The sequence below is a fragment of the Streptomyces sp. NBC_01465 genome (assembly GCF_036227325.1).
Lineage (GTDB): Bacteria > Actinomycetota > Actinomycetes > Streptomycetales > Streptomycetaceae > Streptomyces.
The window spans coordinates 8,285,730-8,398,970 of the sequence record NZ_CP109467.1 but is presented as its reverse complement, the minus strand read 5'-3'; the positions used below and the strand labels follow the sequence as shown (position 1 = coordinate 8,398,970).

At 70.3% G+C, this 113,241-nt stretch carries 102 protein-coding genes and 3 pseudogenes (1 of these 105 cut by a window edge); 46 read left to right on the top strand and 59 right to left on the bottom strand.

The features are described from left to right. The first annotated feature begins 147 nt into the window (after positions 1-147). Positions 148-1,671: an acetaldehyde dehydrogenase ExaC gene (gene exaC / locus OG707_RS38910; RefSeq protein WP_329126615.1), complete on the top strand. Its 1,524-nt coding sequence runs from the start codon at positions 148-150 to the stop codon at positions 1,669-1,671. A gap of 105 nt (positions 1,672-1,776) precedes the next feature. On the opposite strand, the gene OG707_RS38905 is transcribed toward exaC, so the two are convergent. Beyond that, positions 1,777-2,667 carry a hypothetical protein gene (locus OG707_RS38905; RefSeq protein WP_329126614.1) on the bottom strand — a complete coding sequence of 297 codons (891 nt, stop codon included), beginning with the start codon at positions 2,665-2,667 and terminating at the stop codon, positions 1,777-1,779. A 292-nt stretch (positions 2,668-2,959) separates the two neighbouring features. Between OG707_RS38905 and OG707_RS38900 the strand changes: the two genes are divergently transcribed. The 7 genes and pseudogenes from OG707_RS38900 (at position 2,960) to OG707_RS38870 (ending at position 12,156) form a co-directional block, all read left to right on the top strand. Continuing rightward, on the top strand, positions 2,960-3,433 hold the full coding sequence (locus tag OG707_RS38900; protein WP_329126613.1) for an RICIN domain-containing protein: 474 nt from the start codon (positions 2,960-2,962) through the stop codon (positions 3,431-3,433). A gap of 519 nt (positions 3,434-3,952) precedes the next feature. Continuing rightward, complete coding sequence (locus OG707_RS38895; protein WP_329126611.1) at positions 3,953-4,435, top strand: hypothetical protein; 483 nt, start codon at positions 3,953-3,955, stop codon at positions 4,433-4,435. Between the two features lie 175 nt (positions 4,436-4,610). Beyond that, on the top strand, positions 4,611-6,917 hold the full coding sequence (locus tag OG707_RS38890; RefSeq protein ID WP_329126610.1) for an Ig-like domain-containing protein: 2,307 nt from the start codon (positions 4,611-4,613) through the stop codon (positions 6,915-6,917). Between the two features lie 182 nt (positions 6,918-7,099). Then, positions 7,100-8,100: pseudogene (locus OG707_RS38885) on the top strand (MFS transporter). Between the two features lie 108 nt (positions 8,101-8,208). Then, positions 8,209-9,429: a metallophosphoesterase gene (locus OG707_RS38880; protein WP_329126607.1), complete on the top strand. Its 1,221-nt coding sequence runs from the start codon at positions 8,209-8,211 to the stop codon at positions 9,427-9,429. Positions 9,430-9,489: 60 nt separating this feature from the next. Beyond that, a pseudogene (locus tag OG707_RS38875) lies at positions 9,490-10,054 on the top strand (SMI1/KNR4 family protein); the annotation flags it as partial. 134 nt (positions 10,055-10,188) lie between these two features. Next, complete coding sequence (locus OG707_RS38870; RefSeq protein ID WP_329128204.1) at positions 10,189-12,156, top strand: ABC transporter ATP-binding protein; 1,968 nt, start codon at positions 10,189-10,191, stop codon at positions 12,154-12,156. A gap of 47 nt (positions 12,157-12,203) precedes the next feature. On the opposite strand, the gene OG707_RS38865 is transcribed toward OG707_RS38870, so the two are convergent. Then, complete coding sequence (locus tag OG707_RS38865; RefSeq protein ID WP_329126606.1) at positions 12,204-14,057, bottom strand: M1 family aminopeptidase; 1,854 nt, start codon at positions 14,055-14,057, stop codon at positions 12,204-12,206. A 207-nt stretch (positions 14,058-14,264) separates the two neighbouring features. Here OG707_RS38865 and OG707_RS38860 point away from each other — a divergent pair, with 207 nt between their 5' ends. Then, on the top strand, positions 14,265-14,663 hold the full coding sequence (locus OG707_RS38860; protein WP_329126604.1) for a VOC family protein: 399 nt from the start codon (positions 14,265-14,267) through the stop codon (positions 14,661-14,663). Here OG707_RS38860 and OG707_RS38855 read toward each other — a convergent pair. After that, the gene (locus tag OG707_RS38855) at positions 14,660-15,460 is read right to left on the bottom strand and encodes a class I SAM-dependent methyltransferase (RefSeq protein ID WP_329126602.1); all 801 of its coding nucleotides are present in this window, start codon (positions 15,458-15,460) and stop codon (positions 14,660-14,662) included. The two genes, OG707_RS38860 and OG707_RS38855, sit on opposite strands and share 4 nt — an antisense overlap. A 669-nt stretch (positions 15,461-16,129) precedes the next feature. Beyond that, positions 16,130-16,507: an AMP-binding protein gene (locus tag OG707_RS38850; RefSeq protein ID WP_329126600.1), complete on the bottom strand. Its 378-nt coding sequence runs from the start codon at positions 16,505-16,507 to the stop codon at positions 16,130-16,132. Positions 16,508-16,670: 163 nt separating this feature from the next. On the opposite strand from OG707_RS38850, the gene OG707_RS38845 reads away from it, so the two are divergent. The 5 genes from OG707_RS38845 to OG707_RS38825 all read left to right on the top strand — a co-directional run bounded on the left by OG707_RS38845 (position 16,671) and on the right by OG707_RS38825 (position 22,983). Then, entirely contained in the window at positions 16,671-17,978 is a 1,308-nt protein-coding gene (locus OG707_RS38845) for an MFS transporter (RefSeq protein WP_329126598.1), read from the top strand. A gap of 91 nt (positions 17,979-18,069) precedes the next feature. Continuing rightward, positions 18,070-18,624 carry a MarR family winged helix-turn-helix transcriptional regulator gene (locus tag OG707_RS38840; protein ID WP_329126596.1) on the top strand — a complete coding sequence of 185 codons (555 nt, stop codon included), beginning with the start codon at positions 18,070-18,072 and terminating at the stop codon, positions 18,622-18,624. Beyond that, complete coding sequence (locus OG707_RS38835; RefSeq protein WP_329126594.1) at positions 18,617-21,130, top strand: MFS transporter; 2,514 nt, start codon at positions 18,617-18,619, stop codon at positions 21,128-21,130. Before OG707_RS38840 ends, OG707_RS38835 begins: the two co-directional genes overlap by 8 nt. 63 nt (positions 21,131-21,193) lie before the next feature. Then, the gene (locus tag OG707_RS38830; protein WP_329126593.1) at positions 21,194-22,186 is read left to right on the top strand and encodes an ArsR/SmtB family transcription factor; all 993 of its coding nucleotides are present in this window, start codon (positions 21,194-21,196) and stop codon (positions 22,184-22,186) included. Between the two features lie 89 nt (positions 22,187-22,275). Then, positions 22,276-22,983, top strand: a complete 708-nt coding sequence (locus OG707_RS38825) for a C39 family peptidase (protein ID WP_329126592.1) — start codon at positions 22,276-22,278, stop codon at positions 22,981-22,983. Here the strand turns inward: OG707_RS38825 and OG707_RS38820 are convergent. Together OG707_RS38820 and OG707_RS38815 are read right to left on the bottom strand one after the other, a co-directional pair. Further along, complete coding sequence (locus OG707_RS38820) at positions 22,971-23,759, bottom strand: heparin lyase I family protein (RefSeq protein ID WP_329126589.1); 789 nt, start codon at positions 23,757-23,759, stop codon at positions 22,971-22,973. The genes OG707_RS38825 and OG707_RS38820 overlap by 13 nt on opposite strands. Next, positions 23,756-25,762: an outer membrane protein assembly factor BamB family protein gene (locus OG707_RS38815; protein WP_329126587.1), complete on the bottom strand. Its 2,007-nt coding sequence runs from the start codon at positions 25,760-25,762 to the stop codon at positions 23,756-23,758. Before OG707_RS38815 ends, OG707_RS38820 begins: the two co-directional genes overlap by 4 nt. Before the next feature lie 170 nt (positions 25,763-25,932). Here OG707_RS38815 and OG707_RS38810 point away from each other — a divergent pair, with 170 nt between their 5' ends. After that, a complete protein-coding gene (locus tag OG707_RS38810) occupies positions 25,933-27,048 on the top strand; it encodes a substrate-binding domain-containing protein (protein WP_329126584.1) in 1,116 nt (371 codons plus the stop codon). A 30-nt stretch (positions 27,049-27,078) separates the two neighbouring features. On the opposite strand, the gene OG707_RS38805 is transcribed toward OG707_RS38810, so the two are convergent. From OG707_RS38805 to OG707_RS38790, 4 genes are read right to left on the bottom strand one after another with little or no spacing between them, the layout of a single operon-like run. After that, positions 27,079-28,314, bottom strand: a complete 1,236-nt coding sequence (locus OG707_RS38805; RefSeq protein ID WP_329126583.1) for a Gfo/Idh/MocA family protein — start codon at positions 28,312-28,314, stop codon at positions 27,079-27,081. A 6-nt stretch (positions 28,315-28,320) separates the two neighbouring features. Beyond that, positions 28,321-29,151: a carbohydrate ABC transporter permease gene (locus OG707_RS38800; protein ID WP_329126581.1), complete on the bottom strand. Its 831-nt coding sequence runs from the start codon at positions 29,149-29,151 to the stop codon at positions 28,321-28,323. After that, complete coding sequence (locus tag OG707_RS38795; RefSeq protein ID WP_329126579.1) at positions 29,144-30,121, bottom strand: carbohydrate ABC transporter permease; 978 nt, start codon at positions 30,119-30,121, stop codon at positions 29,144-29,146. The genes OG707_RS38800 and OG707_RS38795 overlap by 8 nt, the downstream gene beginning before the upstream one ends. Positions 30,122-30,132: 11 nt before the next feature. Further along, entirely contained in the window at positions 30,133-31,431 is a 1,299-nt protein-coding gene (locus OG707_RS38790) for an ABC transporter substrate-binding protein (RefSeq protein ID WP_329126577.1), read from the bottom strand. Between the two features lie 485 nt (positions 31,432-31,916). Here OG707_RS38790 and OG707_RS38785 point away from each other — a divergent pair, with 485 nt between their 5' ends. Then, a complete protein-coding gene (locus OG707_RS38785; RefSeq protein ID WP_329126576.1) occupies positions 31,917-32,435 on the top strand; it encodes a lytic polysaccharide monooxygenase auxiliary activity family 9 protein in 519 nt (172 codons plus the stop codon). Positions 32,436-32,473: 38 nt separating this feature from the next. Next, on the top strand, positions 32,474-33,202 hold the full coding sequence (locus tag OG707_RS38780; protein WP_329126575.1) for a chitinase: 729 nt from the start codon (positions 32,474-32,476) through the stop codon (positions 33,200-33,202). Positions 33,203-33,269: 67 nt separating this feature from the next. Here the strand turns inward: OG707_RS38780 and OG707_RS38775 are convergent, their stop codons facing one another. Both OG707_RS38775 and OG707_RS38770 read right to left on the bottom strand, forming a co-directional pair. Next, positions 33,270-34,448, bottom strand: a complete 1,179-nt coding sequence (locus OG707_RS38775; protein WP_443071516.1) for a S1 family peptidase — start codon at positions 34,446-34,448, stop codon at positions 33,270-33,272. A gap of 185 nt (positions 34,449-34,633) precedes the next feature. After that, complete coding sequence (locus OG707_RS38770) at positions 34,634-35,443, bottom strand: endo alpha-1,4 polygalactosaminidase (RefSeq protein WP_329126574.1); 810 nt, start codon at positions 35,441-35,443, stop codon at positions 34,634-34,636. 167 nt (positions 35,444-35,610) lie between these two features. On the opposite strand from OG707_RS38770, the gene OG707_RS38765 reads away from it, so the two are divergent. Both OG707_RS38765 and OG707_RS38760 read left to right on the top strand, forming a co-directional pair. Further along, positions 35,611-36,102, top strand: coding sequence for a cation:proton antiporter regulatory subunit (locus OG707_RS38765; protein ID WP_329126573.1), 492 nt, complete (start codon positions 35,611-35,613; stop codon positions 36,100-36,102). Between the two features lie 3 nt (positions 36,103-36,105). Then, positions 36,106-37,392, top strand: a complete 1,287-nt coding sequence (locus OG707_RS38760) for a cation:proton antiporter (protein ID WP_329126572.1) — start codon at positions 36,106-36,108, stop codon at positions 37,390-37,392. Positions 37,393-37,399: 7 nt separating this feature from the next. On the opposite strand, the gene OG707_RS38755 is transcribed toward OG707_RS38760, so the two are convergent. From OG707_RS38755 to OG707_RS38730, 6 genes are all read right to left on the bottom strand, one after another. Beyond that, positions 37,400-38,866 (bottom strand): MFS transporter, encoded by a 1,467-nt coding sequence (locus OG707_RS38755; protein WP_329126571.1) that lies wholly within the window; start codon positions 38,864-38,866, stop codon positions 37,400-37,402. Positions 38,867-38,938: 72 nt separating this feature from the next. Then, a complete protein-coding gene (locus OG707_RS38750) occupies positions 38,939-39,550 on the bottom strand; it encodes a hypothetical protein (RefSeq protein ID WP_329126570.1) in 612 nt (203 codons plus the stop codon). 133 nt (positions 39,551-39,683) lie between these two features. Further along, positions 39,684-40,946, bottom strand: coding sequence for a PucR family transcriptional regulator (locus OG707_RS38745; protein WP_329126569.1), 1,263 nt, complete (start codon positions 40,944-40,946; stop codon positions 39,684-39,686). A gap of 75 nt (positions 40,947-41,021) precedes the next feature. Then, positions 41,022-43,355, bottom strand: a complete 2,334-nt coding sequence (locus tag OG707_RS38740) for a helix-turn-helix transcriptional regulator (protein WP_329126568.1) — start codon at positions 43,353-43,355, stop codon at positions 41,022-41,024. A 165-nt stretch (positions 43,356-43,520) separates the two neighbouring features. Continuing rightward, positions 43,521-44,390 (bottom strand): bis(hydroxyethyl) terephthalate hydrolase, encoded by an 870-nt coding sequence (bdeA, locus tag OG707_RS38735; protein ID WP_443071515.1) that lies wholly within the window; start codon positions 44,388-44,390, stop codon positions 43,521-43,523. Between the two features lie 176 nt (positions 44,391-44,566). Next, positions 44,567-45,526 carry a quinone oxidoreductase family protein gene (locus OG707_RS38730; RefSeq protein ID WP_329126567.1) on the bottom strand — a complete coding sequence of 320 codons (960 nt, stop codon included), beginning with the start codon at positions 45,524-45,526 and terminating at the stop codon, positions 44,567-44,569. A gap of 82 nt (positions 45,527-45,608) precedes the next feature. Between OG707_RS38730 and OG707_RS38725 the strand changes: the two genes are divergently transcribed. From OG707_RS38725 to OG707_RS38715, 3 genes are all read left to right on the top strand, one after another. Beyond that, a complete protein-coding gene (locus OG707_RS38725) occupies positions 45,609-46,073 on the top strand; it encodes a MarR family winged helix-turn-helix transcriptional regulator (RefSeq protein ID WP_329126566.1) in 465 nt (154 codons plus the stop codon). A 9-nt stretch (positions 46,074-46,082) separates the two neighbouring features. Then, positions 46,083-46,703, top strand: coding sequence for an L-threonylcarbamoyladenylate synthase (locus OG707_RS38720; RefSeq protein ID WP_329126565.1), 621 nt, complete (start codon positions 46,083-46,085; stop codon positions 46,701-46,703). 95 nt (positions 46,704-46,798) lie between these two features. After that, on the top strand, positions 46,799-47,182 hold the full coding sequence (locus tag OG707_RS38715) for a DUF779 domain-containing protein (protein WP_329126564.1): 384 nt from the start codon (positions 46,799-46,801) through the stop codon (positions 47,180-47,182). Between the two features lies 1 nt (position 47,183). Here the strand turns inward: OG707_RS38715 and OG707_RS38710 are convergent, their stop codons facing one another. From OG707_RS38710 to OG707_RS38680, 7 genes are all read right to left on the bottom strand, one after another. Then, complete coding sequence (locus OG707_RS38710; protein WP_329126563.1) at positions 47,184-47,378, bottom strand: hypothetical protein; 195 nt, start codon at positions 47,376-47,378, stop codon at positions 47,184-47,186. Between the two features lie 106 nt (positions 47,379-47,484). Beyond that, positions 47,485-48,345, bottom strand: coding sequence for a phosphatidylinositol-specific phospholipase C/glycerophosphodiester phosphodiesterase family protein (locus tag OG707_RS38705; RefSeq protein WP_329126562.1), 861 nt, complete (start codon positions 48,343-48,345; stop codon positions 47,485-47,487). 127 nt (positions 48,346-48,472) lie between these two features. Further along, positions 48,473-49,591 carry a ricin-type beta-trefoil lectin domain protein gene (locus OG707_RS38700; protein ID WP_329126561.1) on the bottom strand — a complete coding sequence of 373 codons (1,119 nt, stop codon included), beginning with the start codon at positions 49,589-49,591 and terminating at the stop codon, positions 48,473-48,475. An 80-nt stretch (positions 49,592-49,671) separates the two neighbouring features. Then, positions 49,672-50,784, bottom strand: a complete 1,113-nt coding sequence (locus OG707_RS38695; RefSeq protein WP_329126560.1) for an acyl-CoA dehydrogenase family protein — start codon at positions 50,782-50,784, stop codon at positions 49,672-49,674. Continuing rightward, positions 50,781-51,968 (bottom strand): acyl-CoA dehydrogenase family protein, encoded by a 1,188-nt coding sequence (locus OG707_RS38690; protein WP_329126559.1) that lies wholly within the window; start codon positions 51,966-51,968, stop codon positions 50,781-50,783. Before OG707_RS38690 ends, OG707_RS38695 begins: the two co-directional genes overlap by 4 nt. Further along, positions 51,965-52,933, bottom strand: coding sequence for an NADPH:quinone oxidoreductase family protein (locus OG707_RS38685; protein ID WP_329126558.1), 969 nt, complete (start codon positions 52,931-52,933; stop codon positions 51,965-51,967). Before OG707_RS38685 ends, OG707_RS38690 begins: the two co-directional genes overlap by 4 nt. A gap of 114 nt (positions 52,934-53,047) precedes the next feature. Further along, on the bottom strand, positions 53,048-55,690 hold the full coding sequence (locus OG707_RS38680; RefSeq protein ID WP_329126557.1) for a beta-N-acetylglucosaminidase domain-containing protein: 2,643 nt from the start codon (positions 55,688-55,690) through the stop codon (positions 53,048-53,050). Between the two features lie 150 nt (positions 55,691-55,840). Between OG707_RS38680 and OG707_RS38675 the strand changes: the two genes are divergently transcribed. Continuing rightward, positions 55,841-56,722, top strand: a complete 882-nt coding sequence (locus OG707_RS38675; protein WP_329126556.1) for an SDR family oxidoreductase — start codon at positions 55,841-55,843, stop codon at positions 56,720-56,722. A gap of 5 nt (positions 56,723-56,727) precedes the next feature. Here OG707_RS38675 and OG707_RS38670 read toward each other — a convergent pair whose 3' ends face one another. From OG707_RS38670 to OG707_RS38655, 4 genes are read right to left on the bottom strand one after another with little or no spacing between them, the layout of a single operon-like run. After that, positions 56,728-57,381 (bottom strand): HAD family hydrolase, encoded by a 654-nt coding sequence (locus OG707_RS38670; protein WP_329126555.1) that lies wholly within the window; start codon positions 57,379-57,381, stop codon positions 56,728-56,730. A gap of 2 nt (positions 57,382-57,383) precedes the next feature. Next, positions 57,384-58,217 (bottom strand): enoyl-CoA hydratase/isomerase family protein, encoded by an 834-nt coding sequence (locus OG707_RS38665; RefSeq protein ID WP_329126554.1) that lies wholly within the window; start codon positions 58,215-58,217, stop codon positions 57,384-57,386. 8 nt (positions 58,218-58,225) lie between these two features. Next, positions 58,226-58,957 (bottom strand): PIG-L deacetylase family protein, encoded by a 732-nt coding sequence (locus OG707_RS38660; RefSeq protein ID WP_329126553.1) that lies wholly within the window; start codon positions 58,955-58,957, stop codon positions 58,226-58,228. A gap of 23 nt (positions 58,958-58,980) precedes the next feature. Then, a complete protein-coding gene (locus OG707_RS38655) occupies positions 58,981-60,303 on the bottom strand; it encodes an alpha/beta fold hydrolase (protein ID WP_329126552.1) in 1,323 nt (440 codons plus the stop codon). 52 nt (positions 60,304-60,355) lie between these two features. Here OG707_RS38655 and OG707_RS38650 point away from each other — a divergent pair, with 52 nt between their 5' ends. Then, the gene (locus tag OG707_RS38650; RefSeq protein ID WP_329126551.1) at positions 60,356-61,513 is read left to right on the top strand and encodes a betaine/proline/choline family ABC transporter ATP-binding protein; all 1,158 of its coding nucleotides are present in this window, start codon (positions 60,356-60,358) and stop codon (positions 61,511-61,513) included. An 85-nt stretch (positions 61,514-61,598) separates the two neighbouring features. Next, the gene (locus tag OG707_RS38645; RefSeq protein ID WP_329126550.1) at positions 61,599-61,994 is read left to right on the top strand and encodes a YciI family protein; all 396 of its coding nucleotides are present in this window, start codon (positions 61,599-61,601) and stop codon (positions 61,992-61,994) included. A gap of 6 nt (positions 61,995-62,000) precedes the next feature. On the opposite strand, the gene OG707_RS38640 is transcribed toward OG707_RS38645, so the two are convergent. The 11 genes and pseudogenes from OG707_RS38640 to OG707_RS38590 form a co-directional block, all read right to left on the bottom strand. Next, positions 62,001-62,942: an ABC transporter substrate-binding protein gene (locus OG707_RS38640; protein WP_329126549.1), complete on the bottom strand. Its 942-nt coding sequence runs from the start codon at positions 62,940-62,942 to the stop codon at positions 62,001-62,003. Continuing rightward, on the bottom strand, positions 62,939-63,613 hold the full coding sequence (locus OG707_RS38635) for an ABC transporter permease (protein ID WP_329126548.1): 675 nt from the start codon (positions 63,611-63,613) through the stop codon (positions 62,939-62,941). Before OG707_RS38635 ends, OG707_RS38640 begins: the two co-directional genes overlap by 4 nt. Further along, entirely contained in the window at positions 63,610-64,290 is a 681-nt protein-coding gene (locus OG707_RS38630; protein ID WP_329126547.1) for an ABC transporter permease, read from the bottom strand. Before OG707_RS38630 ends, OG707_RS38635 begins: the two co-directional genes overlap by 4 nt. 79 nt (positions 64,291-64,369) lie before the next feature. Further along, a complete protein-coding gene (locus tag OG707_RS38625) occupies positions 64,370-65,155 on the bottom strand; it encodes a polysaccharide lyase family 7 protein (RefSeq protein WP_329126546.1) in 786 nt (261 codons plus the stop codon). Between the two features lie 97 nt (positions 65,156-65,252). Next, positions 65,253-66,200: a tellurite resistance/C4-dicarboxylate transporter family protein gene (locus OG707_RS38620; protein WP_329126545.1), complete on the bottom strand. Its 948-nt coding sequence runs from the start codon at positions 66,198-66,200 to the stop codon at positions 65,253-65,255. A 3-nt stretch (positions 66,201-66,203) separates the two neighbouring features. Further along, positions 66,204-66,851 (bottom strand): class F sortase, encoded by a 648-nt coding sequence (locus tag OG707_RS38615; RefSeq protein ID WP_329126544.1) that lies wholly within the window; start codon positions 66,849-66,851, stop codon positions 66,204-66,206. Positions 66,852-66,946: 95 nt separating this feature from the next. After that, the gene (locus OG707_RS38610) at positions 66,947-67,339 is read right to left on the bottom strand and encodes a hypothetical protein (RefSeq protein ID WP_329126543.1); all 393 of its coding nucleotides are present in this window, start codon (positions 67,337-67,339) and stop codon (positions 66,947-66,949) included. Between the two features lie 179 nt (positions 67,340-67,518). Beyond that, positions 67,519-68,934, bottom strand: a complete 1,416-nt coding sequence (locus tag OG707_RS38605; protein WP_329126542.1) for an FAD-binding oxidoreductase — start codon at positions 68,932-68,934, stop codon at positions 67,519-67,521. Between the two features lie 105 nt (positions 68,935-69,039). Then, positions 69,040-71,649, bottom strand: coding sequence for an ATP-binding protein (locus OG707_RS38600; RefSeq protein ID WP_329126541.1), 2,610 nt, complete (start codon positions 71,647-71,649; stop codon positions 69,040-69,042). Positions 71,650-72,055: 406 nt separating this feature from the next. Then, positions 72,056-72,805, bottom strand: coding sequence for a hypothetical protein (locus tag OG707_RS38595; protein ID WP_329128199.1), 750 nt, complete (start codon positions 72,803-72,805; stop codon positions 72,056-72,058). Positions 72,806-72,949: 144 nt separating this feature from the next. Then, positions 72,950-73,111 (bottom strand): annotated as a pseudogene (locus tag OG707_RS38590) (FCD domain-containing protein); the annotation flags it as partial. A 48-nt stretch (positions 73,112-73,159) separates the two neighbouring features. Between OG707_RS38590 and OG707_RS38585 the strand changes: the two are divergent. The 3 genes from OG707_RS38585 to OG707_RS38575 all read left to right on the top strand — a co-directional run bounded on the left by OG707_RS38585 (position 73,160) and on the right by OG707_RS38575 (position 74,607). Next, on the top strand, positions 73,160-73,333 hold the full coding sequence (locus OG707_RS38585; protein ID WP_329126540.1) for a hypothetical protein: 174 nt from the start codon (positions 73,160-73,162) through the stop codon (positions 73,331-73,333). 88 nt (positions 73,334-73,421) lie between these two features. Beyond that, positions 73,422-73,697, top strand: a complete 276-nt coding sequence (locus OG707_RS38580) for a hypothetical protein (RefSeq protein ID WP_329126539.1) — start codon at positions 73,422-73,424, stop codon at positions 73,695-73,697. 40 nt (positions 73,698-73,737) lie between these two features. Next, positions 73,738-74,607, top strand: coding sequence for a PhzF family phenazine biosynthesis protein (locus OG707_RS38575; RefSeq protein ID WP_329126538.1), 870 nt, complete (start codon positions 73,738-73,740; stop codon positions 74,605-74,607). Here the strand turns inward: OG707_RS38575 and OG707_RS38570 are convergent. Continuing rightward, complete coding sequence (locus OG707_RS38570) at positions 74,597-75,328, bottom strand: PIG-L deacetylase family protein (RefSeq protein ID WP_329126537.1); 732 nt, start codon at positions 75,326-75,328, stop codon at positions 74,597-74,599. The two genes, OG707_RS38575 and OG707_RS38570, sit on opposite strands and share 11 nt — an antisense overlap. 50 nt (positions 75,329-75,378) lie before the next feature. Here OG707_RS38570 and OG707_RS38565 point away from each other — a divergent pair, with 50 nt between their 5' ends. Beyond that, positions 75,379-76,122, top strand: coding sequence for an MgtC/SapB family protein (locus OG707_RS38565; RefSeq protein ID WP_329126536.1), 744 nt, complete (start codon positions 75,379-75,381; stop codon positions 76,120-76,122). Position 76,123: 1 nt separating this feature from the next. Here OG707_RS38565 and OG707_RS38560 read toward each other — a convergent pair whose 3' ends face one another. Further along, positions 76,124-76,795, bottom strand: a complete 672-nt coding sequence (locus tag OG707_RS38560) for a hypothetical protein (protein ID WP_329126535.1) — start codon at positions 76,793-76,795, stop codon at positions 76,124-76,126. Between the two features lie 117 nt (positions 76,796-76,912). On the opposite strand from OG707_RS38560, the gene OG707_RS38555 reads away from it, so the two are divergent. Together OG707_RS38555 and OG707_RS38550 are read left to right on the top strand one after the other, a co-directional pair. Then, positions 76,913-77,560: a TetR/AcrR family transcriptional regulator gene (locus OG707_RS38555; RefSeq protein WP_329126534.1), complete on the top strand. Its 648-nt coding sequence runs from the start codon at positions 76,913-76,915 to the stop codon at positions 77,558-77,560. A gap of 44 nt (positions 77,561-77,604) precedes the next feature. Then, on the top strand, positions 77,605-78,486 hold the full coding sequence (locus OG707_RS38550; protein WP_329126533.1) for an alpha/beta fold hydrolase: 882 nt from the start codon (positions 77,605-77,607) through the stop codon (positions 78,484-78,486). Between the two features lie 13 nt (positions 78,487-78,499). On the opposite strand, the gene OG707_RS38545 is transcribed toward OG707_RS38550, so the two are convergent. Genes OG707_RS38545 through OG707_RS38530 form a run of 4 tightly spaced genes read right to left on the bottom strand, consistent with a single transcriptional unit; the run spans position 78,500 to position 81,818 of the window. Beyond that, positions 78,500-79,495, bottom strand: a complete 996-nt coding sequence (locus OG707_RS38545; RefSeq protein ID WP_329126532.1) for a S66 peptidase family protein — start codon at positions 79,493-79,495, stop codon at positions 78,500-78,502. Positions 79,496-79,547: 52 nt separating this feature from the next. Further along, on the bottom strand, positions 79,548-80,075 hold the full coding sequence (locus OG707_RS38540) for a GNAT family N-acetyltransferase (RefSeq protein WP_329126531.1): 528 nt from the start codon (positions 80,073-80,075) through the stop codon (positions 79,548-79,550). Continuing rightward, entirely contained in the window at positions 80,076-80,804 is a 729-nt protein-coding gene (locus OG707_RS38535; RefSeq protein WP_329126530.1) for a DUF2625 family protein, read from the bottom strand. Between the two features lie 48 nt (positions 80,805-80,852). Beyond that, positions 80,853-81,818 carry a pirin family protein gene (locus OG707_RS38530; RefSeq protein ID WP_329126529.1) on the bottom strand — a complete coding sequence of 322 codons (966 nt, stop codon included), beginning with the start codon at positions 81,816-81,818 and terminating at the stop codon, positions 80,853-80,855. Positions 81,819-81,915: 97 nt separating this feature from the next. Here OG707_RS38530 and OG707_RS38525 point away from each other — a divergent pair, with 97 nt between their 5' ends. Next, positions 81,916-82,263 (top strand): tetratricopeptide repeat protein, encoded by a 348-nt coding sequence (locus tag OG707_RS38525; protein ID WP_443071450.1) that lies wholly within the window; start codon positions 81,916-81,918, stop codon positions 82,261-82,263. 16 nt (positions 82,264-82,279) lie between these two features. Here the strand turns inward: OG707_RS38525 and OG707_RS38520 are convergent, their stop codons facing one another. Then, positions 82,280-84,637 carry a lysylphosphatidylglycerol synthase transmembrane domain-containing protein gene (locus tag OG707_RS38520; RefSeq protein ID WP_329126528.1) on the bottom strand — a complete coding sequence of 786 codons (2,358 nt, stop codon included), beginning with the start codon at positions 84,635-84,637 and terminating at the stop codon, positions 82,280-82,282. A 114-nt stretch (positions 84,638-84,751) separates the two neighbouring features. Beyond that, positions 84,752-86,176: a dihydrolipoyl dehydrogenase family protein gene (locus OG707_RS38515; RefSeq protein ID WP_329126527.1), complete on the bottom strand. Its 1,425-nt coding sequence runs from the start codon at positions 86,174-86,176 to the stop codon at positions 84,752-84,754. A 115-nt stretch (positions 86,177-86,291) separates the two neighbouring features. On the opposite strand from OG707_RS38515, the gene trxA reads away from it, so the two are divergent. Next, a complete protein-coding gene (gene trxA, locus OG707_RS38510; RefSeq protein ID WP_329126526.1) occupies positions 86,292-86,672 on the top strand; it encodes a thioredoxin in 381 nt (126 codons plus the stop codon). 2 nt (positions 86,673-86,674) lie between these two features. On the opposite strand, the gene OG707_RS38505 is transcribed toward trxA, so the two are convergent. Together OG707_RS38505 and OG707_RS38500 are read right to left on the bottom strand one after the other, a co-directional pair. Continuing rightward, positions 86,675-87,850, bottom strand: coding sequence for a 4-hydroxybenzoate 3-monooxygenase (locus tag OG707_RS38505; protein ID WP_329126525.1), 1,176 nt, complete (start codon positions 87,848-87,850; stop codon positions 86,675-86,677). A 25-nt stretch (positions 87,851-87,875) separates the two neighbouring features. Next, a complete protein-coding gene (locus OG707_RS38500) occupies positions 87,876-89,060 on the bottom strand; it encodes a thiolase family protein (protein ID WP_329126524.1) in 1,185 nt (394 codons plus the stop codon). 51 nt (positions 89,061-89,111) lie between these two features. On the opposite strand from OG707_RS38500, the gene OG707_RS38495 reads away from it, so the two are divergent. Then, a complete protein-coding gene (locus OG707_RS38495) occupies positions 89,112-90,620 on the top strand; it encodes an IclR family transcriptional regulator domain-containing protein (protein WP_329126523.1) in 1,509 nt (502 codons plus the stop codon). Between the two features lie 6 nt (positions 90,621-90,626). On the opposite strand, the gene OG707_RS38490 is transcribed toward OG707_RS38495, so the two are convergent. After that, on the bottom strand, positions 90,627-91,649 hold the full coding sequence (locus tag OG707_RS38490; protein WP_329126522.1) for a LacI family DNA-binding transcriptional regulator: 1,023 nt from the start codon (positions 91,647-91,649) through the stop codon (positions 90,627-90,629). A 48-nt stretch (positions 91,650-91,697) separates the two neighbouring features. On the opposite strand from OG707_RS38490, the gene OG707_RS38485 reads away from it, so the two are divergent. Next, the gene (locus OG707_RS38485; protein WP_329126521.1) at positions 91,698-91,916 is read left to right on the top strand and encodes a hypothetical protein; all 219 of its coding nucleotides are present in this window, start codon (positions 91,698-91,700) and stop codon (positions 91,914-91,916) included. A gap of 123 nt (positions 91,917-92,039) precedes the next feature. Next, entirely contained in the window at positions 92,040-93,509 is a 1,470-nt protein-coding gene (locus tag OG707_RS38480) for a flotillin family protein (RefSeq protein WP_329126520.1), read from the top strand. A 52-nt stretch (positions 93,510-93,561) separates the two neighbouring features. Here the strand turns inward: OG707_RS38480 and OG707_RS38475 are convergent, their stop codons facing one another. Next, complete coding sequence (locus tag OG707_RS38475) at positions 93,562-94,623, bottom strand: glycosyl hydrolase family 18 protein (protein WP_329126519.1); 1,062 nt, start codon at positions 94,621-94,623, stop codon at positions 93,562-93,564. 71 nt (positions 94,624-94,694) lie between these two features. Between OG707_RS38475 and OG707_RS38470 the strand changes: the two genes are divergently transcribed. Continuing rightward, positions 94,695-95,159 (top strand): type II toxin-antitoxin system PemK/MazF family toxin, encoded by a 465-nt coding sequence (locus tag OG707_RS38470; RefSeq protein ID WP_329126518.1) that lies wholly within the window; start codon positions 94,695-94,697, stop codon positions 95,157-95,159. Here OG707_RS38470 and OG707_RS38465 read toward each other — a convergent pair. Further along, a complete protein-coding gene (locus tag OG707_RS38465; protein ID WP_329126517.1) occupies positions 95,144-95,977 on the bottom strand; it encodes a TIGR02452 family protein in 834 nt (277 codons plus the stop codon). The genes OG707_RS38470 and OG707_RS38465 overlap by 16 nt on opposite strands. Before the next feature lie 126 nt (positions 95,978-96,103). Between OG707_RS38465 and egtA the strand changes: the two genes are divergently transcribed. The 4 genes from egtA to egtD are packed head-to-tail and all read left to right on the top strand — an operon-like array spanning position 96,104 to position 100,369. Next, positions 96,104-97,351 (top strand): ergothioneine biosynthesis glutamate--cysteine ligase EgtA, encoded by a 1,248-nt coding sequence (gene egtA, locus OG707_RS38460; RefSeq protein WP_329126516.1) that lies wholly within the window; start codon positions 96,104-96,106, stop codon positions 97,349-97,351. Continuing rightward, positions 97,303-98,646 (top strand): ergothioneine biosynthesis protein EgtB, encoded by a 1,344-nt coding sequence (egtB, locus tag OG707_RS38455; RefSeq protein WP_329126515.1) that lies wholly within the window; start codon positions 97,303-97,305, stop codon positions 98,644-98,646. The genes egtA and egtB overlap by 49 nt, the downstream gene beginning before the upstream one ends. Next, the gene (gene egtC / locus OG707_RS38450) at positions 98,646-99,398 is read left to right on the top strand and encodes an ergothioneine biosynthesis protein EgtC (protein WP_329126514.1); all 753 of its coding nucleotides are present in this window, start codon (positions 98,646-98,648) and stop codon (positions 99,396-99,398) included. The genes egtB and egtC overlap by 1 nt, the downstream gene beginning before the upstream one ends. Beyond that, positions 99,398-100,369 (top strand): L-histidine N(alpha)-methyltransferase, encoded by a 972-nt coding sequence (egtD, locus tag OG707_RS38445; RefSeq protein WP_329126513.1) that lies wholly within the window; start codon positions 99,398-99,400, stop codon positions 100,367-100,369. Before egtC ends, egtD begins: the two co-directional genes overlap by 1 nt. On the opposite strand, the gene OG707_RS38440 is transcribed toward egtD, so the two are convergent. Further along, the gene (locus OG707_RS38440) at positions 100,344-101,606 is read right to left on the bottom strand and encodes an extracellular solute-binding protein (RefSeq protein ID WP_329126512.1); all 1,263 of its coding nucleotides are present in this window, start codon (positions 101,604-101,606) and stop codon (positions 100,344-100,346) included. The two genes, egtD and OG707_RS38440, sit on opposite strands and share 26 nt — an antisense overlap. Positions 101,607-101,809: 203 nt before the next feature. Between OG707_RS38440 and OG707_RS38435 the strand changes: the two genes are divergently transcribed. Genes OG707_RS38435 through OG707_RS38425 form a run of 3 tightly spaced genes read left to right on the top strand, consistent with a single transcriptional unit; the run spans position 101,810 to position 105,449 of the window. Then, positions 101,810-102,037, top strand: coding sequence for a dodecin (locus tag OG707_RS38435; protein WP_329126511.1), 228 nt, complete (start codon positions 101,810-101,812; stop codon positions 102,035-102,037). A 43-nt stretch (positions 102,038-102,080) separates the two neighbouring features. Then, a complete protein-coding gene (locus tag OG707_RS38430; protein ID WP_329126510.1) occupies positions 102,081-103,082 on the top strand; it encodes an LLM class flavin-dependent oxidoreductase in 1,002 nt (333 codons plus the stop codon). Between the two features lie 9 nt (positions 103,083-103,091). Continuing rightward, complete coding sequence (locus OG707_RS38425; protein ID WP_329126509.1) at positions 103,092-105,449, top strand: excinuclease ABC subunit UvrA; 2,358 nt, start codon at positions 103,092-103,094, stop codon at positions 105,447-105,449. On the opposite strand, the gene OG707_RS38420 is transcribed toward OG707_RS38425, so the two are convergent. After that, the gene (locus OG707_RS38420; RefSeq protein ID WP_329126508.1) at positions 105,409-105,963 is read right to left on the bottom strand and encodes a YceI family protein; all 555 of its coding nucleotides are present in this window, start codon (positions 105,961-105,963) and stop codon (positions 105,409-105,411) included. The two genes, OG707_RS38425 and OG707_RS38420, sit on opposite strands and share 41 nt — an antisense overlap. Before the next feature lie 101 nt (positions 105,964-106,064). Between OG707_RS38420 and OG707_RS38415 the strand changes: the two genes are divergently transcribed. Continuing rightward, the gene (locus OG707_RS38415; RefSeq protein ID WP_329126507.1) at positions 106,065-106,922 is read left to right on the top strand and encodes a helix-turn-helix domain-containing protein; all 858 of its coding nucleotides are present in this window, start codon (positions 106,065-106,067) and stop codon (positions 106,920-106,922) included. Here OG707_RS38415 and OG707_RS38410 read toward each other — a convergent pair. Genes OG707_RS38410 through OG707_RS38400 form a run of 3 tightly spaced genes read right to left on the bottom strand, consistent with a single transcriptional unit; the run spans position 106,912 to position 110,313 of the window. Continuing rightward, positions 106,912-107,658, bottom strand: coding sequence for a succinate dehydrogenase/fumarate reductase iron-sulfur subunit (locus OG707_RS38410; RefSeq protein WP_329126506.1), 747 nt, complete (start codon positions 107,656-107,658; stop codon positions 106,912-106,914). The genes OG707_RS38415 and OG707_RS38410 overlap by 11 nt on opposite strands. Continuing rightward, positions 107,655-109,604 (bottom strand): fumarate reductase/succinate dehydrogenase flavoprotein subunit, encoded by a 1,950-nt coding sequence (locus OG707_RS38405; RefSeq protein WP_329126505.1) that lies wholly within the window; start codon positions 109,602-109,604, stop codon positions 107,655-107,657. Before OG707_RS38405 ends, OG707_RS38410 begins: the two co-directional genes overlap by 4 nt. Before the next feature lies 1 nt (position 109,605). Next, positions 109,606-110,313 (bottom strand): succinate dehydrogenase, encoded by a 708-nt coding sequence (locus OG707_RS38400; protein WP_443071449.1) that lies wholly within the window; start codon positions 110,311-110,313, stop codon positions 109,606-109,608. A gap of 85 nt (positions 110,314-110,398) precedes the next feature. Here OG707_RS38400 and OG707_RS38395 point away from each other — a divergent pair, with 85 nt between their 5' ends. Beyond that, positions 110,399-111,301, top strand: a complete 903-nt coding sequence (locus OG707_RS38395; RefSeq protein ID WP_329126504.1) for a LysR family transcriptional regulator — start codon at positions 110,399-110,401, stop codon at positions 111,299-111,301. On the opposite strand, the gene OG707_RS38390 is transcribed toward OG707_RS38395, so the two are convergent. Next, positions 111,271-113,241, bottom strand: the 3' portion of a protein-coding gene (locus tag OG707_RS38390) for a putative bifunctional diguanylate cyclase/phosphodiesterase (protein ID WP_329126503.1). Its footprint extends 204 nt past the window's final position; the window shows 1,971 of its 2,175 coding nt (coding positions 205-2,175); the start codon falls outside the window, past its right edge; its stop codon occupies positions 111,271-111,273. The two genes, OG707_RS38395 and OG707_RS38390, sit on opposite strands and share 31 nt — an antisense overlap.

The following is a 113,241-nucleotide window of genomic DNA, read 5'->3' as shown; positions in this document are numbered from 1 at the left end:
GTGCCTTTCGTGTCGAGAATCCAAGAGGGGCACCATGCCGTCAATGGGGGCTGTCGTGACGCTTGTCGTACGCGCTGCACACGACAACGATGAGGAACATCCAAGCGCCGTCCAACGGCGGGCGGCGCCTTGAGGGAGGCCTCGGAGATGACCCGTTACGCTGCGCCCGGCACCGACGGCGCGATCGTCTCGTACCAGTCCCGCTACGACCACTGGATCGGCGGGGAGTACGTACCCCCGGCCCGCGGCCAGTACTTCGACAACCCCAGCCCCGTCAACGGCCGCCCCTTCACCGAGATCGCCCGCGGCACCGCCGAGGACATCGAGACCGCCCTGGACGCCGCACATGCGGCGGCACCCGGCTGGGGTCGCACCGCGGCAGGCGAGCGCGCGAACATCCTCAACAAGATCGCGGACCGCATCGAGGCGCATCTCGAAGAGCTCGCCGTCGCGGAGAGCTGGGAGAACGGCAAGCCGATACGCGAGTGCCTGGCGGCCGACCTCCCCCTGGCCGTCGACCACTTCCGCTACTTCGCGGGCGCCCTGCGCTCCCAGGAGGGAACGCTCAGCGAGCTCGACGACGACACGGTCGCGTACCACTTCCACGAGCCGCTGGGCGTCGTCGGACAGATCATCCCGTGGAACTTCCCGATCCTCATGGCGGCCTGGAAGCTGGCGCCGGCCCTGGCCGCGGGCAACGCGGTGGTGCTGAAGCCGGCCGAGCAGACGCCCGCGTCGATCCACGTCCTGATGAGCCTGATCGCGGACCTGCTGCCGCCGGGCGTCGTCAACATCGTCAACGGCTTCGGCGTCGAGGCGGGCAAGCCGCTGGCCTCCAGCGCGCGCGTGGCGAAGATCGCCTTCACCGGCGAGACGACGACGGGGCGGCTGATCATGCAGTACGCCTCGGAGAACATCAAGCCCGTCAGCCTCGAACTCGGCGGCAAGTCCCCGAACATCTTCTTCGACGACGTCTGGTCGGCCGACGACGACTTCCGCGACAAGGCACTCGAAGGCTTCACGCTCTTCGCACTCAACCAGGGCGAGGTCTGCACCTGTCCCTCGCGCGCCCTGATCCAGCGCGGCCACTACAGCGAGTTCCTCGAGGCGGGCATCGCTCGCACCGAGGCGATCAGGGCCGGGCACCCGCTGGACACCGACACGATGATCGGCGCACAGGCCTCCAACGACCAGCTCCAGAAGATCCTCTCGTACCTCGACATCGGCCAGCAGGAAGGTGCGAAGATCCTGACGGGTGGTCAGCGCATCGAGTACGACGGCGAGTTGGCGGGCGGCTACTACGTCCAGCCGACGATCTTCGAGGGCGACAACCGTATGCGGGTCTTCCAGGAGGAGATCTTCGGCCCGGTCGTCGCGGTGACGTCGTTCACCGACTTCGACGACGCGATCAGGACGGCGAACGACACGCTCTACGGGCTGGGCGCGGGTGTCTGGACACGGGACATGAACACGGCGTACCGGGCGGGCCGGGCGATCCAGGCGGGCCGGGTGTGGACGAACAGCTATCACACGTATCCGGCCCATGCGGCGTTCGGTGGCTACAAGCAGTCGGGGATCGGCCGCGAGAACCACAAGATGATGCTGGACCACTACCAGCAGACGAAGAACCTTCTGATCTCGTACAGCCCGAAGAAACTCGGGCTCTTCTAGAGGCTGAAGTCGGTCTGCCAGGTTTCCCCGTGATCTTGGACACGGGGAAACCTCACAGGCAGGGATGGACGGTGCCGCGTTCTCAGCTGTGCGGAGGGAAGGACTTCACTCGATGAAGACCTTCACGGAGTCGGCGCTCCCGCCGTTTTCGTTGACGCCGATGAAGAAGTCGCTCCCAACGTGGGTAACATCTTCGATCTCGTCGGCCAGGTTGTTCCCTGGAATTCCGATGTCGCTCTCCACGTCACCTCCTGACCAGTTGTACTGGTACACCCAGTTCCACCCGGTTTCGGGCGTTGAAGTGTTGATGGACCTGGTGCTCCAGATGTAGTTCTCGGAGCAGTCAATGCCTTGGTCGGAACGATTGTCGTGACTCGTCAGGTTGCTCTTCACCAGCGTCCATCCGCTCGTCAGCGAACCGGCACCGGGATGGGTCCACAGGTTGCCCAAGCGGCGGGCGGCATATTTGCCGGCTCCGTCGGCCGCCGTCGCGCTGTAGCAGAGGCCGCTGATATTGCCGATGGGCAGATGGACCACCTCGCTTGCGCCAACAGATCCCGACGAGTCCAGGTGAATGATCGTCACATCAGGGCTCGGGTACGCCGATTGGCTTCCCTGGGTGGCAATCAAGGCAGCACCCTGGCCCCGATAGTCCGGATGGTAGGCGAGGTCGTTGCCGTGGCCGAGTGCGGGTATGGAGGTCGGCGCCCCGGCGCAGATCCAGCTGGCACCGTCCCAGGTCGAGCCGTCGCGCAACCATCTGGACAGGACCGGCTCTTCACCGCCCGCTTTGGTGAAAATGATGTAGAGCTGGCCGCCCGACCCCGCGACCATTCCTTCCATGACGGTGCGGCCCGCCCTGCATGCACTGCTGTTCGGGATGTTCAGCCGTTCCGCCCCACTCCTGTCCGTAGCGGCGTAGGCGGACGTTGTCGAGGCAATGGCGATTCCGGTCAAGAGTGCCAGTACGGACGCGAAACTCAGTAGTTTCTTCACTCGGTACCTCTCCCTTGTGGATAAGGGGAGGAGGCTAGCATTTGACGTGCACCCTGCATCCGATGTGGCATCAACTCGCGGCAATGGCAAGGGCTATGACCGTCAGTCAGTTCTGCGGACGGCGGCAGCAGGCCGGGGTCTTCGACCGGCTGCACCGCAGCGAACGTGAACGTGACCCGCCCATCTCGCGCCTTCAGGACTCGCCAGCATGTTTTCCTCATATTTCAGGCGTTGGCGATGGTGTTCGGGGATCCTGTTGAGGTACCTCTGAAACCACTGCAAGGAGACCCCAGTGCGCCGCCCGACCCGCAAATCCTTCGCCGCCCTCATCGCCGCAGCCGCCCTCGCCCTCCCCCTCCTCACCCCCACACCCGCCTCGGCTGCCACCGCCACCAGCCGCTTCGCGAACTACCGCTACGGTGACTGCCTGCGCGAGACCGACGAAACCGGACTCAAGGGCGACCGCTGCACCACCGGACGCGGCAGCCTCCTGTGGCAGTGGAACGGCCGCCTCAACACCAACACCACTCTGAAGAACAACTACTGGGGCCGCTGCCTCGACAGCAATGACCGGGGCGACGTCTACCCCCTGCGCTGCAACGGCGGCTCATACCAGAAGTGGCGCACCGTCCAGCCCGCCGCCCGCAGCGCCGTCATGCTCCAAAGCGTCGGCACGGGCCGCTGCCTCTACCAGCAGGACAACGGCCTCTACCGCACTGCCCGCTGCGACCGAGGCGCCCAGAACCAGCGCTTCACCATCGGCTGACCGGATGGCCCTGCCCGAAGTCGTGAAGACTGGCTGAAGTTCCTGTGCGGCGAGCAGCGTTGCCCACGCGTCGGCCGACACCAGCCCGATGACCAGCACGGTCGCCGACCTGCCGCTCCCGCCCGGCGCCACCTCAAGCTACCCCGCCGCGATCAACGACAACGGGGTGATCGTCGGCTACACCAACGGTCCCAACAACCAAAGGCTTCCCACTCGTTGGAACCCGGAACTCAGCCCCACGACACTCCCGCTGCTGCCCGGGGACCCGATGGGCTATGTCGAGGCCGTCAGCGACGACGGCACCGCCGCCGGCTGGTCGGGAAGCCACCCGGCGCGCTGGGCGCCCGACGGCACGCTCACCCAACTGCAGCCGCTACCCGGCGACACCAGAACCACCTTCCGCGCGATGAGCCGCACAGGTATCGCGGCGGGAGACGCCCGGACGGCACTCCCGTCCCGCTCGACCCGAGCTCGGCCTACTCCACCGCATGGGTCGTCCAGATCAACGACGCCGGCACCGTGCTCGCACGGGGGGCCGTGCCGACCGGCGGCACGATCCACCAGTCCCGCTCCGTGACCTGGAGCCCCGACGGCACCGCCACGGCGATCGGCTCCGCGTACGAGTACACCACTGCCGTCGCCGTCAACGACGCCGGTGTCTCCGTCGGGCACACCGGGGACAAGGTCGCGTCCGATCCGCACCGCTTCGCCCTCCGCTACGAGGCCGACGGGAGCCTGACCGAACTGAACGTGACACCGGACGGCAGCAACTCCTACGCCACGTTCATCAACAGCGCCGGCGTTGCCGTCGGCGTCCGGATCGCCTTCCCGACACCGGGAAGCCCCACGAGCACCGCGGTGATCTGGCGGCCGGAGCCCCGCCCACCCGTCCGGGGCCCACCCACGCGAGGCGGGCCCCGGGCAGTTCGCCACCTACCGGTGCAGCAGGCCCGCCGCCCTCATCGCGGCACCCGCACGCGCTCGCGAAGACTCACAGGCTGATGCGCACTGATACCTCATCAGTAGGGGGCGCACACATAGATGTCGTGCCCACAACACACCAGATGCGCCGGCCGCCACGTGGGCCGCCACGCCCGGGGCAACCATGGGCACGGCAAGGCCCCGGTCGTCGCGCCACGGGGCATGTTCCCTTCTCGACTCTCGACGGGAGAAGACCGTGACCGTATTGCGCCTTCGAAGACGCAGACGCCCAAGGAGCGGACCATCGCCCCGCACGGCGGGATTCCTGCTCGCCCTGTCCCTCATCGGTGTCGCGCTGGCGGCCCCCGCGCAGGCGCGAGCCGACACCACCTTCTCGGCGAAGATCGATTTCGCCACCGCCACCACCGCGCCGGTGAGCGGATACGCACTCGACTACGGGCAGGCCTTCGGCGCCCGTACCGGAGCCGGCCAGGGCACCGGACTCACCTACGGCTGGGTGGGGCTGACGAACACCACCCCGCTCGACCTGACGGGCAACGGCCGGGACAGAGGCACCGCCGAGCCCGACCGGCTCCTCGCCACCTTCGTGCACATGCAGCTGCCCGCCTCGTCGGCCGGCGTGAAGACCCCGGGCCGGTGGGAGATCGCCGTACCCAACGGCACCTACACGGTGACGGTCGCCGTGGGCGACGCGACGAGCGTGGACAGTTCCCACGCCCTCCAGGTCGAGAACCAGAACGCGGTCGACGGGTTCGTCCCCACGTCCACCACCAAGTACCAGACCAGGACCGTGCAACCGACCGTTGCCGACGGCCGGTTGACGATCAGTCCGCTCGGCGGCAGCAACACGAAGATCGCGTACGTGACCATCGCCCCGCTAGCCGACGCCGCCGTCCACCCGGAGGTCAGAACGGTGACCCCGGCGAACACGGCGACCGGCGCGGCACCGACCGGCAGCGTCGTCGCGGACCTCCGCCTGGTGGGCCCCGGCGTCGACGCCACGAGCCTCACCGCCAGTACGGTCACCCTCAAGGAGTCGGTGACCGGCGCAACCGTTCCCGCCCACGTGATCACCAGCGGCGGTGGCGACGTCATCAACCTGTCGCCGACAGCGGGGCTCAAGGCGAACACCCGCTACCGCTTCACGGTCACCGGCGGCGCCCGGGACCTGGACGGGCGGACCTTCACACCATGGAGCTCGGTGTTCACCACCGGGGCGGGCACCGGCACGGGCACCATCGCCTTCGACAAGGTGGCGACGTCGGCGACGGGCAGGAGCTTCGCCTCCGTGGTGAAGGGCCCCGACGGCAAGCTGTACGCGTCCACGCTCGACGGATACATCGTGCGGTACGCGATCGCCGCCGACGGCACCCTGAGCGGGGCCGAGACGATCTCGACCGTACGCACGGACGCGACGGCCCGCGGCCTGCCGGGAGCGCCGAATCGCTCCGTCATCGGGATGGCGTTCGACCCCTCCTCCACGGCAGCCGCCCCGATCCTGTGGATCACTTCCAACACCATGTACGCCGGAGGCACCCCGAACGAGCCGGACTGGTCCAGCAGCATCGCCAGGCTCAGCGGCCCAGGCCTCGCCACGTACACCGAGGTGATCAGCCACCTGCCCCGGTCCGTGAAGGACCACGAGACCAACTCCCTGGCCTTCGGTCCGGACGGCGCCCTCTATGTGACGCAGGGCGCCAACAACGCCATGGGCGCCGCCGACCCGACGTGGGGCAACCGCCCCGAGCACCTGCTCAACGCCGCGGTGCTGCGCCTGGACCCGGCCAAGCTCCCGGCGTCCGGTGCCGTCGACGTGCGGACCGAGAGCCCGGGAACGTACGACCCCTTCGCCGCCAGTGCACCACTGACCCTCTACGCAACGGGCGTACGCAACGCCTATGACCTGGTGTGGCACACCAACGGCCACCTCTACACACCCACCAACGGGTCCGCGGCCGGCGGCAACACGCCCGCCACGCCCGCACCGCTGCCCGCCGCCTGCTCCCGCCGGATCGACGCGGCGACGGCCGGGGCCTACACGGGTCCGACCGTGCCGGGGATCACGTCCAACCCCGTGGCGGAGACCGACTACGTCTTCGACGTGAAGAAGAACCGGTACTACGGGCATCCGAACCCGGCGCGCTGCGAGTGGGTGCTGGCCGGGGGCAACCCCACGTCGGGCACCAGTCCCTTCGAGGTCACCGGCTACCCGGTGGGCACACAGCCCGACCGCAACCTGGACGCGGCCGGGATGTACGACGCCGGGCTGCACGCCTCCGCCGACGGGGTCGTCGAATACCGCGGCAACGGCTTCGGCGGCGCGCTCAAGGGCAAGCTCCTCGTGGTCCGTTACAGCAGCGGCCAGGACATCGAGGTGTTCGGCGTCGACGCACAGGGGAAGCTGTCCGCGCCCACCACAGGCATCACCGGGTTCACCGGATTCCAGCAGCCACTGGACGTCACGGAGGACACGGCCAAGGGCAATCTGTACGTCACGGAACAGGGTGCTTCGAAGATCACCCTGCTGAGGCCCAGGGTGTAACGCCAACAAGTGGCAGTGGTCCTCGCCGGACTCGGTTGAATCATGCTTGCCGGTCATCGTACAGGCGACATTGATCAAAGGCTTTGCGCCTCTTGACAGTTGATGGGGCCCATACCCGATGTCGAAGGAGCCTTGCCGTGCCACTACGGCGCCAAGGACATGTCCGTGCAAGCGGTCCGGCGATGACCACTCCCGCTGATACGTCTTCCACCACCTCGGCGCCGTCCGCCCGGCGCGGATCGCCCGCGGTGCTCGGCGCCGCGCTGCTGGGCTTCGTCCTGATCTCTCTGGACGCGTTGATCGTCACGGTCGCGCTGCCCGACATCGGCCGCAGCCTCGGCGGCGGCGTGTCGGGCCTGCAGTGGGTGGTGGACGGCTACACCTTGATGTTCGCCGCTCTGATGCTCTCCTCGGGCGCGGGCGATCGCGCTGTGGACCGTGGGCGGCGCCGTCGCGGTGGTACGGCGTGATCGAGGGCGGCGCCGAGGGCTTCGGCCACCCGCTCGTGGTGGCATCCCTGCTGGTGGCCGTCGTGGCGGCCGCTGCCTTCCTCCTCGCGCAGGCCAGGGGTACGCATCCGATGCTGCCGCTGCCGCTGTTCCGCACCCGGGTGGTGGCGGTGTCGCTGGTGGTCGGCTTCATGCTCAATGCCTCCTACTACGGAGGGGTGTTCGTCTTCAGCCTGTACCTCCAGCAGGAGCGCGGACAGTCGGCGCTCCAAGCGGGCGTCCTGTTCATCCCGATGACGGCGCTGGTCGCGGTGGTGAACCTGGCCTCGGCACGGCTGGCGGCGCGGTTCGGGCCACGGGTTCCGATGGTCTCGGGCCAACTCCTGGGCACAGCCGGGCTGTTGGCCCTGCTGACCGTCGGCGGACACACCGGCGTATGGGTGGTGGCGGCGCTGATGGTGCCGGTCGGTCTCGGCGGCGCACTCGCGGTACCGGCACTGACCGCCATGCTGCTCGACGCCGTACCCGCGGACCGGGCGGGCACCGCGGGCGCGGTGCTCAACACCGCACGCCAGGTCGGCGGGGCCATCGCGGTGGCCGTCTACGGAGCGCTGCTGGCGGGCGCGGACACGTTCCTGGCGGGGATGCGCTGGAGCGTCCTGCTCGCGGGCGCCGGGCTGCTGGCGACGGCGGCCGCGACCCTGACGCTGCCCCGGGTCGAGATGAGGAGGTAGCGGGCGCGGGCTTGTGCGGGCGCCCCGCTCCCGGTCCCGCTGGTTGCCTCCCGGGACCACCGGATACAGTGCGCGTTTCGGCAGTCCGGTTTCTTCAGGAGGGGAAGCGTGACCGACACCAGCGAGGCCAGGTCCACGGACGGTACGGCGCAGGCCGCCCAGCAGAGCCGGCTGCGCCGCCTGATGCGCTACCTCCCTCTGATCGCCCCCGTCCTGCTGTGGGCCGTGCCCTGCTGGGTGCTGCTGCACGCCGGCCAGGACTGGCCGCTGCCTGTGGCGCTGGGTGGCACCGCCCTGTTCGTACTCGGTCTGATCACCATGCCGATTGCGATGATGCGCGGCCACGGCAAACGGCAGCAGGACCGGGCGGCGATCGTCGGGGACACGCTCCTCGGGACCGGCTGGGTGCTGTTCACCTGGTCCGTGCTGCTCGGCGTCCTGCTGCGTCTCGCGCTGACCGTGGCCGGTGCGGGCGACGGGCAGAGCCGGGCGCGGATCGTCACCTGGGCGGTTCTCGGTGTGGCCGCCGTACTGCTCGCCTGGGGGTACGTCGAGGCACGCCGGGTGCCGCGGGTGCGCGAGCTCGACGTACAACTCCCGCGGCTCGGCCCCGGATTGGACGGCACCCGTGTCGCTCTCATCACCGACACCCACTACGGCCCGCTCGACAGGGCCCGCTGGTCGGAGAGGGTCTGCGAGAAGGTCAACGCGCTGGAAGCCGACCTGGTCTGCCACACCGGCGACATCGCGGACGGCACGGCCGAACGCCGCCGCGCCCAGGCCGCCCCGCTCGGCACCGTGCGGGCCACCCGGGCCCGGGTCTACGTCACCGGGAACCACGAGTACTACAGCGAGGCCCAGGGCTGGGTCGACCTGATGGACGAACTGGGCTGGGAGCCGCTGCGCAACCGCCATCTGCTGCTCGAACGCGGCGGCGACACCCTGGTGGTCGCCGGCGTGGACGACGTCACCGCCGAGTCCTCCGGCCTGGCCGGACACGGCGCCCACCTCACCGGAGCCCTGGACGGCGCCAACCCCGAACTGCCCGTCCTGCTCCTGGCCCACCAGCCCAAGTTCATCGACCGGGCCGTGGAAGGCGGGATCGACCTCCAGCTCTCGGGCCACACCCACGGCGGCCAGATCTGGCCCTTCCACCACCTCGTCCGCATCGACCAGCCCACCGTGGCCGGTCTCAGCCGCCATGGCACCCGCACCCTCCTCTACACCAGCCGCGGAACCGGTTTCTGGGGCCCGCCGTTCCGCGTCTTCGCCCCCAGCGAGATCACCCTGCTCGTACTGCGCTCCCCGCAGCGGCCCACCACGCCGTAATACGGAACGGGCCGCCGCGCCTCGCGCACACGTGAGCGCGTTCAAGGCACTGTCGGGTTCGTGACGGACACGAACGCATTCGACTGGCGGCCCTTCCTGGTCAAGTGGAGCGGGGAGTGGGCAGATTCCCAGACGGACGACGAAGAACGGTACGAGCACGACGAGGCCGCGCGACAGGCGCGGTGGCTGGGGTTTCCCCCCGCGTCGGAGGAACGGATCGCGATCGCCGAGGAGCACCTCGGACGGCAAATGCCCCCTTCGTACCGTGAGTTCCTCAAGGTCAGCGACGGCTGGCGGCACGCGGGCGGGTTCGTGTCGCTGCTCGCGGGCACCCAGGACGCGCACTGGCACAACGACGAGTTTCGTATGGCCAGGACGTTCGAGAGAGACCTCGACAAGAACTCCGACACCGAGGAACGGCGGGGGGGCGGACGTCTGGCGACACGGGCTGCAGCTCGACGTCGAGTCCGACGCCACCCACGTCTTCCTGCACCCCGGGGACGTGGGTGACGACGGCGAATGGGCCGTGTACACCTGGTCGAGTTGGCGGGCCATGGCGCCCGAGCGACACGCGAACTTCGCCGCGTACATGCAGGAGATGTACCAGGAATTCCTCAGCTTGAGGGAGCCGTGACCGCCTGACTCCTCGCGCGGACGGGGCTGGGAAGCCCCGTCGAAGGGAATCTGTACGTGAGCATCATCGCGCTTGCGTTCAGTGGGGGGTGGCACGGCGTGAAAAGGTTCTTCGTGCGGGTACGGATGGCGGAGCCGACGGTCTCCGCCGCCGAGCAGGAACTCTTCGGCGGACCACTGCGCTACGACATGGGCTGGTCCGAACACGAGCGGGCCCGGCTCGACTTGACGATGCTCTCCGCGATCCGCGCGATGCCACGTCTGGTCGGCAGCACCCTGCGCCGGGCCTGGGGCGCCGACCGCCCGGCGCTGCTGGCCGTGTGGGTCAGCGAGATCGGCCAGGGCATCGCCGCCGCTGTCAGTCTCCTCGCGGTCAATGCGGTGATGCACGCCCTGCTCGGCGGCGGAGCTCCGGTCGCGCGGATGCACGAGGCAATGCCCGCGCTGATCGCTGCCGCGGCCGTCGCCGTGGTCAATGCCGGTCTGGCCGGCTGGTCGACGTCCCGTGCCGGGCGGCTCGAGCCGCTGGTGGAACGCATCGCCACCACGGAGTACCTGGCGGCGGCAACAGCCGTGGAACTGGAGGCCATTGAGGATCCGGAGTTCCGGCGGCTGATCGACATCGCCCAGTACGGAGCCGCTTCCGCACGGCGCATGATCAGCGCCTGTGTCGCCGCCCTGAACGGTTCCATCTCGCTCATCGCCACCGCGAGCGTGCTGACCGTCCTGCATCCCGTGCTGCTGCCGATGCTGCTCCTCATCGCCGCGCCGCGCGGCTGGGGGGCGATGCGGGTGGCACAGGAACGGTACGTGTCGATGATGACGTGGGTGGAACACGTACGCGCCAGCCGTCTGATCGGGAATCTCCTCACCGAGCGCAGTGCGGCCCAGGAGGTACGCATCCACGCGGTGGGCTCCTTCCTGCTGACGAAGTACCGGGCCATGGCGGAGAGCGCCGAGGAGGAGCAGAAGCGCCTCGCCAACGGGAAGGCGCTCACCGAGTTGGTGGCCGCGGCGCTGTCGGGGGTGGCGATGGCCTGTACGTACGGGCTGATGATCTGGCTGATCGTGGCCGGTCACATGAGCCTTGCCGTGGCGGGTACGGCGGTGGTCGCGGTGCGGTCCGGATCGGCGAGCCTGGGGGCGCTGGTGATGAACATCAACCAGTTGCACGAGGAGTCGCTCTACGTCCAGGACCACGACCGCTTCCTGGTGGAGGCCGCGCAGCGAGCCATCCCCGCGGGCGGCGACGGTCTGCCGCTGCACGTCGGCCAGGTCCACCTGGACAAAGTCACCTACTGCTACCCCGACCGCGACACTCCCGCTCTCGAGGCGGTGTCGATGACCCTGCCCATGGGCACGGTGACCGCGGTGGTGGGCGAGAACGGTTCGGGCAAGACGACTCTCATGAAGGTGCTGGCCGGGCTGCTGCTGCCGCAGAGCGGCACGCTCCACTGGGGTGATTCGGCGGAGATGCAGGACCTGGACCGTTCCCAGGTCTTCTCCCGGGTCTCTCTGCTGACCCAGGACTTTCAGCGCTGGCCGGTGACCGCGGCCCTCAACATCCGTATCGGACGCCCCGACCAGGACGCCGGGCACGAGGAGCTGCAGCCCTCGGTCGACTACGCCGGCGCCGCGTCCGTGATCGACAAGCTGCCCCACGGGTTACGGAGCCTGCTCGCCCGCATGTTCCGCGGCGCTTCGGAGATCTCGGGGGGCGAGTGGCAGAAGATCGGGCTGGCACGGACGCACTGGCGCAGTTCGACGAGCGTGGCCGACAGCGTGCTGATCGTCGACGAGCCCACGTCCGCGCTCGACCCCGAAGCGGAGATCGCCGCATTCGAGCGGATCCGCCGCCTCGCCGGACCGCACCGGGCCGTAGTCCTGGTCACCCACCGGATGTCCGGAGTGCGCGATGCGGACACGATCTACGTCCTGAGCCGGGGCCGGCTGGTGGAGCACGGCAGTCACGACGAACTCATCGCGGCCGACGGCCGGTACGCCGCGATGTTCCACACCCAGGCGGCCCAGTACCAGCGCCCCTCCCGGAGCATTCCCAAGCCCGCTCCTCCCCCGGTCGCGGACCTCGCTTGACGCACATGCGGCACCGGTCCGCCGCGGCGGACCGGTGCCGGACGGGGTCAGCCGTCGATGCGGTGCGTGGTCCAGAAGGAGCTGAGGTTCGTGGTCGTGGCGGCCTGGGCGGCCGCCTTGAACTCGGCGGTGGTCGAGACGCCGTACCAGTGCGACGTCGCGTAGTCCTTCAGCAGTTTGGCCATGACGGTGTCACCGAGGAGGCGCCGCAGGTCGTGCAGCGCGCACTTGCCGTATCCGTAGACGACGGTGGAGTAGCGGGACGAGTGGGTGTCCCAGTACGCCATCGAGTTGGTGATCTTCTCCGCCGTCGAGGCCCAGGAGACGTTGTTCCAGCAGTTGGTGCCGGACAGTCCCTGCGCGAGGTCGGTGGCGTAGTCGGTGAACGCCTCGTCGAGCCACGGGCTGTTGTACTCGTCGTCGCCGACGATCCCGTAGAACCACTGGTGGCCGATCTCATGGGTGAGCGCCGTGGTGCTGACCAGGTCCAGGACGAACCCGGGATACTCCATGCCGCCGAACCAGAAGTTGTTGTCGATGACCGCGTCCAACTCCCCGTAGGGATAGGCGCCGAAGCGGCCCGCATGGGCATCCACCGCGGACTTGGCGGTGGTGAGCATCGACTGAGCATTGGCGGAGCTGATGCCCGAGACCGAGTAGATGTTGATGGGTGTTCCGGCGGTGGAGGTGCCGGAGATCTTGGCGAACGGGCCCGCCGCCCAGGCGAAGTCACGGACCTTGGAGGCGGTGGCCGTGGTGATCGTACGGCCGCTGGATCCGGCGGTGTCGACCGAAGCGCCGGTGGCCGGGACGAGCAGGGTGGACGGGTGGTCGAGGGTCACCTTGAAGTCGGAGGCCAGCGAGTAGAACGCCTCGCCGTTGTTGGTGTACGGGTCCAGGTGCCAGCCCGATCCGTCCTTGACCGCGAGGACGGGCAGCGCGTTCCCGATCATGCTGAAGGCGCCGTCGTGGCCGAACCGGTCGGCGCCGCTGGGCACGGTGATGGCGAGGTCGAAGCCGATGGTGGTCGACTGCCCCTGTGCCAGCGGGGTCGGAAGGGCGACCTGCAGGGCCGTGCAGGCGACCGAGAGGGCGCCCGCGGTGCCGCCGGTGACGTTGCTGACGGCGATCGGCATCGCCGAGCAGGTGCCGTGGTAGTTGTCCCACAGCCTCAGGTAGACCTCGGTGAGCGGGGTGGACGAGGCGTTGGTGAAGGTCGCGCTCTCGTGCCCGGTCCAGACGGTTCCTGCGGTGTTGCTGCTGAGACTGACGGTGTACGAGGGCGAGGCCGGCGTACGGGTGGAGTCGGCCGGCGGGGTCGTACCGCCCGAGGTGTTGAGGGCGATGTCGTCGAGGACGAAGCTCGTCTTGAGGCTGGAGTCCTCGGTGCCGGTGAACGCGACGGTGACGGTCTGGCCCGCGAAGGACGACACGTCGAACGACTTCTGTACGTATCCGGTGGCCTTGTTGAGGTTCGAGTACGTCGCGAGGGTCGTGCTGCCGATCTTCGCCGTCAGCTTGTCGTAGGCGGTGGACGAGGTCGTCTCGGCGGTGTCGATGTGCAGCCAGAAGGTGAGGGTGGCGCTGCTGCACCCTGCCGGGACGGTGACGCTCTGCGAGAGGGTGTCGGTGTGGGTGCTGCCGACGCCGTCGAGCCAGGCGAAGCTGGTGCCGCCGTGGGCGGTCTGGCCGGTACGGCTGGTGATGACGGTGGACGACGACTGGGTCCAGGGTGAAGTGCCGCTCTCGAAGCCGCCGTTGGTGACCACTTGGGCCGGCGTACAGGCGGCGGGCGCCGACGGGGCGCTGGGCGCCGCCACCGCAGGGGCGACGGGAAGCAGTACGGCTGCCAACGCGGCGACGACGAGCGCCGCGAAGGTCTTGTGGGGGGTCGGTCTCACACGTAACTCCTTTGAGGCGGCCGGGATTCCGGCCTGCTCGGTGGCCGTCCGGCCGGCATGGGTGCGCCGGTGAACGGCCCTGGGGTGCGCATGGGTGGTGCGATCGCTGGGTGAGACCCTGACAGATTTGACCGGGTCATGCCATCAAATGCAGGGAAATGGACGTGCTGCATAATCTGAGCGCCATCCGCACTATCGGGGAGAGACATGACAAGCAGGTTCACCGAGTTGACCGTCGACTGCCACGATCCGGAGACGCTCGCGGCCTTCTGGTCCGCGGTCCTGGACTTCAAGGTGATCGACCGGAGCGAGGACAAGGTCGAGATCGGCTCCTGGATGCCGACCGTGGAGGACATCCGGGCCCGCCAGATGCCGCCCACCCTGCACTTCATACGAGTGCCCGAGGGCAAGGCCGTGAAGAACCGCCTTCACCTCGACGTCAGCCCGATCGACGGCAGCACCGAGGACGAGGTGACCCGACTTCTCGGCCTCGGCGCCACCAAGACGGACGTGGGCCAGGGATCGGACCGGAGCTGGGTGGTCATGGCCGATCCCGAGGGCAACGAGTTCTGCGTCGTGCGCAGCCTGGCCCCGGGCCTCTTCTAGCGCCGGCCGGATGCGAGCAGCGCGACGGCGGGCAGTTCGATCAAGCCGTCCTCCGCGACGCGTTCGGCGACCAGGCGGTCGTACGCAGCCTTGACCCGGGCGAACATCTCGGGGGTCTGTCCGGCCACCAACAGGCCGATGTGGGCCACGCCGCCGGCCGGTCCCGACCACCAGACTTCCGGGTCCTCACGGTGCGTCCAGGCGCGCTCGCCGCTGACCACGTCGGCCCAACCCGCCTGTTCCAGCAGCCCGCGGAGGCCCTCGGCCGTCCGGAGGAAATTCACCGGCGGGCCCGGGTACACCGGGCGCTCCACGCCGGCTTCGTCCACCGCCAGGTTGAGCAGGGACATCGCCTCGTTGCTGGTGCCGTGCCAGATCGTCACCGCCACGCGGCCACCAGTCCGGACCACCCGGCGCAGCTCGGTCAGCGCCGCCCACGGGTCCTCCACGTGGTTGACCACGAAGTTGGCCACCACGGCGTCGAACGAGCCATCCGCGAAGGGGAGTTCGGGCAGCACGGCATGCCGGACCTCCGCCCCGGGGGCGTTCGCGGACGCCAGCTCCACCATGCCCGGTTCGGCGTCCACTGCCACGACGTCGGCACCTCGGGCCAGCGCTGCAGCCGCGACCGTTCCCGGCCCGGTGCCGACATCCAGTACGCGCGTACCGGCGCCGACCTCGGCCGCGTCCAGCAGGGCCTCGGCCGTCGCGCCGCACAGAGCCGCGAAGCTCCCTGCGTACGCGTCGGCCGCGCCCGCCCACATCTGCCGCTCGTGCACGTCGAATTCGCCGGCCATGGTGCGCCCTCCCCTGGTTCGGATCTTGCCGCCAGGCTAACCGGGCCACCGGGCTGCAGGCCTCGCCCAGGTCAGCGGTAGAGGGCCCGCAGCTCCTTCTCCAGCGTCTTGACTTCATCGAGCCGCGAGCGGCTCCTGGGTGCGAACAGGCCGTCCCGCTCCCAGCGTTCCGGGTCGAGGCTCAGCGCGGGGACGTTGAGCCAGCCCCCGCGAGCGGATCGGGTATCTCCTCTCCCGGCAGGTTCTGTTCGAAGAGCCGAGCGCGCTGAGCGTGGTGCTCGCCGACTCGTCCAGGAAGGTCTTCCCGTAGAACTGCGGGTCGGAGAAGGACCATCCGACGTAGTAGTCCCAGATGGTCTTCAACGACATGATCACGGCGTTGTCGTGGAAGGCGTAGGACCCCTGGATGTTCAGGGTGAGGCCCTCGGCGAGCGAGAGGAACCAGCGGTTGGCGGGGGCAGACGCGACGTGAACCGCTCACCGGCGATCGTGACGCACCTCAGGGTTTTCGCCTGCCGGCCGCCCATTCCCTCCAGCAGGCGTTGGTGCAGCATGGGAGTGATGAGGAAATGAGTGACGCCCCGGCGCTCCATCAGGCCGGTGAGACAACGCCGGTCGGTGATGCGGTCGCGGAATGGCCAGAGTCACATCTTCGGGACCGAATCCGTCTTAGGAATTTCGCCACATCAGTGTGTTGACGATCGCTCGGTGTTCGACGGCAACGCCCTTGGGGGCCACGTCCTCGACGATCCGCTGGGTCACCCCGGGCGGGTTGTCGGGGTCCAGGGGGACATAGGCGCCGCCGGCCTTGAGGGTGGCCAGCATGGCGATGACGACGTCCGGCGGGCGCCGGACCAGAATCGCCACCCGGTCGTCGGGGCGGACTCCACCGCTGTTCCGCAGGAAGTGGTCCAGTCTGCTCGCACTGCGATTCAGCTCGCCGTAACTCAGTAATTCACCTTCGAATTCCAGGGCGGCATGACCCGGCAATCTCCTGGCACATTCCTCGAAAAGGAACGTCAGGGTCCGCGGATCGCCATGGTTCATCAGTAAATGCCCCCTGCCGAATGATCGTTGGTTCTCGACGCGAGAAGACTCAAGTGCACGGCCTCGGGCACCGGCCGTGACCGGGCGGGGCGTTGGGCTTGCGGAGTCCTGAGATAGTGGACCCCGCACGTAATAGGTGTAACCAACAGCGATCAGGGAACCCGTGGACACCAGCGAGAACAGCACCGGTACCGAACCGCAGGACGCGGCAGCCCCGGAGACCGCGAAGCCTCCGCGGCAGGGGTGGCGTCGGTGGGCCATCGACACCCGTCCGCTGCGGATCCCCGCGTACCGGCGGCTCTGGTCGTCCACGACCGTCACCGCCGTGGGCAGCCAGCTCACCGCCGTCGCCGTGCCCAAGCAGATCTACGACATCACCGGCTCCTCGGCCTGGGTCGGCGCGGCAAGCATGGCCGGACTGCTGCCGCTGATCGTCTTCGCTCTGTGGGGCGGAGCGGTCGCCGACACGATGGACCGCCGCAAGCTGCTGCTGATCACCAACTGCGGTATCGCCGTCACGTCCGTCCTGTTCTGGATCCAGGCCGCCGTAGGGGTGGGCTCGGTGGCTCTCCTGATGGTTCTGCTCGCGGTGCAGCAGGCGTTCTGGGGCCTCAACGCACCGGCACGCAACGCCTCCATCGCCCGTCTGGTCCCCACGGACCAGCTGCCCGCCGCCAACGCACTGGGCTCGACCGTCATGCAGACCGGGCAGGTCATCGGCCCCCTGCTGGCAGGTGTCCTCATACCCGTCGTCGGACTGCCCGAGCTGTATCTGATCGACGCCGTGGCCCTGTGCTTCACAGTGTGGGCGGTCTACCGGCTGCCCTCCCTTCCGCCTCTCGGCGCCGCGGCGAAACGTCGGGCGGGCGTACGCGAGATCGCGGCCGGATTCCGCTACATCTCCGCGCACAAGGTGCTGTTGCTGTCGTTCCTCGCCGACATCATCGCCATGGTCTTCGGCATGCCCCGCGCCCTGTTCCCGCAGCTCGCCACCGAGACCTACAGCCCGTACGGCGAGGGGCTCGCGCTCGGCCTGCTGTTCGCCGCGATCCCCATCGGGGCGGTGGTCGGAGGACTGTTCTCCGGCACGTTCTCCCGCATCCGTCATCACGGCCGGATGGTGATCGGAGCGGTCGTCGCGTGGGGCGTCGCCATCACCGGTTTCGGACTGAGCAGCAGTCTGTGGCTCGCGGTGGCCTTCCTGGCCCTGGCCGGAATCGCCGACATGGTCTCGATGGTCTTCCGCGGCGCGATCCTGCTGTCCGCGGCCACGGACGAGATGCGCGGGCGCATGCAGGGCGTCTTCACGGTCGTGGTCGCGGGAGGTCCCCGGCTCGCCGATGTCCTGCACGGGTCGGCCGGTTCGGCACTCGGCCCCCGTACGGCGGTGGCGGGCGGCGGGATCCTCGTCGTCATCGCCATGACAACCCTCGCCCTCGCGGTGCCGGCACTGCGCCGCTACCGCTCCTGACGCTTCGACCAGGGCCCCGTTCCCGTCCCCTTCCGGGGCGTCTACACTCACTTGCTGGATACAAGCAATAATGCGAGTGCGGAGGCGGAACATGGACAGGGGAACGGTCCATGACCACGACGAGACGGCCGTACCGGTGACCGGCAGCGCGAGCGCCGCGGAAGCCGCGACCGGGCTCGGCAGCGAGATGGTCCGGTTCTTCCGGCTCCTCTCGGCCAGCAGACAGCGGGCCAAGTTCGAGCAGGGCGCCGGCGAACGCGTGCTGCTGGCCCGGCTGGTACGGGACGGCGCACAACGGGCCACCGACCTGGCCTCGGCGACGCTCCTCGATCTCTCGACCGTCAGCCGACAGGTCCGGTCGATGGTGGAGCGCGGGCTGATCGAGCGCCACCCGGACCCCGACGACCGGCGCGGAACTCTGCTGCACGCAACCGAAGCCGGTGTCGCGGCGTTCGAGGCGTACCGGCGGCAGCGCGACGCGGATCTGACACAACTCCTGGAGCCCTGGTCACCGGAGGACCGGTACCAGCTCATCCGGCTGATGTCCCGCCTCAACGACGATCTCGTACAGCATCAACTCACACGTCACGAACCCGGATCCCACTCCGGAACAGCGGCGCAGCAGGGAGCAAGCAAGCATGAGTGAGGCCGTGTCCGCACCGAGCGGAGACACCACAACGAAGGCGATAGCCACCCCCGGCGGCCTGAGCCACCGGCAGATCCTGACCATTCTGAGCGGCCTCATGCTGGGCATGTTCCTGGCCGCGCTCGACCAGACGATCGTCTCCACCTCGATCCGCACCATCGCGGACGACCTGCACGGGCTGAGCCAGCAGGCGTGGGCGACGACCGCCTATCTGATCACCTCGACTATCGCCACACCGCTGTACGGCAAGCTGTCCGACCTCCATGGACGCAAGCCGTACTTCCTGGGCGCGATCAGCGTCTTCATCGTCGGCTCGGCGCTGTGCACCTTCTCCACGTCGATGACCGAACTGGCCGCCTTCCGCGCCCTGCAGGGCATCGGCGCGGGCGGCCTGATGTCGCTCGCCCTGGCGATCATCGGCGACATCGTGCCGCCGCGTGAACGGGCCCGCTACCAGGGGTACATGCTGGCCACGTTCGCCACCTCCAGCGTCGCCGGACCGCTGATCGGCGGCTTCCTGGCGGGGCAGGACAGCATCCTGGGCGTCGTCGGCTGGCGCTGGGTGTTCCTGGTCAACGTCCCCATCGGCATCATCGCGCTGTTCGTCGTCGCCAAGGTCCTCAACATCCCCCACACCCGCCGTGACCGCCGTATCGACTGGTGGGGCGCGGTCACCATCGCGCTCGGTGTGGTGCCGCTGCTGCTCGTCGCCGAACAGGGCCGCGAGTGGGGCTGGGACTCGACGAACTCGCTGGCCTGCTACGGCATCGGCGTGGTCGGCATCATCGCCTGGATCCTCGTCGAGCGGCGGATGGGGGACGACGCGCTCATCCCGATGCGGCTGTTCCGCAACCCGATCTTCAGCAAGACCAGTCTGCTGTCCGTGCTCATCGGCGCGGGCATGTTCGGCGGGATGCTGATGATCCCTCAGTACCTGCAGATCGTGAAGGGCGCCAGCCCGACCCGGTCGGGCCTCGAGATGCTGCCGCTGATGGTCGGCATGATCATCGCGTCGATCGTGGCCGGGCAGATCACGGCGAAGACCGGCCGCTACAAGATCTTCCCGACCATCGGCACCGTCCTGATGGTCGTGGCGCTGCTGCTGTTCCACTTCAGGATCCAGTGGGACACGCCGCTGTGGGAGGCCATGGTCTTCATGCTCGTCTTCGGCCTCGGCCTGGGCGGCTGTATGCAGACACTGGTCCTCGCAGTGCAGAACGCCGTACCGCCGCAGGACATGGGAGTGGCGACCGCCTCTTCGACGTTCTTCCGTCAGATGGGCGCCACCGCAGGGACCGCGATCTTCCTGTCCGTGCTGTTCAGCAACGTCGGGGACAAGATCTCGTCGGCCTTCAAGTCCGCTGCGGGGACACCCCAGTTCCAGGCCGCGCTGCACGACCCGTCCGTCCTGTCCGACCCGGCCAACAAGCCGGTGCTCGACATGCTGCAGCACCCCGGCGCGGGCGGTGGCGCGTCCGTGCTGAGCGACTCCTCGTTCATCCAGCAACTGGACCCGCGTCTGGCCGAGCCGTTCAAGCAGGGCTTCGCGAGCTCCATGCACGTGGTGTTCCTGATCGCGGCCGGAGTGGTCGCGCTCGGCTTCCTGATGGTCCTGTGGACCAAGGAGGTCCCGCTGCGCAAGATGTCCGGCCTCGAGGCTCGGGCCGCGGAGGAGAGCGCGGGTTCGGCCGCCGTACCCCTGCCCGAGGCGGTGGCCGAGGCCGTCGCCACCGTGGACGCGGTCGCATCGGGCACCGGCGTCCGGGGGCACATCCGCGACAGCGACGGCTCGTCCGTGGCGCAGGCCGTGGTGACCCTGATCGACCTCCAGGGCCGGCAACTCGGCCGTACGACAACGGATGCCGACGGCCGGTACTTCGTCACGGCCCCCTCCGGCGGGACGTACGTCCTGATCGGTTCCGGAGGCGCGCGTCAGCCGCAGGCGACCACGGTGACGGTCGGCGACTCCCCCGTCGACTTCGACCTGATCCTCAGCGGCGCCGCGGGGCTCACCGGAAGCGTCATCAAGGCGTACGACGAAGGGCCGGTGCCGGCCGCGCTCGTCATCGCCACCGACGTACGGGGCGAGGTCGTCGCCTCCGGAACCGCCGACGCCTCCGGTGAGTTCGCGTTCGGTGATCTGGTCCCGGGCAGTTACACCCTCGCGGTGAGCGCCACCGGGCACCGACCCACGGCCGTGCCGGTGGAGGTCGCCGCCGCAGGCGCCAACCACTACGCGGTCCGGCTCGATCCCGGCGCCCGCCTCCACGGCATCGTCCGCAACAACGCGGGCGACCCGCTGGACGAGGCGCGGGTGACGCTGCTCGACGCCGCCGGGAACACGGTCGGGTCGACGGTCACGGAGGCGGACGGCGTGTACGCGTTCCACGACCTCGACAGCGGCGAGTACACGGTTCTCGCCAGCGGCTACGCGCCCAGTGCCGTGCCTCTTCAGTTGGACCGCGAAGGCAGGGACGATGTCGACGTGAATCTGAGTCACTCATGAGGTGACCACAGGCGCCGTCGGCCCGCACAGGCCGACGGCGCCTCCCGGAGGAGGGGGCGGGGCATGCTGCGGGTGTACTTCACCGCCGAGGATCTTGCGCGAGTCCGGATCGCACCGGGCCCCGACCATCTCTGGGAGATCAGCAACAGCTTCCAGACGCTGCAACGCCGCGACGGCACAAGGGTGTTCGGCGAATGGCGCCGCTGGGCGCGCCCCCGGCTCTCGGGAAGCTGCCGGGCGCTGTCGCCGCTCCTGCCCCCGCGCGGCTACTCACCGGATTTCCTCACCCCCACGCAGGGTGACAGCGGCACCCTGCAAGCGGCGGTCGACCGGCTGGTGAGCACGCCGGAACCGCGGCTGCGCGCCGATCTGACACGCATGACCGCATCCAGCCAACTCCCGCTGTGGACACAAGCGTTGGCCCATGGCGACCCCCAGGCCCTGCGGCGACTGGGCCTGGCGCTGCGCACCTATCACGCGGAGGCCCTCGCACCGTTCTGGCAGCGCATCCGCGCCCATGTCGACGCCGATCGCATCGTACGGCTGCACAGCCTGCTCGACGGCGGCACCGAAGGGCTGCTCGCCGGGCTCGGGCCCCGGTTCCGCTGGCGCGCTCCGGTCCTCGAAGCGGACTATCCCGTGGACCATCAACTCCGGCTGGGCGGGCGCGGTCTGACCCTGCAGCCCTCGTTCTTCTGCTGGCCCACACCCATCACCCTCGCCGACGGCGACCTGCCGCCCGTCCTCGTCTACCCCATCGAGCACGAGACGGACTGGACGCATTCCCCGACGGGCAGCCGTCCCGGCAGCGACACGCTCGGGCCGCTGTTGGGACACACCCGCGCCGCCGTCCTCAGGGCGGTCCGTACCGGCTGCTCCACCGTCGAGCTCGCCCGGCTGCTGGCGGTGACCCACCCCGCCATCAGCCAGCACCTGAAAGTGCTGCGCGCGGCGGGCCTCGTCACCACGGTCCGCGGGGCGACGCGGTCCCTGCACGTCGCCACTGCGGAGGGGCGGGCCCTGCTGCACAGCGCTGAGCGGCCCCCTCCTCCGTAAGCCACACCTTTCATGTCTTGCGGATGGCATGGCCACGTCGGGACGCTGAGCTCTGCCCCTCCCCTCCGAGCTCGCCCCCAGGAGCCCCCATGCGCAAGAGACTTGTCGCCGCAGCCCTCGCAGCCCTCGCCGCAGGCGCCCTCACCACTCCGGCCGCCGCGCAGGCGCCGCGCCCCCTCACCACCGTGTCGGTACTGGCCCACGGTTCGAAGGCCGGCACGGCGGTCGTCAGCGGACAGAACGCGCCGGGTACGCGCCTGGACGTCGGCGGCGTCCACACCGCGAGCGCGCACACCCTCCAGATCGACTACCAGGTCCAGCAGACCGGTTACTGGTGCGGCCCCGCCGCCACCCGTATCGCCCTGTCCGCACGGATCTCCCCGCCCAGCCAGAGCACCCTGGCCGCCCAGCTCGGTACGACCGTGAACGGCACCGATCACATCAGCCAGGTGACCGGCGTACTCAATGCCAACCTCGGCACCGGCTGGTACGAGACCAAGGAGATGCCCAACGATCCGCCCACCCAGGCCCAGCGGGACCTGCTCTGGTACGACATCGTCCTGGACATCGACCACAACTACCCGCTCGTGGCCAACATCGTCGCGCCGCCCGGCAACCAGCCCCCCGGCTACCCCTCGGACCAGACGATCTACCACTACTTCACGGTGATCGGCTACGACGACGCGAACCGCACCGTCCTCATAGCCGACCCGGCTTCCTTCAGCGGCAACCAGATCTACTGGCTCTCCTTCGACCAGCTCGCCACCCTGATCCCGCCGAAGGGCTACTCCGCCTGACCGAGATCCTGGATCCGGATGTCGTCGTGGTACACGACGCGTGTCGGAACGTCTCCGTTCTCGATCGATTCACTGGGACGGTAGAGACCCCACTTGATGTAGCCGAAGGTTGTCGGGTTCCTGGGGTGGAAGGTCTGGACGTTCTCGTACGTGGCACGGAGCGTGAAGTCCTGCTCGCCGGGCAGCCGCGCGGAGACCTTGTAGTAGCCGGTCGCGTCGTCCGTCCAGCGGACGTCCACCCGGAATCTCATCCACCGGTTGATCTGCGGACGGAAGTCCTCGACCACCGTGGACTGCAGCCCGAGCGTCGGCGAACGGAAGGCGATGCTGTTGCGCTTGGTCATCAGGTAGAAGGAGGGCCAGTTCCCTCCTGCATGCTTGCCCTGGAAGATGATGTCGCCGCTCTCCGAGTCCCCCGGCTCATAGGTCTTCCAGTCCTTCAGGAGAACGCTGAACTCGTATCTGCGGGTGTCGCCCACGTGGAACACCCCCTGAGGGATGTCGTTCGTGGCGCTTTCGCTGCGCGGGGCCCCGTCGGACACATAGCCGGGGTCCCCCAGCGTCACCTTGTGCGAGACCGCGTGGTCCTCGCCGGAGGGGACGACGGCGGACGCGTCCGGCGAGGTGGCGTGCGTCGTCGTCAGACCGGCAATGCCCGAATTGAGGCTGCCGTCCTGGTAGTTGACGTCCAGCACCACCGCATCCGCGCTGCCGGCGGCCGGCCACGTCGCGGTCAGAGTCCCCGCCAGCGCCAGGGCGGTGAGGGCCCGCATCATCGGCCGGGCCTGTCGGTGATCCGCACCAGGTTGCGGCCGCGCAGGGTGTAGAGGTGTCCTGCCTCGTCGTTGGTCAGGTGGGAGCCGCTGTACCAGGCGCCGTTGATGGCGGCGACGACGGTGGTGACGGCGAAGGTGCGGGGGTCGAAGCGGAACACGGTCGTGTCGGAGACGCCGTACACCACACCCTGGTTGGTCACCATGGCCGCGAAGCCGTTGCAGACGGTGCGGACGTCCGCCGTGTGCACCAGGGTGCGCGTACGGAGGTCGATGACGAAGAGACCGCCCTTGCGCGACAGGCCGTAGAGGTGCCGCCCCCGGACCGCCAGCGCCGCGCATCCCGCCGTCTGCTGCGGGTCGATCCGCCACAGCTCCTTGCCGCGGACGGGGTCGAACGCCACCACCGTGCTGCGCGGTCCGGTGGCAAGGGTGTTGTCCCCGCCGAGGTAGGCCACACCGTCCTGGCTCGCGATGCCGCGCAGGCACTGCATCGCGTCGATGGGGTTGACGAAGCACTGGGACCGGCGCTTCCTCGGGTCGTACGTCCACAGCGAGCCGCCGCCCTCGGTGTCGCACTGCACACCGGCGAGGACGAGCCCGTTCTTCCGGTCCAGGGTCACGTCCAGGGGCCGATTCTGCCCGGAGGGGAAGGCGGCCACCTGGCTGATCGGGTCGCCGCCGTCGGGGTCGTAGCGCCAGATGCCCTGTGCGTTGTACTGGCCCGTGTACAGGGCTCCGCCGTAGATCACGGAATCCTTGGCCTCGCCTGGCGCGTGCAGGTTCACGATCGCGCCGGAGCGCAGTGAGTGGCGGGCAATGGTGCCCGTACCGCCGACGTACACGTATCCCCCGCCGGCGGCGAGGCCCATGGCGGTCTGCGCCGCCTTCGGGGCGCCCGCCTCACCGAGGTCGGTGACGGTCGAGGTGCCCGCGCCCGGGTCGATCTCCGCCACGAAGCCGAAGGCCGAGGTGACGACGACCTTGCCGTCCCGGCTGTCCACGCCCCAGATCTCACCCAGGTCAGGGCCGTCGAAGACGACCGGGGAGACGGAGTTGGAGCTGGTGTCGTACGCGAGGATCCCGGACTCACTGGCGTAGTACACCGTGTCGCCGATCGCCGTGAACGACTTGACGACCGTGCCCGACGACGTCGCCACGGCGTACGAGGACAGGTCCTCGAGGTCCATGACGCCGACCTTCGCGGACTCCGTGGACGCGGCGGTGCCGACGACGAGTTTGTCACCCATCACCGCCAGGTCCCGGATGCTCGGATCGCTCTCCATCTCCGCGGGTGCGACGGAGGTGAAGGCCCCTGTGGATCTGTCGTACGCGTAGAGGGTGGCCCTGCCCGAGTCGCCGCCCCCGTTGAAGGTGGTGCCCGCGCCGAAGAACACCGTCGTCGCGGTCGCCGCGACGGCGCGTGCGAGCGTGCCCGGCGGCCCCGGGGTGCCCGCGTTGCGGACGGTGAGCGTCGCGGGGTCCAACTCCCACAGAGCCGGGGCGGTGTCGGCGCCGCCGCCCACGGCGTAGAGGAATCCGTCGGGCGCGACGGAGAGGGCGCGTACATCGCGGTCGCCTATGCGTCCTACGGGCTCGGCGGGGGTGCCGGGCGCCGTCAGGTCCCAGCGGAAGAGGTTGGGTTTGCCCACGTCGGCCTTCTGCAGCACGCCCGCGTACAGGTACCGGCCGGTCGGGTCGGCAGCAAGGGCCTGGATGGAGTGCCCGTTGGTGATGTCGGTCTGGGCCACCACCCTGCGCGTGGGCAGATGGAGCGCGATGATGCGCACGGGGTCGATGTTCCGTGAGCCGATGTAGACGGTGTCACCGATCAGCACAGAGCTCATGAGCGAGAACTGCACGACGGCCGGACCGAGATCGGTGATCCTGGGCGTGGTTTCCGCTGCGGCCGCGGCCGGTTGTGCGGCGAGACCGAGCGCTGCGGCCAGTCCGGCCGCGCCTCCTGCCTGCAGTACGTGCCGTCGGCTGATCTGCGGGTTGGGCATGACTTCTTCCTCCAGTACCACTCGCGCAACGAGGTGTTCGCACACTTCAGCGCCCACGGAAGACCCGGGTCAACGAGAACGAAAGAAAGCGATCAGGATCGATAGGGAAGGAAAGCTTCCGCACCGCCGGGACCATGCGATAGAACGAACGGACCGGTGGGAGGGGCAGCATGGCGCTGGCGTCAGAACGGCAGGAACTGATCCTCGCCGCCGTACGGGAGCGGGGCACCGTACGCCTGGCCGATCTTGTCGCACGCCTCGGCGTGACCGCGGTGACCGTACGGCGCGACGTGACGATCCTGGCCGACCGGGGCCTGGTGGTGAGGGTCCACGGCGGGGTCACCCTGGCGCATCGCGGACCGACCGCCGAACAACGCCCGCCCGCTGCCTCTCCCTTCGGCCGGCTGCCCGGCCAGGCCCTGGTGGGCATGGTGGTTCCCACGGTCGAGTTCTACTGGCCGCCCGTCATCCAGGGCGCCCAGTCGGCCGTGGCCGCGGCCGGCGGAAGACTGGCACTGCGGGCTTCCGCGTACGACGCCGGAGAAGACCGGCGGCAGGTCTCCGCTCTGCTCAACCGCGGGATACGCACCCTGATCGTCGCGCCCACCACAACGGGCGACGCGGGCCTCGATCTGCTGCGCTGGCTCGGCGGCCTCCGTATCCCGGTCCTGCTGGTCGAGCGTCTGCCGCCACCGGCTCTGCCCACGCTGCCGCTCGACGCCGCAACGACCGCACACAGCCTGGGAGCAGGGCTGGCGGTGCGGCACCTCGTCACCCTCGGCCACCGCCGCATCGCCTTCGTCACCGCACGCTTCAGCCCCACGACGCAGGCCCTGCTCGAAGGATGGCGCGAGACAGGCGAATCCCTCGCCCTGCCGGACCGTGCGGACCTCGAGTTCGACGTGCCCGCCTACGGCTCCCGCGGCTGGACCGACGCGTACGACGCCGTGCTGCAACGGTGCCTCGACGCAGGCGTCACGGCCCTGTTCGTGCACTCCGACCGCGAGGCCATCGGTCTGACCGAGCGCGCCCGCGACCGGGGGCTCGTCGTACCCGACGACCTGGCCGTGGTGTCGTACGACGACGAGGTCGCCGCGGCGTCCGACCCGCCCCTGACGGCGGTCCGCCCGCCGAAACACCGGCTGGGCGCCGTCGCGGCCGAACTGGCCATGGCCCGGATGGCGGACCCGGCCGAACGCCCCGTGCACCGCGTGCAGTTGTGGCCCACGCTGATCGTACGAGAGTCCTGCGGGGCTGCCCGGAGCTCAGGACCGCCGACCGGCTGACGACCGGCCGGCGTCCTGCTCGTACTGGATTCAGCCCTGGCCGCCCGCGAACCATTCGGCCAGGTCGGGGGCGACCCGGGACACCGTGACGGGACGGCCGTCGGCGCGCAGCGACTCCGTGGCGGCAACACCTGCGGCGACGGCTTCGCGGGCCGCGACCGGGCTGGTGTCCGTCGCGCCGCCGGAACGGACGAAGCGCAGGAACTCGGCCACCAGCATCGGGTCCGAGCCGCCGTGCCCTCCCTTGCCCGGGGGCGGCATCGGGACGACGCGGTCGGCGTCGGCCCGGTAGCCGCTGCGCCGCTTCCACACCCGGACCTCGGCGGTCTCCCCGTGGTCGCCGAAGTTCTCCAGCCGCCCCTCGGTGCCGATGACCGTGTAGTTGCGCCAGTAGTCGGGGGTGTAGTGGCACTGCTGGTAGCTGGCGTGCACGCCGCCCTCCAGCCGCATCACCATCATCGACAGGTCCTCGACGTCGACGACGGGGTTGAGTCCGGTGTTCGACAGCGGGGGCCAGTTGTTCTCGGGGTCGTACCAGTCGGGCATGACCGCGCCCGGGGCCTGGCCCGAGCGGTCGGCGATCTGTCCGTACACCGTGAGCCCGCCGAGCGCGCTGACGCGCTCGGTGTAGGCGCCCGCGAGCCAGTGGATGACGTCGAGGTCGTGGGCGCCCTTCTGCAGGAGAAGGCTGGTGGTGTTGCGGCGGTCGGCGTGCCAGTCCTTGAAGTAGAAGTCGCCGCCGTGGCCGACGAAGTGGCGGCACCACACGGCCTTGACCTCGCCGATCTCGCCGCTCTTGATGAGGTCGCGCATCACGCGGACGACGGGCATGTGGCGCATGTTGTGGCCCACATACAGGCGGGCGCCGCCGGTTCGTGCGGCCTCCAGGACGCGGTCGCAGCCCTCGGTGGTGATGGCGAGCGGCTTCTCCACGAAGACGGCGACACCGGCCTCGAGCAGCTCGACCGCGAGGTCCTCGTGGGTGTGGTCCGGGGTGATGACGAAGACCGCGTCCAGCTCTTCCGCGGCGAGCATCTCCCGGTGGCCGGCGTAGACATGGACGTCCTCGCCGAACCATGCGCGGGCCCGGTCGTACCTGTCCGGCGCGATGTCGGCGGCCGCCACCACGACGGACCCTTCGCCGGGGTGGTGGGCCTCCTGCGCGAGGGTGGCGCGCAGGCCGAGGCCGATGACGCCCAGTCGCAGGTCGCGTGTGTGCACACCGCTGTCCGCGGGTGCGGTGGTGCCGTGCAAGGTGTCGGTCATGCGTGTTCAGCCCTTCATGCCGGAAAAGGCGATGCCCTGGATGAACTGACGCTGCATCGCGACGAACACCACGATCACCGGGAGAGTTGCGAGGAGGGACCCGGCCATCAGGACCGGGTACTCGGTGAGATGGGCGCCCTGGAGAGAGGCGAGCCCGGCCGACAGCGGCATCTTGGCCGGGTCGGTGTTGACGATCAGCGGCCACATCAGGTCGTTCCAGGACCAGAGGAACGTGAGGATGCCGAGCGCCAGCAGTCCGGGCCGGGCGAGCGGCAGGGCGATGCGCCAGAAGACGGTGAACGGGTTGGCGCCGTCCAGCCGCGCCGCCTCTTCCAGCTCCTCGGGCAGTCCCATGAAGAACTGCCGGAGCAGGAACGTGCCGAAGGCGGAGAACATGCCGGGGACCACCAGCGCCTGCATGGAGTCCAGCCAGCCGAGGTTCTGCATGATCTGGTATTGCGGCAGCAGGAACAGCTGGCCCGGCACCATCAGTACGGCGAGGAACCCGAGGAAGATCGCACCGCGTCCGGGGAAGCGGATCCGGGCGAACGCGTAGGCAGCCATCGAGCACAGCAGCAACTGGGCCGCGGTGCGCAGCAGGGACATCACGACGGTGTTCACGAACTGCTGCCCGAACGGGATGCCGTCGAAGACCTTCGAGTAGTTCGACCAGTCCCAGTGCGAGGGCAGGATCGTCGGCGGCACCTGTACGGACTCGCCGAAGCTCTTGAAGGAGGTCAGCACCTCCCACACGAGCGGGAAGACGGTGATCACCGCGCCCAGTGAGAGCAGGATGTGGGCGGGCCACAGCCTGCCTTCACGACTTGTGTCACGCATAGTGGACCCACCTCTTCTGCAACCGGAACTGGACGGCGGTCAGCGCCATGATCAGGACGAACAGCACACAGACGATGGCCGCGCCGTAGCCGCGCTGGTTGTCGAAGAACGCCTTCTGGAAGAAGAGCATCACGACGGTCTGGCCCTCGCCGTAGGCCGGATTCTGGAGGGAGACGTTCGTATTGGCGCCGATGATCAGATACACCAGGTCGAAGACCTGGAGGGACTGGATCACCGAGAGCACGGTGGTGAAGAACAGCGTCGGACTCAGCAGCGGCAGGGTGATCGAGAAGAACTGCCGCAGGCGTCCGGCGCCGTCGAGCGATGCCGCCTCGTAGTAGTCGCCCGGAATACTCTGGAGACCGGCCAGCAGAAGGATCATGTTGTAGCCGACGGTCATCCACACACCGACGACGGCGACCGCGATACGGATGGTGTCCGGGTCGGACACCCAGTACACGCCGTTGATGCCGATCGCCGACAGAGCGTGGTTGAGGATTCCGGCGTCACCGTTGTAGAGCCAGCGCCAGACCACGGCGACGGCAGCGGGCATCGTGACCACCGGCAGGAAGTAGAGCGTGCGGTAGATGCCGGTGCCGCGAAGGCCCTTGAGGTTGAGCAGCACAGCCAGCGCCATCGACAAGGGGATCCCCAGCAGCACGAGGCCGGTGTAGATGCCCGTGTTCATCAGCGAGTGCCAGAACTCCGGATCGTCCACCAGCGTGCGGTAGTTGGAGAGACCGATCCAGGTGGTTCCCCCGAAGGCGCCCCACTCAGTGAAGCTGTAGTACACCGTCTGCACCACGGGCCACAGGTAGAAGACCGCGAGGCCCAGTCCGGCCGGGGCGATCAGCGCATAGCCCCACCATTTGTCCCGGTGCAGGAAGCGGCGCTCGCGGCGACGCATTTCACGCTGGGTGAGGATGTCCGGCCGCGTGCCCTGCGCCGGTACGGCAGTTCTCTCACGCACATCAATACTCATCAGGACCGGCCCTTCCTCTCCTGTGCGAGCAGTTGGTTCATCGCGTCGGACAGCGAGTCGGTGGCGCTCCTGAGACTCACGTCGCCACTCCACGCCTTGGCGAGCCACATCCATTCCTTGTGGTTCCAGGCGGCGCTGTTCGCGGAACCGGGGAACGGAACCGCGTAGTCCAGTGCGTCGAGGTGCACCTGGAGGTCGAACTTCGGCATCCCCTCGGCCCAGGGCTTGGCGGTGCCGTTACGCGCCGGGATGGCGGTGCCGTACTTGCCCTGGAGGAGGGATGCCTGCTCCCCGCCGAGGAACCGGACGAATTCCCGGGCCAGTTCGGGATGGGGCGTACGGGCGTAGACAACGTTGGCAAGGCCGTGCAGAACGGTGGCGCGCCGGCGGCCCTTGGGCATCGGCGCGACGTCGATCTTGGCCCGGAGCTCGGGGTCGGCGTAGAACGTCGCTGCGTTGTACGACGCTTCGTACGTCATGGCCAGCGTCCCGGACTGGAACATCTGGGTGGGGTCCGTGTCGGTCATCTGCTGGAGGGACGGCGAGGCACGGTAGCGGTGGATCAGGTCGATCCAGAGCTGCAGCCCCTCGCGGGTGTGCTCGTCGGAGAAGCCGGAGCGCGTCTTGTCCTCGGAGATGACCCAGCCGCCGGCCTGGGGTATCGAGTTGTAGTAGTTCTCCTGTGCGCGGACCGGAGCTCCGACGCCGTAGATTCCGCGCTTGCGGTCGGTGAGCCGCTGGGCGTTGTTGATCAGGGTCTGCCAGGTCCAGGTGGAGTCCGGGTAGTCGACCTTGGCCCGGTCGAAGAGCTCCTTGTTGAACCACAGGGCGACGGTGTCGAAGTCCTTCGGGGCGCCGTACTGGGTGCCCTCCCAGTTGTAGAGGGAGATCAGGTCCGCCGGGAAGTCGGCGGGGCTCAGCACGGCTTCGGACCCCTTCGTCTCCAGGGGGAGGAGCTGTCCCGCGTCGGCGTAGAGGCCGAAGTTCGGCCCGTTCATCCAGAAGACGTCCGGGGCGGATCCACCGGTGCACGCGGTGCGCAGTTTGGTCCAGTACGTGCCGTTCGGGGTGAGTTGGACGTCGACGGTCACCCCCGGCCGGGTGCGCTCGAACTCGCGCGCCGCCCGCTCCATCGCGGGCACTTGGTAGACGTCCCAGACGCCGTAGGTGAGATGGCCGCGCCGCGAGCCGCCGCCGGATGCGGCGGAGGGTGACGGCGAGGAGCTGCATCCGGACACGAGCGGGGCCGCCGCGAGCGTCGTGGCGGCAGCCGCCGTGAAGAGGGAACGTCTGCGCACGCGGAGCCTTCCTTGGGCGAGGGGGGTCGTTCCGCGGGGACGCTTCCCCACATGCGGAATGCCACGACGCTATTTGCTCGAAGATGACTGGTCAAGGCCTGTTTGAATCAACTTTGCGCATCCAGCACTCGCCGATGAGGCTCCATCGGCGTCCGAACTCCCCGGCCCGTCAACCTCGGCTCCCGGATTCGCGCGCTGCGCAAGGGAGTTGAAGAAACGGTGACCGTGGCGTGCAGACCTGCGGCCCGTCCGCGCCCTCCCGGCCGTCGCCGCGACAGCGTCCTTGACAGGGGCACGCCCACTTGTATGGTCTAGTCCAAGCGGAATTCACCACTGCGTTCACGGGAGTTGTCCAGCCGTGCCCGTACGGAGAATTCCGTGCCACCTTCGCGCCTCTTGGCCCCACCCTCGAGAGGCCGGCCTGAGGCGAGCGGCCCCCCACATATCCGCTCGCCATCAGGAAGACCTGAAGTGAAGGAGTACGCATGAACGCCAGAAGGAAGACCGTTGCGCTCATAGGCGCCGCGCTCGCGCCGGTCATCGCCGTAAGTCTCCCCGCGAGTTCGGCGAGTGCCCACGGATACATCTCCGATCCGCCCAGCCGGCAGGCGCAATGCGCGGCGGGAACGGTCTCGTGCGGGGACATCACGTACGAACCGCAGAGTGTGGAAGGCCCCAAGGGGCTCACGAGCTGCAGCGGCGGGAACAGCCGTTTCGCGGAACTCGACGACGACTCGAAGGGCTGGGTCGCCACCCCCGTACAGAAGACCACGACGTTCAAGTGGTCGCTGTCCGCCCGGCATTCGACCAGTACCTGGGAGTACTACGTCGACGGAAAGGAGATCGCCGTATTCGACGACCACGGCGCGCAGCCCGGCGCGACGGTCAGCCACAATGTCGACTTCGGGTCTCTCACCGGCAAGCAGAAGGTCCTGGCCGTGTGGAACATCGCCGACACGACCAACGCGTTCTACGCCTGCATCGACGTGAACGTCAGCAGCTGAGCATCTCCCCCACACCCCCCACCACCAGGAGCGTCACCATGCGCCGCCGTATATTCGGCCTGCTGACCGCCACCGGATCAGCCGCCGCACTCTGCCTGCTCACCCTCACCTCGACGGCAACAGCTTCGCCCCCACAAGCATCCGCGGACGACTTCGTCGTCAGCCAGGCGCAGTTCGACCAGATGTTCCCGAACAGGAATGCGTTCTACACCTACAACGGCCTCACCGCCGCTCTGGACGCCTATCCGGGATTCACCGGAACGGGCAGCGACACCGTCCGCAAGCAGGAGGCGGCCGCATTCCTGGCGAATGTGAGCCACGAGACCGGCGGCCTGGTGTACGTCGTCGAGCAGAACACCGCCAACTACCCGCACTACTGCGACACTTCCCAGTCCTACGGTTGTCCTGCGGGCAACGACAAGTACTACGGGCGCGGCCCCATTCAGCTGAGCTGGAATTTCAACTACAAGGCTGCCGGCGACGCCCTGGGCATCGATCTCCTCAACAATCCGGACCTGGTCCAGAACGATGCGGCCGTCGCCTGGAAAACCGGTCTCTGGTACTGGAACACGCAGAATGGTCCCGGCACCATGACTCCGCACAACGCCATGGTCAACGGCGCGGGATTCGGTGAGACCATTCGCAGCATCAACGGAAGCCTGGAATGCAACGGGGGAAACCCCGCCCAGGTGCAGAGCCGCATCGACAGCTACAAGAACTTCGCCGGAATTCTCGGCGTCGACCCCGGAGCCAATCTGAGCTGCTGACACAACTCACCCGCTGTGTCCCGCCCGGTGATGTCACCGGGCGGGACGCAGTCGCAGGTGTGGCCGGTCAGGCGGTGTGCAGGGTCAGGCCGTACCGGTTGAGGATTTCGTTGATCGGCTGGTGCCAGGTCTCGCCGCCGCTGGTGCAGTTGCCCCAGCCTCCGGAGGTGACACCCTGCGCCTGGTCGCCGCTGATGAAGGAGCCCCCGGAGTCGCCGGGCTCGGCGCAGACGCTGGTCTTCGTCATCTCGTAGACCGCGCCCTGGCTGTAGTTCACGGTCTCGTTGGTGGCGAGCACGTTCCCGCAGTGCCAGTGCGACGTGGAGCCCGAGCGGCAGATGGAAGCGCCGATGGGTGCCACGGCGGAGCCTCGCACCAACTGGTCGGAGACCGTGCCCCAGCCGAGTACGACCGGAACGGTCCACCAGCCGTTGCCCACGCTCACCCAGGAGTAGTCGTTGCCGGGGAAGGACGAGCCCTGGAAGTTTCCGATGAGGGAGCCGTCCCAGCCGCGGACCTCCGCGCCCGCCTGACCGCAGTGTCCTGCCGAGACGAAGCCGCCGTAGACGGAGAAGCCTATGGAGCACCGGACGTTGCCCGTGTAGTACGGGTCGCCGCCGACCGTGCCCGCGGCGAAGGTCCGCGGCGCCTCGCTCACCTGGCGGACCGTGACGGGGCCTGCCTTCGCGGCCCGTGCGACGAACGTTCGGACATCGTTGTCACTCTTGCGCGAGGCGACGACGTTCACGACGACGCTGCTCGCCTGCGGGTCCACGTGCCAACTGCTCACCCCGGCAGGCGCCTTGAGAGTGTCGATCTTCTTCTTGGTGCTGTCGAGCTGCCGTTGGGTGTGGGACACCAGCCGGACGGCGGCTCCGCTCGCCCGGACGGCGTCGGCCTTCCCGCTGTCCGTCACCGCGACGGTCAACTTCCCTGCTGCGGCGTCGAACCAGGCACCGCCGAAGGAGGCTCCGGCCGCGTTCCGTGCCTTGCCCTCGACCGCGGTGGCCTGCTTCTCGGCCGCCAGACGCTGCACGGCTTCGGACTTCGAGAGGCCCAAGTCCTTCTGCATCGCGGCCAGAAGACCGGTCGAGGCCGGCGCCACAGCGGTGGAAGCGGTGGGGGAATCGGCCGCGGAAGCGGAGGGGAGGCCGACCGAGGCGGCAGCGCCGACGAGCAGGGCGCAGAGTCCTGCGCCCAGGGCTGCTCTACGTCGTTTCGCGGCTGCGCTCGTGGGGTGCGTCAGATTTCTCACGGCAGTTGGCCCTTCTGTCGTTCCAGCTCGGTGGGGGGTGGAACGGGCGAGATCCGAGAACGCAGACTGAGAGCGCTCTCAGAGCGACCCGGACCGGAGCGTAGCGCCGCCTTGATGGTCAGGTCCATGCCAATGCGGGACCGGATCCGCTTCTGGCCGGATCCGTACGGCGCGCGTCAGCAGGTCTGCCGTACGTGTCCGCTGCCGCCCGCGGGCAGGACGTCGTGGTCACGGCGGACGATGCTGAGCCGGTCGCCCCAGCCCGAGCAGGCCTTCGCCAGACCCTTCGCCGTGTACTCCACGACGAGGACGCGGTCCTCGAACGCGTCGGCGAACTCACCGCATTCGTCAAAGGTGGCGCACTCTTCGGTGACGGCGAAGTCGAATCCCGTCTCGTCACGGGCACCGGCCAGGTCGACTGTGTTCTTCTGTCCGACGGCCAGACCCTTGGCGTGGGCGTGCGCCGACAGCAGGCCGGCGAAGGACGTCGCCTGGTCCGCGTCGAGGTACGTCGGGAAGCGTTCGTAGGTGTCGAGGTTGTCGGGTTCCACGGCCTGGTAGCCCTTCGCCGCACAACCGTCGATCCAGGCGTTCACCTTGGCTGCGATGCGCTCGCGCTTCCCGGCCGTCCGCAGGTCGAGGACGGCTTCGTCCCAGTCCTTGTCGTAGACGATCTCGCCGTCGGCCGTACGGAGGAGGAGATCAGGCTCCCAGTCGTCCTCGTCGCCCGGCTGGGCCTGGAAGGCGTTGACGTAGCAGATGTTGTACAGGCCCGGAGCCGGTGCCGATGTCCGGTCACGGCTCACGATCTTCGCCCCTGCGGGCGGCTCGTAGGCCCCGCCGATCTGGTAGTCGAAGCCGCCGTGCAGCGGCGGGAGCGCCACCGGGTCGGACGGCGTCGACACGCAGGCGGCCAGCAGGACCGTCGCCGTCGCGGCGGCGACGGCAGCGGCGAGGGATCGGCGTGCGCCGATGCGGAGAGTCATCGTCGAGTTCCAGTCACGGGGGCACACCCCCGCCCCGGACGGGACTTGAGGCCTGCCCACCCTACAACCGTTCCTTTGCCAAATATTGGCACAGGTAGGGTGACAACCGGTGCCGAAAGATGCAGGCGCCGTGCATCAGCCTGAAACAGGCCGGACAAGGGAGAATTGTGACCGCTTCACGCCTGAGTCGGACCCCGCTGCCAGGAATCGGATACCGCTACGACCTCACGACCCGCGACCAGAAAACGGTGTCGGTCGTCGCGCACCGCGACGGCGGGCGCACCCTGAGCGCGTACCGGCCCGAAGCCGACGACCCGGATGCGTGCGCGCTGTCACTGAAGCTGACGGCCGGTGAGGCGGACGCCCTGATCGACGCCCTGATGCCCTCTCACCACAGTCCGAACCTGCTGCACACCACCGACCTGGGCCTGGTCGCGGAACGCATCGAGATCGCGGCGACCTCGTACTGGAACGGACGCCTGATGGGCGAGACCCAGCTGCGGACGGAGACCGGCGCCTCGATCGTGGCCGTACTGCGCCGCGCCGAAGCGATTCCCTCACCGACCCCGGACTTCCGGCTCGCGGGCGGCGACACCGTCATCGTGATCGGCACCCGCGAGGGCGTCGAGGCGGCGGCTTCGATACTCGGAAGGGAGTGACCTGTGCACTCCGCGGTGTTTCTCATCGAGTTCGGGGCGATCATTCTGGCGCTCGGCCTCCTCGGCCGGTTCGCCGGGCGCTTCCGCTTCTCGCCCATCCCCCTCTATCTGCTCGCGGGGCTCGCGTTCGGCGAAGGCGGGCTGCTCCCGCTGGGCGCGAGCGAGGAGTTCGTCGCGATCGGCGCCGAGATCGGCGTGATCCTGCTTCTGCTGATGCTGGGCCTGGAGTACACGGCCAGCGATCTCGTCAGCAATCTGAAGACCCAGTACCCGGCGGGAATCGTCGACTTCACGCTCAACGCACTGCCGGGAGCCGCTGCCGCTCTCCTCATGGGGTGGGGGCCGGTGGCCGCAGTCGTCCTCGCGGGCGTCACCTGGATCTCTTCGTCCGGGGTGATCGCGAAGGTCCTCGGAGACCTCGGCCGGGTCGGCAACCGCGAGACCCCGGTGATCCTGAGCATCCTGGTCCTGGAAGACCTCGCGATGGCGGTGTACCTCCCGATCATCACCGCCCTGCTCGCCGGGGTCGGCTGGGCGGCCGGCGGTCTCACCCTCGCCATCGCGCTGGGGGCGGCCGGTCTTGTCCTGTTCGTCGCGGTACGCCACGGCCGGCTCATCTCCCGCTTCGTCTCCAGCGACGATCCCGAGAAGCTGCTCCTCGTGGTGCTCGGGCTGACGATCCTGGTCGCCGGGCTGGCGCAGCAGCTCCAAGTGTCCGCCGCCGTGGGCGCGTTCCTCGTCGGCATCGCCCTGTCCGGCGAGGCGGCCGAAGGCGCCCACGCACTGCTGCTGCCCCTGCGTGACCTGTTCGCCGCGGTGTTCTTCGTCTTCTTCGGGCTGCACACCGACCCCGCGAGCATCCCGCCGGTCCTTCTGCCCGCGCTGGCCCTCGCGGTCGTCACGGCCTGCACGAAGATCGCCACGGGCTACTGGGCGGCACGGCGCGCGAAGATCTCCGTCAAGGGTCGCTGGCGGGCCGGTGGCGCTCTCGTGGCGCGCGGGGAGTTCTCCATCGTCATCGCGGGTCTGGCCGTCACGGCCGGGATCGAGCCCCGGCTGGGGCCGCTGGCCACGGCGTACGTCCTGATCCTCGTCATCGTCGGCCCGCTGACGGCCCGTTTCACCCAACCGGTCGCCGAACGCGTGTCGTTGTGGCGCCGCGCCAGGGCGGTCTCAGCCGCGGCACTCCCGGCAACGGTGCCCGCACCGGCGGTCGGCCCCGAGACGACCGGTCCGCACGAGGAGGCGGACGCGCACGACCCCTCCCCGGGTCGCGCGCCGGCCCCCTAGCAGGCGGTCACTGCGAGGTCGTCGCCGAGAGCGGTGTGGCGATGTCCTCCAGGGACCGCCCCTCGGCCCGTACGGCGAGAACAGCGGCGACGAGGCCCGCCGCGCACATCAGACCCGCGCCGACCTGGAAGGCGAGCACCGTGTCCCCGACCACGCCCGTCTTCGTCAGGTCGGCGAAGAGCAGCGGGCCGCTGATGCCGCCGGCCGCCGTCCCGACGGCGTAGAAGAAGGCGATCGCCATGGCACGCGTCTCCATGGGGAAGATCTCCGACACCGTCAGATAGGCGCTGCTCGCGCCCGCCGAGGCGAAGAACAGGACCACGCACCAGCAGGCCGTGAGCGTGACCGCGCTCAGCGAACCGCGGCCGAACAGCCAGGCGGTACCGAAGAGAAGAAGGCCCGAGAGCAGGTACGTCGACGAGATCATGACCCGGCGGCCGACGGTGTCGAAGAGCCTGCCGAGGAACAGCGTGCCGAGGAAGTTGCCGGCAGCGATGACCGCGAAGTAGTAACCCGTCCTGCCCGAGGGAACGTCGTAGAACGTGGTAAGGATCGCTCCGAATCCGAAGGTGATGGCGTTGTAGAGGAACGCCTGGCCGACGAAGAGCGACAAGCCGAGCGTGGCACGCTTGGGGTAGTCGCGGAACACGGTTTTCGCGATGAGGCCGAAGCCGATGCTCTTGCGCTGGTGGACGGTGATCTCCCGCTCGGGCGGCGGGAGTTCGACCTGCGTCTCCTGTTCGATCTCCCGCTCCACCGAGGTGACGAGCCGCTCGGCCTCCTCACCCCTTCCGTGGATGAACTGCCACCGCGGGCTCTCGGGGACATGACGGCGTACGAGCAGGATGACCAGGCCGAGGACGACGCCCAGGGCGAAGGTGAGCCGCCATCCCAGGTCCTTGGGGAAGATGCCGGTGTCGAGCATCACGATCGACAGGAGTGATCCGCCGATGGCGCCCAGCCAGTAGCTGCCGTTGATGATCAGGTCGACGCGGCCCCGGTATTTCGAGGGGATCAGTTCGTCGATGGCCGAGTTGATGGCCGCGTACTCGCCGCCGATGCCGAAGCCCGTCAGGAAGCGGAAGAGGAAGAACCACCAGGAGCTGAACGAGAGCGCGGTGAGCGCGGTCGCGGCCAGGTACACCACGAGCGTGACCATGAAGAGCTTCTTGCGGCCGAAACGGTCCGTGAGCCATCCGAAGAAGAGGGCTCCCACGCATGCGCCCGCCACGTACAGGGCCGCCGCGACTCCGGTGATCTGTGCGGAGGAGATGGCAAGACCGCTGCCGTCCTCGGAGAGCCGGCCCGCGATGTTGCCGACGGTGGTGACCTCGAGGCCGTCCAGGATCCATACGGTGCCCAGGCCGATGACGATCATCCAGTGCCAGCGCGACCACGGCAGTCGGTCGAGGCGGGCCGGCACTGCCGTGGTGACGGTTCCTGCGGGTGCGGGCGCAACTTCGGGTTCGGGCATGGGGGTTCCTCCTCGTCGGTTCCCTGCCCGTGCGGGTCCCCCGATCAGGGAGGATCTACCCACCCGCCGTTCTCACGGGTTCAGCTGCTGCCCGACCTCCGCGACGTCGGGGCCGGAGTCCTGCGCGGGGATCGCCCAGCGGTACGGTGCCTTCGTCCCGTCGGTGTAGAGAGCGCTGCCGTTCTTGGCCTGGGCCGGGGTGAGGTCGAACACCTGGGCCCGCAGCTGGGAGTCGCCGGGCTGGATCGGGCCGTGGTTGTTGTACTTCGCCAGGACGACCCGGGCCGCGTTGCCGTTGCCCGCGGCCGTGGTGCGCCCGCTCGGCTCGACCCACTTCCAGCCCCCGCCCGCGGCGGCCGTCTCCTCGTCCGCGGGGTTCGCGGTCAGTGACTTGTCCCGCATCGTCACCACGACGAACGTGCCGTATTCGGCGGTCACTTCGCCGCTCTTGGCCGCGTGGACGACCGTCATCGGCGTGATCTCCAGGATGCCCACGGTCTTGGCACCCACGGTCCGCGCGGGCGTGCCGAGGTCCAGTGCGGCTCCGCCGGGCGCGGGACTCGCGGTGGCCGAAGGCTCAGGTGTGGACGGCCCGTTGCCGGAGTCGGTACCGCCGGTGCTGCCGTCGCAGCCGGCCAGGGCGAGGCACGTCACGGCGGTGGCGGTGAGCAGGATCTTGCGCATGGTTCCCCCAAGGTTTCGACACGCTCGGTGACCGTACCGCTACGCGGTACGGTCCTGGTGAGTCGGTCGCGGAACCGGTACGAATGCGGTAGTCCTGTGACGTTTCCAGGCAGCGCGGGGCGGCGCGCCCGCCTCATCCGCCGAGCAGCCTCCGGGCGCCGAGCGCCAGGGACACCTCGACCATGTCGCCGACCCTGGTGAGGCTCCGGCCGGTCAACTGCTCGAAGCGGCGCAGGCGGTTGAGGACGGTATTGCGGTGGCAGTACAGGCGGGTTCCCGCGCGCTGCGCCGAGCCGTCGGACTCCAGCCAGACGGTGAGCGTGTCCAGCAGAAGGTCCCGGTCCACGGGATCGAGGGAACGCAGCGGGCCGAGGACGCGTTCGGCGAGGGCGGCGGCGAGCTCGGGCGACGAGACGACGAGGGCGTCCGGCAGGCGCTCGTCCAGGAGTACGGTGCCGCCGCTGCGGGGGCATGCGCGCAGCGCCGTGTCGGCGAGCCTGCGCGCTTCGGGGACGGCGGCCAGCCCTTCCACGGGTGTGCCGATCCCGGCGCGGGCCCCGGGCGGCAGGGCCAAGGTGGCGGCGAGCGCGGCCAGTTCGGCCGCCGGGTCGCCCTCGGCGTCGCCGAGCAGCACCAGAACGTACTGGGTGCCGGACTCCGCATGGTGCAGCGATCGTGTGCCGGCCGGCAGTACGGGCCGCGCGCCCTCCCCCGCCAGGGCGATCACGGCGTACCACCCTTCCTCGGGCAGGCCGAGCGCGTCCGCGGCATCGGGGAGGTCGGTGAGGCGGGCGCTTCCGTCGAACAGGCCGGCGGTCAGCAGGCGCAGCCGGTTCTCGTGCTGCCAGGCCATGCGCCGCTCGGTGCGGCGGTACGCCTCGGCGACGACTCCGCAGTGTTCGTCGACGAAGTTCCACACGTCCGTGGCGACATGGATGAGCAGCCGCATGTCGTCGGGGTTGCCGCGCGAGGTCTCCTCGACGAGGCCCTGCCAGACCATCGCGCCGCCGAGCCGGAAGGCGTGGAGCAACGCGTCGAGCGGCAGGCCGCGTTCGGCACGTAACTCGGCGATCTGCGCGGAGGTGCGGTGTGCCGCCGCTCTGGTCTCGCCGGGCTGGAGGAGCGAGGTGACGCTGTGCCGCAGCGAGCGGTGCACCTCCTGCCACACCTCGGTGGGGTGCGAGGCGATGGCCGCCCGGTAGGCGGGCTCCTGTTCGCGCAGTGCAGCGACGAGCCCGTCGGTCAGGGTGGGCAGGTCGTCGAGGAGGACACGGGCCGCACGGTGGAGCACGGCGACCGCCTCGGCGTCGAGGAGCGAGCGCGTCCCCGGTGCGAGCGGGGTGACGGCGGGCACTTCGTACAAGGTCCTGACCCGCGACCGCAGGACGTGTGGCATGGGGCCTCCCCGGGGAGTGTGCTCGCTGCCGGAAGTTCCTGTCGCCCGAAGAATGGCATACCGCCCGGTCGGTACCTAGAGCTGTGCGGCAATCTCCACACCGCGGTCCCGCCGTCCGCCGTCCCCGGCGAGCAGCCTCGACAGCTCGACACGCGACCGCACACCCAGTGCGGCGAAGACATTGCGCAGGTGGTGGTCGACCGTGCGGTGGCTCACCGAAAGGCGTACGGCCACTTCCCGGTTGGTGGCGCCCTCCGCCACGTGGCGGGCGATGCGCTGCTGCTGCGGGGTCAGGGATTCCAGGGGCCCCGGGCCCGGCTCCCCCGCCGTCGTCTCGCCGGCGGCGCGCAGTTCGCCGCGGCTGCGCTCCGCCCAGGCCCGCGCCCCGCAGCGCTCGAAGACGACCAGTGCGTCGCGCAGCGGTTCGCGGGCCTCGCGGGTGCGGCGTCTGCGGCGCAGCCACTGCCCGTAGAGCAATTGGGTGCGGGCTCGCTCGAACTCGCCCGGCATGCGGTCGTGGTGCGCGAGCGCGCTCTCGTACGCGGCTGCCGCGCTCTGCGGCGGCGCCAACAGTGCGCGGCAGCGGGCCAGTTGGGCGGGCGCGAGCCGGTCGGCCGTGGCCGCGGTCCACAGCGCGAACTCCTCCGTGGCCCGGCGGGCCTGCGGGTGGCGCCCGGCCTGGACGGCTGCTTCCACGAAGCAGGGGACGGCCAGCATGCGTACGGCGAAGTGACCGCGCCGCGGCCCGGCTGCGACCAGTGGCTCCAGCCGTGCCGCGGCGTCGCCCGGACGCCCCGCCGCGAGATCGGCGCGGGCCACGGCCCAGACGGCGAGGGTGGCGGCCTGGGTGAGGCCGTGCGGTCCTGCGCCCGATGCCGCGGCGTCGGCGTGCACGGCGCAGGCTTCCGCGTCGCCCTCGACGGAGGCGGCGAGCGCGAGGACGGCGTGCAGACAGACCGCGACGTTGGGCTGCCCGATACGGTGCGCGGCCCTGAGCCCTTCAACGGCGTGCGCCCGCGCCCGGGTGTGGCGGCCTGCGCGCAGTTCGCCGTACGCCAGGTGTTCCAGGGCGCGCGGCAGCAGGACTTCGGGGCCGTACGCGCGTACGGCGGCCAGCGCCCTGGCGCCCGCCGCACAGGCGGTCTCGACCTCGCCGACCACGAGTGCGGCGGCGCCCGCGCGCAGCAGCCTCGCCGGATCGCCCGTCCCGGGTACGTCGTCCAGGCAGCGGCGCAGCAGAGCGTGCCCCTGTGCGGTCCGGCCCGAGAGGACCGCGCACATCCCGGCGCGGTAGGCCTCCAGTGACGGGTCGTCCGCGCAGACGGGAATCCGGGTCATCGCCTCCAGGTACGCGGCCGCGTCGCCCCTCGCCCACCCCGCCTCCGCCGCGCCCAGCAGCGCACGGCGGGCCGGTTCGGGCGGAAGCAGTGCGGCGGCGGTGAGCAGCGCCTCCCCCGCGTCGGCCGCAGGCCCGTCGGCGAGGGCGAGCAGCCCGCGCACCCGGTGGATGCCGCCGTGGGCGGGGGCCGCTCCGGCGCGCGCCAGCAGGGCGCGGGCCCGTACGGGGTCGCCCGCGAGCCGGGCCGCTTCCGCCGCGTCGGCGATCCTGTCGGTGCGCAGCGCGGGGTCGGCGGTGAGTGCGGCGGCCCGGGCCAGGGCGTCGGAGCGCTCGGCGTGCGGGCGGGGCACGGCCGCCTCCGCGGCCAGGTCGGCGGCGAGCCGGGCGTCGTACTCTCCTGCCGCACACGCCAGTTGGACCAGTCGGGGCAGGCGGTCGGAACACACCGAGGCGAGAGCGGTGTGGGCCGCCCTGCGGTGGCCGAGCGGGGCGCGGCGCAGGACGGCGCGGCGCAGCAGGGGGTGGGTGAAGCGGATGCGTCCGCCCGCCCCGACGATCGCCCCGGCGGCTTCGGCGGGCCCGACACCCGCGAGGTCGCCACCTGCTCGCAGCAGCAGGGCGAGGTCCGCGCCCGTGCCGTCGGGCTCGTGCTCGCCCGCCGCCGCGGCGAGCAGCAGCAGGGTGCGAGCACTGCCGGGCAGGGCGTCGACGCGGGACGCGTAGTCGTCGAGTACGTCCTCGCCTCCGGGCAGCGGATCGGGCAGCGGTCTGCTGCCGGACAGCTGGCCGGGCGTGAGGTGGGCGACGAGTGCGGTGAGCAGGCGCGGGTTCCCCTCGGCCTCGCGGATCAGCCAGTCCCTGACGGCCGGGTCGGCGGAGCCGCCGGTGAGGCGGTCGAAGAGGGCGGCCTGCACTGCGGGTTCCCAGGTGTGCGCGTCGTCGAGGACGAGCACGCCGCCGCGGCCGGTCCGTAATCGCTCCACCATGGCTTCCACGGCGGCTTGTTCCTCGCGTCGGCCGTGGAGTGCGGTGGGCCCGGGTGCGTTTGTTTCCGTCGTGGAAGAGGTCACGCCCGCACGTTACTTCCGCGTAAATCCGCCCGGAAGGCGCGCGTCCGCAGGAGTGTCCCCTGGGCACGCGGTGCTGGGCGCGCCCCCAGGCGCGGCCGTATCACGGTGTGCGCGAGCACAGTCCGCGTTGTCCGTCGCCGGGCTCCCGGCGACGGACAGTCAGGATCAGGACGTGTGCGGGCAGTTGCCCCGGTACTCGTCGATCGTGAGGCTCGGCCGCGGGAGCGGGCAGAGGAACTGCTCGTAGCGGGTGTCGTTGTCGATGAAGCGCTTCAGCCACGAAATGCTGTACTTCGCGATCGTCGTGTTGGACGAGTTCGGGGTGAAGTGGGTGGCGTTGTTGAGCTCCAGGTACGCCTTGTCCAGCGTGCTGGGCAGCGACTGGTAGAACGGCTCGGAGTGGGTGGCGACGGGGGCGATCGTGTCACCGTCCGCGCCGATGATCAGGGTGGGGGTGCGGACCTCGGGCCAGGTCGTGTCGAGGTTCCAGCCCGTCAGCGGTATCGCCGCCTTGAGCGAGGTGCGGCTCTTGGCCGCTTCCAGGGTGCCCCCGCCGCCCATGGAGTGGCCCATCACGCCGAGCCGGGAGGTGTCGATCCGGCTGCGCACCGAGCTGGTCTTGGTCAAGTAGTCGAGTGCGGCGAGGAGTTGGCGCCCCCGGCTGTCGGGCTGGTCGAGGGTGGTGAGGGTGTCGATGGTGAAGACCACGAAGCCCTGCGAGGCGAGCCGCGGCCCCAGCCAGGAGATGCTCGACTGGTAGGCGGTGAAGCCGGGTGCGATGACGACCGCGCCGAAGGTGCCGTCGGCCGTGGACGTCGGATAGTAGACGGTGCCCCCGCCGAATCCGGACACGCCGAGCGCGGAAACGCTGGTCTGCGAGACGGCGTAGGAGCCGCGCGTGGCCTCGATGCTGGAGACGGTCGGTGCGGGGCCGCGCTCGTAGGGGTTGTCGGCGGCGGCGTGCGCACCCGGGGCGAATGCGGTGCCCAGAAGCCCGGCGGCCGTCAGCGTGGCGGCGAGGAAGGCCCGTACCAACGGGCGGGAAAAGGCGTGCAGTTGCAGATGCACGGAGGGGTCCTCTCGGTCGTGGCGGAGCCACGCGGGAGAGAGGGTCACACCCGGGTGGGGACCGCCGTGTGCGTTGGCGGTCCCCACCGTGGCCGTGCCGGCTGTGTGTCGGCATCGGCGATTTCACCGGTGTTCTGCGGAGGTCAGGGAGTGATGACGATGCGCCGGCCGGGCTCGGCCGGGGCGGTCCACGCCTGCTCGACCTGCTCCAGCGGTACGGACTGCACACCCACGGCCAGCGCGCCGGAGGCGATCTCCTCGGCGAGCGAGGGGAGTTCGGCGAGGATTCCGGCGGTGGTCACGGAACCCTGGCCGCTGCCCATGATGCTCAGGTTCCCCGCACGCAGCAGGTACGAGGGCAGGGCGATGTCCTGTCCCGCCATGGAGCCGATCTGGATCCATGCGAGGGCCTTCGAGCGGTCGGTACGGGCCTTGAGCAGGGCGGGCATGGCCTGCTCGGTGGGGCGGCCCCACAGGTAGTCGATGACGACGTCGACGTCTCCGGCGGCCCGGCCGAGCCGGTCGGCGACGGCGTCCTCGTCACCACCCAGCGCGATCACCTCGTCGGCGCCGAGCCCCGTGAGCAGATCGAGGCGCTGCGGGTCGCGGCCCGCGCCGATCACCCGGGAGGCCCCGAGGCGCTTGGCGATCCGGACCGCGAGCTGCCCGGCGTTGCCGGTGGCGCCCATCACCAGGACGGAGCCTTCGGGCCGGAAGGCGACGCGGCGGCGCAGGGCCACCCAGGAGGACATGCCGGGGTTCATCGCCGCGGCGACGGCGGCCGGGTCGGTGCCGGGAGGCAGGGTGATGGCCCGTCGGCGGTCGACGACCGCGCGTTCGGCCATGGTGCCGATCCCGTCGTCGGGGGCGACGAAGTAGAGCAGTTCACCCTCCGGCGTCCGGCCGACCGCGTCGACGCCCGGGACCATCGGCAGGCTGCCGTCGGAGGTGTAGTGGGTTCCGTCGGCGGCCGAGCGCACGCGCGGGTGCAGGCCTGCCGCCAGAACGTCGACGAGGATCTCGTGCTCCCCCGAGACGACCGGCTCGGGGAAGGTGTCGAAGCGGGGAGGGGAGTCGAAGGAGCGGACGACTGCGGCGCGCATGGGAGGTCTCCATCTGGTTTGCGGCACGTACTACTTTCGAAGATAGTTTGCGCCGCGTACTAGGTCAAGTAAGCTCACCCCCATGACCCCCGAATCCACCCCGGCCGGCCTCGCCGACGACCAGCCGCTGAACACGGTGGACGCCCTCGTACAGCTGTCGTTCCTGACCCAGCGCGTCCTGGCGGCCACCGGCACCGAGCACGATCTGTCGATCATCCAGATCAGGCTGCTGGGCATCCTGCGCGACCGGCAGGCCGGCATGCTGGAGATCGGCACCCACCTGGGCCTCGACAAGTCCTCCATGACGGGCCTGGTCAGCAGGGCCGAGAAGCGTGGCCTGGTCCGGCGCTCACCCTCCCCGCACGACGGCCGCGCCGTACTGGTCTCCCTCACACCCCTCGGCAGGGAGCTCACCGAGCGGTGCACCGCCGAGATCAGCGGCCGCATCACCGCGCTCACGGACCACCTCACCGCGGCCCGGCGCACCGAGCTCACCGAGTTGGCCGCCGAGGTCGTGCGCGCGGGCAGGAATCCACTGATCGCCTAGACTCGACCAATGGCGAAGTACTTCGACGTGCACCCCGAGAACCCCCAGCGGCGCACCATCACCAGCGTGGCGGACAGCATCAGGTCGGGTGCGCTCATCGCATACCCGACGGACTCCTGCTACGCGCTGGGATGCCAGCTGGGCAGCCGTGACGGCATCAGCCGCATCCGGTCGATCCGCAACCTCGACGACCGGCACCACTTCACGCTCATGTGCCAGAACTTCGCCCAGCTGGGCCAGTTCGTGCACATCGACAACGACGTCTTCCGCGCGGTCAAGGCGGCCACACCCGGCAGTTACACCTTCATCCTCCCGGCGACGAAGGAAGTGCCGCGTCAGCTGCTGCACCCCAAGAAGAAGACGGTCGGCGTCCGGATCCCCGACCATGCCGTGACCCAGGCACTGCTCGCCGAGCTCGGTGAGCCGCTGCTCTCCAGCACGCTGCTCCTGCCCGACGAGGAGGAGCCGCTGACGCAGGGCTGGGAGATCAAGGAACGGCTCGACCACGTGGTGGACGCGGTCCTGGACTCGGGCGACTGCGGCACCGAGCCGACCACGGTCATCGACTTCTCCGACGGCGACCTGGAGATCGTGCGCCGGGGAGCGGGTGACACCGCCCGGTTCGAGTAACTCCGCAGCGCCGCGCCGGGGCCGTGTACAACTCCCCCGCATGCTTGGGAGAGTTGAGGCTGCTCCCGTTTCCCCGCTCACGAGAGGGGCAGCACATGCAACCGTACGAGAACACGGAACCCCCGGCCGGCGCCGACGCCCCACGCGTGGCCGTCACTCCCGCTGCCGCCACGGTCCTGCGGCGGCTCCGCGAGGCCCACGGGCCGCTGATGTTCCACCAGTCGGGCGGCTGCTGCGACGGCAGTTCGCCGATGTGCTTCCCCGAGGGCGAATTCCGTACCGGGGAGTCCGACGTACTGATCGAATCGCTCTCCGTCGAGGGGGTCGAGGAGCCCGTCTCCTTCTGGATCTCGGCGAGCCAGAACGAGGCGTGGGCGCACACCCGGCTGATCGTCGATGTCGTGGAGGGGCGCGGCAGCGGCTTCTCGCTGGAGGCGCCCGAGGGTGTGCGCTTCCTGATCAGGTCGAAGGTGATCTGACTCAGGGCTTGATGTTGCCGACCATCTGCGCGGTGGCGCTCAGCCCGTTCTGGATCGTCGGCGCGACACTCGTACTGGCGAGGTAGAAACCCAGTAGCACGCAGACCAGTGCGTGCGAGACCTTGAGCCCTCCGCTGCGCAGGAAGATCACTGCGAGGACCAGCAGAAGCAGCACCAGTGAGATCGAGACAGCCATGGTCACCCTCCTCCGCCGCGCCGGATTTGCGGCATTCGGCGGCCAGTGTGGCGGAGGAGGGTGACCGATCAGGCGGAAGAGCTGTCCGCCGTACGGGTGTTGTTGGCTATGCGTCGTGTGTACGGAGGAACCGTTCGAGTCCCGCGAGGTCGTCCGTGTTCAGGTGATCGACTCCCGCGGCCAGGAGTTCGGCCCAGAGCGCCTCGCGGTCGGCGCCCGGCAGGTCGGGGGTGGCCCAGAAGCGGACGCGCTGGCCGCGCGCATGGGCGGTCGAGACGAGCGCGTGCAGCTTCTCCCGTTCCGCTGCCGGGAATTGGCCGGTTCCCAGCCAGCTGAAGCTCTCGGTCCAGTTGCTGCTGATGAGCGGGATGAAGGAGGCGGGGGCGGTCGTCGCCAGATCGTCGAGGCGTCCGTCGTAGAACGCGTGGCGCACCTTCTGGGCCTCCATCGGCACGCGTGCCGCGCGGTCGCCGGAGATGACCGGGGTGATCGCGCCGGGGATCACCCGGCCGTTCGCGTACGTACTGAGCATGCGGCGGTACGGGCGCAGCCGCCGGTCCAGCTCGCGGTACGCGGCGTCCCCGTCCTCCTTGATGTCGACGAGCAGTTGCACGGGGCGGCGGTAACCCCGGTAGACGAAGCCGTGGTTGGCCTTCACGCGGGCCAGCAGCGGGTCCAGGTAGAGGGATTCGAGGGTGCGGGTGGGGTCCAGGTCGATGCGGTCGTGGGAGACCAGGAGCTGTCCGTCGACGAGGTAGATGTCGGCCTCGACGCTGGTGAAGCCGTGGGACAGGGCGTCGAAGAGCGGGTGTTCGTGCTCGTAGTCGTTGTGGGCGTGCGCGCGGCGCAGCGGTCGCGGCTGCGGTCTGCGTTCCTGGGCCGACGCGGCCTGAAGCGGCACTGCGGCGCCTGCGGCCGCTGCGGCGACGAGGGTGGTGACGGCTCTCCGGCGGGTCAGGTGCACCATGGTGGCTCCCGGGACGGGCGTGACGGACGGGCGGACGCCATCGAGTATCCGGGCCGGGTCTGCTCGCAGGCAGGTCCCTGCCAAGAGTTGGCCGGTACGTCGCCCGCCCGCCGTATGCCGTTTCCGGTCAGGACGGGGTGACCCAGCGCTGGTTGGCATTGCCCGTACAGGTGTAGATGCCCAGCGCGGTGCCGTCCGCGCTGCCGCCGCCGGTCACGTCGAGGCACTTGCCGGTGGCCGGGTTGACCAGGGCCTCGCCGCTGATCTGCCACTGCTGGGCCGCCGCGCCCGTGCAGGTGGAGAGCTGCACGGTCGAGCCGCTGACGGTCGCGCACTTGAACTCGGCGCGCAGGGTTCCGTCCGAAGCGCGCACCCAGTTCTGGTTGTTGCCGCCGTTGCAGGTCCACAGCACGAGCTGGGTTCCGTCGGTGGTGGCGGGCGCGTCCGCGCACTTGGCGGCGATGCCGGTGACCGAGCCCGAGGAGGAGTTGCCGATGCCGTCCTCCTGGATGCTGCCGCCGCTCTGCGTCGTGACCTTCGCGCCGTTGGGGCAGCTGCTGCTCACGGAGGTGGAGCTGACGGAGGCGGTCGCCGTGCCGCCGCCCGTCTTCGTGCCGGTCGGCAGGTCGAAGACCGCTTTGGAGTACGGTTCGTCGGCGCAGGTCGCCGCGTTGTTGTTCCAGTCGAAGTACTCGACCCAGTTGACCATCCCGCCCGTGTTGACCTTCGCGCCGGAGCCCACGTTCAGGGAGCCGAGGACGAAGGACGTCCCTGCGGTGACGTCGGTGATGGTGGCCTTGTACCAGCCGGCCGTGGTGTCGGGCGCGATGCGGTAGCGGTACTGATGGCCCGCGGTGAACCGCTGGTTGAGGCGGCAGGTGTATCCGCTGCCGGTCTCGTCGAAGGTCTGGCAGTACGTACCGCTGCTGCCCGCGGTGCCACCGGTGGAGTCCCAGAGCGAGAACAGGAACATCCCGCCCCCGTCGCGCCACCGCTGCATGCCGATGTAGCCGCCGACACCGTTGGAGAAGCCGAACTGGTGCGACCAGAAGACGTTGGCCCGGCCGGGGTCGGACTGGACGGTCACGCCGAAGGTGACGTCGTCCAGGGTCGAAGTCCCCGACGGGAAGGAGTAGTTGGTGTAGGTGCCGGGGGTCTGGCCGGTGGCCGCAGCCGGTCCGGCCAGCCCGAGACAGGCCGCCAACGCAACGATCACCACAAGGGCGACCGCTCTCGCTCTGCGCATGTCGATCTCCTCTGCTCGACGGGCCCATGGACATGAACCCGTCAAACAGAGTGGGGTGGCCCGGCCACCGGCGACATGGACTATCCGCGCGGGCTCTTGGACTGAGCGGGAGCCGGCAGACCGACCAGTTCCGCCACCGTGTCGCGGTGGCCTCCGGCCGAACCCAGCGCGATCTCGTCGGACTTGGCGCGCTTGAGGTACAGATGCGCGGGGTGCTCCCAGGTCATGCCGATCCCGCCGTGCAGCTGAACGCACTCCTCGGCCGCGTGGACGGCGACCTTGCCGCAGTACGCCTGCGCCACGGCTACCGCCAGGGCGGTCTCGGGGCTTCTCGTCGCGAGGGCGTCGGCGGCGTTGCGGGCGGCGGCCCGGGCCGAGACGACCTCCAGCCAGAGCTGCGCCATACGGTGCTTCAGCGCCTGGAATCCGCCGACCGGGCGGTTGAACTGGTGCCGCTCGCGCGTGTGCCGGACGGTCTCCTCCAGACACCATTCGGCGAGGCCGAGCTGCTCGGAGGCGAGCAGTCCGGCTCCGGCGAGGAGCCCTCGGCGCACCGCGGCCTCCGAGGCCGGCGCGCCCGCGAGGAGTGTGCCCGTGGCGCCGTCGAGGGTGACGGCGGAGAGGGGGCGGGTCAGATCGAGAGCGGTGAGCGCTTCGACGGTGACACCGGGGGCCGACGTCTCGACCGCGTACAGACCCTCGGCGGTCGGTACGAGCAGGACCTGGGCGGCCGCGGCGTCGGCGACGCCGGTGACCCGCCCGGTGAGCCCGGTCAGCGGGACCGGCGCGCCGGGGGCCGCGGACAGCGGTACCGCGAGGACGGCGACCGTACGGCCGGCGGCGAGGTCCCCGACGAGTTCGGCCGCGTCGCCGCTCGCCCCGGCCAGCGCGAGAAGCGTCTCCGTGGCGACGACCGAACTGGTGAGATACGGAACGGGGGCGACGCTGCGCCCGAGCTCCTCCAGCACCACGGCCGCCTCCCGGTGGGTGGCGCCCTGGCCGCCGAGCTCCTCCGGTACGAGCAGTCCGGCCAGGCCCATCTCGGTGGCGAGGGACTTCCAGAGCTGCGGGTCGTACGGCGTGTCGGACTCGACGCGCGCAAGGAGGCCCGGCGTGTCGCCGCGGTCGGCGAGCAGGGACCGTACCGCCGAGCGGAGGTCGTCCTCGGTCTCGGAGTAGAGCAGATCTGTCATCGAGCCAGGTCCTTCCAGGCGACGTCCTTGTCGTTGCGCGGCTCGGTGGGGAGTCCGAGGACACGCTCGGCAACGATGTTCAGCAGCACCTCGCTGGTACCGCCTTCGATCGAATTGCCCTTGGAGCGCAGATAGCGGTAGCCCGCGTCGCGGCCGGTGAAGTCGACGAGCTCGGGCCGGCGCATGGTCCAGTCGCTGTACAACAGCCCTTCCTCGCCGAGCAGTTCGACCTCCAGACCGCTGATCTGCTGGTTGAGGCGGGCGAAGGCGAGCTTCATACCGGCGCCCTCGGGGCCGGGCTGCCCCGCGACGAGCTGCTGGCGCAGCCGCTCGCCGGTGAGCCGTGCGACCTCGGCCTCGACCCAGAGCGTCAGGAGGCGCTGGTGCAGGTCGTGGGTGCGCAGTTCGGGACGTTCGCGCCAGGTCTGCGACACGGGCCCGATCATCCCGCCCTCGCGCGGGATACGGGCACCGCCGATGGCGACGCGCTCGTTGTTGAGGGTGGTCTGCGCGACCTTCCAGCCGTCGCCGACCGCGCCGAGGCGATGGGCGTCGGGGATGCGTACGTCCGTGAGGAAGACCTCGTTGAACTCCGCCTCGCCGGTGATCTGGCGCAGCGGCCTGACCTCGACGCCCGGGTCGGTCATGTCGCAGATGAAGTACGTGATGCCGCGGTGCTTGGGCACGTCCGGATCCGTACGGGCGATGAGGATCGCCCAGCGGGCCAGGTGGGCGCTGGATGTCCAGACCTTCTGACCGTTGATGACCCAGTCGTCGCCGTCCCTGACGGCGCGGGTGGCGAGGGCCGCGAGGTCGGAGCCCGCGCCCGGCTCGCTGAAGAGCTGGCACCAGACTTCTTCGCCGACCCAGAGGGGGCGCAGGAAGCGCTGCTTCTGCTCGTCGGTGCCGTAGCCGAGGACGGTCGGGGCGGCCATGCCCAGGCCGATGCCGATCTTGCGCGGGTCGTTGTCGGGGGCTCCCGCGGCCGCGAGTTCGGCGTCGACGACGGACTGCAAGGAGCGCGGTGCGTCGAGTCCGCCGAGGCCGACCGGGTAGTGGACCCAGGCGAGTCCGGCGTCGAAGCGGGCCTTGAGGAAGTCCGCGGGCGCGGTGCTGGCGACCGGGTGCGCGGTCATCAACTCCTGGGTGCGGCGGCGCAGTTCGGCGGCGTCCGTGAGCGTCATCGGGTCTCTCCTTCCGGGATGACGACCACACGTCCGGTGGTCGTGCCGTCGGCGACACGCTGGACGGCGTCGGCCGCGTCCTTCATCGGTACGCGCTCGCTGACGAGCGGCTTGATCGCGCCCTCTGCGGCGAGCCGGGTGAGCTCCTCGTGGCAGGCGAGGATCGACGCCGGGTCCTTCTGGTTGTAGAGGCCCCAGTGGAGTCCGACGATCGAGTAGTTCTTGACGAGGGCGTGGTTGAGGGCGGGCGTCGGGATGCTCCCGCTCGCGAAGCCCACGATGATCACGCGTCCCTCGAAGGCGATGCACTTCACGGACTTCGCGTACGCGTCGCCGCCGACCGGGTCGTAGACGACGTCGGCGCCGCGCCCGCCGGTGGCTTCCTTCACCGCGGCGACGATGTCCTCGGTGTGCCGGTCGATGACCAGGTCGCAGCCCAGTTCGCGGGCCACGCGCGCCTTGTCCGCTCCTCCGACCACTCCGATGACGGTGGCACCGGCCGCCTTGCCGAGCTGCACGGCGGCGCTGCCGACTCCGCCGGCGGCCGCATGGACGAGGAGGGTCTCGCCCGCCTGGAGGTGGGCCCTGCGGTGCAGTCCGAACCAGCCCGTCTGGTAGCCGATGTGCAGTGCGGCCGCCTCGGCGTCGTCCAGTGCGTCGGGTGCGGGCAGCACGGTGTTCGCGTCCACGGTGACGTACTCGGCGAATCCGCCGTGCGGGAGGGCGGGGTTGGCGATGACGCGCCGCCCGTCCTCGGTCTCGCCGCAGATCTCGACGCCGGGGGTGAAGGGCAGCGGGGGCCGGACCTGGTACTGGCCGCGGCAGAGCAGCGCGTCGGGGAAGTTGATGTTCGCGGCGCGGACCTTCAGCAGGAGCTGCCCTTCACCGGGCACGGGCCGGTCGATTTCTTCGAGGCTCATCACCTCGCCCGGCTCGCCGTTCCGGTGCACTCGCCATGCCTGCATTCGGGGCCTCCACAAACCGTCGGCTGTTCACGCTGAGTGCATACTAAGCGGTCGCTTGCCACGCTGTGAAGGGCTGGAGGCCGCCGGGCACAGACCCGGCGGCCCCGTACCGGATCAGCCGACGATCACCTCGGCGATCTGCGGGGATCCACCCGAGGACCAGGCAAGACGCACCGCGTCGGCGCTCACCGCACCCACCCTGATCCGGGTGTACGAGCCGGTCAGTGCTCCCACGGTCCGCCAGCCGCCGTCGGCCGCACGCAGCTGGACCGCGGCCTTCGCGCTCTCCCCCTCGGGCCGCAGCACGGTCACCGTCCCCACGGACTGCGCCCGGCCGAGTGCCAGGTCGAGGCTCTCCCCCGCCTCGGGCGCGCGGGCCGCGCGGTAGACCGTAGCGAGGTCGCCGTCCGCCGCCGCGTGGAGCGACGAGCCGGCCGCCGCGGGCGGTCCGCCGGTCACGGCCGCCCGTGCGGTGACGACGCCGAACTCCCTCACCACCACCCAGTTGTCCTGCGCCGCGGTCGCCCGCGCCCGTACGAACCTCGCGGTGGTCCCGGCCGGCGGCGTCGCGGTGACGGTCGCCTGCCCCGAGAAGGCTGCCAGCTGCTGCCAGGTGGTGCCGTCGGCCGAGTACTCCAGTACCCCTGCGTGGAGGTAGTCGTCCACGCTGCCCGGCTTCCCCATGGCGAGCGTGATGTCGCCGATCGGCTGCTCCTTGCGCAGGTCCAGGGTCACTGTGTCGCCGGGAGCCGGGGTTCCGTTGCTCCAGAAGTACGTGGAGTCGTCGCCGTCGGCCATCCGGGCGGGCGTGTTCGTCTGGTACGTACCGAGACTGGTCAGCGCCTTCGGCGGGCCGGTGACCCCGAGGAGCCGGTCGTGCTCTGCGGTCGCGTCGTCGATGAACGTGTCGAGCACTCCGTCGCCGACGAGCACCGGGATCTTGCGCCCGTCCAGCCCGGTGTAGGTGAAGGACTGCGCCGTCGCGACCAGGGCGGGGAGCTCCTGACGGAGCTTCCAGGCCTCCGCCCCGTGACCGTCGCGCGCGGCGTCGAGCATCCGCAGCGCGGTACGGGCCGCCGCACCCCAGGCCGCGGTGGCATCCAGCCACGGTCCTGCGTCGTCGGCGAAGGCACGGTCGGGCAGCCGCTCGCGGAGCACCGCGGGCGCCGACTGCAGGGCGGCCAGGGTCCGGTCGAGGCGGCGGCTGTCGCCGGAGCTCCAGAAGGACGCCAACTCGCCGGCCAGTTCCGGGGCTTGCTGCCGGTTGAGGTCGGAGCTGTAGCTGAGGTCGGCGAAGCTCCGCAGCGCTGCCGCGGTGCGCGGGTCACCGCCCGCGTACTCCTTGACGGCCGCACCCCAGGAGGCGCGTGGGTCGTACGCGCTGTCGTTCCACGCGTAGTCGGCGACGGTGAAGAGGGCGAGCTTGGAGGCGTACGGCTGGATCATCGGGTTGGCGGTGATGCCCGCGAGCTCGCCGGGGAGGCCCTTCTCGCGGCCGTTGAACGGGCCGAGCAGCAGCCGGTTGGTGATGTAGTCGTTGACCGGGTAGTTGTCCCAGGTCAGGATCGGGTGTCCGAAGACGGTGCGGGCGGCCTTCGCCTGGGCGACCGTCATGGTCGGCGCGATGACGCCCACTCCCGTCCATTCGACGAGAACGTCCGGGTCGAGCTGGTCGGCCAGGGCCTTCTTGTACGGGGACGGGCTCACGTTGTAGTACTCCGTCGGGACCATCTGGAGCGGCTGGGCGCCGGGGTGGGTGGCGATGAACTCACGGTTCACCCGGTTCAGGAGGTACGACTGCGCGGCGCCGGCCGCGCCGCCTCCCGTGCCCCAACGGTCCTTGTCCGCCTGGCAGTTCCAGTTGGTGTAGCTGATGTCGTCGAGCGGAACGGCGAAGGTGCGCACCCCGATGTTCCAGAGCGTCTGGAACTTGTCGACGAGCGCCTTGATGTCGGCGTCGGCGCTGTAGCAGACGGAGAGGCCGGGCGAGAGCGCGTAGGTGAAGTCGACGTGGTCGGCGGCCGAGCGGTCGACGAGTTCCTTCAACTGGGCCAGCTGGTCTGCGGGGTAGGCCTCGCGCCAGCGGGCGCGCAGATAGGGGTCGTCCTTGGGCGAGTAGACGTAGATGTTCATCTTGTGCTCGCCGTAGAAGTCGAGCTGGTCGAGGCGGGCGGCGTGCGACCACGGTGTTCCGTAGAAGCCCTCGATGACTCCGCGCAGCGGGGTGGCGGGCCAGTCGCGCACTTCGAGACCAGCGACGGTCGCACCGGGGTGCGTGCGGTGCGGGAGGACCTGGCGCAGGGACTGTGCGGCGTAGTACGTGCCCGTGGTGTCCTTCCCCGCGAGGACGATCCTGCCGGAGCCGATGGCCAACACGTAGCCATCGGCGGGGAGTTGGGAGGGGCCTTCGACGTGGAGCGGTGCCAGGGGCGCCGCCGATCCGACGTACACGGTGAGGCCGCCGCGGCCCGGCGCCGTGCCGCGTACGATCCGGTGCGCACCGGCGGCGCGCAGAGCATCTTCCGTGACCCGTACGGCCTGGTCGTCCGAGGTGTCCCCGGTCACCAGGGTCACCGTGGAGGCGACGGTCGCGCGGTCGCCGCGCGGGTGCACGGACTGGGGTGTGGGCGTGATGGCCAGGGTGGCCGCGGGATCCGGATGCTGTGCTTCGTGGGCGGCTGCGGGGAGTGCGGGAGCGGCGAGGAGCAGGCTCAGGGCCGCGGCGAGAGCGGCGAGACGGGGCAGGCGAGGCGTCACATGTCCTCCATGGGCCACGGGGGTCTCACAAGGAAGTCGCGCATCACAACCCCCGCAATTCATCAGGGTCCTGACGGCATGTCAATGTGGCGTGCACGGATCTCTTCGTGCACCTGGAGGTTTCTGCCCGTACGGGGTATCGATTCGGCCATGACGGAGAACACGTATCCCGGACTGGCCTCCCCTCCCCCGCCGGGCGCGAGCGCGCTGCCTCCAGGGACGTACGAGGGCCGCCTCGTCCTGGTCACCGGCGGAGGTTCGGGGCTCGGGAAGGCGGTCGCCGCGGAGTTCGCGCGGCTCGGCGCGGATCTGCTGATCGTGGGCCGTACGGAGGACCGGCTCAAGGCGGCGCAGAGGGAACTGGGTGCACTGGGCGGGCGGGTGACGTTCGCGGCGTGCGACATCCGGGACCCCGACCGGATCGCCGAGGTCTTCGACGCCGCTCCCGCACTGCCCGACGTGCTGGTCAACAACGCGGCCGCCAACTTCCCCGTCCCGGCGGAGGACATGTCGCCGAACGCATGGCGGGCGGTCGTGGACATCACGCTGACGGGGACCTGGTTCATGACCCGGGAGTTCGGGCGGCGGCATCTCGGTGCGGGGACACCCGGCTCGGTGATCAACGTCGGGGCGTCGTACGCGTGGACGGGCGGTCCGGGGTTCGCCCACTCCGCTGCCGCGAAGGCCGGGGTGAAGAACCTCGTGGAGACCCTGGCCGTCGAGTGGGCTCCGTACGGTATCCAGGTCAACGGTCTGGTGCCGGGCCTCTTCCCGCACGAGGACATGCCGGAGGCGATCCGGGGGAATCTGGAGGGCACGGACGACGACAAGGCGGGGCGCCAGCCCGCGTTGCGGGTGGGGCAGCCGAGGGAGCTGGGGTGGGCGGCGACCTTCCTGGCCTCTCCGTACGCCCGCTTCATATCCGGGCACACGATGGTCGTGGACGGGGCGAACTGGCAGCGGCGCACCGTGGTGAACCCGCAGGTGGTGCCGGTGCGGGAGCAGCTGGGGCACGGCCCGTACGGGAGTTGAGACGGTCAGCCGGCGGTGGCGAGCAGCCCGCTCAGCGCGGGGAGCACGTCGCGCAGGTCGTCGCCGTCCACCGTCACGGTCGCCGCTTCCCGTGCCCCCGCCGAGGCGTTGAACGCCACGCTCACACCGACGGACGCGAACAGGGGCAGGTCGGAGCGGCTGTCTCCGACGGCCCCGCACGAGCGGGGGTCAACTCCCAGCTCGCGGGCGGTCGTCAGGGCGAAGTCCCGTTTGCCGTACTCGTCGAAATGGCGGGCGACGCGGCCCGTGAACCGACCCTCGACGATCTCCAACCGGGGTCCGCTGAACGTCTGGAAGCCGAAGCGCTCCGTCAGCCAACTCCCGACCGGAGACCAGGCGAGCGTGGCCAGCACGGGCACCAGCCCGTTCCGTCGGCACCAGTCCACACTCTCCGCGATCCCCGAGACCAGAGGCAGCCCGTCGAGCCGGCCGGAGACTTCTTCCTCGGTCGCGCCCGCCCAGCCCTTGGCATCCAGCTCGGAGACCTGCCGATTGTCCAGGTCGCCGGAGGCGTAGGCGTCCTCGGCCCGGGCCAACTCGTCCTGGTGGCCAAGGAATCCGGCCAGAAAGACCGACGAACTCGTACCGGGCACGAGGGTGCCGTCGACATCGAAGAACACGACGCCCGTGTGGTCCATCCCTAGCGGCCCTCGAAGTCCGGGCTACGGCGGGACGCCTTCGCGGAGTAACCCTCCCGCGCGTCCTCCGAGGTGAGGGTGAGCGCCGCGGACAGGGCCGTACGGTCCAGGGCCTCGGCCATCCCGGAGTCCGCGTACGCGTCGATGCTGCGCTTGACGGCCCGGACGGCGAGCGGTGCGTTGGCCGCGATCTCGGCGGCGATCTCCTGCGCAGCCTTTTCCAACTTCTCGCGTGAAGTGACCAGTTGGAGAAGTCCGAGGCGCTCGGCGGTGCCGGCGTCGATACGGCGTCCGGTGAGCGCGAGCAGCTTCGCCCACCCCGCCCCCGCCTCCCGTGCGATCCGCATGTCGCCGCCCGCGTCCACCGCCACGCCGATCTGCGCCTCCGGCAGGGCGAAGACGGCGTCGTCCGCAGCGATGCGGATGTCCGCCATCAACGCGAGTTCGAAGCCGAACCCCAGGCAGTAGCCCTGCACCGCCGCGACGACCGGCTGCGGCAGCCGGGCGAAGGCCGCGAAGCGCTCATGGACCCAGCGGATGCCCTCGTAGTAGTTCTGGGTCCGCTCGGCCGGGGAGCGCCCCGTGATCGCACCGCCGGGTGCGGTGACGTCGATGCCCGCGCAGAAGGCACGGCCCTCGGCGCGCAGCAGCACCACCCTGATCGATTCGTCGAAGCGGATCCGGTCGGCCATCAGCCCGAGCTGGCGGCTGGATTCCCAGCTCCAGCCGTTGAGCTTCTCCGGACGGCAGAGCGTCAGGATGCCGATGCCGTCCTCGACGCGGAGGGACAGCCGTTCCTCGCCCTCGGGTATCTCCCTGCTCAGCGTGTCGATCACGGGGCGCCTCAGCGCCCGAAGAGTTCGAAGGTGACGGCGGGCCGGCCCCCGAAGCGCTCGGCGGCGGCCTCCGCGTTCCCGGTGAGGAACGTACGGCAGTACGTCTCGGGGTCCTCGTCCGTCAACGCCTCGATGTAGGTGCGGTGTTCGAGGAGGGAGAGCACAGAGCGCTCCAGTCCCGGGGTCGCGTCGACCGCATGCGTGGGAGACACGGATCCCGCGACCGCGACCCAGCGCACCCCGTCCCAGGGCTGGAGTCCCTGCTCGGTCAGCTCGGGGAAGATCCACCGGTTTCCGGCGTCGCCCGCGGCATCGAGGACGGCCCTGCCGACGGCTTGGTGATCCGGGGTGTTCCACACGATCCCACCCCACGTATCACGGTGGTTGAGGGTGATGACGAGCTCGGGCCGGTGCCTTCGGATGGCCCCCGCGATATCGCGGCGCAGCCCGGTTCCGTACTCGATCACCCCGTCCTTGTGGTCGAGGAACTCGACGGCGCTCACTCCGACGACGGCCGCGCTGGCCCGCTGCTCCTGTTCGCGCAGCGGGCCGCACTTGGCGGGCTCAATGGTGTCGATACCGGCCTCGCCCCGGGTCGCGAGCACATAGGTAACCTCGCGCCCCTCGTCGGTCCAGCCGGCGATCGCCGCCGCGCAGCCGTATTCGAGGTCGTCGGGGTGGGCGACAACGGCGAGGGCGCGCTGCCAGTCCGTGGGCATCGGTTCCAGCTGATCCGTCATGGCCGCAGGATAGGCCGTACGGGTCAGATTTCGTCCCGTACGAGCGCGAGAAGCCGGTCCAGCACGCGCGGACCCCCCGCCCGCAGCCCGTCGTGCTCGAACTCGTCGGTGACCCAGGTGCGAAGCCCGCCGATGGCCCGCGCGGTGCGCAGGGAGTGGTCGGCGTCGACGTACATGTCGTCGTGGTAGACGGCCGCCGCGACGGGGACCTCGTTGGCGGCCAGGCGCTCGGTGTCGTAGAGCGGCGGCCAGTCCGTACGGGCGGCCAGCAACTCCGCGGTCTCGCGCAGCGGGCGCAGCGCCGGGTCGACCTCGAAGTGCCAGGGGTGGATGGACTCGCCGGTGAGGGGCAGCGGGCCCTCGGTCCCGGCGTCGAAGGCGGGGAATTCGGCGCGTACCCGCTCGGCGGACCAGGCGGTGGGCCGGGTGTCCTGGCCGTAGATGGACTCGTGGACCAGGGCGTAGAGCGGGTGTCCGGCGAAGGACAGGGCCGCGTGCATCTGCTCCTGGAAGGCGTCGGAGAGCTGGCGGCCCTGCGGGGTGGGAACGAAGGCGTCCTCGAGGAGGTGGTGCAGCTGGTGGCTGCCGTCGCTGCCGCCGAGCATGATGCCCAGCGATTGGAAGGCCTCGACGGTGAGGACGTAGCCGCTGGGCAGGGTGACCGGGTTCTGCTGCAGATGGGCAGCGATCTCGCGGGCCCGCGCGATGTCCTGCGGGTAGCGCTTGTAGTGCGCGGCGACCTTGCGGGCGATGCGCGGGTACGCGGCCCGGTAGACGTCGTCGGCGTGGCCGTCCAGGGTCGGCAGCCCGCCGGTGATGACGGCGGCGGTCAGGCCCTCGGGGGCGGCGGACAGATAGCGGACGGCGCAGAATCCGCCGAAGCTCTGCCCGAGCACGGTCCAGGTCTCGCCGCCGGTGAGCTGCGGCCGGATCAACTCGCAGTCCCGGACGATGGAGTCCGCGCGGAAGTGCGCGAGGTAGTCGGCCTGCTCCGCCGGTCCGCCGCGCAGCGGCAGGGTCTGCCGGTTGGCGGGGGTGGAGGCGCCGGTGCCGCGCTGGTCGAGGAGCAGGACGCGGAACTCCTGGAGGGCGCGGCCGAGCCAGGCCTGCTGCTTGCTCGTGAACCGGTTGGCGCCGAAGCCGGGGCCGCCCTGGAGATAGAGCAGCCAGGGCAGCTGCGCCCCGGCCTTGTGCGAGGCGACGGCCTCACGGGCGTACAGCTCGATCTGCTCGCCACCCGGGTCCGCGTGGTCCAGGGGGACCTGGAATCGGTGGTCGGTGAGGACGACGCCCGGCTGGCGGTAGCTGGTCACAAGGTGCTCCTGGTCGTACGGACAACACCTCATGATCCACCATCGTGGAAGAGCGTGCCGCAGCCCGTCCGGCTAGCGTGGATCCATGATCAGGTTCGAGCAGGTCGCCAAGGTCTATCCGGACGGCACGACGGCCGTGGACGATCTCTCCTTCGAGGTCGCCGAGGGCGAACTGGTCACGCTCGTCGGCCCTTCGGGCTGCGGCAAGACGACCACGATGATGATGGTGAACCGGCTGATCGAGCCGACCGCGGGCCGGATCCTGGTCGACGGCGAGGACATCTCGGGCGTCGACCCGGTCAAGCTGCGCCGCCGGATCGGGTACGTCATCCAGCAGGTGGGACTCTTCTCGCACCGCACCATCCTGGACAACACCGCGACCGTGCCCGCCCTGGTCGGCTGGAAGAAGGCCAAGGCCAGGGCGCGGGCGGCGGAGCTGCTCGATCTGGTGGGCCTCGATCCGAAGACGTACGGCTCCCGCTATCCGGCCCAGCTCTCCGGCGGGCAGCGCCAGCGGGTGGGGGTGGCCAGGGCGCTGGCCGCGGATCCGCCCGTACTCCTGATGGACGAACCGTTCGGAGCGGTCGACCCGGTCGTCCGCGAGCGGCTGCAGAACGAGTTCCTCAAGCTCCAGGCGACCGTGCGCAAAACGGTGCTGCTCGTCACCCACGACATCGAGGAAGCGGTGCGGATGGGTGACCGGATCGCGGTGTACGGGCAGGGGCGCATCGAGCAGTTCGACACTCCGGCCTCGGTCCTGGGCACGCCGTCGACGCCGTATGTCGCGCAGTTCGTGGGGGCCGACCGCGGGCTGAAGCGGCTGTCGGTCACCGAGATCGAGGAGGACGACCTGGAGCAGCCGCCGGTCGCCTATCTCGACGTACCGGCGCAGACGGCGGCCCGGGAGCTGAGCGTGCTGGGTGCCCGCTGGGCGGTGGTGCTCTCCCGCCACGGCGAGCTGCACGGCTGGGTCTCCGCCGAGTCGCTGCAGGGGGCTTCGGGCACGGTCGGCGAGCTGGCCCGGCGGATGGAGGCCTGGGTGCCGGTCGGGGCGCCGCTGAAGCAGGCGTTCAGCGAGATGCTGCAGTACGACGCCGGGTGGGTGGCGGTCCTCGACGGCCCCCGCTTCCTCGGCGTACTGACCCCGGCGAAGCTGCATGAGGCGCTGCGCCGCTCGGTGGACGCGGACGCGCAGGGCGTCGCGCGGGACGAGGTGGAGTTCGATTCGGTCTCCGACGCATGAATTTTCCCGACCGCCGATGAGTTCCGGATCCCGGCACGGTCTGCACTCGTGCAGCAGTCTGTGACGCGTGACGAGGAGCAGCCAAATGCGGTACATGGTGCAGACGTTCGTGACCGGCGACAGCTGGGAGACGGAGCTGTCCGGCTTCTCCCGGGGCGACATCGAGACGATGATCGAGTACTGCCACGAGCTCAACGACGAGCTGGTCGGGGCCGGCGAACTGGTGGAGACGCGGGGCCTCGGCGGGCCGGGCACGATCACCACCGTCCAGTCCCAGCCCTCCGGCGAGCCGGTGGTCTTCGACGGCCCGAGCGCACCGGGCGACAAGAGCCTGATCGCCTACTGGGTCGTCGACGTGGCGACCCATGAGCGTGCGGTCGAGATCGCTTCGAGGATTTCCGCGACACCGGGACCCGGCGGCAAACCGTCGAACCAGGTCGTGGAGCTCCATCTGGTGCCTTCGGGGCCGCCCGAGGCGTGACCGCAGCTACTGCGGAATCAGCTTCTTGGACTGCAGATAGGCGCGGGCGACGTCCTGGGGCAGCCGCCGCCAGCTGTCGACCTGCTCGTTCATGGAAGCCAGATCCGCGGTGGTCAGTACGGTGTTGAGCTTGTCCAGCGCCCCCGTCACCTTGCTGCTGCCGGCCTGGGACCGGTTGACGACGGGCACGATGTAGTCGGCGTTCTGCAGATGCTTGTCGTCCTCGAGGAGGACCAGACCGAAGTTGTCGAGCGTCGCGTCGGTGGAAGTGGTGAGCACCATCTGGTCCGTGCCGTTCTGCACGGCCTGCTTCGACGGGGTGGTGCCGACGCCCTTGGGGTCGACCGCGGTGATGTTGATCCCGTAGGTCTTCTTCAACCCTGGTTCACAGTAGGGGCGTTGGACGCACTCGTCGCCCGCGGCCAGCCGCACCGGCAGCTTGGAGTCGCCCAGGTCGCTGAGCGTCTTGAGCTTGTGCTCGGTGGCGTACGAGGAGGTGACCGCGAAGGCGTTCTGGTCGACGGCCTTCCCCGGGTCGAGGACCGTGAGGCCCCTCGGGGTGGCGAGGGAGCGGAGGGCGGTCATGGTCTGGTCGAGGTCGGGAGAGCCCACGGGGGGCGCGTCGGGGCCGTTGGCCTTGGCGTTGAGCCAGTCCGCGAAGGTCGCCGCGTACTCCGGAACGACGTCGATCTGCCCGCTCTCCAGGGCCGGTTCGTAGAGCTCGCGGTTGGTGACGGACAGGATCTGGGTGCTGTATCCGGCCTGGTCGAGCAGGAGCGCGTACATCTGGGCGAGGAGGTCGCTCTCGGTGAATCCCGCCGAGCCGACCGTCAAATGCTTGCTGTCGCCGGGCGGCGCGGTGACGTCGCCCTGGTTCTCCAGGGTGGGCCCGGTGGTGCAGGCGGCGGTGAGGAACAGCAGCGCGGGCAGGACGTGACGGAGTCTCATCCCATCCTGCCTCTCGCCCATTCGGGTGCCAGTCGCTGCGCGATCTCGAAGAGGCCTTCCACCAGCAGCGCGAAGGCGGCGACGAGAACGGCGCCCGCGACGACCTGCGGGGTGGAGGCGAGGTTGAAGCCCGCGGTGATGATCCGGCCGAGTCCTCCGCCGCCGGCGAGCGCGGCGAGGGTCGCCGTGGCGACCAGCTGCACCGCGGCGATACGTACGCCGGTGAGGACCAAGGGGAGCGCAAGGGGCAGTTCCACGTGAAACATCAGTTGTCGCCCGGTCATGCCCATACCGCGCGCCGCGCGCACCACGTCACGGTCCACCTCGCGCATCCCCACATAGGCGTTGGTGAGCAGCGGGGGCACGGCGAAGACGACGAGCGCGATGATCGTGGGCCACTGGCCGTGGGTGCCGAGCGGGGTGAGAAGCAGCAGCACCAGCACGGCGAAGGTGGGGACCGCCCGGCCGACGTTGGAGATGTTGACGGCGAGCGCACCGCCCTTGCCCAGATGCCCGAGAACGAGCGCGATGGGCAGGGCGATCAGACAGCTGAGCAGCAGACAGACGACGGTGAGGAACAGGTGCTCGCCGAGGCGGTGCCAGATGCCGTCGTCGCCCGACCAGTGGGCGGAGCTGGTCAGCCAGGACCAGGCGGAGGAGAGGGTGTTCATGACTGCACCGCCCGGGTCCACGGGGTGAGCAGCCGCTGTACGCCGAGGAGGACGAGGTCGGCGGCGATGGCGATGACGACGCAGAGAACGGAGGCGGTGAGGACCTGCGCTTTGAAGTAGGTGTTCATCCCGGTGTAGATGAGGTTGCCGAGGCCTCCGTAGCCGACGATCGCACCGACCGTGACGAGTGAGACGGCGGAGACGGTGGCGATGCGCAGCCCGGCCATGGCGGCGGGCAGCGAGAGGGGCAGTTCGACGGCGAAGAGGAGGCGGATCGGCCCGTAGCCCATGCCCCGCGCGGCCTGACGGGTCTCCTCGGGCACGGCGCGCAGTCCGGCGAGGATGTTCCGTACCAGCAGGGTCAGCGAGTAGAGGACCAGGCCCGCGATGACGAGCGAGGCGGAGAGTCCGTACACCGGCAGCAGCAGCGAGAACATCGCCAGCGAGGGGATCGTGTACAGGACGGTGGTGAGCCCGAGGACTGGTCCGGAGGCCCAGCGCCAGCGGCGGGCGGCGACCGCGAGGGGCACGGCGAGCAGCAGGCCGATGAGGACCGAGACGAGCGTCAGGTGAAGGTGCTGGAGGACGGCGTCCCAGAGGATCTCCCGGCGCGTGGTGAGGTATTCGCCGCAGATCCAGTCATTGCGCGCGAGGCAGTCGTCAGGGGGCGCGGTCACCCGTCCATTGCAGCCCGAGGGGAGGGGTGACCGCGCGTCCTGGTGGACCGTACGGGGGTGTCGGCGCCCCCGTACGCGCTCAGCTGTGGGAGACGGTCAGCCCGTAGAAGCCGACGCGGGCGCCCTTGGTGGTGCTGCTGGAGGACGACTGGTTGTACGAGCCGGCCTTGAAGTACTGCTTGTAGCTGTTGAAGGACGACGGGATCGCGTAGTGCGTGGTGGACCCGTTGACGGTGAGGTCGATGGTGTGGCCGCCCGAGACGGCGATGGTGTAGCTCCAGGTCTTGCCGACCGCGACGTGGCCGACCGTGTGGGTCGTCTGGCCGCCGGAGGGCGAGTTCTCCGTGCCGACGACGATGTCGCCGCTCGACCGGTAGTACAGCTCCACGAGGGGCTTGGTGGAAGTGCCGCCCGTACCGAGGTGGATCTGACCCACGCAGACGTTCGACGTCACCGACACCACGCGCAGGGTCGCCTTCAGTTGGTGGCTTCCGCTGAGCGACCAGTTGGCGGCGCTGCCGTCGCGGTTCATCTCGCGCAGTTCGGAGCGCGCGTAGTTGGAGTTCGGCGTGGTGACGCCCTTCTCGGGAGCCCAGAACGTCATCGCGCCGTCGCGGGTGTCCGTGTAGAAGTACGAGTCCTGGAACCCGTTCGCCCCCTGCAGCCGGGACGACGAGATGGTGGTCGGCGAGCCGGGTGAGCCCACCGGCTCCTGGAGCTGCCAGACCGACAGGTCGAAGTTTCCGCCGGGAGCGACGGACGGATCCGCGAGGACCGCGGCCGAGGTCGCCGGTGCGGCGACGGTGAGACCGCCGGCTACGGCGGTGGTGACGGCCAGGGAGGTGAGGAGCGTACGCAGGCGCATGGGGGGTGCCTTCCCGTCGACTCGATGGAGTTCATCATCGTGAACGTCGTGTTCTGATATGAACAGCAAGTGACAGTAGGGCTGTGGCGTGTGCGCGTCAACGCCTCTGGCGGACCGCGGTCCGGGCCGCCCCCGCGCAGGCCGCCAGCCATGCCGCGACAGCGACCCACAGCAGGACCCGTCCCGGGCCCTCCAGCCAGGGGACGTTCGCGGCGCCCGCGACCGACAACGTGGCCACCGATGTCATCCCCATCGGGAACACCGTCGCCCAGCGCCGGACGTCGTAGTGCGGACGCGGCCAGCGCACCTCGCCCCAGAGGAGTACGCAGTACCAGGCCAGGTCGAGGGCGAGCACCACGAGCGTCGCGCCGCGGAGCACGTCGTGAACGGCCGTGCCGAGCTGCAGGACCGCGAGCAGCTTGGCGCCCGCCAGGGCCGAGATCGCCAGCGCGCCTCCCGCGACCCACTGGTCGCCCGCGCCCGTACGCAGGTTGCCGAGATCGAAGCGTATGAACGCGTCCACATACAGGAACAGGCCCAGACAGAAGAAGACCGCCCCCAGGCGGGCGAGCCACTGCACGGACTCGGCGGACGCCAGCGTCGCGGCGAGCACGACCAGCCCCTGCGTGGCGACGCACACGAGGAACACTCCCCCGGGCATACGGCGTCCCCACTGGCGCGTCACCGCGAGCATCAGCACCGGCCACACCACGGCGGAGAGCACGAGCAGCGCCACCGCCGGCGCCTGCCACCCCAGCAGGGACAGCCGGGTGCCGAGCACGGTGGTGGCGGCGACCGCGGTGAGGGCCGCCGGGGTGCCCGCCTCGGCCGTCCACCGGGCGCGATCGCCCACGAGCCGGACCGCGAAGTCCGCCGCGAGCAGCAGCCACAGCACTCCGGCCAGCACGAGCGCCGTGCGCGACAGCGTCTCGTGACCGGTCAGGTGCAGTCCGACGGAGATGATGCCGGTGGCCATCACGACGGCACCCTCCGCGGGCGGCACCCTGCGCCACCACGCGCCGAAGACGGCCTGCGCGCCGGCCACGCGTCAGCTCACTCCGGTGAGGTGGGCGTAGACCACGACGTTCCCCGAATAGCCGTTCTTCTTGGTGTAGTTGCCGCCGCAGGTGATCAGCCGCAGTTCCGCACGCGTGGCGTTCCGGTACACCTTCTCGCTGGGAAAATCGTCCTTCTCGTACTCCTCGACCGCGTCGACGGTGAAGACGGCGGTACGCCCGTCGGCGCGCGTGACGTCCACCGTGTTGTCCTTGTGGAGCGAGCTGAGGCCGTAGAAGGCGGCGGGGCCTTCGGCCGTGTCGAGGTGTGCGGCGATGACGGCCGTTCCCGTGCTGCCGGGGGTGATGCCGTTCTCGTCCCAGCCGGCCAGGTTCGCGTCGTCGTCGGGCGGCGCCTGCAGTGTGTTGTTCGCGTCCCGATCGAGCCCGGTCAGCGGGGCGTCCACGTCGATGGCCTTGATCTTGACGCGTGACGGCTCGGAGGGCGGCAGTGACCCTACGGCCGGAGCGGCGCCCTGGCCGCCGGTGGTGCCGAACGCGTCCGCGGCAGAGGGCCTGGGCGCGTCCCCCGTGTGCGCGCCGCCGTCGGCGATCATGCGCCCGCCGGCGAGCAGCGCCAGGACGACGAGTACGACCCTCGGCCAGAGGCGGACATCGGCGGCGCTCCGGGAGTTCGTCATGGCGATACGGGTTCCTCGGTGGGGTGGGAGACGGCCGCCTCCCCGTGCACCGGCCTCCCGAAGGGGCCGGTGCACGGGGAGGCGATGGCGATCGGTCAGCGCTCGCCGGCCGCGCGGCGGCGGATGATCATCACGCCGCCCGCGGCACCCGCGGCGAGCAGTGCCGCGCCGCCCGCGAGCTCGCCCGGGCCGGTGCCGCCCTGCGTGCCGCCCAGACCCGCCTTGACCGAACCCGTCACCGCCGAGTCCGTGGAGTCACAGAATCGCTGAGCCGTCGACGCGGTCATGTTGGCCTCGTCCTCGGCGTTCTTCTTGTCCTCCTCCGAGGTGGTCGGGTCCTTGCTGATCGTGTCGAAATTGCGCTGAGCAATCTCAGCGTCGTCCAGTGCCTTCTGGCAGCTCGCCGACACCGCGTGGGCATTGGGCGCCGCCATCGCCAGGACGGCACCGGCCAGGGCGAGACCCGAGAGAGCACGTATCGAACGCATGAGACCAACCTCCATGGAGTGCGCGGCCTCGTTGCTCTGGTGCCCCGAGTGACTGCTGTACCGGAACCGCGCCTCTACCAGGAGGTGTGCGGTGTTCCGCCGTTCCCCTATCAGGAACACGCCCGGATTCCCCCGTCCGGCCCACGGAACACCGCTCGCCCGGCCGATCCTTCCCTCCGTCAGGGCCGCGCCTCGAAGGGGGGCTTCGGGGCGGGCTGGATGTTCTGGTTGAGGCGGAACAGGTTCTCCGGGTCGTACTCGGCCTTGATACGGGCCAGCCGCGTGTAGTTGTCGCGGTAGCTGGCCCGCACCCGCTCCTGCCCCTCGTCCATCATCATGTTCACGTAGGCGCCGCCCGCCGAGTACGGGTGCAGTGCGTCGAAGTAGTCGACCGTCCAGCGCTTGATGAGGTCGGCGTTGCCCGGGTCCCCGTCCACTCCCGCGTAGACGGAGGCCCAGCCCGAGTCGCGGTAGCTCCACGGAGTGTCGGCCGGTGCGTGGTCGTGGACGGCGCCGTCGATCGGGTACAGGTGCATCGTCGACTGCGGGGTGGGCAGTTCGGCCCCGAACTTGGCGTGCAGGGCGAGGGCCTCGTCGGGGATCTCGTTGACGAAGTCCGCGCGCCAGTACCACTGGTCGCCGGCCGGGTAGAGCCCGTCGAAGGCCGACTGGAGCGCGGGGTGCGGCATCGGTCCCGGGCCGTGCAGCATCGGTTCGGGCAGCGCCGAGAGCAGCGGGGCCATGGCGCGGGCCGCCGCGTCCGTGTCGTCGCCCGCGTAGCACCAGACGACGCCGCACGCTTTGCGGAGCTGGAGCTCCTCGGGGTACGGAGGGGCCGGCGGGACGCTGCCGTAGAGGAAGAACCCGTTCAGTTCGCGCGGTGCCGAGGGGAGGAAGTCCCGGTAGGCGGCGAGGACTTCGGCTCCCAGCTCGACGGGCCAGAAGGTGGGTCCCGCGACGACCGTGCTCAGCTCGTGCAGCCTGAAGAGGAAGGAGATGACGACGCCGAAGTTGCCTCCGCCGCCGCGGATCGCCCAGTACAGGTCGGCGTGTTCGTCGGCGCTCGCCCGTACGCGCTCGCCACTGGCCAGCACGACGTCGGCCTCCAGCAGGTTGTCGACGGTCAGTCCGAACTTACGGGTCAGATGGCCGATGCCACCGCCCAGGGTGATGCCGCCGACCCCCGTCGTGGAGACGATGCCGCTCGGAGTGGCCAGTCCGTGCTCGTTCGTCGCCCGGTCCACCTCGCCCCATACGCAGCCGCCGCCGACGCGCACGGTCCGGGCGGCCGGATCGACGTGCACCTCCTTGAGCGGAGACAGGTCGGCGACCACTCCCCCGTCACAGGTCCCGAGACCTGCCCCGTGGTGGCCGCCGCCGCGTACCGCGAGCAGCAGGCCGCGGTCGCGTGCGAAGCCGACGACGCGGGCCACGTCATCGGCGTCGGTGCAGGTCGCGATGAGCCCGGGCCGCCTGTCGATCATCGCGTTGTAGACGGCTCGGGCCTTCTCGTAGCCGGAGTCCTCCGGTCCGGTCAGTTCTCCCTTGAATCCTGCGAGCTCCTGGCGCGCCGCTTGTGCAGGCGTCATGGCCATGTGAATCCCCCGTGTGTCCGGTGTTCGGTTCGGATTCGTCTGTTCTAGTCCGGACCGCGGACGCCGGTATCCGTGCCGGACACCTAGCTCGCGCCCGCCGGGTACCTACTTCTCGCGTCCCGGCAGCAGCCCCAAATCAGCCGCACGGAGCGTGGCCTGGCGTCGGGTGCGGGCGCCGAGTTTCTCGAGTACGGCCGAGACGTGGTTGTCGACGGTACGGACCGACACCACCAGGCGGTGCGCGATCTCGGGATTGGTCAGGCCCTCCGCGAGCAGGCGCATCACCTGCAGCTGGCGCTCGGTGAGCCCGGCGGGGTTCTCCCGCGTCGCCGCCACCGGGCCGCGCGGGATCCGGCGCACGCCGAGTGCGCGCAGCTCGGCCCTGACCCGGCGGGCCAGCGGCTCGGCGCCGAGTGCGTCGAGCTCGGCGAGGGCCGCCAGTTTGTCCTCGGGGGCCGGGCTTTCGGCGAGCGCCGAGGCGTGCTCGTAAGGGCAGCCCGCCGCTTCCCAGGCGTCGGCCGCCGCCTGCCACCGGCCCGCGGCCTGGAGCGCGTACGGATGTCCGGAGCCGTCAGGCGCGACGGGGTGCCCGGCCTTGCCGAGCCAGTATCCGAGCTCCGACTGGTGCGCCGTGTAGGTGAGTTGGCGCGCCTGGTCGTGGACGGGGCCCGCGGCGGCCACCGCTCCCTCGTGGTCGCCGCGGAGCCAGGCAGCCTCGGCGCGGGCCGCTGCCACGGGTCCGGTGCGCTGGAGTTCACGGGTGCCCACCGCCATCTCCCAGGCCTGGGCGAGGAGTTCGTCGCCGCCGGGCGTACCGCGCCGGATCCGCACCCGCCCCAGTACGGTCAGGGCGGGGCAGCGGCCCGGTACCGGATCGTGGACGCCGAGTTCCGCGTACCGCTCCGCCTCGCCCCACTCCCCCGAGGCGAACCGCCGCAGCGCCGTCTCGACCTGCAGATAACTGAGAAATCCGAGGTGCTCGGCCCGGTCCGCCAGTTCCAGTGCCGGACCCAGGAAACGGTCGGCCTCGTCGTACTGGAGGTTCTCCAGGAGCGTCCAGATGATGTTGGCGTACGCCCGGCAGGCATGCTCGACCTCGCCTGCGGCCAGCGCCACCCGCAGACTCTCCTCCAACTGGGGCCGCCCGCGCGGGTCTCCGCTGCGCCAGAGTGCGGCGCCGACGTTGTTGAGGGCGTGCGAGAGGATCGCCGCGTCGCCCTCCTTGCGGGCCAGGACGATGGCGCGTTCGCCGAACTCGACGGCCTCGTCGGTGCGGTCGGCGAGCATGTGGAGCTGGGAGGTGTTGCTCAGCGCCAGGGCGAGCAGCCGCCCGTCGTCCGTCTGCTCCAGCACGGCGATGGCCTCGCGCGCGGACTCCTGCGCCGCGTCGGCGTCCCCCGCCCACCAGTGGATCCTGGAGAGCCAGCGCAGATCGGCGCCGAGCGCCCGGGTGTCGCCGAGGGACCGGCGCAGGGCCACGGCTTCGCACTGCGCGCCGACGGCGGCCGCCGAGTCGGCGATGGTGTAGCTCTCCACCGCGTACTGCTCAAGAAGCGTCGCCAGAGCTGCCGGACCGTAGCGCTGCCGTTGGCGCAGTACGAGCCTGAGCTGCGCGGCGGCTTCGCGGTGGGCACCGGCCCGGGAGGCATCGCGGGCGGCGTCGGGGCCGTAGTGCGCGATCGCGTCCTGGTCACCGGCCTGCGCCGCGTGGTGGACGATCCGGGACGGGTCGGCGCCCGGCTGTGCGATCAGCGCGTCGAGCACGTCGCGGTTGAGCGCGATGCGCCGCGCGGCGGGCAGCGAGTCGGCGACGGCACGGCGGATGATCTCGTGCCGGAAGCCGGCCCGCTCCGGGGTGACGGTGAGCAGTCCGCGCTGCTCGGCCTGGGCGAGTACGGCGTCCCCGTCCGTCAGCAGCGCGTCCACCAGGCCCCGCTCCACTGCGGAGGGCACAACGGCGAGTTGTTCGAGGGCGTCGCGGGTACGGGTGTCGAGGCCGCGGAGGCGGGCCAGCACGGCGTCGACCACGGTCGGGGGAACCGACCCCGTACCACCGGCGGCCAGGACCGCGGCCACGAAAAAGGGGTTGCCGGACGTCGCCTCGTACACCTCGACCGCATCGGCAGGTCCGGCCGCGCTCAAGGTGCGTACGGCTTCCCGCGACAGCCGGGAGAGGGGCAGCCGGTGCACACGGTCCACACGGGAGACCTGGCCCAGGAGATGGCGCAGGGGGTGTTCGCGCCCCAACTCGTCGTCCCGGTACGTCAGTACGAGCACAGCGGGCAGTCGGCCCACCCTGCGCACCAGGAAACGCAGTGCGTCCAGTGACGCCTCGTCCGCCCAGTGCACGTCCTCGACGACGAGTACCACCGGATGCGGAGCCGCCGTCAGCTCCGCCCGCAGGGCGTCGTAGACCCGTTGCCGGTCCCCGCCCCCTTTGAGCGCCTGCGCGAGTTCGGTCCCGACACCGCCCACGCCGCCGACAAGGTCGCGGAAAGGGCCCAGCGGGCGCCGCATCACCAGATCGTCGCATTCGCCCACGAGCAGCCGCGCCTGCGCGGGAAGCACCCCGGGCGCCGCTCTGACCAGGCTCGATTTCCCGATTCCGGCCTCACCGGAGACAAGCACGACCGACCCGGCACCGCCGGCCGCTTCCCGTGCGGCGGCGCCCAGTTGGGCCAGCTCGTGGTCGCGTTCGAGGATCTCCCCGTACACAGGGCAATTCTGGCACTGGGCGCCGCGATACGTCCCCCGGATCCTGTACCGGCCCGCGATGCGCTCGCGGCCGGTCTCGGCCTCTCGATCGCTCTCACCGCCGTAGGCCCCGCCCGGGCGCATGTCGTGCCGGGCATCGACACCGAGTCCGACTCCTGGGGCCCCTCGAGTCCCAGATCGCCAAGGCCTCCCCGGCGAAGGCCGACGCCTGGGTCGCCCGGGTCAACGGGATGAAGAAGGTGAGCGGCACACCGCTTCTGGAGTCCCGCTTCCCGGCGACCAGGAAGACGCCCCGTCTCCATGTCTCCGGCAACAAGGTCACGGCCCTCAGCACAGCGCCGCCGCGGTGGCCAGGCTGAGCGGGGCGGCCAGCTGAGACGTGCTCAGCCTCAATCGGCGCCGGTCGTCACACGCTGGGCGGCCCGCCGACCAGGTCGATGACACGACGGCGGAGACCGCTCCAGCGCCGGTCGTGGCGGTAGGCGCGCTTCACGGCGCGGGCGCGGGCCCGAGGGCGATCGCGGTAGAAGCGCTTCGCCCATGCGGAGCCCGGACGGGCCAACCGGACCGCGCCGACCAGTGAGACGAACGGGATGAACACGCCGAGCACGGCCATGCGGAGTTTGCCCTTGAGCAACGCCCCCAGCGAGAGCACCAGATGCAGTCCCACCGTGAGAATCACCTGCGTACGGCTGTGGAGTTCGGCTTCGCTGAGTCCGTCGACGCCGAACGGTGCGAATCCGACGAGCAGCAACCCCGCCAGGGACACGGTGACCAGGACGACCTCGACGCTCTTGGTGCCGTCCTGGGTCCAGTAGACGTCGCTCAGGTAGAGGACAAGCGCAAACTCGTCCAGCACCAGGGCTGTTCCGGCCCCGAACAGGGCGGCGGCCACACCCGCGCCGAAGCCGTGACGGCCGCCGGCGATCGCGGAGAATCCTCCGACCGCCATCAGGACGATGCCCGGCACGACATGGTGGACGTGCAGACCGCCGGGCGTGACATTGCGGAAGGGGCCCTTGCCGGCGCGGATCAGCCGGGTCACCAGGCGGGTCACCGTGAAGGTGATGACGAACGCGATCAGGGCCAGGAGCAGCGGGAGTTTCCCCGGCTCAACGATGTTGCGGTACCACCAGCCGTCGTCCACACCGGCCATCGTTCCCGAACCGGGGCGCCTGTGCAGGTCGAGCGGTCGCGGTCGGGGGGCGTCTTCCCCGTTGCACCGGCGTTCCAGGCTGAGCCGCAGGTGCTCGGACATCGCTTCCGACGCCCGCTCGGGGCTGCGGCGCAGCCCCGCCCGGACGATGCGCTCATGTTCGGCGAGGGTCGGTTCGCCCGCACCGGGGATGGAGCGGAGCCGGAAGATGTACAGATGGGAGTGGAGTCGCTCGATGGCGTCCGCGTGGAGCGGGCGCCCGGCGCCGGCCGCGACGGCGTCGTGGAAGCGCTGGTCCAGTGCCACGAATTCGCGGTAGGCGGCATACCTGCCGTCCGCCCCGGGGCGAGGTGGGTGAAGGACGACCCCTTCGGCATGTTCATGCACGTCAACATGCCGACGTACCAGGACGCCCAGTGGGCCGACCCCAACGGCAACCCCGCCGGCTTCAACCCGACGACTCTATTTCTCCATCTGGGACCGGCACAACGGCGACAGAACGGAGCTGATCGAGAATCGGCTCCGTGAGCTGCTGACTCAGTACGGACAGATCGACTACCCCTGGTTCGACGGCTGGGGCTGGAACATCCCGTACTCCCAGATCCCCTACCAGCCCGTGCGCGACATGATCCGCAAGACGCCGCCGCACACGGTCGTCGCGAACAACGACCACGAGGACACCCTGCGGACCACCGACGTCATCGTCTACGAAGCGCCCGTTCAGGGCATGCCTCCCGCCACCAACCCGCGGCCGGCCGACGAGATCGTCACCATTCTCAAGATGGCCAACGCGGGCAATGCCCTGTTCCCGCTGAACGTCGCGCCTGACCTCAGCGGCCGCATCCCCGATCCGTACGTCGACCGCCTCAAGGAGATCGGTCAACTGCACTGATCTGCGGCCGGGTTGACCGGCAGGCGAGTACGGTACTCACGTGCCATCCGCCGCCGGACTGCCTGTCGCGATCGTCCACGCGTGCCTGCGCGACGGCCGGGGCGGCAGTCCCACGGCGGTGCTCGACGAGTTGCCGTTGAGCGACGACTCGCGCCGCCGGGTGCCGGTTCTGGCGGGCACGTCGCACGCCGTCTTCGTCTCGGCGCACGACGACTCGGCCGGCGTGCCCGCGGTCTCCCTCCGCTTCTTCACCGCGGAGGGAGAACTGCCCGCGTGCGGCCACGGAACCGTTGCCGCGCTGGCCCTCCTCGCCCGACGTGCCGGGCGCGCGGAGTACGGGGTCACACTGCGCGCGGGAGGCCGGGTCTTCGCCGGCCGGGCCGTACGGGAGAGAACGTACGTCCGTGCCGCCTTCGTGTCCGGCCCGGTCGACCTGCGCGAACCCACCGGGATCGAGCTCGACCTGGTACTCCCTGCGCTGGGCCTCACCTCGGCCACGCTCGCTTCGGGCATCCGGGTCGCCTCGGTGGGGCGACCCCGGCTGCTGGTACCCGTTGCCGGAAGGTCCTCACTCGCCGCGCTCGCCCCGGACTTCGACGCGCTCCGTACCGCTTGCGACCGGCTCGGTCTCCTGGGCTGCTACGTCTACTCCCCGCCGACGCCCACCGGCCGTCTCGCGGCCCGGATGTTCGCCCCGTCGATCGGCGTCGAGGAGGACATCGCCAACGCCAACAGCACCGCCTGTCTCGCCGCCCACCTGGCCGGGGCGGGCGTCACCGACATCGCCGTGGACATGGGTGACTCCCTCGGCAGTCCGTCCACCGTCACCGCGGAGCACAGCCCGTCAGGGCCGCTGATCCATCTGGGCGGCACCGCCGAGGTCACGCGCGGAGTCCGGGTCAGGCCATGAGGTCGTGGTGGATGTACCACTCGGTCGCCATCAGCTCCTCCCTGGCGGTTCTCGGGAGGGCGGCGAGCCTGCCCGGCAGAGCTCCCCTCGCCACCTCGCTGCGGTGCGCCATCACGGCACCGAGCTTCTGCTCCAGCCACGGCCGTACGTCGACGGCTGCCGTGACCCGCTCGTCCGGAACGCTGAACATCTGCCCGCCCGGCCGCATCAGGCGCTCGCCCAGCAGCCGCGCAGCGGAGTGCGGGTGGGTGGCCAGATGGAGGGCACGCGGCCGCCAGGGGTCGCCGGCCTCCGGATAGAGCAGGCCCCAGCCCGCGGCCTGGACGGCGAGTAGGGTCGCCCGGTGGGTGTGCACATGATCCGGATGACCCGTCAGCCCGCCGTACGCGTCATGAGTGATGACGATGTCCGGTCGGAACTCCCGGATGTGCGCGACCAGCCGGCGTACGGACTCGTCGAGCGGGGCGTCGCACCAGCGCACGCTGTCCGGGGCCGATTCCGGCACCTTGGCATCGGCGTACCCGAGCAGGCGCGGACCGCCGGCGCCGAGGACGCGGAGTGCCTCGGCCAACTCGCCCGCCCGGTGCGTGCCCTCGGCCCAGGTCGCCGTGACCACTGCGGTCCGTGCCCCCGCGGCCGCCTGCCGAGCGAGCACACCGCCGGCCGACAAGGACTCGTCGTCCGGATGCGCGAAGACTGCGAGCACGCTCGGCACAGACATGTGGCGGCCACCTTTCCCCGGGCTTCCCGGGAATCACCAAGGAGGAAATCTTGTCATCGCTCGCCGTCCCCCTGTTCGACCCCGCAGCCGGTCAAGGGGCACGCCAGTTCGCCGAGTTGGGCATCGCGCTGTTCCTGTCGACGCTGATCGGCGCGGAGCGCGCCATCCAGCAGAAGAGCGCGGGGCTGCGCACCCACACTCTCGTCGGAGTGGGCAGCGCCCTGTTCATGGAGGTGTCGCAGCACGGGTTCAACGCGGTCCTCGCCCTGGACCATGTCTCGTTCGACCCCTCACGGGTCGCCGCGCAGATCGTCTCCGGGATCGGTTTCATCGGCGGCGGCCTCATCTTCGTACGGAGGGACGCGGTCCGCGGGCTGACCACCGCCGCGACCATCTGGCTCACCTGCGCCATAGGAATGGCCTGCGGCGGCGGCCTGCCGCTGCTCGCGATCGCCGCAACCGCCGTGCACTTCCTGGTCGTCCGCGGCTATCCCTGGCTGACCCGGCGCGTCCCCGCCCTCACCTCGGCCGAACGGTCCCGCCTGCAGCTCGCGTACCGCATCGGCAGCAGCGTCCTCACCCGGGTCCTCGAACACTGCACGAGTCGTGGGTTCCATGTGGTCGAGGTACGGGCGGACCGCACCGAGTGGGGTTCGGGCGCCGAGTCGCGCGGCACCATGGCCGTCCAGTTGGAGATCGAGGGGACCGGCAGTGTGCACGAACTGGTTGCCGCGCTCACCGAATTCGACGGCGTCCTCGACGTGGCGTCGCTGGAGTCGGAGCCGGCCGACTAGTTCACGCGGCCGCCGCGGCGACGATCCAGTTCCTGAACTCGACGGCGTAGTGCCTGAGGTGGTGGTCCACGACCTCGTCCGGGCACGTGACGGGGAAGTACACCGTCAGGTTCGCCGTGAAGCCGTCGGTGGTGTCACCGAACTGGATCAGGGCTCGCCCGACGACGGTGCCGTCGGCCAGGAAGAGGTTCGAGGACATCTTGCGCGGATATTCGGCTTCCGGGAGAAGCTCCTCCGCGTCCGCGGCCCAGGCCAGCTCGTCCGTTCCCCAGCCGCCCATGTAGAAGGAGCAGACGTGAGGACCGATGTTCTCCACCACGCGCGCCCCGATGGTGTCGGTGCCCATCACATAGTGCTCGGGGTGCGCCGCGAGAAGTGCCTTCTCGTCGCCCGCGAAGGCTTTGTCCATCCAGGCCAGGAAGGCGGCCGAGGTCAGACCCCGGGTCGCAAGCACCGTCGTACCCGCCTTGAAGCGGCCGCCGGACGTACGAGCGCTCTCGTGCAGGAAGGCGTTGCCCTCCTCGATGTCCTCCGCCAGCAGGTCGAGCAGACCCTGGCGTCCCAGCCGCGTCCGGAAGCGGTCCAGGGCGCGGCGCGCGTAGAACAGCTCGAAGTCGTCGATGCTCCCGCCGCCGGCCGGCCCTGATGTGAGAGTCACTGTTACGTCCGTCATGGTCACGCCTCCATTCAAATGCGAATGTAGATTCACATTTGCATTCGGAGCGTACGCCGACAGGGGCACCGGTTGTCAACGGCTCCTGCCGGGTACGCCGCCGATACGATGCGGATCATGACCGTCGAACCAGACCGCCCGTCGTCCTACCGGGAACCCCGGCAGGCGCGCAGCGCCGCGACACTCGCTCGTGTGCTGCAGGCGGCCGAGGAGATCGCCGCTTCGGCAGGCCTCGACGAGATGACGATCTCCGGCGTCGCGGAACGGGCCGGTGTCTCGGTCGGCACGATCTACCGCCGCTTCGAGGACAAGGAACAGCTGGTCAACGCCCTCACGGAGCGAATGCTGGTCCGGCGCGAGGAGTACGTGGCCGAGCAGCTGCGAACCGCCCGGCCGTCACTCTCCGGCGTCCTGGGCGCCTACGCCCTCGCCCTGTTGCAGTCGTTCGCCGACAGCAAACTCTTCCCCGAACTGCTCCGCGCCCGGGGCGCAGGTCCTGGGGAGCGCGGAGCGCGCACGATCATCGAGATCCACCGGCTGCTGCTCGAAGCAGCCGGCCCGTACACCGACCGGATCCGGCGCTCGCACCCGGAAGCGGCGCTGGACACCGCGGCCCGCACCGTACTCGGCGCCTGCTTCCACAACTCCGTACGCCCCGATCCGGTGGTCGGCGAGGCGGCACTGCGCCGGTTCGCGGACGAACTCAGCGACATGGCGACCGGCTATCTCCTCACACCCGACCGCCGGGACGGCGCCGACAGCTGAGCCCCCCGTCCCCCGCCCGCCGCGCTGCATGACAGGCTCCACGTATGCCGATCGTTGACGTGTCCCCCAAGGTGTCCCTCTCGTACGAGACCTTCGGCGACCCCGGGGATCCCCCCGTTCTGCTGGTGATGGGCTTCGGCGCACAGATGCTCGCCTGGGACGAGGACTTCTGCCGGGAGCTGGCGGATCACGGCCGTTACGTGATCCGTTACGACAACCGCGACTGCGGGCTGTCCACCCAGTTCGACGATCACCCCGTCGACGTGGGCGAGTTCATCGCCGCCGTGAGCTCGGGCGACATGGCCGCCGCGCTCGCGATGGTTCCCTACCGGCTCGGCGACATGGCCGACGACGGCCTCGGGCTGCTCACCGCGCTCGGTGTCGAACGCGCCCACGTGGTCGGTGCCTCGATGGGAGGGATGATCGCCCAGACGATGGCCCTCTCCTCCCCGCAGCGGGTGCTGACCCTCACCTCGATGATGTCCTCGACCGGCGAGAGCGCATACGGCCGGCCCAGCCCGGAAGCGCAGGCGGCGCTGTTCAGTCCGAGGCCCGCGGACCGCGCCGGGTACATCGCGACGGCGGAGAGAGGGCTGATCTGGTCCTCCCGGCGGTACGGCGACCCCGCGGTGCTGCGCGAACTGGCGGCCGACAGCTATGACCGTGCCTACTGTCCCGCGGGGACCGGCCGTCAGCTCGGCGCGATGATCCTCAGCGGTTCGCGCGCGGACGCCCTCCGCGAGCTCCGGGTGCCGACGCTGGTGATCCACGGCCTGGACGACACGCTGATCGACCCCAGCGGCGGCAGACGCACCGCGGAGCTGGTGCCCGGCGCCGAACTCCTGCTGATCCCCGACATGGGTCACGACCGCCCGCGCGAACTGTGGCCCACGCTCATCGACGCGTTGGTGAAGCACACCGGCTGACCAGTGGATGTCGTCACTGCACCGCCGGCTCGAGCAGTGACAGCGTCCGCTGCTGCGCGTCCAGGGCGACGCGGATCCCCACGGGCATCGGCAGGTTGGGGCCGGCGTGTCCGAACTCGACGTTGCCCAGAACCGGGATGTCACGGTCGCCGAGCACGTCGAGCACGATCTCGGGCAGCGTCGGGGACGCCTCGGGCGTGCCGAGTCCGTCGATCGCGTACGGGACGCCCACGACCATGCCGGCGATCCGGTCGAGGATGCCGGCGTGCCGCAGCACCTGCAGATAGCTCCACACATGCGATGCGTGGCCGCCCATCTCCTCCCAGAACAGCACCGCGCCGTCGAACCGTTCGAGCGGCAGCGCGTAACGCGTCGCCTGGTTCAGCACGATGCGGTTGATCACCCCGCCGATGAGCCGGCCTTCGGCGCGACCGGCGCGCCAGCACTCCCACGACGGGGTGGCGGGCAGCGCACCGATCGCTTCCGTCCCGGTCAGGAGCGTCGAATAGAGCCTCTCCAGCTCTGCTCGGCGCGCTGCGGACGCGGCCTGCCAGTGCCCGCCGAGGCCGGGGGTGGCCACGTCGGCGTGGAAGCCGACCAGGCCCGTACGCGCATGGAGCACAAGATGCAGCAGCGAGATGTCGCTGTAGCCGAGGATCGGCTTGGGGTCGGCGGTGATCGCTTCGATGTCGATCAGATCGAGGTATCCGAGCGCGGTCTGGCCGCCGTCATGAGCGACGATCGCGCGCACTTCGGGATCTCGTAGCAGTACATTGAGTTCCTCGGCGATCTCCTCGGGCCGGGCCGCGCTCCACCAATGCTTCTCACCTGCCTTGAGCAGCGGCGCGAGACGGACGCGAAATCCCATCCGCTCCAGCACAGTGACCGCCCGCTCGAGATCGGGCACGTAGCGGGCATCGAGCGGCCCTGACAGCGATGCGACCACGACGAGATCTCCGGTCGCCAACGCACGGGGTCGAAGCAGTTGAGGCTGTTCAGTACGGATCATCGAGGCAGTATCCCGGCGCCCGCACCACCGGGCGACACATTTTCCGTGCAGCTCAGTGGTGTTCGACGCCGGCTGAAGCGTCGCGGGTCATACGGAGGTTGGGCAGCCGTCCTTGCCACGTCGTGCGCTCACCCGTGACTTCGAATCCGTGGCGTTGGTAGAAACGGACCGCGCTTTCGTTGTAGTCCGTGACCCAGAGGGATACGGGTGCGGGTTCGGCCCAAGCGAGGAACTCGGTCATCATGCGAGCACCGAGTCCTTGCCCCTGGGCGTGGCTCAGCAGATACATCGGTCCGAGCGTGACCACTTCGTCGCGGCGACCGCAGATGACGCCGACGTTCTCGGTTTCGGAACGTACAACGCGGCAGAACATCCGGTCCGGTTGCCGGTTCGCTGCCTCGATGAACTCCCGCCACCGCGTGACGCCTTCCACGGTGGCCGAGGGGCCCCGATGCTCGCGGATCCAGTCCTCGTCGATCCCCGACTCCGGGTTCGGGTACGTCTGCAGCCAGGCTCTCAGCAGGAACGGGCCCAACCACACGCAGTCGTCCGCGCGAGCGGCTTCGATCACGTAGGTCATTCAGGCGACTCCGAGGAATCCCGGGTCCGCGCCGTCGAACTGCAGGCAGGAGTCACGGCTCACGCCGAGGAGTTCCGCCATGGGCACCGCTCGACGGCTGGTCGCCGACAGATCTTGACGGCCCTCGGCCGACCATAGCGGCGGGTAGAAGGACAGTCCCTGCCGGCCGTTCAGTACGGAGACTTCATCGCCCCAACCGTCCCACCGAAGGTCCGCGTAGAACTCCTGGAGCCCTCCGGAGAGAATCCAGGACAGCCACGCCGAGTGGCCGGCGCCGAGTGCCAGCCAGCGCAGGGAGTCAGGGGCGAAGTAGAGGATCTCGCCCGGGGCGCCGGGCCGTCCGGCCTCGCGGGGGTTGCCTCCGTTGAGGGCGAAGACTCCGCCCAGCACATCGTGCGCGACCACGAGCCCCGGCTCCGCCCGCCATGCGGGGTCGAAAGCCGCAGGCATCGCGTTGATCTCGGCGAGGCCCGGCATTCCTCCGGGGCCGCCGTGGCCCGGGCTGCCGAAGATCCGCAACCAGCCCCCGTCCACGAGCAGTCCGCCGCAGTTCAGTGCGATCCCGCCCACGTTCGACCGGGCGGAGACCTGCAGTTGGCGCAGGGCGACGCGGCCGGCCTCGCCGTCTCCGGGCAGCACCTCCACCGGTACGTCGGAGCCGGACAGCTCCTGAAGGAGGAGCGGCCAGGCCGGATCCTCGACATTGATCAGCTCATCGACCTCACGCATCCCCGCATCGTCGCACCCGCCCCCGGACGCTCCGCCGGCCACCCCGCTTCAGCGCACCCGGCCCCTGGGTTTCAGCGGTACGGCGGGGAGTTCGGGGGCGGGCAGCGGGGCGCCGTCGTAGCCCTTGACCTCGCCGAAGCGGGACCCCGTCATCCAGTCGGTGCGGGCCTGTGCGATCTCCTCGTTGGACCTTCCGATCCAGTTCCAGAACATGACGATCTCCTCCTCGAACGGCTCTCCGCCGAGCAGCATCAGGCCTGCGTCGGAGACCGCGCGGAGCGGGAGTTCGGTGCGGCCGCAGCCGAGGTAGAGCATCGAGCCGGGGAGGACCGGGACGCCGTCCACGTGGGCTTCGCCGGACATGGAGAGGACCGCGTACTCGAAGTCCGGGTCGAGCGGCAGGTTCGCCTCTGCGCCGGCGGACAGCGACAGGTCGGCGCCGACGAGCGGGGTGTACGTGGTGCCGGGCGAGGCCGCGCCGTCGAGCGTGCCGAGGATGACCGTTGCGGTGAGGCCGGGGGCGGTGACGGTCGGCAGGTCGGTGTGGTGCTGGAAGTGGGGCTCGGTGTTGCGGTGGGCGTCGGGCAGCGCGACCCAGAGCTGCGCGCCGTGCAGGAACTTGGCGTGGGACTTGGGGCTCTCCTCCGCATGGCTGATGGCGCGGCCCGAGGTCATCAGGCCGAGCTCCCTCGGCCGTACGGTCTGGAGCGAGCCGAGGCTGTCGCGGTGCAGCACCTCGCCGTCGTGCAGCCAGCTGACCGTCTGCAGACCCATGTGCGGGTGGGGCGGGACCTGCATGCCCGGCTCGTCGGCGATGTCGTCGGGGCCGTAGTGGTCGACGAAGCACCAGGCGCCGACCATACGGCGGCCCAGGTTGGGCAGCAGCCTGCGCACCTCGGTGGACTCGCCGAGCTTGACGGTGCGGGGGCTCAGCAGTTCGCGCACCGGCTCGGCGGCGACGAACCCGCGGCCGCCGCAGACGGAGAGTGCTGCCTGACTGTCGAGATTGCTCATGGCGCTCAACTTAGCGCCGCCCGGACCGGGAACAGCAGTACCGGGGCTGTCGGCGTTGTAGTGGAATGTTCAAGCAGGTGCGTGCGTTACCGCCCTCGTGAACATCATCGAGACATACCTCACGGAAGGAACCGCGACCGAGCGCTGGGAGCGTGCGCACCTCTTCTTCGACGCCAAGGAGTACGGCAAGGCCGCGCTCATCCTGCGCGGACTCGTCGACGAGGTCCCCGAGCAGGTCGCTCCGCGGCTGCTGCTCGCCCGCTCGTACTACCACTCCGCCCAGCTCGGCCGCGCCGAGTCCGAGCTGCGCGAGGTGCTGGTGCGGGACCCGGTGGAGCAGTACGCGCTGCTGATGCTCGGCCGCACCCTGGAGCGGCAGGGGCGTCACGGCGAGGCGGGTCCGCATCTGCGGATGGCTGCCGCGCTCGCCGGCGACTTCTCCTGACCGGAGGCTCCGGAGGCTAGAGCGCGCTGCGTTTCTGCAGCCACGTGGTGGCCAGCCAGCCCGGGACGATCGGCAGCCAGAACGTGAAGAGGCGGAAGAGGATCACCGCTGAGAACGCTGTCGAGGCGCCGATGCCCGTCGCGGTCGACAGACCTCCGGAGAGCAGGGCCTCAACTGCGCCCAGCCCTCCGGGAGTCGGGACGATGGAGCCCGCCGTCTTGCCGATCAGGAAGACGACGGCGACGGTGGCGAAGGAGATGTCCTGGTCGGGTACGAAGGCCCTGACGGACGCCCACAGGGCCACGCTCCCGGCCAGCGGCAGCAGGAACGCACCGCCGAGGCCGACGAGGAGTTTGCGCGGGTCGCTCAGCAGTTCCAGCATGCGCGGGCCGACGCCGGAGAAGAACGGCTTGACCCTGGTGGTGACGAATTTCCGTACGGGCGGCACGGTCGCCGCCACCAGGCCGAGCACGCCCACGGCGAGCAGCACGGTCACGATGACCGACGACGGGGGCAGGTACGAGGACCCCTGGGCCGATCCCGAGATCGAGCCGAGCAGCATCACCAGGATCAGGAACGCCCCGAAGGCCGCCACCTGCGAGGCGGCCATGCTGGTGACGGCGAGCCCCGAGGCGACCCCGGCCTTCTGCAGGAAACGGGTGTTGAGCGCGACCCCTCCGACGGCGGCCGGTGTCACCAGCGTGACGAACGAGGCGGCGAACTGGGCCAGGAGGAGGTGCAGTTTGTTCAGTCGCTGGGGGACGAATCCGCCGAGGCCCATCGCCGCGGCGACATAGGTGAGCGCGGAGGCGCCGAAGGCCGCCGCGGCCCAGGGCCAGTACAGGCCCTTGAAGAGGCTGCCGAGCGGCTGCCCCGAGAACTGGCTGATCAGGAAGTACGCGGCGATGACACCGCCGAGGCCCGAGAGGATCGTGCGCGGACGCAGCCGTTCCAGGACGACCGTCGGGGTCTGCGGGGCCTCGGGCTGGAAGGCGAGGATCTCCTCGGTGATCCCGCCGACCACACCCTTGTGCCGGCGCAGCTCGGTGCGGGTCTCGGAGCTGACGACCGCGGGCCGCAGCAGCGGCAGGATCGCGCCCATCGCCGTGTCGCCGAGGACCGTCCTGGCCGTGCGCACCGCACGTTCAGGACCGGCCAATACGCCCAGTGTGGACAGGAGTTCGACGTCGTCGAGCCGCTGCTGGAGCTCGGAGGCGGCGACCTCGCCGGCCTCGAGCCGCAGCAGCCACACCTCCCCCGCGTCGTCGACGAGGAAAGCGCCGGCGGACAAACGGCGGTGGCTGATCTGGTGGCGGTGCAGTTCGGCGGTGAGGCGCCAGATGCGGCTCAGGAGCGCGTCGGTGATGTCCTCGGGCGGCAACTGGTCGAGGGTGCGGCCTTCGATCTGTTCGTACGCGAGCATCACCGCGTCGGTGCCCAGTTTGCGGACGGCGGCGAGCTTGGGCGTACGGATGCCGCTGTCGCGGACGGCCAGGGCGAGGAGGGTGCGCTGCTCGACGATGTGCTGCAGCGAGACCAGGCCCTGGCTCTGGGCCGGGCGGCGCAGCCGCAGACGCTGGTAGAGGCGGTAGGCGAGGCCTACCGCGAGCCGGTCGCGGTCCAGGACGGTGACGGCGAGGCGGGTTCCGGCTTCGGTGGTCGCGGCGTAGCGGCGTGCTCCGTCGGCGCCGTCGGGAGTGCGCGTCCAGTCGGCGACGGCCAGATCCGCCCCGGCGAGCGCGGCCATGACGCTCTCGCCGGTCGGCCGGGTGTCGGCCGCGCCGCGCGCCCAGCGGATTCCGTAGGCGACGGTGCGCCCGAGCGCGAAGCTGACGAGGACGCCGACCAGGGTGGCGCGGTGTTCGACCAGGGCGGCCGCCGCGGTGATGGTGAGGCTGAACCAGGTGGCGTTGCGGACGAGGAGCCGGTCGCCGAATCCGACGATCGAGACGAACGCGACGACGGTGGCGATGTAGAGGTGTACGGGGGTGCTGCTGCCGTCGGAGTGGGTCGTGGTCAGGGCGAGGCGCAGGGCCTCCGGCGCCGGACCGAGGACGTAGACGTTGATGGCGAACGCCAGCAGATACGCGACGAGCGCGGCCAGCACCCCGTCGGCGACCAGCCGCCCGCCGTGCCGGACCAGGCGTTCCACGGCGGCGACGGCGGGCGCGACGGCCATCACCACTCCGGCGGCGAACACCACAGGGCCGATCAGGATGTCGGGCGCGGCCCGCTGCAGAACCGCCAGGCCGACGAGGAGCGCGATGCCGACCGCTCCGGCGATCAGGCGGGCCCGGTCGGCCGACTGCCGTGTGAAGGTGTGCAACTGCTGTTCGGGCCCGCCGTCGTCCGTCGGCCCACCGATCGCCGTCACCTGCGTCTGCCACCCGCCGTCACTCGTACCCGGTCAACGATTCCGTGATCGTCGCACGGGGGAGCCGTGTGCCGATGGCAGCGCAACGGTGCTGTCGGGGCGGATCAGCCGTCTTCAGCCGCGGTACGTCTCCAGGAGGCGCAGCCAGACCTCACTGATCGTCGGGAACGCGGGGACGGCGTGCCACAGGCGGTCGATGGGCACCTCGCCCGCGACGGCCACGGTCGCCGAGTGCAGCAGTTCGCTGACGCCGGGGCCGGCGAAGGTGGCTCCGACGACGATCTCCCGGTCGAGGTCGACGATCATGCGGGCGTGGCCGCGGTAGCCGTCGGCGTACAGGCCCGCGCCGGAGACCGAGGAGAGGTCGTAGTCGACGGCCCGTACGCGGGTGCCCGCCGCTTCGGCCTCGGCGAGGGTACGGCCGACCGAGGCCACCTCGGGGTCGGTGAAGACGACCTGGGGGACGGCGGCGTGGTCGGCGGTCGCGGTGTGGGCGCCCCAGGGGTCCGACTCCAGGATCGGTACGTTCTGGGCCCTGGCCGCGATGGCCGCGCCCGCGATGCGCGCCTGGTACTTGCCCTGGTGGGTCAGGAGCGCCCGGTGGTTGACGTCGCCGACCGCGTACAGCCAGGTGGAGCCGTCGACGCGGCAGCTGTCGTCGACGGGCAGCCAGGCGCTGGGCTCCAAGCCCACCGTGTCCAGGCCGATGTCGTCGGTACGGGGGGCGCGGCCGGTGGCGAAGAGGATCTCGTCGGCGGTGATGCTCTCCCCGCCGTCGAGGGAGACGGTGATTCCCTCGGCGCCGCGTTCGACCGCGGTGACCGAGACATGGGTGCGGACGTCCGCGCCGGCCTCGGTGAGGGCTTCGGCGACGAGGCGGCCGGCGAAGGCCTCCATCCTGGGGAGCAGACCGTCTCCCCGTACCAGCAGGGTCACTTGGGAGCCGAGAGCCTGCCAGACGGTGGCCATTTCCACGCCCACCACTCCCCCGCCGACGATGACCAGCCGCTCCGGCGCCTGCTGCGCGCTGGTGGCCTCGCGGCTGGTCCACGGCCTGACGTCGTCCAGTCCCGGCAGATCGGGGAGCACGGCACGGCTGCCGGTGGCGACGACCACGGCGTGGCGGGCGGCCAGGACGTGGTGCTCGCCGTCGGGGCTGGTCACGGCGATCTTCTTCGTGCCGTAGAGACGGCCGTGGCCGCGGTAGAGGTCGGCGCCGATGGAGTCGAGCCAGCCGACCTGGCCGTCGTCCTTCCAGTGCGAGGCGTAGTAGTCGCGGTGGGCGAGGACGGCCTGGGCGTCGAGCGGACCCTGCACCGACTGGCGCAGTCCGGGGACGCGGCGGGCGTCTGCGCGGGCGATCACCGGGCGCAGCAGGGCCTTGCTGGGAATGCAGGCCCAGTACGAGCACTCGCCGCCCACCAGCTCGCTCTCCACGACCGCCGTGCTCAGGCCGGCCGCCCTCGCCCGGTCCGCCACGTTCTCGCCCACCGGACCGGCCCCGAGGACCACCACGTCGTACTCCGTCGCTTCAGTCATGGGCCCAGTCTGGTGCCGGGTGTACGCCGTGGCCACAGGGGCAGGCGGAATACGACAGCACACAGCACGGTTGACCGGGGCAGCAGCACCGGGAAGCCCAGGAAAGGGGCACAGCATGAGCACCGTCGAGCTCACCAAGGACAATTTCGACGACGTCGTGACCGACAACGACTTCGTCCTCATCGACTTCTGGGCGTCGTGGTGCGGTCCGTGCCGACAGTTCGCCCCGGTCTACGAAGGTGCCTCGGAGCGCCACCCGGACCTCGTCTTCGCGAAGGTCGACACCGAGGCGCAGCAGGAGCTGGCCGCGGCGTTCGACATCCGTTCGATCCCCACGCTGATGATCGTCCGTGACAACGTCGCGGTCTTCGCCCAGCCCGGCGCCCTGCCCGAGGTGGCGCTGGAGGATGTCATCGGCCAGGCCCGGAATCTGGACATGGACGAGGTCCGCAAGTCGGTCGAGGAGCAGAAGGCCCAGCAGTCCCAGCAGGACTGAGGTCAGTCGAGCGGCAGCCCCGTGTAGTTGGCGGCGAGTTCGGCCGCTGCTGTCCTGGAGTCCGCGATGCGGTGCAGGCGTGCGAGCTGCACACGGTGGTCGAAGGCGTTCTCGTCCGGCCCCGTGTGCAGCATCGTCGTCATCTCGTACGAGAAGCGCGTCGCCTGCCAGACCCGGCGCAGGCAGTCGTCGGAGTACGAGTCGAGGAGTGACGCCGATCCGGTGCGTCGCAGATGGGCGAAGGCGCGGGCCAGGATCCGTACGTCGGAGACGGCCAGGTTGAGGCCCTTGGCGCCGGTGGGCGGGACGATGTGTGCGGCGTCGCCCGCCAGGAGGATGCGGCCGTACCGCATGGGTTCGGTGACGTGACTCCGCATGGGGGTCACGGACTTGGCGGTGATCGGGCCGCGCTCCAGGTGCCAGTCCCCGTCGACGGCGAACCGGGCGTCGAGCTCGTCCCAGATGCGGTCGTCCGGCCAGTCGGCGGGGTCGGTGCCGTTGGGTACCTGCAGGTAGAGGCGCGAGACGGTGGGGCTGCGCAGGGAGTGCAGGGCGAAGCCGCGCTCGCCGCGTGCGTAGATCAACTCGTCGCAGGAGGGCGGGACATCCGCGAGGATCCCGAGCCAGGAGTAGGGGTAGGCGCGTTCGTACGTACGCCGGACGGCCTCCGGGATCGCGGCGCGCGCGATGCCGTGGAAGCCGTCGCACCCGATGACGTACTCGCACTCCAGCGTCTGCTCGCGCCCGCCGTGGGTGAAGCGGATGACGGGGTGATCGCTCTCCGGCTTCTCCACGGCGATTGCCTGCGCCTCGAAGAACAGCGGTGGTCCTTCGGCGAGTTGGAGCGCGACGAGGTCCTTGACCACCTCGGTCTGCGCGTACACCATCACCTTCCGGCCGCCGGTCAGGCCGGGGAAGTCGATGCGGTGGCGCTGCCGGTCGAAGCGCAGCTCGATCCCCTCGTGGACCAGCCCTTCGGCGTCCATGCGATCGCCCGCGCCACACGCACGCAGCGCGTCGACCGTGCCCTGTTCGAGGATCCCGGCGCGCTGGCGCTGCTCGACGTACTCCCGGGTCCGGTTCTCCAGCACGACACAGTCGATGCCTTCGCCGTGGAGGAGTCTGGCGAGCAGCAGCCCGGCCGGTCCGCCTCCGATGATTCCTACTGTCGTGCGCACCTGCGGGGCTCCTTATTCAGCTTCTTCAGCGTTCGAGTACGAGAGCGAGGCCCTGACCGACCCCGATGCAGAGCGCGGCGAGGCCCGTTCCGGAGCCCGCTGCGGCGAGTTGGTGTGCGACCGAACCGGCGAGGCGCGCACCCGAGGCGCCGAGCGGGTGGCCGATCGCGATGGCGCCGCCGCGCGGATTGACGACGGCGGGGTCGAGTCCCGGCCACTCGGCGAGGCAGCCGAGCGACTGGGCGGCGAAGGCCTCGTTGAGTTCGAAGGTGGTGAGGTCGGCGAAGGACTTGCCCGCCTTGGCAAGGGCCTTCTGGACGGCCTCGACCGGGCCGAGGCCGAAGAGCTGCGGTTCGACGCCGGTCACCGCGGAGGCGCGGATCCGGGCGAGGGGCTCGCGCCCGGTGGCCCGCAGCCCCTCCTCGTCGACCAGGAGCAGGGCCGCAGCGCCGTCGTTGAGCGGGGAGGCGTTGCCCGCGGTGACCGAACCGGTCTTGCGGAAGGCGGGCTTGAGTTTGGCGAGGGCTTCCATGGTCGAGCCGGGCCTGATGCATTCGTCGCGCAGCAGATCCACACCGTCGTACGGGACGACCTCGCCGTCGTAGAGGCCCGCGTCCCAGGCCGCCGCCGCCTTGGTGTGGCTGGCGAGGGCGAAGGCGTCCTGCTGTTCGCGGGTGATCCCGTGCTTGTCGGCGATCAGTTCGGCACCCTCTCCCAGGGGAGTCGTCCACTCCTCGGGCATGCGCGGGTTGGTCATCCGCCAGCCGAGCGTCGTCGAGTACATCTGCTGATGCCCTGCGGGGAAGGCGCGTTCGGGCTTCTGGACGACCCAGGGAGCGCGGGACATCGACTCGACGCCGCCCGCGATCGCGACCGAGGCGTCGCCGACGGCGATGGCGCGGGCCGCCTGGATGACGGCTTCGAGGCCCGAGCCGCAGAGCCGGTTGACGGTGACGCCGGGCACGGAGACGGGGAGTCCGGCGAGGAGCACCGCCATACGGGCCACGTCGCGGTTGTCCTCGCCCGCGCCGTTGGCGTCGCCGAAGTACACGTCGTCGATGCGGGACGGGTCGAGGTCGGGAGCGCGGTCGACGAGCGCCTTGACCACGTGGGCGGCGAGGTCGTCGGGGCGTACGGAGGAGAGCGCGCCCCCGAACTTTCCGATCGGGGTGCGGACCGCGTCGACCACGTACACGTCTCGGATGCTCATCAATTCTCTCCCACGCCACCATGTGTTCGCCTGGTGAACTATCGTTCAGTCATGACCTCGCCCGAGTCTCTGCCCGATGCGACCGACTGTCAACGGGTCGGCCCCCTGGAACGCGGCCTCGCCGTCCTGCGCGTGCTCTGCGCACCGGACGCCGACCGGCTGCGCCACAGTGATCTCGTACGGGCCACGGGCCTGGCCCGCTCCACCGTCGACCGTGTCGTCGCCACGCTGGAGCGACTGGACCTGGTGCGTGTCGACGGCCGCGAGGTGTCGATCGCGCCCCGGCTGATGGAGGTGTCCGGCGCCTATCTGCGGGCCTGCGGGATCCCGGCGGCGCTCGGCCCACTGACGGAGCGTCTGGCCGACGAGCTCGACGAGTCGGTGTCGGTCGCGGTGCCCGACGGCGAGGACGGGGTGCGATTCGTCCTGCAGACCAGACGGCGGCGGACGATGGCGGTCTCGTTCCGTATCGGCGACCTGCTGCCGGCCGGACGGTGCGCTCCCGGCGCGCTGTTCGCGGCCCCCTGGAGCGAGGAGCAGTGGGCGGGCGACGACCAGCTCATCGAGCCGGGCCTGATCGCGGTGGCGCTGCCGGTACGCGGCCGGGCCGGGCGGACGGTGTGCGCGGTGAGCGTGGTCAGCCACACGAGCCGGCACACCCTTCAGTCGCTCAAGGAGGCGGTGCTGCCGAGGCTGCGCGAGGTACGGACCGAGCTCGAGGCCGCGCTGGCCGCGCCCCGGACGGAGGCCGCGCCCGCAGCCGCGGTGGACCTGACCCTGGCCGTCAAGCGCGAGGTCGGCCCGGGGTTCCTCCAGTCGCTGGCGCGCGGGCTCGCGGTGCTCGTCGCGCTCGGCGGCGACCGGGGTGAGGGGATGACGCTCAGCGGGCTCGCGGAGGCGACCGGGCTGGCCCGGGCGACCGTACGGCGCTCACTGCTCACCCTGGAGCAGCTGGGCCAAGTGGCGTGCGAAGGGCGGCAGTTCAGGCTCGCACCTCGCGTCCTGGAACTGGGCTGCGCACGGCTCTCCGAGCTGACGCTGCCCGAGATCGCCGGGCCGCATCTGACCGCCCTGGTGGGGCGGGTGCACGAGTCGGCCTCGCTGGTGGTGCTCGACGGCACCGACATCCGCTACGTGGCCCGCGTCCCCACGGTGCGGATCATGAGCGTCAGCATCACGGTGGGGACGCGCTTCCCCGCGTACGCGACCTCGATGGGGCGGGTGCTGCTCGCAGGACTCGCCCCCGGGGAGCGGCCCGAACTGCCGGACGTGCTGCCCGCGCTCACCCGGCACACGGTGACCTCGCCCCAGGAGCTCGACAGCATCGTCGACCGGGTGGCCGCCGACGGCTTCGCGCTGGTCGACGAGGAGCTGGAGGAGGGGCTCCGGTCGCTCGCCGTCCCGGTGCGCGACGCCCGGGGCCGGGTCGTCGCCGCGCTCAACGTCGCCCAGCACGCAGGGCGCGGGACGGCCGAGGAGGCGCGGAACGCGCTCCTGCCCGCCCTGCGGGAGGCGGCGGAGCTCATCGAGGCGGATCTGCGGGCGCTGCGGTCCTACTGAGCCGGCCTAGGTCGACTCGCGGGCGATGGTCCTGGCGATCATCAGATCGTGCCGTTCGGGTTCGCCGTCGGGATTGCGGACCACACGCTCCACGAGGTCGGCGAGATGCTGACCGGTGGCCATGTCGAGCTGGACGGTGGAGAGCCGGGGGCGCAGCAGTCGCCCGAGCATCAGGTCGTCGGCGCCCATCACCGCGCACTCGCCGGGTACGTCGAGGCCCTCGTCCTGGAGCGCGCGCATCAGGAGCATCGCGTATTCGTCGTTGTACGCGAAGACCGCGTCGAGGCCGAGCGTTCGCCAGCGTCCGGCGAGGGCGGCGGCCGACGCCTCCTCGTAGGAGAGCGCCAGCGGCACGACCGTGCCCCCGCCTCCCTCGACGGCGGCCCGCACCCCGTCGAGGCGCGGCTGGGAGAACATCTCGAGCCCCGGCTCCTCCGGGATCACCACGCCGATCCGGCGGTGGCCGCGCTCCAGTAGATGGGTCCCCGCGTGCAGGCCGACCTGGCTGTGGTCCATCGCCAGCGCATGCGCCCCGGCGACCGGCTCCGGCGCGAGCGTGATGACCGCCTTCGCGCCGGAGCGGCGCAGCAGCTGGATACCGGTGGGGGTGAGCTGGGGGCCGCCGAGGGCGATCACCGCGACGGGGCGCAGCTCCGCCCAGGCGCGGGCGGCCTCGTCGGGGCCCATGCCGAGGCTGCCGTACTGCACGACCGTGTAGTCGAGGCGGCGCAGCGCCCACTGGAACTCGTTGAAGAAGCGGCTGTAGAGCGGGCCGACGGGGACGGCGGCCGCGGGCAGCAGCACCATCCGGCTGCTGCCGGAGCGCAGGCTGCGGGCGGCGGCGTGCGGGACGTATCCGAGTTCGTCGGCGGCCTCGCGGACCCTGAGGCGGGTGGCCTCGCTGATCCGTACGGCGGAGGTGCTGTTCAGTACGTAGGAGACGGTGGCCCGCGAGACACCGGCCAGGCGTGCGACATCGGCGCTGGTCGGGACGGGTCGCTCGGCTGAGGTGTGCGGTATTTGGCTCATCGGATTCCGTATCTTTCCAGACTCCGGCGCTCCCCTTACGCTCCACCCATGGACGATGCGTCGATGGTGGGGCTGACCGGGCGGGTGACGGGCACGATCGGTCCCGGTCTGGTTGGTGAGGTGATCGTCCGGGTCCGGGGCGGGGCCGAGCATTTTCTTGCGTACCCGGTGGACACGGGCGAGCGGATCGAGTCCGGAACGGTCGTCACGATCGTCGAATATCTGGCGCCGCGGACGGTCTATGTCGCCTCCGCGTACGGAAGTTGAGCGTCCCGTACGCAGTTCGTATCAAGAACGCGACAAGGAATCGTCAGCGTCTTCTCGGTGGTCTTGCGCAGGCGCACACTCCTCTCCAGTCGGTGCCGTCAGGGCACCGCGTGAAGGGGGCGTATGCCGATGGTCATCGGCGTTGCGGCGGGTGTGGTGCTCGCTGCCATCATCGTTCTGATCTGTCTCTTCAAGCTCATGTGGCGGGTCGCGGAGCCCAATGAGGCACTCGTCATCTCCGGTTCCAAGCACAAGACCGAAGGCCTCGAAGAAGGCATGGGCTTCCGCATCGTCACCGGGCGCGGCACTCTCGTGCTGCCCGGTGTGCAGGCGGTCAGGAAGATGTCGCTCGATCTCAACGAGACCGAGCTGCTCGTGGACTGTGTCACGCACCAGGGCATTCCGCTGAAGGTGCGCGGCGTGGTCATTTTCAAGGTCGGCGACGACTTCGTGTCGATCGCGAACGCGGCCCGGCGCTTCCTCGACCAGCAGAAGCTGATGTCGGAGCGGGTCCACAACGTGTTCGCCGGGCACCTGCGGTCCATCGTGGGCGGGCTGACGGTCGAGGACATGATCCGCGACCGGGAGAAGCTCACCGGGCAGACGCGTGCCGCGTGCGGTACGGAGATGGAGAAGCTGGGTCTGATCGTGGACTCGCTGCAGATCCATGAGATCGAGGACCCGACCGGGTACATGAAGAACCTGGCGATGCCGCACGCGGCAGCCGTGCAGCGGGACGCGCGCATCGCCCAGGCTCAGGCCAATCTGCAGGCGACCGAGGCCGAACAGGCCGCGTTCGCCAGGATGTCGGAGGCGACCAGGGACAGCGAGATCCTGCAGGCCGGTTATCAGGCGGAACGCGACAAGGCCGCCGCTTCCTCGCGTCAGGCGGGTCCGCTCGCCGACGCGGCGGCGCGCCAGGAGGTCGTGGTCCAGGAGACCAGGGTCGCCGAGCTGGAGGCGCACCGCAGGGAGCAGCAGCTCCAGGCGGACGTACGCAAACCGGCCGATGCGGCGGCGTACGAGCGGCGGACCAGCGCGGAGGCCGAGCGCGATGCCCGCATCTCGGCGGCCGAGGCCAAGGCGAAGGAGACGGAGCTCGCCGCGTTCGCCGAGGCGAACCGGGTCAAGTCTGCGGCCGCCGCCGAAGCCGAGGCGACCAAGGCGCGGGCGTCGGCCACCCGGGCGACCGGTGAGGCGGAGGCCGCGGCGACGCAGGCGCGCGGTCTGGCGGAAGCGGAGTCGGCGAAGGCGAAGGGACTGGCCGAGGCCGAATCGATCAAGGCGCGGGCGGAGGCCCTGGCGCAGAACCAGGAGGCCGTGGTCGCCCAGCAGCTGGCCGAGAACTGGCCGGAGATCGTCCGGGCGGGCGCCGAGGCCTTCGGCAATGTCGAGCACATGATCCTGCTGAACGGCGCGGACGGGATGGCGGACATGTTCGCCAAGGCGCTGACCATGGGCGGTACGGGTCTCGGCCTGGCCCGCCAGCTGCTCGCGACGATGAACTCCGGGGAGGCTCCGACGGCACATCTCAACGGCGCCGCCACTCCCCCGCCGCGCAGCGAGAAGATCACGGTCCAGGGCGACAAGTAGCCCTGCCCGTAGGCGTGTTGCCACCGCCCGGTCCGGGCGGTGGCAACACGCCTCAGCCCCTGGCAAGGACCTTCCAGAGGGCCGGATCCTCGAAATTCAGCGCCCACAGGCCCGTGTTGGCGACTCCGTACTTGCGCAGTGCGGGCAGATGGCCCGCCACTCCCCGGGCGTCCTGGTACCAGACCGTCCGCTTCACCTTCCCCTGCTTGTACGTGAAGTGCGGGGTGCGGGACGCCGGGTCGAGCCGGTAGGGCGCGTGCTTCTTGCGGCGCAGCGCCTCCGCCTCCTTCCAGGTGACGTGCTTGGCCCTGCCCTTTCCGTCGGCGCGCCAGTCCCAGCCGTACGCGGGAAGCGCCATCTCGATCTTCCGGCGCGGGATCAGTGCCGTGGCCCGCCGCAGGATCTCCTCGTACCAGCGCTCTCCGGAGAGCGGACCCGACGGCCCGCCCTCCCAGTGGAGGTTGTACGCCATGATCCGCACCCGGTCGGCCGCCCGGCCGATCACCGGGTAGTTCCAGATGCGGCCCGTGGCGGCGGTCTGCGGGGAGACGGTGATGATGCACTGCTTGTGCCGGGCGTGCAGGGCCTTGCAGAGGGCGGTCACGAACGACGCGTAACCGGCGCGGACCGTGCGGTACTTCGCGGTGGGGGTCGGTGCGATGGTCTCGTAGTCGATGTCGATGCCGTCGTAGCCGCGGGTGCGCGCGAGGGCGGCCAGCGCGCGGATGTGGGTGGCGCGCTTCGCCGGGCTGGTGAGGATCGCGGCGAGGACGCCGGGGCCGAGCGTCTCCATGACGGTCGGCACGACCTTGATGCCGGCACGGTGCAGCCCGTCGACGATACGGCGGTCCCCCGCCCCCGGGTGGCCGTCGATGCGGGCCGCAGACTTGGCCTGGTACCAGAAGGGGCTGACGGTGTGCAGTTGGCGCGCGTGCCGCAGCGCGTCGCGGTAGGCGCCCTCCTGGTCCCAGTACGGGAGCCAGGCGGAGACGGTGCGGTGAGTCGCTGCGGAGGCCGCGGGGGCGGGCGCCGGTTCGGGGGCCGGGTCCGGCGGACAGGCGGCCGCGACCAGCGAGGCGGAGGCGGCGAACAGGGCGAGACGCGATATGACCATGGACCGAGCCTGGTGCCCGATCGGCGCGCCCGCTCTGCGGAGTAGTCCGTACAGGTCCTAACGTGGCCCGTGTGACGACCTCTCTGAATGACAACGAGACCGACCAGTCCGACCTGCCCGGCGCGACCGGACCGACCGCCACGACCGAGGCCGACCCCCACGGCATCGGGACCGTCCACACGTCCTACGCCCCGGACCGCAACGGCGATCCCGACCCGGGCGAGATCGTGTGGACCTGGGTGCCGTACGAGGAGAACGACGGCCGCGGCAAGGACCGCCCGGTGCTCGTGGTGGCCCGTGAGGAAGCGGGCACGCTGCTGGCCGTCCGCCTCTCCAGCAAGCGCCACGACCTCGACCGCGAGTGGATCGCGATCGGGTCGGGCGGCTGGGACGACGCGGGCCGCGAGTCCTGGGTGGATCTGGACCGGGTGCTGCGGGTGCACGAGGACGGGATGCGGCGCGAGGCCTGCGCGCTCGACCGGCCCCGCTTCGACTCCGTCGTCGAGCGGCTGATGGAGCGCTACGGCTGGGACTGACCGGCGAACGCGTCGGCGAACGCGGCCCGGGTGGCCGATGCGGGATCACGGTCGAGTACGGCGAAGACGACCTGCTCGAAGTGTCCGCCGAACCGGCCCGCCCCCGTGAGGTGGGCGTGGAACGCCCCCGCCACCCGGGCCGGTTCGTTGCGGAAGACCCCGCACCCCCAGGCGCCGAGCACCAGGCGCCGGTAGCCGCAGGCGACCGCGGTCTCCAGGACGCGTTCGGCCCGTACGGCCAGGGCGTGCGGGATCCGGTGGGCGTCCTCGGGTGAACGGGCCCTGATCACACCGGCGTTGGGCGCGGGCGATGTGAGAAAGCCCACGGAGAACGGCTCGGGGAGCAGTGCGCCGCGGTCGTCCCTGAAGACCGGGACCTGTGGCGAGTGGATGACGCGGTCGGTGTAGAACGGGCTGCGGTCGGCCCGGTGGTGGGCGTAGAACTCCGGCGCGCGCAGCAGGGTCGTGTAGAGGGCCGAGGACCGGCAGAGCGCTTCCTCCTGCGCCTGGGCGCCGTTGAGGTAGCCGCCGCCCGGGTTGCGCGCGGAGGCGAAGTTGAGGATGGCGACGGCGCCGGGCCGCTCGCCGGTCATCCGGGCGGCAGCTTCGATGCTGCTCTCCCCCGTGACCTCGAACTCCGTGCGGGCATCGGCGCGTTCGGCTGCGGGGACAGGATCGGGTCCGTACATCCGCACCCCGGTGAGCGCAGCCTCCAGGGCGTCGGCGATGGACACCTCCCGGCCTTGCGGCGAGCGGTAGGAACCAGCCTCGACGATCTTCTCCGTCTCCTTCGCGATGCCCCGCAGTCGTGCACTCATAAGCCGCATCATGAACGGCCAACGAACGTCTCCGCAACGGAATTTGTTCCCCGGAAACGCACTCTTGTGCGAACGCGCCGCAGTGGCTTAGGTGGGACGGAACACCTCGGAAGGAGGCAACCGATCATGACCGTACAACCGCTCAGCGAGTCCGCAGCGGAGGACTTACTGCGATGTATCTGCTTCAAGACCGGGCCGCCCCGCACGCTCGGCGTCGAGCTCGAATGGCTCGTCCACGACCTGCGCGATCCCCGGCTCCCCCTCTCCACCGGCCGGCGTGAAGCGGCGTACGGCGCACTGCGCGCCCTGCCCCTCGCCTCGGCTCTCACCTTCGAACCCGGCGGCCAGCTGGAGCTCAGCTCGCTCCCCGCCGCATCCCTGACGGAGCTCATCGACTCCGTCTCCGCGGACCTCGACGCCGTACGCGGCTCGCTGCGGACCGCGGGTCTCACCCTCACCGGCAACGGCCAGGAACCCTGGCGCACACGGGACAGAGTGCTGCGCGCGCCGCGGTACGACGCCATGGAGACCTACTTCGACCGGCACGGCACAGCGGGCCGCGCCATGATGCGCGGCTCGGCCTCCGTCCAGGTCAACCTGGACGCGGGGCACGAGGAGCCGGGACCGCTGGGGCACGGCAGACGGTGGCAGCTCGCGCATCTGCTGGGTGCGGTGCTGGTGGCCGCCTTCGCCAACTCGCCCCGCTCCGACGGCCGTTCGACCGGCTGGCGCTCCACCCGGCAGGCCCTGTGGGCCGACCTCGATCCGCTCCGCTCGCTCGCGCCGGCCGCACAGCGTGAGCCGCGGGCGGCCTGGACCGAGCAGGCGCTCGACACCCCGGTGATGTGCATCCGCCGGGACGAGGGCCCCTGGCAGGTGCCGACGGATCTGACCTTCCGCGGCTGGCTCCGGGGCGGCGGTCCGCGGCCGCCGACGCGGGCCGACCTCGACTACCACCTGACCACCCTCTTCCCGCCGGTACGGCCGCGGGGCCACCTCGAGCTGCGCATGATCGACGCCCAGCCGGGCGAGGACGGCTGGATCGTGCCGCTCGCCGTCACGGCGGCGCTCTTCGACGATCCGGCGGCGGCCGAGACGGTGTACCGGGCGGTGAAGCCCCTTGCGGAGACGGCCGGTTCGCTTCCCGCCCCGCGGAATCCGCTGTGGCGCAATGCCGCGCGGCGCGGCCTGGCCGACCCGGAGCTGCATGCCGCTGCCGCCGTCTGCTTCGCCACTGCCCTGGAGGCACTTCCCCGGCTCGGCGCCTCGACCGCCGTCCGCGACGCGGTGGCCGAATTCGCCGCCCGCTATGTCGTACGCGGCCGATGTCCCGCCGACGACCAGCCGCACGAGACGAAGGACCTGACCCTGTGACCGACCCGGAGCTCCTCAGACAGCGTGCGCTCGACGCGCTCACCACCGCACGCGACCGTACCGCCCTGCTCACCTCCTGCATCGACGACCGTGAACTGACCTCCCAGCACTCGCCGTTGATGTCGCCGCTGGTCTGGGACCTGGCGCACATCGGCAACCAGGAGGAGCAGTGGCTGCTGCGGGCCGTCGCCGGGCGCGACGCGATCCGCCCCGAGATCGACTCGATCTACGACGCCTTCGAGCACCCGCGCGCCGCACGCCCCTCCCTGCCCCTCCTCGCACCCGCCGAGGCCCGCCGCTATGCCGCGGACGTACGGGGCCGGGTCCTCGACGTACTGGAGAAGATCCCGCTGCACGGCCGGCCCCTTCTCGACGCGGCCTTCGCCTTCGGGATGATCGCCCAGCACGAACAGCAGCACGACGAAACGATGCTGATCACCCATCAGCTGCGGTCGGGACCCGCTGCCCTCACCGCGCCCGAGCCGCCGCGCGCCGACACGACGGGCCTGCGGGACGAAGTCCTCGTCCCCGGCGGGCCGTTCACCATGGGCACCTCGACCGAGCCCTGGGCGCTGGACAACGAGCGGCCCGCGCACCGCAGGGACGTGGCGGCCTTCCACATCGACACGGCGCCGGTCACGTGCGGCGCGTATCTGCGCTTCATGGAGGACGGCGGGTACGAGCAGCAGCGCTGGTGGGCGGAGCCCGGCTGGGAGCAGATCAGGACCCATGGCATCCGCGCACCCCTGTTCTGGCATCAGGACGGCGGCCAGTGGCTGCGCCGCCGCTTCGGGGTGGTGGAGGCCGTACCGCTCGACGAGCCGGTGCTGCATGTGAGCTGGTACGAGGCCGACGCCTATGCCCGCTGGGCGGGGCGGCGGCTGCCCTCCGAGGCGGAGTGGGAGAAGGCGGCCCGCCACGACCCCGTGTCCGGGCGCTCACGGCGCTACCCGTGGGGCGACGAGGACCCGACCGCGGAGCGCGCCAATCTGGGCCAGCACCATCTGCGGCCCGCGCCCGCGGGAAGTTATCCGGCCGGTGAATCGCCGCACGGCGTACGGCAGTTGACGGGCGACGTGTGGGAGTGGACGTCCAGCGACTTCCTGCCGTACCCGGGATTCGCCGCCTTCCCGTACCGCGAGTACTCCGAGGTGTTCTTCGGCAGTGACCACAAGGTGCTGCGCGGGGGGTCGTTCGCCGTGGACGAGGTGGCCTGCCGGGGCACCTTCCGCAACTGGGACCTGCCCGTACGGCGGCAGATCTTCTCCGGGTTCCGTACGGCGAGGGATGCCTGATGTGCCGTCATCTCGCCTACCTGGGCCCGTCGTTGCCGCTGGACGATGTGCTGGTGAAGCCACTGCATGCGCTGTACCGGCAGTCCTGGGCGCCCAGACTCCAGCAGCACGGCACCGTCAACGCCGACGGTTTCGGCGTCGGCTGGTACGCCGAGGAGGATCCGGTGCCCGCCCGCTACCGGCGCGCGGGCCCCATCTGGGCCGACCAGTCCTTCACCGATCTCGCCCGGGTGGTCCGCACCACGGCCCTGCTCGGCGCCGTCCGTGATGCCACCGAGGCGGGCGCCGACGGGGAGGCCGCGGTCGCACCCTTCGCCGCCGGGCCCTGGCTGTTCAGCCACAACGGCGCGGTCAGGGGCTGGCCCGGCACACTGGCGCCGCTCGCCGAGGGCCTCCCGGCGGCCGAACTGCTCTCGCTCCAGGCGCGCTGCGACTCCGCGCTGGTCTGGGCGCTGGTCCTGCACCGGCTGCGGGACGGCGACGAGATGGGCCAGGCCCTCGCGGACACGGTCACCGAGGTGGCCGAGGCGGCACCCGGATCGCGCCTCAACCTCCTGCTGACGGACGGCGAGGCGGTCTGCGCGACCGCCTGGGGCGACACGCTCTGGTATCTCGCCGAGCCGGGCCGCCGCACGGTGGTCGCCTCCGAACCGTACGACGACTCACCGCACTGGCAGCAGGTGCCCGACCGCACCCTGCTCGCCGCCACCCGCACCGACGTTCTTCTCACGCCGCTCAAGGAGCCCGCCTAGTGCCCCCGTTCCAGCTCACCCGCACCCTGCCCGAGGACGCCACCGGCGCCGCACTGCGCGCCGATGTCCTCGGCGGACTGACCTCCGTACCGAAGACACTGCCTCCCAAGTGGTTCTACGACGCGCGCGGCAGCGAACTCTTCGAGGACATCACCGTTCTCCCCGAGTACTACCCGACCCGCGCCGAGCGCGAGATCCTCCTCGTACGCGCCGGGGAGATCGCGGCGGCGACGGGAGCCCGCACCCTGGTCGAGCTGGGTTCGGGCTCGTCGGACAAGACCCGCCATCTGCTGGACGCGCTGCCGGACCTGCACAGCTACATCCCGGTCGACGTCAGCGAGAGCGCCCTGACAGCTGCGGCCGAGGTGCTCCTCGCCGAACGGCCCGGGCTCACGGTGCACGCGCTGATCGCCGACTTCACCCGCTCGATCGCCCTCCCTCAGGCTCCCGGGCCCCGTCTGGTGGCGTTCCTGGGCGGCACGGTCGGCAATCTGCTCCCCGCCGAGCGCGCCGTCTTCCTGAGGTCGGTGCGCGCCCTGCTCGAACCCGGCGACAGTCTGCTGCTCGGCACGGACCTGGTGAAGGACGAGGACGTGCTGGTCGCCGCGTACGACGACGCGGCCGGGGTGACGGCCGAGTTCAACAAGAACGTCCTGACCGTCATCGACCGCGAGCTCGGTGCGGACTTCGACGCGTCCGACTTCGACCATGTCGCCCGCTGGGACCGGGACAACGAGTGGATCGAAATGCGGCTGCGCGCCCGCACCGCGCTCACGGTGAAGATTCCCGAACTGGACCTGGTGGTGCAGTTCGAGAAGGGAGAGGAGCTGCGCACCGAGGTGTCGGCGAAATTCCGGCAGGACGGGGTGAGCGCCGAACTGGCCGCAGCCGGTCTTGAGCTGCGGCAGTGGTGGACGGACTCCGAGGGGCGGTTCGCCCTGTCCCTCAGTAGTCCGCCAGCAGGTCGGTGATGCGTGCCGACGCCTTCTTCGCGGCCTTCTCGGGGTCCCCGCCGATGAGGACCTCCGTCATATAGGTCTTGATGGGGTTGGCGGCCTCGACCGCCGCCCAGTGGGGCGAGTTGGGGGTGGCGCGGCCGTGCGCGGCGGCCGCGGCCATCGCCGCCGCGCCCGGGTCGTCGGCGAGGACCCGGGCCAGGGTCGTCTTGTTCGGTACGTAACTCATGGTCTGCGCCAGGTCGGTCTGCCACTTCTCGCCGGCGAGCGCCTCGACCACCTTCACGCCTGCGTCGCCCTCCGGGGCCTTCTCGGGGACGACGAGGTCGGAGCCGCCGATGAAGACGGCGCCCGGCTTGCCCGCGTGTTTGCCGGGGATGGGGAAGTAGCCGAGTCTTCCCTTCATCTCGGGGTTGAGCTGCTCGATCGACTTCGCCGTGCCGGGGGTGGCGATCAGCTGGGCGACGTCGCCCTTGGCGAAGACCTTGTACTGGAAGGGGTGTGCCTCGTCGGCGCTCTTGGGGCCCCGGCCGAGCGCCTGGAGCTGCTTGTAGAACTCCATGCCCTTGAGTGCGGCCTTGCTGTTCAGGGCCCCGACCCAGTTGCCGCCCGAGCCCTCGGCGAGCTGGCCGCCCTCCTCCCAGATGAAGCCGGAGAGGGTGTACCAGTCCTGGCCGGCCAGGTAAATGCCCTGCTGCTGCCCGGTGTTGAGCCTGGCCGTGTCCTCCAGCCACTCCTCGCGGGTCCTCGGCGGGTGCTTGATCCCGGCGTCGGCGAAGAGCTGCTTGTCGTAGATGACCACACGGTTGGCCGCGTACCACGGGACGCCGTACTGCGCGCCGTCGATGGATCCGGGGTCGGCGAGACCGGGGAGCCAGTCCTGGCTGTGGAGGTCGCGCATCGACTCCAGCGTGAGGTCGCGCAGCCCCTTGCTGTCCGCGTACTGGGCGACCTGGGTGTTGCCGACCTCGATCACGTCGGGCACCCCCTTGCCGTCCTTGCTCTTCAGCGCCGCGGTGACCTTGTCGCCGATGCCGGCCCATTCCTGGATGCGGATGTCGAGCTTGATGTCCCCGTGCTCGGCCTCGTACGACTTCTTGAAGCGCTGCACGAAGTCGTTGGTGGCACTGTCCTTCATCAGCCAGACGGTGACCGTCTTGGTTCCGCTGCTGTTGCCGGGGAGATAGCCGCAGCCGGCGAGGGCGGCGGAGGACACGAGAGCTATGCAGCCCGCGATGTAGCGGTTCTTCACGGAGGTCACCTCTGTCGTACGGGCACGGCAGTACATGACCCGACGTGGGGGAAGCGCGAATGGCTTGTTCGGGTGTGTGGATGGATTTTGGTCTGTACCAATGCGTAGGTCAAGGGGTTACCGAGCGTTGTAACGCCCGATCTCTCGCGCACCGCGCCGCGCTGGGGCACCGTGGAGTGACACGACGAAAGGAGTGCGACCCCATGTCGGACCACACCTACCGGGTCACGGAGATCGTCGGCACCTCGCACGAAGGCATCGACCAGGCCGTACGCAACGGCATCCACCGCGCCTCGCAGACTCTGCGCAACCTCGACTGGTTCGAGATCACCCAGGTGCGCGGCCACATCGTGGACGGCGAGGTCGAGCACTACCAGGTGGGCCTGAAGGTCGGTTTCCGTCTTGATGACGGCGACGGAGCCGCGGGCTGACCCGCCCGGGGAATGCGGGCGCCTCGATGACGTTGAACCCTGTGTGAGCACCGTGATCGCAGGCACCCGCTTCTCCGTACTGGACCGCTCGCGCACCCGCGAGGGGCACCCGGCCCCGCAGGCGCTGCGCGACACCGTGGCCTTCGCCCAGGAGGCGGAGGCGCTCGGGTACCACCGCTTCTGGGTTTCCGAGCACCACAGCGTGCCCGGTGTCGCCGGCTCGGCGCCCACGGTGCTGGTCGCCGCCGTGGCCGCCGCGACCTCCACGATCCGGGTCGGCACGGGCGGCGTCATGCTGCCCAACCACCAACCCCTCGTCGTGGCCGAGCAGTTCGGGGTCCTGGAGTCCCTCTTCCCCGGCCGCATCGACATGGGCCTGGGCCGCTCCGTGGGGTTCACCGACGGGATACGCAAGGCGCTCGGCCGGGACAAGGGCGACGCCAGCGACTTCTCCGCGCAGCTCGCCGAACTGCTCGGCTACTTCACCGGGGACCAGACCGCCCACCCCCAGGTCCACGCCCGCCCCGCGGAGGGGCTGCGGATCCCGGCGTTCGTCCTGGCCACCGGCGCGGGCGCCCAGGTGGCCGCCGAGGCCGGGCTGCCGCTGGTGATCGCAGCCGTACGGGGCGAGGACGCGATGCTGCGCGCGATCGACGGCTACCGGGACGCCTTCCGGCCCTCGGCGTGGGGCGAGAGCCCGTACGTCGTCCTCTCCGGGACCGTGGCCGTCGCACAGACCACGGAGGAGGCCCGGCGGATCCTGCTGCCGGAGGCCTGGTCCACGGCGTATTCGCGTACGCACGGGGAGTTTCCGCCGCTGATGTCTGCCGAGACCGTGCTCGCCACCTCGATGACCGACCGCGAGCGCACCCTCTTCGACGAGGCCCTGCGCGGGCAGCTGCACGGCACCGAGGAGGAGGTCACGGACGGCCTGGAGAAGATCATCGGCCGTAGTGGCGCGGACGAGTACCTGGTCACGACCAGCACCTTCGACCGGGGTGCGCTGCTGGACTCCTATCGGCGCCTCGCGCGGATCACGGCCTAGAATTCCGGTATGCAAAGCCCTCACGACTCGTTCGTCCGTGTCCGTGGCGCCCGCGAGCACAATCTGCGCGGCGTCGACGTGGACATCCCGCGCGACGCGTTGGTCGTCTTCACGGGGGTCTCGGGCTCCGGCAAGTCCTCGCTCGCCTTCGGCACCGTCTACGCGGAGGCCCAACGCCGCTACTTCGAGTCGGTCGCCCCGTACGCACGCCGACTGATCCACCAGGTCGGGGCGCCGAAGGTCTCCGAGATCAGCGGTCTGCCGCCCGCGGTCTCCCTGGAGCAGCGCCGCTCGGCGCCCAGCTCGCGTTCCTCGGTCGGCACGGTCACCACGCTCTCCAACTCGCTGCGGATGCTCTTCTCTCGTGCGGGCGACTATCCGGCGGGCGCCGAGCGCCTCGACTCGGATGCCTTCTCGCCGAACACGGCGGCCGGAGCCTGCCCCGAGTGCCACGGCCTGGGCCGCGTCCACCGCACCACCGAGGAGCTGCTCGTCCCCGACCCCGCGCTGTCTATCCGCGAGGGCGCGATCGCCGCGTGGCCGGGCGCCTGGCAGGGGAAGAACCTCCGCGACGTACTGGACACCCTCGGGTACGACGTCGACCGGCCGTGGCGGGACCTCGACCAGCAGGACCGCGACTGGATCCTGTTCACCGACGCGCAGCCCGTCGTCACGGTGGAACCGGTACGGGAGGCGGGACGCATCCAACGCCCGTACCAGGGCACGTACATGAGCGCCCGCCGCTACGTCCTGCACACCTTCTCCGACTCCAAGAGCCAGACGCTGCGCGCCAAGGCCGAGCGTTTCCTCACCAGCGACCGCTGCCCGGTGTGCGGGGGCAGCAGGCTGCGCCCCGAAGCCCTCTCCGTCACGTTCGCGGGCCGTACGATCGCCGGGCTCGCGGCGCTGCCGCTCTCCGCGCTCGCCACGGTCCTGGGCGCGGAGCAGAGCGACGAGACGGCCCGCGTGCTGACCACCGACCTCCTGGCGCGCATCGAGGTCGTCACCGAACTGGGCCTGGGCTACCTCAGCCTGGACCGCACCACCCCGACGCTGTCCTCCGGCGAGCTGCAGCGGCTGCGGCTGGCCACTCAGCTGCGCTCGGGGCTCTTCGGCGTCGTGTACGTCCTGGACGAGCCGTCGGCGGGGCTCCACCCGGCCGACACCGAGGCGCTGTTGGTGGTGCTGGACCGGCTCAGGGCCTCCGGCAACTCGGTCTTCGTCGTCGAGCACCATCTGGATGTCGTACGGCGTGCGGACTGGCTGGTCGACGTGGGACCGCTGGCGGGCGAGCACGGCGGCCTTGTCCTGCACAGCGGTCCGCCCGCCGAACTGGCCGGGGTGACGGAGTCGGTGACCCGCCGCTTCCTCTTCGAGGAGGGACCGCGAGCCGTCCGTACGGTGCGCACCCCGTCGCATTGGCTCAAGCTCGGCCCGCTCACCCGGCACAACCTCGACGGGCTCACAGCGGAGATCCCGCTCGGCACCCTCACCGCGGTCACCGGTGTCTCCGGCTCGGGGAAGTCCACGCTCGTCGGCGAGATCACCGAGGAACTGCCGGGCGTGGAACGGCTGGTGAGGGTCGATCAGAAACCGATTGGCCGTACACCCCGGTCCAATCTCGCCACGTACACCGGTCTCTTCGACGTCGTGCGGAAACTGTTCACCGCCACCGACGAGGCGAAGGCGCGCGGCTACAAGGCGGGCCGGTTCTCCTTCAACGTGCCCGGCGGCCGCTGCGAGACCTGCCAGGGCGAGGGGTTCGTCTCGGTGGAGCTCCTCTTCCTGCCGAGCACGTACGCACCCTGCCCCGACTGCCACGGGGCGCGCTACAACCCACAGACACTGGAGATCACCCATCAGGGGCTGAACATCGCCGGGGTCCTGGACCTGACCGTCGAGGCCGCGGCCGCGTTCTTCGCCGACTCCCCCGCCGCCGTACGCAGCCTGCGCGCCCTGCTCGACGTGGGTCTGGGCTATCTGCGGCTGGGGCAGCCCGCGACGGAGCTGTCCGGGGGCGAGGCACAGCGCATCAAGCTGGCCTCCGAGCTCCAGCGCACCCGGCGCGGCCACACCCTGTACGTACTCGACGAGCCGACGACCGGACTGCATCCGGCCGATGTCGAGGTGCTGATGCGGCAGTTGCACGGGCTGGTGGACGCCGGGCACTCGGTGGTCGTCGTCGAGCACGACATGGCCGTGGTCGCGGACGCCGACTGGGTGATCGACCTCGGTCCCGGCGGCGGCGACGAGGGCGGAAGGATCGTCGCCGCCGGTACGCCGGCCGAAGTGGCCGGCGCCCCCGGGAGCCGCACCGCGCCCTATCTCATGCGGGTGACAGGAACTGCGCGTCCAGCTGGATCTTGACGACGTCGCCGAGCAGGGCGTCCGCCGCACCGAAGTTGAGGCCGAAGTCGCTGCGCCGGATCTCGCTCTTGGCCTCGAACCCGGCGTGCTTGCGGTTGTCGGCGAAGTCGACGGCGCCGCCGAACTCGACCTCGAAGGTGACGGACTTGGTGACCTCACCGATGGTCAAGTCCCCCTCCAATACCCACTCTTCACCCTTGCCGGACGCCTTGGTGGAGCGGAACGTCATGGTGGGCCGGCTCGCGACGTCGAGCAGCTCCGCGGAGCGGACGTGCTCGTCGCGCTGCGGGTTCCCGGTGTCGATCGAGGCAAGGGCGACGGTCGCGGTGATGGAGCTCCCCTCGATCGTCTCGCCGACGACGAGTTCCGCGTCGACCTGACCGAAGTGGCCGCGGACCTTGGAGATGCCGAGGTGGCGAATGGTGAAGCCCACCTCGGAGTGGTTGGTGTCGATCTCCCAGCGGCCGGCGGCCAGCGGGAGCGGGGACGTCTGGGTACCTGCTTCTGAAGTCATGGACCCACCCTGCTCAGTGTGCGCCGATCGAGGAAGGCCCGGCTGAGACTGGTAGTGGCAGGGCCACGATCCGCGGAGGGGTGCACAGGTACCATCTGCCGGTGAGCGACAACGAGTTGGGGACCTTCCTGCGTTCGTGCCGCGAGTCCGTGACGCCTTCGGAGGTGGGTCTCCCCGAGGGAGCGCGCCGCCGCACTCCCGGTCTGCGGCGGTCCGAACTCGCGACGCTCGCGGGGATCAGCGTCGAGTACCTCGCACGCCTCGAACAGGGACGTGACCGGCATCCGTCCACCCAGGTCATGTCGGCGCTCGCCGACGCGCTGCGGCTGTCGTCCGACGCCCGGGTGCGCCTGCGGCATCTGCTCAAGAACGCGGAGAGCGGTTCTCTGCTCTGCCCCAGCGCCGAGTCCCCGGTGCGTTCGGTGCGTCCCACCGTGCAGGCGCTGCTCGACCGGCTGGAGCCCGCGCCGGCCGTCGTACTCAACCGCCTGAGCGAGGTGGTCGCGTACACCGGCGGCTACGAGCGTCTCGCGGGCCCCCTCGGCATGCTGGACGGCCGCCCGCCCAGCCTGATCCGGTACATGTTCACCCACCCCAAGGCCCGGGACGCCTACCCGGACTGGGACCAGGTCGCGAGCGCGCACGCCACCGGGCTGCGGTTCGAGATCGACCGCAACGACCAGTACGCGCTGGAACTCGTCAACGAACTCACCGTCACCGCGGGGCAGGCGTTCACCGCACGGCTCGAGGGGCAGCCGCTGATGCCCACCAGGACCGGGGTCGAGCGCCTGGTGCACCCCGAGGCCGGCGAGCTGAGGCTCGCGTACGAGACCCTCGAACTCGCCGGACCCGACGGTCAGCGCCTGGTCGTCCATCTCCCCGCGGACGAGGCGACGTCCGCGGCGCTGGACCGGCTCGGCGGGCGCCGCCCCGGCGCGCTGCGCGCGGTCAGCGGCTGACCTTGCGGGTGGCGCGCAGCCACTCCTTGTTCATCGCGGCGATCGACGGCAACGGGATGCCCTTGGGGCAGGCGGTGGCGCACTCGCCGGTGAGCGTGCAGCCGCCGAAGCCCTCTTCGTCCATCTGCGCGACCATGTCCAGGACGCGGGTCTCGCGTTCGGGTGCGCCCTGCGGCAGCACATTGAGGTGGTTGATCTTCGCCGAGGTGAAGAGCATCGCCGAACCGTTGGGGCAGGCCGCCACGCACGCCCCGCAACCGATGCACTCGGCGTGCTCGAAGGCGAAGTCGGCGTCCGGCTTGGGGACCGGCGTGGAGTGCGCCTCGGGGGCGGCGCCGGTCGGGGCGGAGATGTAGCCGCCCGACTGGATGATCCGGTCGAAGGCCGAGCGGTCGACGACCAGGTCCTTGACGACCGGGAAGGCGGAGGCCCGCCAGGGCTCGACGTCGATCGTGTCGCCGTCGGAGAAGGAGCGCATGTGGAGCTGGCAGGTGGTGGTGCGTTCGGGGCCGTGGGCGTCGCCGTTGATGACCAACGAGCAGGCCCCGCAGATGCCTTCGCGGCAGTCATGGTCGAAGGCGACGGGTTCGTCTCCCTTGAGGGTGAGCTCCTCGTTGAGGGTGTCGAGCATCTCCAGGAAGGACATGTCCTGGGAGATGTCGTCGACTTCGTAGGTGGTCATCGCGCCGGGGGCGTCGGCGTTCTTCTGGCGCCAGACGCGCAGGGTGAGCTTCATGCGTAGCTCCGCTGGGTGGGGTGGACGTACTCGAAGACAAGGTCTTCCTTGTGCAGGACGGGGGCGACGCCGGTGGCGGTGAACTCCCACGCGGCCGCGTAGCTGAACTCCTCGTCCCTGCGGGCGGCTTCGCCGTCGGGGGTCTGGGACTCCTCGCGGAAGTGGCCGCCGCAGGATTCGGCGCGGTGCAGGGCGTCGAGGCACATGAGCTCGGCGAGCTCCAGGTAGTCGACGATGCGGTTGGCGCGCTCCAGCGACTGGTTGAACTCCTCGCCGACGCCCGGGACTTTGATGCGGCGCCAGAACTCGTCGCGGATCTGCGGGAGGCGGTCGAGTGCCTTGCGCAGCCCCTCCTCGGTGCGGGCCATTCCGCAGTACTCCCACATCAGTTCGCCGATTTCGCGGTGGAAGGAGTCGGGGGTGCGGTCCCCGTCGACGGCGAGGAGGCGCTCCAGGCGTTCCTGGATGGCGGTGACGGTCTCGGTGACCGCGGGGTGCGCTGTGTCGATCTCGTCGTGGTGCGGGTTGCGGGCGAGGTAGTCGTTGATGGTGGAGGGGAGGACGAAGTAGCCGTCGGCGAGGCCCTGCATCAGGGCGGAGGCGCCGAGCCTGTTGGCTCCGTGGTCGGAGAAGTTGGCCTCGCCGATGGCGAAGAGGCCGGGGATCGTGGTCTGGAGGTCGTAGTCGACCCAGAGTCCGCCCATCGTGTAGTGCACGGCGGGATAGATCCGCATGGGGGTCTCGTACGGGTCCTCGGCGGTGATCCGCGCGTACATGTCGAAGAGGTTGCCGTACTTCTCCTCGACGGCCTTGCGGCCCATGCGTCCGATGGCGTCGGCGAAGTCGAGGTAGACGCCCTGGCCGCCGGGGCCCACGCCCCTGCCCTCGTCGCAGACGTTCTTGGCGGCGCGCGAGGCGATGTCACGGGGCACGAGGTTGCCGAAGGAGGGGTAGATGCGCTCCAGGTAGTAGTCGCGCTCGTCCTCGGGGATCTCGCCCGCGGGGCGGGTGTCGCCCTGGGCCTTGGGCACCCAGATGCGGCCGTCGTTACGGAGGGACTCGCTCATCAGCGTCAGCTTGGACTGGTGGTCGCCGGTGCGCGGGATGCAGGTGGGGTGGATCTGGGTGAAGCAGGGGTTGGCGAAGTGGGCGCCGCGCCGGTGGGCGCGCCAGATCGCGGTGGCGTTGGAGTTCATGGCGTTGGTCGACAGGTAGAAGACGTTGCCGTAGCCGCCGCTGGCGAGCACCACCGCGTCCGCGAAATAAGTGTCGATCTTCCCGGTGATCAGGTCGCGGGCGACGATTCCGCGGGCCTTGCCGTCGATGACGATCAGGTCGAGCATCTCGGTGCGCGGGTGCATCTCGACGGTGCCGGCGGCGATCTGCCGTGACAGCGCCTGGTAGGCGCCGAGGAGGAGTTGCTGGCCCGTCTGCCCGCGTGCGTAGAACGTGCGCGAGACCTGGACGCCGCCGAAGGAGCGGGTGTCGAGGAGGCCGCCGTACTCGCGGGCGAAGGGCACGCCCTGGGCGACGCACTGGTCGATGATCTCGACGGAGATCTGGGCGAGCCGGTGGACGTTGGACTCGCGGGCCCTGAAGTCGCCGCCCTTGACGGTGTCGTAGAAGAGGCGGTGGATGGAGTCGCCGTCGTTGCGGTAGTTCTTCGCGGCGTTGATGCCGCCCTGGGCGGCGATCGAGTGGGCGCGGCGCGGGGAGTCCTGGTAGCAGAACTGGACGACGTGGTAGCCCTGTTCGGCGAGGGTGGCGCCCGCGGCGCCGCCGGCCAGGCCCGTGCCGACGACGATGACGGTGTGCTTGCGGCGGTTGGCCGGGTTGACCAGCTTGGCCTCGAAGCGGCGGGTGTCCCAGCGCTCGGCGACCGGCCCTTGCGGGGCCTTGGTGTCGGCCACCGGCGCACCGGTGGCGTACTGCGTGTACTCGCTCATGTCAGCTCACGACTCCGGTCATCACGGCGACGGGTACGGCGATGAATCCCACGGTCAGCACCAGCGCGAGGACGTTGGCCGTGGCCTTGAGGAAGCGGTCGCGGGTGGCGCGCCCCGCGCCGAGGGTCTGTGCGGCGCTCCAGAACCCGTGCCTGATGTGCAGTCCGAGCGCGAGCATCGCGACGATGTAAATGACGTCGCTGTACCAGGTGTTGAAGGTGTCGATGACGTTCTGGTACGGGTGCCCCTGCTGGAATCCGCCCGGGTGCACGGTACCGGTCGTCAGGTCCAGGACGTGCCAGACGATGAACAGCGCCAGGATGATCCCGCCCCAGCGCATGGTGCGCGTCGCGTAGCTGCTGCGGCGCTTCTTGTGCGCGTACGCCACCGGGCGGGCCCTGCGGTCGAGCCTGCTGAGCTGGTACGCGGAGACGGCGTGCGCCACGACGGCCACGACCAGCACCACACGGATGAGCCAGAGCGCCCACTCGTAGTGCAGGAAGGGCTCGCCGAGGGTGCGCAGCCAGTGTGCGTAGTGGTTGAACTCCCCCGCCCCGAAGAAGATCTTCAGATTCCCGAGCATGTGGACGACCAGGTACATCAGCATGATCAGGCCGCTCACCGCCATGATCGTCTTTTTGCCGACGGTCGATTTGAGAAGCGTCTGCGCCATCGACGGCCGTCGGTCCGTCCGCGTTGCCAGTGCCATGACCACAGACGTTAGGCCTGTCAAGGGCCAGAGGTCCAAGACATGGTCCGGCTCATGTCCATAGCCATGGCCTATCGTGGTGTTCATGCAGTTCCAGCAGCTCACCTATTTCGTGGCCGTCGCCGAGTCCCGGCACTTCACGCGCGCCGCCGAAGAGGTGCACGTCTCCCAGCCGTCGCTCTCCCAGCAGATCCGGGCGCTGGAGAAGGAGCTGGGCGCCGAGCTCTTCAGCCGGGCCCGCGGCAACATCACGCTCACCGACGCCGGGGAGGCGCTGCTGCCGCTCGCCCGCCGCATCCTCGCCGACGCGGACACCGCGCGGCACGAGGTCCTGGAGCTCGCGCAGCTGCGGCGCGGCAGGGTGCGCCTGGGCGCGACGCCGAGTCTCTGCACGGGGCTGCTCCCCGACGTGCTGCGCGCCTTCCACGACCAGCACCCCGGGATCCAGCTGCTGATCGAGGAGGGCGGGTCGCACGATCTCGTACGGGAACTGGCGCGCGGCGCCCTCGACCTGGCCCTGGTCGTGCTCCCGCTGCCGACCCCGTCCCCGGCCCTGACGACCGTGGAGCTGCTGCAGGAGGACCTGGTCGTGGTCTCGTCGGCCGGCTCCCCCGCGCCGCGCTCACCGCTGCGCATCTCCGATCTGGAGGGCGAGCCGATGGTGATGTTCCGGCACGGCTACGACCTGCGCGATCTCACCCTCTCCGCCTGCCGCGCGGCGGGCTTCGAGCCGTACTTCACCGTGGAGGGCGGCGAGATGGACGCCGTGCTCGGTTTCGTACGGGCGGGCCTCGGCGTCGCCGTGGTGCCGAGCATGGTGGCGGCGCGGGCCGGGCGTGACCTCCTGGTCACGCCCCTCGCCCGCCCCGGTCTTCGCCGTACGATCGCGCTCGCGCACCGCAGCGACGTGGCGCCGCCGCGCGCGGCCCGCGTCCTGCAGGACGTCCTGCTGTCGGGTCACACGGCGTCGGCCAGCAGCAGGCTGTGAATCCGGTCGGGGGCGCCCGGCCTGGCGTAGTACCAGCCCTGTGCGGTGTCGCAGCCCAGCTCCCGCAGCTGGTCGGCCTGCGCGCCGGTCTCCACGCCCTCGACGGTCACGGCCAGTTCCAGGCTGTGCGCCAGCGAGACGATCCCCTCGACGATCTTCAGGTCGACGGGGTCGGCCGGATGCTGCTGCATGCCCTGGGTGAAGGAGCGGTCGAGCTTGAGAACGCTGACGGGGAGTCTGCGCAGGTTGGCGAGGTTCGAGTAGCCGGTGCCGAAGTCGTCGAGTGCGATGTCGATGCCCATCTCGGCGAGCTGCCGCAACGGCTTCAGCAGGTCGTCGTCCGCGCCGATCAGCGCGGACTCGGTGACCTCCAGGCAGAGCGCGCCGGGCGAGAGCCCCGACCGCTCCAGGACCGCCACCGTGTCGGCGACAAGACCGGGGTGGTGGAGCTGGGTGGGTGAGAGGTTCACGTTGATCCGCAGCGGCCCGCCGTCGGTGTGCGCGGGGTGCTGCTGCTCCCAGAACCTCGCCTGCCGTACGGACTCCTCCAGGACCCAGCGGCCGAGCGGCACGATCAGCCCGGTGTGCTCGGCGAGCGGGATGAAGCGGTCGGGGCCGAGCACACCGTGCTGCGGGTGCGACCAGCGCACCAGCGCCTCCGCCCCGTGCACGCTGCCGTCGCCGAGGTGCACGAGCGGCTGGTACTCGATGAAGAACTCGCCGCGCTCCAGGGCGGCCGGCAGCGCCATGGTCAGCCCGTGGCGGGTGATGGCACGGGCGTCGGCCTCGGCGTCGGCGATCTCGTAGCGGTTGCCGCCGGCCGCCTTGGCCCGGTACATCGTGATGTCCGCGCTGCGCAGCACCTCGGCGGCGGTGCGCTCCCCTGTCGGGCCCTCGACGATGCCGATCGAGCCGCGGACGGTCAACTCACGGCCGTCCAGGCGGATCGGGCTCGAGAGCACCGAGAGGATGCGGGAGGCGAGTTCGCCGACCTCGCGCTCGGTGTCGCGCCCGGTGGTGAGGGCGACGAACTCGTCGCCGCCGAGGCGGGCGACCATCTCGCCGGGTGCGGTGGCGCAGCTCTGCAGCCGGTCGGCGATCTCGACGAGCAGCCGGTCGCCGGCCGAGTGGCCGAGGCTGTCGTTGATGGATTTGAAGCCGTCGAGGTCCAGATAGCAGAGGCCGAAGCGCATGCCGTCGCCGGTGGCCAGGACCTTGTCGAGCCGCTCGAAGAACAGGGTGCGGTTGGGCAGCCCGGTGAGCGCGTCGTGCGTCGCCTCGTAGCGGAGCCGCAGATTGAGCAGCCTGCGCTCGGTGGTGTCCTCCATGAGCGCCAGCTGGTACTGCGGCACGCCTTCGGGGTCACGGAGCAGGGAGACGGTGAGGTTGGTCCACAGGACGGTGCCGTCACTGCGGTAGTACGGCTTCTCGACCCGGTAGTGGTCGCGCTCGCCCCGCACCAACTCCCCGTACAGGCCCCAGACATGGGGCGCGTCCTCGGGGTGGACCCACTCGCTCACGTTGCGGCTGCGCAGGCTCTGGCCGAACCCGCCGAACATCCGCTGGAGGGTGTCGTTGAGCTCCAGGACGTTGCCGTCGAGGTCGGCGATGCCTATGCCGATGGCCGCGCCCTCGAAGACCGCCCGGAAGCGTGCCTCGGTGGCGTGGAGCGCCTGTTCGGCGGCGCTGCGCGCGGAGAGCGCGGAGCGTGCGATGGCCTCCTGTTCGGCGAGGGTGCGCTCGCGCAGCGCCTGGGAGAACCCGGCGGCCAGTGCGTGCTGGAGGCGGGAGCAGTGGGCGCGCGCCTCCTCCGGGGTGAGTTCGTCACCCGCGGCGCAGTACAGCACCAGATAGGAGTCCACGACGCCGAGGGTGCGGCTGAGTGCGTCCGGGTCCGTGCAGTGCAGCGCCACCAGATCGGCGCCGATCCGCTGCGCGGG

Excerpts from the sequence above, each read along its gene's own strand:
- OG707_RS38410 (WP_329126506.1), bottom strand. The coding sequence starts at position 107,658 with ATGAAGCTCACCCTGCGCGTCTGGCGCCAGAAGAACGCCGACGCCCCC.
- OG707_RS38645 (WP_329126550.1), top strand. The coding sequence starts at position 61,599 with ATGCGGTACATGGTGCAGACGTTCGTGACCGGCGACAGCTGGGAGACG.
- OG707_RS38635 (WP_329126548.1), bottom strand. The coding sequence starts at position 63,613 with ATGAACACCCTCTCCTCCGCCTGGTCCTGGCTGACCAGCTCCGCCCAC.
- OG707_RS38400 (WP_443071449.1), bottom strand. The coding sequence starts at position 110,313 with ATGGCACTGGCAACGCGGACGGACCGACGGCCGTCGATGGCGCAGACG.
- OG707_RS38785 (WP_329126576.1), top strand. The coding sequence starts at position 31,917 with ATGAACGCCAGAAGGAAGACCGTTGCGCTCATAGGCGCCGCGCTCGCG.
- OG707_RS38670 (WP_329126555.1), bottom strand. The coding sequence starts at position 57,381 with ATGGACCACACGGGCGTCGTGTTCTTCGATGTCGACGGCACCCTCGTG.
- egtA (WP_329126516.1), top strand. The coding sequence starts at position 96,104 with ATGACCGTACAACCGCTCAGCGAGTCCGCAGCGGAGGACTTACTGCGA.
- OG707_RS38840 (WP_329126596.1), top strand. The coding sequence starts at position 18,070 with ATGGACAGGGGAACGGTCCATGACCACGACGAGACGGCCGTACCGGTG.
- OG707_RS38625 (WP_329126546.1), bottom strand. The coding sequence starts at position 65,155 with ATGCGCCTGCGTACGCTCCTCACCTCCCTGGCCGTCACCACCGCCGTA.
- OG707_RS38720 (WP_329126565.1), top strand. The coding sequence starts at position 46,083 with ATGGCGAAGTACTTCGACGTGCACCCCGAGAACCCCCAGCGGCGCACC.
- OG707_RS38770 (WP_329126574.1), bottom strand. The coding sequence starts at position 35,443 with ATGACTCTCCGCATCGGCGCACGCCGATCCCTCGCCGCTGCCGTCGCC.
- OG707_RS38695 (WP_329126560.1), bottom strand. The coding sequence starts at position 50,784 with ATGACAGATCTGCTCTACTCCGAGACCGAGGACGACCTCCGCTCGGCG.
- OG707_RS38395 (WP_329126504.1), top strand. The coding sequence starts at position 110,399 with ATGCAGTTCCAGCAGCTCACCTATTTCGTGGCCGTCGCCGAGTCCCGG.
- OG707_RS38850 (WP_329126600.1), bottom strand. The coding sequence starts at position 16,507 with ATGAACCATGGCGATCCGCGGACCCTGACGTTCCTTTTCGAGGAATGT.
- OG707_RS38550 (WP_329126533.1), top strand. The coding sequence starts at position 77,605 with ATGCCGATCGTTGACGTGTCCCCCAAGGTGTCCCTCTCGTACGAGACC.
- OG707_RS38500 (WP_329126524.1), bottom strand. The coding sequence starts at position 89,060 with ATGAGCATCCGAGACGTGTACGTGGTCGACGCGGTCCGCACCCCGATC.
- egtC (WP_329126514.1), top strand. The coding sequence starts at position 98,646 with ATGTGCCGTCATCTCGCCTACCTGGGCCCGTCGTTGCCGCTGGACGAT.
- OG707_RS38745 (WP_329126569.1), bottom strand. The coding sequence starts at position 40,946 with ATGCCACACGTCCTGCGGTCGCGGGTCAGGACCTTGTACGAAGTGCCC.
- OG707_RS38495 (WP_329126523.1), top strand. The coding sequence starts at position 89,112 with ATGACCTCGCCCGAGTCTCTGCCCGATGCGACCGACTGTCAACGGGTC.
- OG707_RS38750 (WP_329126570.1), bottom strand. The coding sequence starts at position 39,550 with ATGCGCAAGATCCTGCTCACCGCCACCGCCGTGACGTGCCTCGCCCTG.
- OG707_RS38830 (WP_329126593.1), top strand. The coding sequence starts at position 21,194 with ATGCTGCGGGTGTACTTCACCGCCGAGGATCTTGCGCGAGTCCGGATC.
- OG707_RS38595 (WP_329128199.1), bottom strand. The coding sequence starts at position 72,805 with ATGGCCGGTGTGGACGACGGCTGGTGGTACCGCAACATCGTTGAGCCG.
- OG707_RS38420 (WP_329126508.1), bottom strand. The coding sequence starts at position 105,963 with ATGACTTCAGAAGCAGGTACCCAGACGTCCCCGCTCCCGCTGGCCGCC.
- OG707_RS38490 (WP_329126522.1), bottom strand. The coding sequence starts at position 91,649 with ATGAGCCAAATACCGCACACCTCAGCCGAGCGACCCGTCCCGACCAGC.
- OG707_RS38835 (WP_329126594.1), top strand. The coding sequence starts at position 18,617 with ATGAGTGAGGCCGTGTCCGCACCGAGCGGAGACACCACAACGAAGGCG.
- OG707_RS38730 (WP_329126567.1), bottom strand. The coding sequence starts at position 45,526 with ATGCGCGCCGCAGTCGTCCGCTCCTTCGACTCCCCTCCCCGCTTCGAC.
- OG707_RS38685 (WP_329126558.1), bottom strand. The coding sequence starts at position 52,933 with ATGCAGGCATGGCGAGTGCACCGGAACGGCGAGCCGGGCGAGGTGATG.
- OG707_RS38755 (WP_329126571.1), bottom strand. The coding sequence starts at position 38,866 with ATGCCCGAACCCGAAGTTGCGCCCGCACCCGCAGGAACCGTCACCACG.
- OG707_RS38555 (WP_329126534.1), top strand. The coding sequence starts at position 76,913 with ATGACCGTCGAACCAGACCGCCCGTCGTCCTACCGGGAACCCCGGCAG.
- OG707_RS38425 (WP_329126509.1), top strand. The coding sequence starts at position 103,092 with ATGCAAAGCCCTCACGACTCGTTCGTCCGTGTCCGTGGCGCCCGCGAG.
- OG707_RS38825 (WP_329126592.1), top strand. The coding sequence starts at position 22,276 with ATGCGCAAGAGACTTGTCGCCGCAGCCCTCGCAGCCCTCGCCGCAGGC.
- OG707_RS38855 (WP_329126602.1), bottom strand. The coding sequence starts at position 15,460 with ATGGCCGGCGAATTCGACGTGCACGAGCGGCAGATGTGGGCGGGCGCG.
- OG707_RS38705 (WP_329126562.1), bottom strand. The coding sequence starts at position 48,345 with ATGGTGCACCTGACCCGCCGGAGAGCCGTCACCACCCTCGTCGCCGCA.
- OG707_RS38605 (WP_329126542.1), bottom strand. The coding sequence starts at position 68,934 with ATGGCCATGACGCCTGCACAAGCGGCGCGCCAGGAGCTCGCAGGATTC.
- exaC (WP_329126615.1), top strand. The coding sequence starts at position 148 with ATGACCCGTTACGCTGCGCCCGGCACCGACGGCGCGATCGTCTCGTAC.
- OG707_RS38860 (WP_329126604.1), top strand. The coding sequence starts at position 14,265 with ATGACAAGCAGGTTCACCGAGTTGACCGTCGACTGCCACGATCCGGAG.
- OG707_RS38725 (WP_329126566.1), top strand. The coding sequence starts at position 45,609 with ATGACCCCCGAATCCACCCCGGCCGGCCTCGCCGACGACCAGCCGCTG.
- OG707_RS38610 (WP_329126543.1), bottom strand. The coding sequence starts at position 67,339 with ATGCGTTCGATACGTGCTCTCTCGGGTCTCGCCCTGGCCGGTGCCGTC.
- OG707_RS38820 (WP_329126589.1), bottom strand. The coding sequence starts at position 23,759 with ATGATGCGGGCCCTCACCGCCCTGGCGCTGGCGGGGACTCTGACCGCG.
- OG707_RS38540 (WP_329126531.1), bottom strand. The coding sequence starts at position 80,075 with ATGACCTACGTGATCGAAGCCGCTCGCGCGGACGACTGCGTGTGGTTG.
- OG707_RS38570 (WP_329126537.1), bottom strand. The coding sequence starts at position 75,328 with ATGTCTGTGCCGAGCGTGCTCGCAGTCTTCGCGCATCCGGACGACGAG.
- OG707_RS38535 (WP_329126530.1), bottom strand. The coding sequence starts at position 80,804 with ATGCGTGAGGTCGATGAGCTGATCAATGTCGAGGATCCGGCCTGGCCG.
- OG707_RS38870 (WP_329128204.1), top strand. The coding sequence starts at position 10,189 with ATGGCGGAGCCGACGGTCTCCGCCGCCGAGCAGGAACTCTTCGGCGGA.
- egtB (WP_329126515.1), top strand. The coding sequence starts at position 97,303 with ATGTCCCGCCGACGACCAGCCGCACGAGACGAAGGACCTGACCCTGTG.
- OG707_RS38530 (WP_329126529.1), bottom strand. The coding sequence starts at position 81,818 with ATGAGCAATCTCGACAGTCAGGCAGCACTCTCCGTCTGCGGCGGCCGC.
- OG707_RS38780 (WP_329126575.1), top strand. The coding sequence starts at position 32,474 with ATGCGCCGCCGTATATTCGGCCTGCTGACCGCCACCGGATCAGCCGCC.
- OG707_RS38480 (WP_329126520.1), top strand. The coding sequence starts at position 92,040 with ATGCCGATGGTCATCGGCGTTGCGGCGGGTGTGGTGCTCGCTGCCATC.
- OG707_RS38805 (WP_329126583.1), bottom strand. The coding sequence starts at position 28,314 with ATGACCGACACCTTGCACGGCACCACCGCACCCGCGGACAGCGGTGTG.
- OG707_RS38715 (WP_329126564.1), top strand. The coding sequence starts at position 46,799 with ATGCAACCGTACGAGAACACGGAACCCCCGGCCGGCGCCGACGCCCCA.
- trxA (WP_329126526.1), top strand. The coding sequence starts at position 86,292 with ATGAGCACCGTCGAGCTCACCAAGGACAATTTCGACGACGTCGTGACC.
- OG707_RS38405 (WP_329126505.1), bottom strand. The coding sequence starts at position 109,604 with ATGAGCGAGTACACGCAGTACGCCACCGGTGCGCCGGTGGCCGACACC.
- OG707_RS38655 (WP_329126552.1), bottom strand. The coding sequence starts at position 60,303 with ATGAGGTGTTGTCCGTACGACCAGGAGCACCTTGTGACCAGCTACCGC.
- OG707_RS38690 (WP_329126559.1), bottom strand. The coding sequence starts at position 51,968 with ATGACGCTCACGGACGCCGCCGAACTGCGCCGCCGCACCCAGGAGTTG.
- OG707_RS38810 (WP_329126584.1), top strand. The coding sequence starts at position 25,933 with ATGGCGCTGGCGTCAGAACGGCAGGAACTGATCCTCGCCGCCGTACGG.
- OG707_RS38660 (WP_329126553.1), bottom strand. The coding sequence starts at position 58,957 with ATGACGGATCAGCTGGAACCGATGCCCACGGACTGGCAGCGCGCCCTC.
- OG707_RS38675 (WP_329126556.1), top strand. The coding sequence starts at position 55,841 with ATGACGGAGAACACGTATCCCGGACTGGCCTCCCCTCCCCCGCCGGGC.
- OG707_RS38560 (WP_329126535.1), bottom strand. The coding sequence starts at position 76,795 with ATGACGGACGTAACAGTGACTCTCACATCAGGGCCGGCCGGCGGCGGG.
- OG707_RS38435 (WP_329126511.1), top strand. The coding sequence starts at position 101,810 with ATGTCGGACCACACCTACCGGGTCACGGAGATCGTCGGCACCTCGCAC.
- OG707_RS38475 (WP_329126519.1), bottom strand. The coding sequence starts at position 94,623 with ATGGTCATATCGCGTCTCGCCCTGTTCGCCGCCTCCGCCTCGCTGGTC.
- OG707_RS38545 (WP_329126532.1), bottom strand. The coding sequence starts at position 79,495 with ATGATCCGTACTGAACAGCCTCAACTGCTTCGACCCCGTGCGTTGGCG.
- OG707_RS38650 (WP_329126551.1), top strand. The coding sequence starts at position 60,356 with ATGATCAGGTTCGAGCAGGTCGCCAAGGTCTATCCGGACGGCACGACG.
- OG707_RS38485 (WP_329126521.1), top strand. The coding sequence starts at position 91,698 with ATGGACGATGCGTCGATGGTGGGGCTGACCGGGCGGGTGACGGGCACG.
- OG707_RS38465 (WP_329126517.1), bottom strand. The coding sequence starts at position 95,977 with ATGAGTGCACGACTGCGGGGCATCGCGAAGGAGACGGAGAAGATCGTC.
- OG707_RS38710 (WP_329126563.1), bottom strand. The coding sequence starts at position 47,378 with ATGGCTGTCTCGATCTCACTGGTGCTGCTTCTGCTGGTCCTCGCAGTG.
- OG707_RS38700 (WP_329126561.1), bottom strand. The coding sequence starts at position 49,591 with ATGCGCAGAGCGAGAGCGGTCGCCCTTGTGGTGATCGTTGCGTTGGCG.
- OG707_RS38800 (WP_329126581.1), bottom strand. The coding sequence starts at position 29,151 with ATGCGTGACACAAGTCGTGAAGGCAGGCTGTGGCCCGCCCACATCCTG.
- OG707_RS38640 (WP_329126549.1), bottom strand. The coding sequence starts at position 62,942 with ATGAGACTCCGTCACGTCCTGCCCGCGCTGCTGTTCCTCACCGCCGCC.
- OG707_RS38615 (WP_329126544.1), bottom strand. The coding sequence starts at position 66,851 with ATGACGAACTCCCGGAGCGCCGCCGATGTCCGCCTCTGGCCGAGGGTC.
- OG707_RS38815 (WP_329126587.1), bottom strand. The coding sequence starts at position 25,762 with ATGCCCAACCCGCAGATCAGCCGACGGCACGTACTGCAGGCAGGAGGC.
- OG707_RS38515 (WP_329126527.1), bottom strand. The coding sequence starts at position 86,176 with ATGACTGAAGCGACGGAGTACGACGTGGTGGTCCTCGGGGCCGGTCCG.